107 protein-coding genes, 2 tRNA genes and 2 pseudogenes (1 of these 111 only partly in view) are annotated in these 112965 nt (G+C 65.8%); 63 read left to right on the top strand and 48 right to left on the bottom strand.

Annotation, left to right across the window (positions count from 1 at the left end):
* The 3 genes in view from SLQ30_RS18665 to SLQ30_RS18655 are tightly spaced (at most 8 nt apart) and all read right to left on the bottom strand, a layout consistent with a single transcriptional unit that may run on beyond the window.
* Positions 1-502, bottom strand: partial view of a thiolase C-terminal domain-containing protein gene (locus tag SLQ30_RS18665; RefSeq protein WP_319447892.1) — the beginning only. Its footprint begins 1145 nt before the window's first position; the window shows 502 of its 1647 coding nt (coding positions 1-502); it begins with the start codon at positions 500-502; the stop codon falls past the left edge of the window.
* Positions 499-798, bottom strand: a complete 300-nt coding sequence (locus SLQ30_RS18660) for a ferredoxin (protein WP_319448003.1) — start codon at positions 796-798, stop codon at positions 499-501. Before SLQ30_RS18660 ends, SLQ30_RS18665 begins: the two co-directional genes overlap by 4 nt.
* A gap of 8 nt (positions 799-806) precedes the next feature.
* Positions 807-2084 carry an NADH-ubiquinone oxidoreductase-F iron-sulfur binding region domain-containing protein gene (locus SLQ30_RS18655; RefSeq protein ID WP_319447893.1) on the bottom strand — a complete coding sequence of 426 codons (1278 nt, stop codon included), beginning with the start codon at positions 2082-2084 and terminating at the stop codon, positions 807-809.
* A 36-nt stretch (positions 2085-2120) separates the two neighbouring features.
* On the opposite strand from SLQ30_RS18655, the gene SLQ30_RS18650 reads away from it, so the two are divergent.
* Positions 2121-2603: a hypothetical protein gene (locus SLQ30_RS18650; RefSeq protein ID WP_319447894.1), complete on the top strand. Its 483-nt coding sequence runs from the start codon at positions 2121-2123 to the stop codon at positions 2601-2603.
* An 8-nt stretch (positions 2604-2611) separates the two neighbouring features.
* Here SLQ30_RS18650 and SLQ30_RS18645 read toward each other — a convergent pair whose 3' ends face one another.
* Genes SLQ30_RS18645 through SLQ30_RS18630 form a run of 4 tightly spaced genes read right to left on the bottom strand, consistent with a single transcriptional unit; the run spans position 2612 to position 6171 of the window.
* Positions 2612-3484, bottom strand: a complete 873-nt coding sequence (locus tag SLQ30_RS18645; protein WP_319447895.1) for an alpha/beta hydrolase — start codon at positions 3482-3484, stop codon at positions 2612-2614.
* Positions 3485-3501: 17 nt separating this feature from the next.
* Complete coding sequence (locus SLQ30_RS18640; RefSeq protein WP_319447896.1) at positions 3502-3894, bottom strand: Rieske (2Fe-2S) protein; 393 nt, start codon at positions 3892-3894, stop codon at positions 3502-3504.
* A gap of 3 nt (positions 3895-3897) precedes the next feature.
* Complete coding sequence (locus SLQ30_RS18635; protein ID WP_319447897.1) at positions 3898-5040, bottom strand: amidohydrolase family protein; 1143 nt, start codon at positions 5038-5040, stop codon at positions 3898-3900.
* Between the two features lie 21 nt (positions 5041-5061).
* On the bottom strand, positions 5062-6171 hold the full coding sequence (locus SLQ30_RS18630; protein WP_319447898.1) for an amidohydrolase family protein: 1110 nt from the start codon (positions 6169-6171) through the stop codon (positions 5062-5064).
* A 253-nt stretch (positions 6172-6424) separates the two neighbouring features.
* Between SLQ30_RS18630 and SLQ30_RS18625 the strand changes: the two genes are divergently transcribed.
* Positions 6425-7429, top strand: coding sequence for an acyl-CoA dehydrogenase family protein (locus SLQ30_RS18625; RefSeq protein WP_319447899.1), 1005 nt, complete (start codon positions 6425-6427; stop codon positions 7427-7429).
* On the top strand, positions 7429-8610 hold the full coding sequence (locus SLQ30_RS18620; protein WP_319447900.1) for an acyl-CoA dehydrogenase family protein: 1182 nt from the start codon (positions 7429-7431) through the stop codon (positions 8608-8610). The genes SLQ30_RS18625 and SLQ30_RS18620 overlap by 1 nt, the downstream gene beginning before the upstream one ends.
* A 65-nt stretch (positions 8611-8675) precedes the next feature.
* Here the strand turns inward: SLQ30_RS18620 and SLQ30_RS18615 are convergent, their stop codons facing one another.
* From SLQ30_RS18615 to SLQ30_RS18600, 4 genes are read right to left on the bottom strand one after another with little or no spacing between them, the layout of a single operon-like run.
* Complete coding sequence (locus SLQ30_RS18615) at positions 8676-10076, bottom strand: cytochrome P450 (protein ID WP_319447901.1); 1401 nt, start codon at positions 10074-10076, stop codon at positions 8676-8678.
* A 53-nt stretch (positions 10077-10129) separates the two neighbouring features.
* Positions 10130-10321: a ferredoxin gene (locus tag SLQ30_RS18610; protein ID WP_319447902.1), complete on the bottom strand. Its 192-nt coding sequence runs from the start codon at positions 10319-10321 to the stop codon at positions 10130-10132.
* A 34-nt stretch (positions 10322-10355) separates the two neighbouring features.
* Positions 10356-11216, bottom strand: a complete 861-nt coding sequence (locus SLQ30_RS18605) for a mycofactocin-coupled SDR family oxidoreductase (protein WP_319447903.1) — start codon at positions 11214-11216, stop codon at positions 10356-10358.
* Positions 11217-11245: 29 nt separating this feature from the next.
* Complete coding sequence (locus SLQ30_RS18600) at positions 11246-11947, bottom strand: SDR family NAD(P)-dependent oxidoreductase (RefSeq protein ID WP_319447904.1); 702 nt, start codon at positions 11945-11947, stop codon at positions 11246-11248.
* Between the two features lie 345 nt (positions 11948-12292).
* Between SLQ30_RS18600 and SLQ30_RS18595 the strand changes: the two genes are divergently transcribed.
* Genes SLQ30_RS18595 through SLQ30_RS18545 form a run of 11 tightly spaced genes read left to right on the top strand, consistent with a single transcriptional unit; the run spans position 12293 to position 25095 of the window.
* Entirely contained in the window at positions 12293-13717 is a 1425-nt protein-coding gene (locus tag SLQ30_RS18595) for an aldehyde dehydrogenase family protein (RefSeq protein WP_319448004.1), read from the top strand.
* A 37-nt stretch (positions 13718-13754) separates the two neighbouring features.
* Positions 13755-14963, top strand: coding sequence for a CoA transferase (locus SLQ30_RS18590; RefSeq protein ID WP_319447905.1), 1209 nt, complete (start codon positions 13755-13757; stop codon positions 14961-14963).
* 16 nt (positions 14964-14979) lie between these two features.
* Positions 14980-15438, top strand: coding sequence for a hypothetical protein (locus tag SLQ30_RS18585; RefSeq protein WP_319447906.1), 459 nt, complete (start codon positions 14980-14982; stop codon positions 15436-15438).
* Positions 15428-16237: an ABC transporter permease gene (locus tag SLQ30_RS18580; RefSeq protein WP_319447907.1), complete on the top strand. Its 810-nt coding sequence runs from the start codon at positions 15428-15430 to the stop codon at positions 16235-16237. The genes SLQ30_RS18585 and SLQ30_RS18580 overlap by 11 nt, the downstream gene beginning before the upstream one ends.
* 13 nt (positions 16238-16250) lie before the next feature.
* Positions 16251-17099, top strand: coding sequence for an MlaE family ABC transporter permease (locus SLQ30_RS18575; RefSeq protein WP_413468093.1), 849 nt, complete (start codon positions 16251-16253; stop codon positions 17097-17099).
* Between the two features lie 12 nt (positions 17100-17111).
* On the top strand, positions 17112-18305 hold the full coding sequence (locus SLQ30_RS18570; RefSeq protein ID WP_319447909.1) for an MCE family protein: 1194 nt from the start codon (positions 17112-17114) through the stop codon (positions 18303-18305).
* Positions 18302-19327, top strand: a complete 1026-nt coding sequence (locus tag SLQ30_RS18565; RefSeq protein ID WP_319447910.1) for an MCE family protein — start codon at positions 18302-18304, stop codon at positions 19325-19327. The genes SLQ30_RS18570 and SLQ30_RS18565 overlap by 4 nt, the downstream gene beginning before the upstream one ends.
* Entirely contained in the window at positions 19327-20418 is a 1092-nt protein-coding gene (locus tag SLQ30_RS18560) for an MCE family protein (protein ID WP_319447911.1), read from the top strand. Before SLQ30_RS18565 ends, SLQ30_RS18560 begins: the two co-directional genes overlap by 1 nt.
* The gene (locus SLQ30_RS18555; RefSeq protein ID WP_319447912.1) at positions 20415-21950 is read left to right on the top strand and encodes an MCE family protein; all 1536 of its coding nucleotides are present in this window, start codon (positions 20415-20417) and stop codon (positions 21948-21950) included. Before SLQ30_RS18560 ends, SLQ30_RS18555 begins: the two co-directional genes overlap by 4 nt.
* Positions 21947-23356 carry an MCE family protein gene (locus SLQ30_RS18550; RefSeq protein WP_319447913.1) on the top strand — a complete coding sequence of 470 codons (1410 nt, stop codon included), beginning with the start codon at positions 21947-21949 and terminating at the stop codon, positions 23354-23356. Before SLQ30_RS18555 ends, SLQ30_RS18550 begins: the two co-directional genes overlap by 4 nt.
* The gene (locus SLQ30_RS18545) at positions 23356-25095 is read left to right on the top strand and encodes an MCE family protein (protein WP_319447914.1); all 1740 of its coding nucleotides are present in this window, start codon (positions 23356-23358) and stop codon (positions 25093-25095) included. The genes SLQ30_RS18550 and SLQ30_RS18545 overlap by 1 nt, the downstream gene beginning before the upstream one ends.
* A 58-nt stretch (positions 25096-25153) precedes the next feature.
* Here the strand turns inward: SLQ30_RS18545 and SLQ30_RS18540 are convergent, their stop codons facing one another.
* Positions 25154-25663 (bottom strand): hypothetical protein, encoded by a 510-nt coding sequence (locus SLQ30_RS18540; RefSeq protein ID WP_319447915.1) that lies wholly within the window; start codon positions 25661-25663, stop codon positions 25154-25156.
* Between the two features lie 213 nt (positions 25664-25876).
* Here SLQ30_RS18540 and SLQ30_RS18535 point away from each other — a divergent pair, with 213 nt between their 5' ends.
* Positions 25877-26281, top strand: a complete 405-nt coding sequence (locus SLQ30_RS18535) for a hypothetical protein (protein ID WP_319447916.1) — start codon at positions 25877-25879, stop codon at positions 26279-26281.
* Positions 26282-26301: 20 nt separating this feature from the next.
* Here the strand turns inward: SLQ30_RS18535 and SLQ30_RS18530 are convergent, their stop codons facing one another.
* Both SLQ30_RS18530 and SLQ30_RS18525 read right to left on the bottom strand, forming a co-directional pair.
* Entirely contained in the window at positions 26302-26787 is a 486-nt protein-coding gene (locus SLQ30_RS18530) for a hypothetical protein (protein ID WP_319448005.1), read from the bottom strand.
* 144 nt (positions 26788-26931) lie between these two features.
* Positions 26932-28212, bottom strand: coding sequence for a cytochrome P450 (locus SLQ30_RS18525; RefSeq protein WP_319447917.1), 1281 nt, complete (start codon positions 28210-28212; stop codon positions 26932-26934).
* Positions 28213-28410: 198 nt separating this feature from the next.
* On the opposite strand from SLQ30_RS18525, the gene SLQ30_RS18520 reads away from it, so the two are divergent.
* Positions 28411-29031 (top strand): helix-turn-helix domain-containing protein, encoded by a 621-nt coding sequence (locus SLQ30_RS18520; RefSeq protein WP_319447918.1) that lies wholly within the window; start codon positions 28411-28413, stop codon positions 29029-29031.
* Here the strand turns inward: SLQ30_RS18520 and SLQ30_RS18515 are convergent.
* Positions 29014-29463 (bottom strand): hypothetical protein, encoded by a 450-nt coding sequence (locus SLQ30_RS18515; RefSeq protein WP_413468078.1) that lies wholly within the window; start codon positions 29461-29463, stop codon positions 29014-29016. The genes SLQ30_RS18520 and SLQ30_RS18515 overlap by 18 nt on opposite strands.
* A gap of 65 nt (positions 29464-29528) precedes the next feature.
* Positions 29529-30185 carry a TetR/AcrR family transcriptional regulator gene (locus SLQ30_RS18510; RefSeq protein WP_319447919.1) on the bottom strand — a complete coding sequence of 219 codons (657 nt, stop codon included), beginning with the start codon at positions 30183-30185 and terminating at the stop codon, positions 29529-29531.
* 89 nt (positions 30186-30274) lie between these two features.
* Between SLQ30_RS18510 and SLQ30_RS18505 the strand changes: the two genes are divergently transcribed.
* Genes SLQ30_RS18505 through SLQ30_RS18485 form a run of 5 tightly spaced genes read left to right on the top strand, consistent with a single transcriptional unit; the run spans position 30275 to position 33840 of the window.
* Positions 30275-30724: a nuclear transport factor 2 family protein gene (locus SLQ30_RS18505; protein WP_319447920.1), complete on the top strand. Its 450-nt coding sequence runs from the start codon at positions 30275-30277 to the stop codon at positions 30722-30724.
* The gene (locus SLQ30_RS18500; RefSeq protein ID WP_319447921.1) at positions 30721-31521 is read left to right on the top strand and encodes an SDR family NAD(P)-dependent oxidoreductase; all 801 of its coding nucleotides are present in this window, start codon (positions 30721-30723) and stop codon (positions 31519-31521) included. The genes SLQ30_RS18505 and SLQ30_RS18500 overlap by 4 nt, the downstream gene beginning before the upstream one ends.
* A 1-nt stretch (position 31522) precedes the next feature.
* The gene (locus SLQ30_RS18495; protein WP_319447922.1) at positions 31523-32545 is read left to right on the top strand and encodes a zinc-binding dehydrogenase; all 1023 of its coding nucleotides are present in this window, start codon (positions 31523-31525) and stop codon (positions 32543-32545) included.
* On the top strand, positions 32542-33069 hold the full coding sequence (locus SLQ30_RS18490; protein ID WP_319447923.1) for a VOC family protein: 528 nt from the start codon (positions 32542-32544) through the stop codon (positions 33067-33069). Before SLQ30_RS18495 ends, SLQ30_RS18490 begins: the two co-directional genes overlap by 4 nt.
* A gap of 54 nt (positions 33070-33123) precedes the next feature.
* Entirely contained in the window at positions 33124-33840 is a 717-nt protein-coding gene (locus tag SLQ30_RS18485) for a siderophore-interacting protein (protein WP_319447924.1), read from the top strand.
* Here SLQ30_RS18485 and SLQ30_RS18480 read toward each other — a convergent pair.
* A complete protein-coding gene (locus tag SLQ30_RS18480) occupies positions 33837-34565 on the bottom strand; it encodes an enoyl-CoA hydratase/isomerase family protein (protein WP_319448007.1) in 729 nt (242 codons plus the stop codon). The genes SLQ30_RS18485 and SLQ30_RS18480 overlap by 4 nt on opposite strands.
* Before the next feature lie 106 nt (positions 34566-34671).
* Here SLQ30_RS18480 and SLQ30_RS18475 point away from each other — a divergent pair, with 106 nt between their 5' ends.
* The 7 genes from SLQ30_RS18475 to SLQ30_RS18445 all read left to right on the top strand — a co-directional run bounded on the left by SLQ30_RS18475 (position 34672) and on the right by SLQ30_RS18445 (position 42547).
* On the top strand, positions 34672-36267 hold the full coding sequence (locus tag SLQ30_RS18475) for an AMP-binding protein (RefSeq protein ID WP_319447925.1): 1596 nt from the start codon (positions 34672-34674) through the stop codon (positions 36265-36267).
* Positions 36268-36407: 140 nt separating this feature from the next.
* Positions 36408-37598 (top strand): amidohydrolase family protein, encoded by a 1191-nt coding sequence (locus tag SLQ30_RS18470; protein WP_319447926.1) that lies wholly within the window; start codon positions 36408-36410, stop codon positions 37596-37598.
* A complete protein-coding gene (locus tag SLQ30_RS18465) occupies positions 37595-39049 on the top strand; it encodes a FadD3 family acyl-CoA ligase (RefSeq protein ID WP_319447927.1) in 1455 nt (484 codons plus the stop codon). The genes SLQ30_RS18470 and SLQ30_RS18465 overlap by 4 nt, the downstream gene beginning before the upstream one ends.
* Before the next feature lie 147 nt (positions 39050-39196).
* Positions 39197-40156: a hypothetical protein gene (locus tag SLQ30_RS18460; protein WP_319447928.1), complete on the top strand. Its 960-nt coding sequence runs from the start codon at positions 39197-39199 to the stop codon at positions 40154-40156.
* A complete protein-coding gene (locus SLQ30_RS18455) occupies positions 40153-40821 on the top strand; it encodes a hypothetical protein (RefSeq protein ID WP_319447929.1) in 669 nt (222 codons plus the stop codon). The genes SLQ30_RS18460 and SLQ30_RS18455 overlap by 4 nt, the downstream gene beginning before the upstream one ends.
* A 47-nt stretch (positions 40822-40868) precedes the next feature.
* Positions 40869-41873 (top strand): patatin-like phospholipase family protein, encoded by a 1005-nt coding sequence (locus SLQ30_RS18450; protein WP_319447930.1) that lies wholly within the window; start codon positions 40869-40871, stop codon positions 41871-41873.
* On the top strand, positions 41837-42547 hold the full coding sequence (locus SLQ30_RS18445; protein ID WP_319447931.1) for an IspD/TarI family cytidylyltransferase: 711 nt from the start codon (positions 41837-41839) through the stop codon (positions 42545-42547). Before SLQ30_RS18450 ends, SLQ30_RS18445 begins: the two co-directional genes overlap by 37 nt.
* Here SLQ30_RS18445 and SLQ30_RS18440 read toward each other — a convergent pair.
* The 3 genes from SLQ30_RS18440 to SLQ30_RS18430 are packed head-to-tail and all read right to left on the bottom strand — an operon-like array spanning position 42525 to position 44468.
* The gene (locus SLQ30_RS18440) at positions 42525-43232 is read right to left on the bottom strand and encodes an IspD/TarI family cytidylyltransferase (RefSeq protein ID WP_319447932.1); all 708 of its coding nucleotides are present in this window, start codon (positions 43230-43232) and stop codon (positions 42525-42527) included. The genes SLQ30_RS18445 and SLQ30_RS18440 overlap by 23 nt on opposite strands.
* Positions 43233-43257: 25 nt before the next feature.
* Positions 43258-43410, bottom strand: a complete 153-nt coding sequence (locus SLQ30_RS18435; RefSeq protein WP_319447933.1) for a hypothetical protein — start codon at positions 43408-43410, stop codon at positions 43258-43260.
* Positions 43411-43451: 41 nt separating this feature from the next.
* Positions 43452-44468: an NAD-dependent epimerase/dehydratase family protein gene (locus SLQ30_RS18430; RefSeq protein WP_319447934.1), complete on the bottom strand. Its 1017-nt coding sequence runs from the start codon at positions 44466-44468 to the stop codon at positions 43452-43454.
* Between the two features lie 131 nt (positions 44469-44599).
* Between SLQ30_RS18430 and SLQ30_RS18425 the strand changes: the two genes are divergently transcribed.
* A complete protein-coding gene (locus SLQ30_RS18425; RefSeq protein WP_319448008.1) occupies positions 44600-45817 on the top strand; it encodes a low temperature requirement protein A in 1218 nt (405 codons plus the stop codon).
* Here SLQ30_RS18425 and SLQ30_RS18420 read toward each other — a convergent pair.
* The gene (locus SLQ30_RS18420; RefSeq protein ID WP_319447935.1) at positions 45814-47073 is read right to left on the bottom strand and encodes an MFS transporter; all 1260 of its coding nucleotides are present in this window, start codon (positions 47071-47073) and stop codon (positions 45814-45816) included. The two genes, SLQ30_RS18425 and SLQ30_RS18420, sit on opposite strands and share 4 nt — an antisense overlap.
* Positions 47074-47227: 154 nt before the next feature.
* On the opposite strand from SLQ30_RS18420, the gene SLQ30_RS18415 reads away from it, so the two are divergent.
* Complete coding sequence (locus SLQ30_RS18415; RefSeq protein ID WP_319447936.1) at positions 47228-47920, top strand: MerR family transcriptional regulator; 693 nt, start codon at positions 47228-47230, stop codon at positions 47918-47920.
* Between the two features lie 3 nt (positions 47921-47923).
* Here SLQ30_RS18415 and SLQ30_RS18410 read toward each other — a convergent pair whose 3' ends face one another.
* From SLQ30_RS18410 to SLQ30_RS18395, 4 genes are read right to left on the bottom strand one after another with little or no spacing between them, the layout of a single operon-like run.
* Complete coding sequence (locus SLQ30_RS18410; protein WP_319447937.1) at positions 47924-48724, bottom strand: ABC transporter permease; 801 nt, start codon at positions 48722-48724, stop codon at positions 47924-47926.
* Positions 48724-49566: an ABC transporter permease gene (locus SLQ30_RS18405; protein ID WP_413468092.1), complete on the bottom strand. Its 843-nt coding sequence runs from the start codon at positions 49564-49566 to the stop codon at positions 48724-48726. The genes SLQ30_RS18410 and SLQ30_RS18405 overlap by 1 nt, the downstream gene beginning before the upstream one ends.
* On the bottom strand, positions 49566-50753 hold the full coding sequence (locus SLQ30_RS18400; RefSeq protein ID WP_319447939.1) for an ABC transporter substrate-binding protein: 1188 nt from the start codon (positions 50751-50753) through the stop codon (positions 49566-49568). The genes SLQ30_RS18405 and SLQ30_RS18400 overlap by 1 nt, the downstream gene beginning before the upstream one ends.
* A 36-nt stretch (positions 50754-50789) precedes the next feature.
* Complete coding sequence (locus tag SLQ30_RS18395) at positions 50790-51878, bottom strand: ABC transporter ATP-binding protein (RefSeq protein ID WP_319447940.1); 1089 nt, start codon at positions 51876-51878, stop codon at positions 50790-50792.
* 243 nt (positions 51879-52121) lie between these two features.
* Here SLQ30_RS18395 and SLQ30_RS18390 point away from each other — a divergent pair, with 243 nt between their 5' ends.
* The 4 genes from SLQ30_RS18390 to SLQ30_RS18375 all read left to right on the top strand — a co-directional run bounded on the left by SLQ30_RS18390 (position 52122) and on the right by SLQ30_RS18375 (position 64463).
* Positions 52122-52847, top strand: a complete 726-nt coding sequence (locus SLQ30_RS18390) for a DUF1906 domain-containing protein (RefSeq protein WP_319447941.1) — start codon at positions 52122-52124, stop codon at positions 52845-52847.
* A gap of 533 nt (positions 52848-53380) precedes the next feature.
* A complete protein-coding gene (locus SLQ30_RS18385) occupies positions 53381-62632 on the top strand; it encodes a polyketide synthase (protein WP_319447942.1) in 9252 nt (3083 codons plus the stop codon).
* Positions 62633-62707: 75 nt separating this feature from the next.
* Entirely contained in the window at positions 62708-63115 is a 408-nt protein-coding gene (locus SLQ30_RS18380) for a holo-ACP synthase (RefSeq protein ID WP_319447943.1), read from the top strand.
* A 10-nt stretch (positions 63116-63125) separates the two neighbouring features.
* Positions 63126-64463 (top strand): dipeptidase, encoded by a 1338-nt coding sequence (locus SLQ30_RS18375; RefSeq protein ID WP_319447944.1) that lies wholly within the window; start codon positions 63126-63128, stop codon positions 64461-64463.
* 261 nt (positions 64464-64724) lie between these two features.
* Here SLQ30_RS18375 and bcp read toward each other — a convergent pair whose 3' ends face one another.
* Entirely contained in the window at positions 64725-65198 is a 474-nt protein-coding gene (gene bcp, locus SLQ30_RS18370; protein ID WP_319447945.1) for a thioredoxin-dependent thiol peroxidase, read from the bottom strand.
* A 79-nt stretch (positions 65199-65277) separates the two neighbouring features.
* On the opposite strand from bcp, the gene SLQ30_RS18365 reads away from it, so the two are divergent.
* Positions 65278-65505: a DUF3618 domain-containing protein gene (locus SLQ30_RS18365; RefSeq protein ID WP_319447946.1), complete on the top strand. Its 228-nt coding sequence runs from the start codon at positions 65278-65280 to the stop codon at positions 65503-65505.
* 634 nt (positions 65506-66139) lie between these two features.
* Here SLQ30_RS18365 and SLQ30_RS18360 read toward each other — a convergent pair.
* Positions 66140-66215: transfer RNA gene (locus tag SLQ30_RS18360), tRNA-Lys, on the bottom strand.
* A 159-nt stretch (positions 66216-66374) separates the two neighbouring features.
* Between SLQ30_RS18360 and SLQ30_RS18355 the strand changes: the two genes are divergently transcribed.
* The 3 genes from SLQ30_RS18355 to SLQ30_RS18345 all read left to right on the top strand — a co-directional run bounded on the left by SLQ30_RS18355 (position 66375) and on the right by SLQ30_RS18345 (position 71227).
* Positions 66375-67598, top strand: coding sequence for a L,D-transpeptidase (locus SLQ30_RS18355; RefSeq protein WP_319447947.1), 1224 nt, complete (start codon positions 66375-66377; stop codon positions 67596-67598).
* 107 nt (positions 67599-67705) lie between these two features.
* On the top strand, positions 67706-69946 hold the full coding sequence (gene treS / locus SLQ30_RS18350; RefSeq protein ID WP_319447948.1) for a maltose alpha-D-glucosyltransferase: 2241 nt from the start codon (positions 67706-67708) through the stop codon (positions 69944-69946).
* Positions 69947-69958: 12 nt separating this feature from the next.
* Positions 69959-71227 (top strand): MFS transporter, encoded by a 1269-nt coding sequence (locus SLQ30_RS18345; RefSeq protein WP_319447949.1) that lies wholly within the window; start codon positions 69959-69961, stop codon positions 71225-71227.
* Between the two features lie 26 nt (positions 71228-71253).
* Here the strand turns inward: SLQ30_RS18345 and SLQ30_RS18340 are convergent, their stop codons facing one another.
* Positions 71254-72255 carry a D-cysteine desulfhydrase family protein gene (locus tag SLQ30_RS18340; RefSeq protein WP_319447950.1) on the bottom strand — a complete coding sequence of 334 codons (1002 nt, stop codon included), beginning with the start codon at positions 72253-72255 and terminating at the stop codon, positions 71254-71256.
* Positions 72256-72374: 119 nt separating this feature from the next.
* Between SLQ30_RS18340 and SLQ30_RS18335 the strand changes: the two genes are divergently transcribed.
* Complete coding sequence (locus SLQ30_RS18335) at positions 72375-72785, top strand: DUF1398 family protein (RefSeq protein WP_319447951.1); 411 nt, start codon at positions 72375-72377, stop codon at positions 72783-72785.
* On the opposite strand, the gene SLQ30_RS18330 is transcribed toward SLQ30_RS18335, so the two are convergent.
* A tRNA-His gene (locus SLQ30_RS18330) sits at positions 72767-72839 on the bottom strand. The genes SLQ30_RS18335 and SLQ30_RS18330 overlap by 19 nt on opposite strands.
* A 39-nt stretch (positions 72840-72878) precedes the next feature.
* A complete protein-coding gene (gene orn, locus SLQ30_RS18325; RefSeq protein WP_319447952.1) occupies positions 72879-73526 on the bottom strand; it encodes an oligoribonuclease in 648 nt (215 codons plus the stop codon).
* Between the two features lie 92 nt (positions 73527-73618).
* Between orn and SLQ30_RS18320 the strand changes: the two genes are divergently transcribed.
* On the top strand, positions 73619-75190 hold the full coding sequence (locus SLQ30_RS18320) for a helicase HerA-like domain-containing protein (protein WP_319447953.1): 1572 nt from the start codon (positions 73619-73621) through the stop codon (positions 75188-75190).
* 22 nt (positions 75191-75212) lie between these two features.
* On the opposite strand, the gene cmrA is transcribed toward SLQ30_RS18320, so the two are convergent.
* Positions 75213-76019, bottom strand: coding sequence for a mycolate reductase (gene cmrA / locus SLQ30_RS18315; protein ID WP_319447954.1), 807 nt, complete (start codon positions 76017-76019; stop codon positions 75213-75215).
* 33 nt (positions 76020-76052) lie between these two features.
* Here cmrA and SLQ30_RS18310 point away from each other — a divergent pair, with 33 nt between their 5' ends.
* Complete coding sequence (locus tag SLQ30_RS18310; RefSeq protein ID WP_319447955.1) at positions 76053-77369, top strand: MFS transporter; 1317 nt, start codon at positions 76053-76055, stop codon at positions 77367-77369.
* On the opposite strand, the gene SLQ30_RS18305 is transcribed toward SLQ30_RS18310, so the two are convergent.
* Positions 77366-78148 carry an MmpS family transport accessory protein gene (locus SLQ30_RS18305; RefSeq protein WP_319447956.1) on the bottom strand — a complete coding sequence of 261 codons (783 nt, stop codon included), beginning with the start codon at positions 78146-78148 and terminating at the stop codon, positions 77366-77368. The genes SLQ30_RS18310 and SLQ30_RS18305 overlap by 4 nt on opposite strands.
* A 151-nt stretch (positions 78149-78299) precedes the next feature.
* Between SLQ30_RS18305 and SLQ30_RS18300 the strand changes: the two genes are divergently transcribed.
* Complete coding sequence (locus tag SLQ30_RS18300; RefSeq protein WP_319447957.1) at positions 78300-78521, top strand: hypothetical protein; 222 nt, start codon at positions 78300-78302, stop codon at positions 78519-78521.
* Between the two features lie 16 nt (positions 78522-78537).
* Complete coding sequence (locus tag SLQ30_RS18295; protein WP_319447958.1) at positions 78538-78693, top strand: DUF6131 family protein; 156 nt, start codon at positions 78538-78540, stop codon at positions 78691-78693.
* Here SLQ30_RS18295 and SLQ30_RS18290 read toward each other — a convergent pair.
* Positions 78690-79298 carry a TetR/AcrR family transcriptional regulator gene (locus SLQ30_RS18290; RefSeq protein WP_319447959.1) on the bottom strand — a complete coding sequence of 203 codons (609 nt, stop codon included), beginning with the start codon at positions 79296-79298 and terminating at the stop codon, positions 78690-78692. The genes SLQ30_RS18295 and SLQ30_RS18290 overlap by 4 nt on opposite strands.
* 97 nt (positions 79299-79395) lie before the next feature.
* Between SLQ30_RS18290 and SLQ30_RS18285 the strand changes: the two genes are divergently transcribed.
* From SLQ30_RS18285 to SLQ30_RS18250, 8 genes are all read left to right on the top strand, one after another.
* A complete protein-coding gene (locus SLQ30_RS18285; RefSeq protein ID WP_319447960.1) occupies positions 79396-80976 on the top strand; it encodes a carboxyl transferase domain-containing protein in 1581 nt (526 codons plus the stop codon).
* Positions 80977-80978: 2 nt separating this feature from the next.
* On the top strand, positions 80979-82973 hold the full coding sequence (locus SLQ30_RS18280; RefSeq protein WP_319447961.1) for a biotin carboxylase N-terminal domain-containing protein: 1995 nt from the start codon (positions 80979-80981) through the stop codon (positions 82971-82973).
* The gene (locus tag SLQ30_RS18275) at positions 82966-84126 is read left to right on the top strand and encodes an acyl-CoA dehydrogenase family protein (protein WP_319447962.1); all 1161 of its coding nucleotides are present in this window, start codon (positions 82966-82968) and stop codon (positions 84124-84126) included. Before SLQ30_RS18280 ends, SLQ30_RS18275 begins: the two co-directional genes overlap by 8 nt.
* On the top strand, positions 84123-84614 hold the full coding sequence (locus SLQ30_RS18270) for a MaoC family dehydratase (RefSeq protein ID WP_319447963.1): 492 nt from the start codon (positions 84123-84125) through the stop codon (positions 84612-84614). Before SLQ30_RS18275 ends, SLQ30_RS18270 begins: the two co-directional genes overlap by 4 nt.
* The gene (locus SLQ30_RS18265; RefSeq protein ID WP_319447964.1) at positions 84614-85426 is read left to right on the top strand and encodes a CoA ester lyase; all 813 of its coding nucleotides are present in this window, start codon (positions 84614-84616) and stop codon (positions 85424-85426) included. The genes SLQ30_RS18270 and SLQ30_RS18265 overlap by 1 nt, the downstream gene beginning before the upstream one ends.
* A gap of 315 nt (positions 85427-85741) precedes the next feature.
* Complete coding sequence (gene pdhA / locus SLQ30_RS18260; RefSeq protein ID WP_319447965.1) at positions 85742-86842, top strand: pyruvate dehydrogenase (acetyl-transferring) E1 component subunit alpha; 1101 nt, start codon at positions 85742-85744, stop codon at positions 86840-86842.
* 1 nt (position 86843) lies between these two features.
* Positions 86844-87902 (top strand): alpha-ketoacid dehydrogenase subunit beta, encoded by a 1059-nt coding sequence (locus SLQ30_RS18255; RefSeq protein ID WP_319447966.1) that lies wholly within the window; start codon positions 86844-86846, stop codon positions 87900-87902.
* Entirely contained in the window at positions 87899-89059 is a 1161-nt protein-coding gene (locus SLQ30_RS18250; RefSeq protein WP_319447967.1) for a dihydrolipoamide acetyltransferase family protein, read from the top strand. Before SLQ30_RS18255 ends, SLQ30_RS18250 begins: the two co-directional genes overlap by 4 nt.
* 7 nt (positions 89060-89066) lie before the next feature.
* Here SLQ30_RS18250 and SLQ30_RS18245 read toward each other — a convergent pair whose 3' ends face one another.
* The 3 genes from SLQ30_RS18245 to SLQ30_RS18235 form a co-directional block, all read right to left on the bottom strand.
* Entirely contained in the window at positions 89067-89822 is a 756-nt protein-coding gene (locus tag SLQ30_RS18245; protein WP_319447968.1) for an enoyl-CoA hydratase, read from the bottom strand.
* 46 nt (positions 89823-89868) lie between these two features.
* A complete protein-coding gene (locus SLQ30_RS18240) occupies positions 89869-90708 on the bottom strand; it encodes a mycofactocin-coupled SDR family oxidoreductase (protein WP_319448009.1) in 840 nt (279 codons plus the stop codon).
* A 177-nt stretch (positions 90709-90885) separates the two neighbouring features.
* Positions 90886-91491, bottom strand: coding sequence for a TetR/AcrR family transcriptional regulator (locus SLQ30_RS18235; protein WP_319447969.1), 606 nt, complete (start codon positions 91489-91491; stop codon positions 90886-90888).
* A gap of 187 nt (positions 91492-91678) precedes the next feature.
* On the opposite strand from SLQ30_RS18235, the gene SLQ30_RS18230 reads away from it, so the two are divergent.
* The 3 genes from SLQ30_RS18230 (at position 91679) to SLQ30_RS18220 (ending at position 93766) form a co-directional block, all read left to right on the top strand.
* A complete protein-coding gene (locus tag SLQ30_RS18230; protein WP_319447970.1) occupies positions 91679-91882 on the top strand; it encodes a ferredoxin in 204 nt (67 codons plus the stop codon).
* 50 nt (positions 91883-91932) lie between these two features.
* The gene (locus tag SLQ30_RS18225; RefSeq protein ID WP_319447971.1) at positions 91933-93213 is read left to right on the top strand and encodes a cytochrome P450; all 1281 of its coding nucleotides are present in this window, start codon (positions 91933-91935) and stop codon (positions 93211-93213) included.
* 73 nt (positions 93214-93286) lie between these two features.
* Positions 93287-93766, top strand: a complete 480-nt coding sequence (locus SLQ30_RS18220) for a hypothetical protein (protein WP_319448010.1) — start codon at positions 93287-93289, stop codon at positions 93764-93766.
* A 5-nt stretch (positions 93767-93771) separates the two neighbouring features.
* On the opposite strand, the gene SLQ30_RS18215 is transcribed toward SLQ30_RS18220, so the two are convergent.
* Genes SLQ30_RS18215 through SLQ30_RS18200 form a run of 4 tightly spaced genes read right to left on the bottom strand, consistent with a single transcriptional unit; the run spans position 93772 to position 97701 of the window.
* A complete protein-coding gene (locus SLQ30_RS18215; protein ID WP_319447972.1) occupies positions 93772-95235 on the bottom strand; it encodes an aldehyde dehydrogenase family protein in 1464 nt (487 codons plus the stop codon).
* Positions 95232-96041: a carboxymuconolactone decarboxylase family protein gene (locus tag SLQ30_RS18210; protein ID WP_319447973.1), complete on the bottom strand. Its 810-nt coding sequence runs from the start codon at positions 96039-96041 to the stop codon at positions 95232-95234. The genes SLQ30_RS18215 and SLQ30_RS18210 overlap by 4 nt, the downstream gene beginning before the upstream one ends.
* 29 nt (positions 96042-96070) lie before the next feature.
* Complete coding sequence (locus SLQ30_RS18205) at positions 96071-96874, bottom strand: mycofactocin-coupled SDR family oxidoreductase (RefSeq protein ID WP_319447974.1); 804 nt, start codon at positions 96872-96874, stop codon at positions 96071-96073.
* On the bottom strand, positions 96871-97701 hold the full coding sequence (locus tag SLQ30_RS18200) for a mycofactocin-coupled SDR family oxidoreductase (RefSeq protein WP_319447975.1): 831 nt from the start codon (positions 97699-97701) through the stop codon (positions 96871-96873). Before SLQ30_RS18200 ends, SLQ30_RS18205 begins: the two co-directional genes overlap by 4 nt.
* A 112-nt stretch (positions 97702-97813) precedes the next feature.
* On the opposite strand from SLQ30_RS18200, the gene SLQ30_RS18195 reads away from it, so the two are divergent.
* A complete protein-coding gene (locus SLQ30_RS18195; protein WP_319447976.1) occupies positions 97814-98431 on the top strand; it encodes a TetR family transcriptional regulator in 618 nt (205 codons plus the stop codon).
* Positions 98432-98440: 9 nt separating this feature from the next.
* Here the strand turns inward: SLQ30_RS18195 and SLQ30_RS18190 are convergent, their stop codons facing one another.
* Positions 98441-99154 carry a D-alanyl-D-alanine carboxypeptidase family protein gene (locus SLQ30_RS18190; RefSeq protein ID WP_319447977.1) on the bottom strand — a complete coding sequence of 238 codons (714 nt, stop codon included), beginning with the start codon at positions 99152-99154 and terminating at the stop codon, positions 98441-98443.
* A gap of 86 nt (positions 99155-99240) precedes the next feature.
* Between SLQ30_RS18190 and SLQ30_RS18185 the strand changes: the two genes are divergently transcribed.
* The 3 genes from SLQ30_RS18185 to SLQ30_RS18175 are packed head-to-tail and all read left to right on the top strand — an operon-like array spanning position 99241 to position 101742.
* Positions 99241-99942 (top strand): SDR family oxidoreductase, encoded by a 702-nt coding sequence (locus tag SLQ30_RS18185; RefSeq protein ID WP_319448011.1) that lies wholly within the window; start codon positions 99241-99243, stop codon positions 99940-99942.
* Between the two features lie 25 nt (positions 99943-99967).
* Entirely contained in the window at positions 99968-100786 is an 819-nt protein-coding gene (locus SLQ30_RS18180; RefSeq protein WP_319447978.1) for an alpha/beta fold hydrolase, read from the top strand.
* Complete coding sequence (locus tag SLQ30_RS18175) at positions 100786-101742, top strand: haloalkane dehalogenase (protein ID WP_319447979.1); 957 nt, start codon at positions 100786-100788, stop codon at positions 101740-101742. Before SLQ30_RS18180 ends, SLQ30_RS18175 begins: the two co-directional genes overlap by 1 nt.
* A 13-nt stretch (positions 101743-101755) precedes the next feature.
* Here SLQ30_RS18175 and SLQ30_RS18170 read toward each other — a convergent pair whose 3' ends face one another.
* Positions 101756-102442 (bottom strand): hypothetical protein, encoded by a 687-nt coding sequence (locus tag SLQ30_RS18170; protein WP_319447980.1) that lies wholly within the window; start codon positions 102440-102442, stop codon positions 101756-101758.
* Between the two features lie 311 nt (positions 102443-102753).
* Between SLQ30_RS18170 and SLQ30_RS18165 the strand changes: the two genes are divergently transcribed.
* Both SLQ30_RS18165 and SLQ30_RS18160 read left to right on the top strand, forming a co-directional pair.
* A complete protein-coding gene (locus SLQ30_RS18165; protein ID WP_319447981.1) occupies positions 102754-103719 on the top strand; it encodes an ATP-dependent DNA ligase in 966 nt (321 codons plus the stop codon).
* 71 nt (positions 103720-103790) lie between these two features.
* Positions 103791-105662 carry a potassium transporter Kup gene (locus SLQ30_RS18160; RefSeq protein WP_413468091.1) on the top strand — a complete coding sequence of 624 codons (1872 nt, stop codon included), beginning with the start codon at positions 103791-103793 and terminating at the stop codon, positions 105660-105662.
* Between the two features lie 4 nt (positions 105663-105666).
* Here SLQ30_RS18160 and SLQ30_RS18155 read toward each other — a convergent pair whose 3' ends face one another.
* The 4 genes and pseudogenes from SLQ30_RS18155 to SLQ30_RS18140 all read right to left on the bottom strand — a co-directional run bounded on the left by SLQ30_RS18155 (position 105667) and on the right by SLQ30_RS18140 (position 110408).
* Positions 105667-108168, bottom strand: coding sequence for an ABC transporter permease (locus SLQ30_RS18155; RefSeq protein ID WP_319447982.1), 2502 nt, complete (start codon positions 108166-108168; stop codon positions 105667-105669).
* 166 nt (positions 108169-108334) lie between these two features.
* Positions 108335-109018: pseudogene (locus SLQ30_RS18150) on the bottom strand (ABC transporter ATP-binding protein); the annotation flags it as partial.
* Between the two features lie 42 nt (positions 109019-109060).
* Positions 109061-109864, bottom strand: coding sequence for a hypothetical protein (locus tag SLQ30_RS18145; RefSeq protein ID WP_319447983.1), 804 nt, complete (start codon positions 109862-109864; stop codon positions 109061-109063).
* Between the two features lie 307 nt (positions 109865-110171).
* Complete coding sequence (locus tag SLQ30_RS18140; protein ID WP_319447984.1) at positions 110172-110408, bottom strand: hypothetical protein; 237 nt, start codon at positions 110406-110408, stop codon at positions 110172-110174.
* Between the two features lie 132 nt (positions 110409-110540).
* On the opposite strand from SLQ30_RS18140, the gene SLQ30_RS18135 reads away from it, so the two are divergent.
* The gene (locus SLQ30_RS18135) at positions 110541-110855 is read left to right on the top strand and encodes a hypothetical protein (RefSeq protein ID WP_319447985.1); all 315 of its coding nucleotides are present in this window, start codon (positions 110541-110543) and stop codon (positions 110853-110855) included.
* A gap of 54 nt (positions 110856-110909) precedes the next feature.
* Positions 110910-111281: a heme-binding protein gene (locus tag SLQ30_RS18130; RefSeq protein ID WP_319447986.1), complete on the top strand. Its 372-nt coding sequence runs from the start codon at positions 110910-110912 to the stop codon at positions 111279-111281.
* Positions 111282-111371: 90 nt separating this feature from the next.
* Here SLQ30_RS18130 and SLQ30_RS18125 read toward each other — a convergent pair whose 3' ends face one another.
* Positions 111372-111707: a hypothetical protein gene (locus SLQ30_RS18125; RefSeq protein ID WP_319447987.1), complete on the bottom strand. Its 336-nt coding sequence runs from the start codon at positions 111705-111707 to the stop codon at positions 111372-111374.
* An 81-nt stretch (positions 111708-111788) separates the two neighbouring features.
* On the opposite strand from SLQ30_RS18125, the gene SLQ30_RS18120 reads away from it, so the two are divergent.
* Positions 111789-112412, top strand: a complete 624-nt coding sequence (locus tag SLQ30_RS18120) for a DUF3060 domain-containing protein (RefSeq protein WP_319447988.1) — start codon at positions 111789-111791, stop codon at positions 112410-112412.
* 5 nt (positions 112413-112417) lie between these two features.
* Here SLQ30_RS18120 and SLQ30_RS18115 read toward each other — a convergent pair.
* Positions 112418-112912, bottom strand: a pseudogene (locus tag SLQ30_RS18115) (hypothetical protein); the annotation flags it as partial.
* Positions 112913-112965 lie beyond the last annotated feature (53 nt).

Raw genomic sequence — 112965 nt, 5'->3', positions numbered from 1 at the left:
CCGAATGGTCCTCGAACTTCGCCTTCGTCAGCATCGGCCGGACGTACTCAGCGAACCGCTCCGGCGCGATCAAGTCCTCGGGCATCGCGGTGGGCGCAGTCTTGTCGGCGGCAGGCTTGAACACCGGCAGCCACACGTCCTCGAGTTGCTGGAACAGCACCTCGACGGGTTGGCCCAGCGCCAGTTCGTCGGGATCGCACTCAATGATGTTGGTGGTCAACCGGACTCGCGGGTCCTCTGCGATCGCGACCTCGGCCACCACGTAGGGCGGCGGAAGGTCGGGGAAGCCGAAGCGGTGGTTCACCGTGACCCCGGCGAGCGTCGCCTTGCCCGACACGACCCGCACCCCCATCTTCCGCTCGCGGCAGTACCGGCACACCGGAGCGGGCGGATGAATCAGCGCCTGGCAGCTGAGGCACTCCTGGATGCGCAGCTGACCGTCGGCACCGGAGGTCCAGAAGAACTCGTTGAGCGCAGTGAGCTGTGGCAATGGTCTGGTCACCGTACGAACTCCGAAATCGCTTCGCTGTTTGGGTTTTCCACATGCGGCTCGGTCGGCTGCTCCGAATCCGTCAACGGTCGCGCTTGGCCAGAGGGTTGGTGCTCGCCCATCGCGATGATCGCGTGGACGGGACAATCCAGTAGGGCCCGCATCACCGCGTCGCGGTCGGCTTCGGGGACGGTTCCGTCGCCGATCAAGGACGCGTATCCCCAGTCGTCGAGCGAGAAGTACTCGGGAGCGTGTTTGGCGCAGACGCCGAAGCCGTCGCACATCGTGCGATCCAAGCGGATCTTCAAGGGCTTGCTCACATCGCCTCCACCTCGTAGGGCCGCAACGCGCTGAATACGCTCGCGCGGCACGGGTCGCACTCACCGTCGAGGTGGCGGGCCACGAGCTCGGGATACTGAAGCAGCAGGCTCGCTGCGATGTTCGTCGCGGCGTCCAGCGTCGCGCACGCGCCGCGCCCGCGAAGCACCACCGACCAACGCTCCAAGCGCGCGAGATCGGCTGCGGTGGCCACCCCGTCCCGGAGCGCCGACGTGACCGCCGACATGGCAGCCGTGCCGTTGAAACACGACCCGCACTGGCCAGCGTTCTCGCGATCGAAGTACGCCATCACCGCGGCGGCGACGGCGACGGGGCAGTCCTCGGTGAGGATCGCGATGGCGCCACACCCAAGCCCGCTGCCCAGCCCGCGCAGCGTCTCATGGTCGAGCGTGGCACTCAGTACGTCGCGGTTGAGCAAGCCGGCGAAGTAGCCGCCCATCAGCACCCCGTTGACGTGTTCTGCGGAGACTCCGTGCAGGGCAAGAAGATCGGCGAAGCTCACCCCGTGTGGAAGCTCGTACAGGGCGGCCGGGCGTCCGGCTCCCGTCACGGTGGCCAGGAACGTACCTGGGGAGCCGTCGGTACCGACTTCGCGGTACTCAGCGCCACCGTGCCGCAGCACGAACGGCAGGTTCGCCAGCGTCTCGACATTGCTCACCAGGGTCGGCTGGCCGCCGATCCCTTCCTGGAACGGGCGCGGCGGTTTGTCGGTCGGCTTCGCCGGACCGCCGTTCACGGCGCGCACGGCGGCCGTTTCCTCGCCCGCGACATATCCCGGATCGACGGTGACAACGCCGACTGAAAGGTCTAGGTCGACGGCGGCCAGTGCGGCGTCCATGGCCTGTGCGGCAACGGGATCGGAGACGTAGACCACGGCCCGTTCGGCGCCAACAATGCGGGCGGCGAGTCGTACCCCGTCGAGCACCAGGTGGGGGCGGTTCCGCAACAGCCACTTGTCCTTGACGGATGCGGGCTCGCCCTCTTCACCATTGGCCAGCACCACCGGTCGGCCACCGGCGTCGCGCACCGTGCGGAGTTTGATGGCGAGCGGGAAGGCCGCGCCACCCCTGCCGAGTACGCCGCTGCGGTCGATCTCCTCGAGGAGCAGCTCCGGCCGCTCAAGCGTCTGGTAGCCGCCGCCCTCGACGTATTCGGCGTACTGCTCGACGCCGGGTGTCGGCTTCAATAGCCGCGCGGACGTGCCGGGCCAGACGGCGATGGTCGGTTCGGCGCTCGGCCTGATCGCGGCGCTCATGACGGTCCCTTCTTACCCGCAGATAGGCTGGCGGGCATGAGAACTGCGGTGGTACGTGTCGACGTCGACCCGACGGCGCGGCTCACGGCCGCGCAGCTACGCGACGGCATGACTGCCTTGACCGAGCACGCCGCCTCGGCTGGGGCCGACGTGATCGAAGCCGACCTTGCGTTGATGCCCGCCGGTCGCAGGCAGGTCGAGGTGCTGATCGCCGGCGCGGACCCCGACGAGTTGAAGCAGACGGCAGTCGAGTTGTGCACCAAGGCTTTCGGGGTGTTCGGCGCGCTGCCGGAAGCGGGCGTGCTCACCTACGTCAGCCGGGGCACCGACGACGATGCGCACGGCGTGTTGGCGGGGCTCGGCCTGCAGGGCGAGATCGCACGCCTGGCCGATGACGAAGGCTGGGACGTGATCCACGTGACGCTGCGCAAGTCCGACCTCGAGCGGGTTCCGGAGAGTCGAGTGCACACCGCGTTGGAGGCCTCGCTCAACTGCGAGGTGCACATCCACACGATTTGACCGGATCATCACGCGCTCAGGAAGTCCAGGATCGGCGGCGCGGCCTTGACCCACGAGTCGAAGAGACAGAACTTCGTTCCGCCACTGGCAGCGAACTTCTCGCCCGCGCGCTCCCAGGCATCCTCGGGCCACGGCGGGTCGATGAGTTTCGAGCCCTTGATCAGGCAGCCGACTTCCAGCGACGTGCGCTTGGGATGGTCCCAGTCGTTCTCGCCGCCGCGGATGATCAACGTCGGAACCGTGATGTTGTCGAACAACTCGTCGGGAACACCAGGGATGGTCTGGCCGGGCTTCGACACGAATGCGTTGAGCCACCGCAGCATCACCTTGAGGAAGTCGTCGGCGTCGAGCGCCAGGAACCGGTCGCGATTCGCGGGATTCTCTTCGATGCGTTGCTTCCACTCGGCGACGTGCAGCAGACCCTTGATGCCCATCCCGCGCACCGCCAGGATGCTCGGCACGATGTAGTGGCCGCCGAGCACGAACGAGCCGTACACGCCGCCAACGATGTTCCACACCACCAGCTTGGTGACCAGTTCGGGGTAGAGCATCGTGGTGATCATCGAATCTCTCGCCCCGCCAGAGCCACCCGCGATGATGCACGGCCCGATGTCGAGCTTGACGATCAGCTGCGAGAGCGTCTCGGCGCGCATGTGAGATTCACTCTGGCCCCAGAACTGGACGTCCGATGCACCGCAGTTCGGTCGGTCCCACAGCAGTACTCGGTAGCCGCCCTTGACGAGCGCCCGCGCCAGCGGCTTCAGCCCTGGAATGTCCTTGCTGAATCGGCCGCCCGGGGTGAGCACGATGAAATCGCCCGTCTTGCCGAGGATCTCGTAGACGACGTCGCCGCCGTTGAGCTCAATCTTCTTGGAAGGCAACGCCGACTCCCGTTTCGTTAGGCCGTCACGAGTACGTCGGTGCCGACGACCCTGACGGGATAGGTGCGGATGCTCCACTCCGGTTTGACCGCGGTGGTCCCCGTCGCAAGCTCGAAACCCCATTGATGCCAGGGGCAGAAGATGAACTCCATGTCGCGAACCATCACGGCGTCGCCGGGCACGCTGTCATCGACGATGTTGCGCCCGCGCGCGCGGCCTGCGCACAACGGACCGCCTTCGTGCGGGCAGTAATTCGCGATCGCATAGAACGACCCGTTGACGTTGTACACCCCGACGCCGTGGCGGCCAATGGGGACCAGTTTGTGTGTGCCGGGCGGGATTTCGTCCACCGTAGCCACGACGTGTTCACGCCCCTGCGCCAGCCGGGGCGGTTTGATTTCTTCTGGCACTAGTCAGAACACCCGGACTTGGCCCTCGAGGGCCGGGACGGTATCCGGAAGCGTCTTGTAGGTCGCGAGGCCGTTGCGGAACATCACGGCTTCGCGGGCGTGCTCCGGCAGGTGCTTCACGAGCCACCGCGGATCGTCGAACGTCCAGTGCGGGTAGTCCGACGAATACAGCAGGATCTTCTCGCACTCCATCCATTCGAACGCGCGGCTCAGCTCCGTCTTGTCGTCGGGATAGTCCAACGGCTGAGTGGTGAACTTGATGTGATCCTTGACGTATTCGCTTGGCTTGCGCTTGATGTCCATCCACTGCTTGCGCTGCTCATAGATGGCGTCCATTCGCCACATCAGCGGCAGGATCCAGGTGAACGCGTGCTCGACGAAGACGATCTTCAGCGTCGGGTGGCGGTCGAAGGTGCCGTCGAAGACCAGGCTCATTACCTGGTTCGCGGCCAACAGCGAGTAGGTGACCATGAAGTCGTGGTTGTAGCTCGGCAGCCCGACCGGCGGGATCGGCAACTCCTCGTAGTGGCCGCGAGATAGGTGGCAGCTCACCGGCATGTCGTGCTTGGTGGCGGCGGCCCAGATCGGGTCGTACTTGGGGCTGCCCCACGGCGGGCGCGGCTCGGCCTTGATCAGGATTTGGGCCATGTAGGGGTGTCCGGCCCACTCCTCGATCTCGCGGGCCGCGAGCTCGGGCTCCTCGATGGTCGCGCAGATCGAACCGCGCCACCGCTCGTGCCAGTTGTTGTGGGCGTCGAGCCAGTGATTGGCCTGCCAATGGTTCAACGCCGTGGCCATCGCGGAGTTGGCCTCGGGCAGACGGGCGGGGTAGGCGGCGGGTTCCAGGATCCCGATGTCGGAACCGGCCTCCATGATCAACTGCTTGAACGCCAGGTCGGGATCGCTGCCTGCGAACTCGCCGTCGGACGGGAAGGTGTCGACGCGCATGGCGTACGAGTGGGCATAGTCGGGGGCGTCGTAGTAGATCTGCTCGCCGACCGGGTGGGTGTTGAAGTGCTTGCGAAACGGCTCAGGGATGTACTGACCCAGCTCGCCCCTGCGGGGCGTGGGATGGACGTCGGAGTCCACGCACCGCACGGCAATACGCTCAGCCGCAGGCACCCGTGGATTGGCTGTAACTGTCATGTTGGCCTCCTCGCTACCTCTCTACTGTGCGGCCGCGACGGCCGGAATGTCTATGTCTATCCCGTACAGCTCAGCGGCGTTGCGCCAGCACAGCTTGTCCCGCTGGTCGGCGCTGTAGCTGGCGGGCACCAGCAGTTCGCCGCAGTTCCAGTGGGGATAGCTCGAGCCGAACATCGTCATGTCGTCCTTGCCGGTGAAGCCTGCCCACTCGCCCGCGAACTCGACGTCCCCAGGTCCGTCGAGGCTGCCCTGCACGAAGTAGACGTGGCCCGGCAGATAGTCGCTTGGCATCTTCGGCGCCCACGGCGTCTGCTCCAGGTGAGGCCGCCCGAAGCAGTCCATCCGCCACATGAACGGCGTGAGGAGGTCGGCGGCACCGTCGGCCCAGACGAACTTGAGCTCGGGCATTCGCTCGAATACGCCCTCGGCGATCATGTTCATCAGGTGATACAGGTAGTTCAGCGACATGAAGGACAGGTACTGCTCGTAGGTGCGGGTGTTGCCCGACGGGGTGGGTGGGAAGGCCACGCCCGACCCGACCTCGATGTGCACGGCCACTGGAAGATTGGCCGCGACGGCGGCTTCCCACAGTGGCCAGAACTGGGGCTTGCCGTAGAGCTCGCGCGACTGCAACGGAATCCCGATTTGCACGACCCGCGGATGGTCCTTGTACTTGTCGATCTCACGCAGCGCACCGACGATGTCGTCGGGATTGACCCGGATGGTGCCGCGGAAGTTGTCGCCGTACTCGGCGTCCTCCAGCCAGCGGGCGACCAACATCTGATTGTGGCCTGCGGCGATCGCGGTGCCTAGATGCCGGTCCGGCATGATCCCGCGGGTCATCGGATGCAGGATCGCCACGTCGACGCCGCGCTTGCCGAACAGTTCGTCGCCCACCAGCGCGGGGTCGGAGCCTGGGTACTGGCGATCCGGGCCCTTGCTGCCCTTCACGTATTCGCCGCCTGGTGCGCCGTACCAGTCCATCTCGTAGTCGGGAAAGCCGCGACTACGGAAGGGCTCTTGCATGAAGTTCTCGCGCAGGTCCTTGTTCGACGCGACGAAGATGTGCACGCTGGCGTCGATGACGGGGGTGTGGCAAACGTTCCCCGCCGCGTCGCGTATGTCCTTCACCAAGACCCGTCCTTAGGTGTTCGTCCAGCCGAGAGCGCGGCCGGAACCAAACCCCAGTGTAGATCCTTGTTCTTCATTCGCAAGAATAATGTTCTCCAGCACTTCGCTTATGTCAGCGCTGGTGAGAGTGTGTGCTGGTCAGTCGCACGACCTCGCCTGGGCGAAAGCCGATAGTGGTAATTAGAGAATCTATGCTCCATTATTGAGAATGTTATTCTCACTGCAACGCGACGACGGATGAGGGGTTGATCGGGTGCTACTCGAGTTCGATGCTGATCAGCGGTTATGGCAGGAGACGGTGCGCGACGCCGTAGTGAAGCACTGCCCGGCGTCGCTGGTGCGCAGCGTCGCCGAGGACGGCACGGACCCGCTGCCACTGTGGAAGGTCTACGCCGATGCGGGCTGGACCGAACTGACCGACCCCGAAAACGCCGTCGAATTGGCGATCGTGCTCGAGGAGCTCGGCCGGGCGACTGATCCGACGCCGTACCTGGCGACGTTGACCCAGTTCGCCCCGCTCGTCGGTGACCGCTTCGATCCGCTTCGCTCCGGCACCGCGGTGTACAGCGGAGTCAGTGCGAATCGGGACGCCGAAGGTTGGGTGCTGAACGGTACCGACCGGTTCGTGCTCGACGGAGATCGCGCGGACCGGCTCGCCGTCGTGACCGCCGCTGGGGTCTTCCTCGTCGACGTCGACCCCGACGCTCCCCAGCTCACCCGACGTCGGGTCGACGTCTTCGACCCGGTACTCCACGTCGCGGAGGTGTCCTTCGCCGGTCTCCACGTCGCCGACACCGACCGGCTGCCGACCGATCCCGAACGCGCCCGACACGTCGCACTCATGGGCCTGGCGATCACGATGGTCGGGGCGTGCCAGCGCATCCTCGACCTGGCGCTCGACTACGCGAAGGACCGTCAACAGTTCGGCGTGCCGATCGGCTCCTTCCAAGCCATTCAGCACAAGGCCGCCGACATGCACGTCGCGATCGAACGTGCGCGTGCGCTGTCCTACTTCTCTGCGCTCACCATCGCCGCCGACGACCCGCGCAGGCGCATCGCGGCGGCCATGGCGAAGGCGTCTGCGGGGGAGTGTCAGGCCCTCGTCTTCCGGCACGGCCTTCAGACGTTCGGCGCCATGGGCTTCACGTGGGAGAACGACCTTCAGTTCGCGTTGAAGCGGGCCAAGGCCGGCGAACTCCTGCTCGGCGGGGCAGCCGAGCATCGCGCGTTGATCGCAGCGGAATACAAGGAAATCTGATGCAGCTGACCTTCGATTCCGACGTCGAGGAGTTCCGCGCCGAGTTCGCCGCGTTCCTCGATGCGAACCTGCCGACCACCGCCGAGACACTCGAGCGGCCTCGCTCGGTGTCGCACATGCCGCAGTGGGCGCGCAACTGGCAGCGCCTGCTCTTCGACAATGGCTGGCTGCTGCCGGCCCAGCCGCCGGAGTTCGGTGGCCGCAACGCCACCGTGCTGCAGACGTACGTGCACATGGAGGAACTGTGCAAGCGGCGGATCTATCACAGCTTTAATCCCCAGGGCGTCAACATCATTGCGGCCTCGCTGCTGACCTTCGGCACCGACGAGCAGAAGCACCGCTGGGCGGTACCCGTGCTCAAGGGTGAGCTCACCGCGTCGCTTGGCATGAGCGAGCCGAGCGCAGGCTCGGACCTCGCTTCGCTGCGCACCCGGGCCGTGCTTGACGGGGACCACTTCGTGGTCAACGGGCAGAAGGTGTGGACGTCCGGTGCGCACGACGCCGACTACCTGCTGACGTTCGTCCGCACCGATCCGGACGCGCCCAAGCACAAGGGCATCAGCGTGCTCGTCATCCCCACCGACACCCCGGGAGTCGTGCGGCGACCGTTCGCCGACCTCTGCGGTGAGGAGCACAAGGACTTCAACGAGGTCTTCTTCACCGACGTCGAGGTGCCCGCCGAGAACCTCGTCGGCCCGCTCAACGGCGGTTGGGGCGTCGCCAACGGATCGCTCGGCCACGAACGCACCATGATGTGGCTGGGTTTTGCCGACCGAATCGCCAACGCGATCAATGACATTCGGCCGTCGAATGAGCTCGAGCGGGACCAGTTCGCCAGCTCGATCATGGACTACCAGGCGCTGCGACTGCTCGGCTCGGTCGGCCTGGCCAAGGCGGCGCGCGGCGAAGTGGATGTCGCCTCGGTGTCGGTACCCAAGCTCTTCGGTGCGGAGGCCGAGATGCGTGTGCTGGAGTTGGCCCTGAACTCGGCGGGCGCGGATGGTCTACTTCATCCCACGACCACCGGCACCTACGCACACATGAACCTGGACCACTACTTCGCGTCGTGGTTCGAGCGCTACGCGCGCAGCTTCTCGGGCACCATCGCGGGTGGCACGTCGGAGATCCAGCGCAACATCATCGCGCAGCAGGTGCTCGGACTACCCCGGCCACCAAAGTAGCGATTTCGGCGCGCTTTTCCGGATGCAGGTCCGAAAGGCGCGTCGAAATCGCAAGGGGGGCAACGTTACCAGTCGATGACGACGGCGTCCTTGCGCTCGGTGATCGGCCGGGCGGCCTCCTGCTCGTCACAGACCTGCTGCAACTTCTTCAATGTCTCGTCGAGGCTGGGGCCCAAGCGCTTACCGGGCGTGAACGTCGCGGGCAGGTGCTTCATGCCCTGGATGACGCCGATGGTCTCGTAGTGCACGGTGCCCTTCGGATCGCATACGTAGTCCGGCATGCGGTCGAGCACGGCCGTGAGCATCGACTTGAACACCGTGCGCGCCACGTTTGAACCGACGCAGCGGTGCACGCCGATGCCGAAGCTGAAGTGCCGGTTGCCCTTCCGATCGAGGATGACCTCTTCCGGCTGCTCGAACACCGCGGGGTCGCGGTTGGCCATCGCCCAGGACAGCCACAGTCGCTCGCCCTCCTTGAACTGATGGCCGTCGACCTCGACGTCCTCGGCGAAGGTGCGACCGTCGCCGGGCGCGGGGGTGTAAAAGCGCAGGAACTCCTCGGTGGCGGGGTTGAGCAGCGTGTCCCGTTCGCGGCTGAGCAACTCGCGTTGATCCGGGTGCTCCGACAGCCATTCCAGTGAGTGCGCAGTCAGTGCGGTCGTGGTGTCGAACCCGCCGCCGATGATCAGTCCGAGGTTGCCGAGGATCTCCAGGTCCGGCGCGGGTTCACCGTCGATGCGCAGCTCAAGAAGCGCATTGACCAAGCCGGGTCGCGGGTGCTCCCTGATCTGCATCATGGTGTTGATCATGTCGATGCCCATTTGCCGGTTCAGCTCTGCGACCCGGGGGGCGTCGGGGGAGTGTTCCGGGGTGGATACCCCCAGATGTGCTGGCTCGCTGTAGATCATCCACTTGTCGAGCTCGATGCCCATCATCGCCAGCGTGAGCACCGCGGGCACGATGTTGGCCAGGTCGTCGACGAAGTCGATGCGACCCGACTCGATCTTCTCGTCGAGCGCCGCGCGCGTGATCTCGTCGACGAAGGGCTGCCACCGCTTGATCGCCGCGGGGGACAGGTAGGGATTCAGCGCGCCGCGGTAGTTACTGTGATCGGGCTCGTCCATTTCCAGGATGCCGCCGCGCACGACCGTGGCACGCTGCGCCCTGGGAATGGTGATGCCCTTGTAGCCTTTTCGCTCTCCGTGGAGATCGTGATCGTTGGAGATCGCAGGGCAGCGTGCGAGCTCGAACACCTCGTTGCTACCCGCGGCGATCCAGTGTCCGTCGTAGACGTCGGTCCACGCCATCGGGCACTTGGCGTGCATCTCTTCGGTGATCTCCTGGAACTGCTCCCGGTACTCCGGAGTGTGCCGGTCGAAGTGGATGCGGTTCTTCTTGCGGTCGTCGTCGGTCGTGACATCGTTGTTGGCTCTTCGCGCAAGCGGCTCATCGCTGTCGAAGGTCACTGCGTTGTCTCCTTGGTTGATCGTACGGCTCAGTCGTTTGCGAACAGCGTCGTCTATTCGATGACGATGGCCTGTTCCGGGCATGAGTGCGCGGCTTCCTTGACGGCATCTTCTTGAGCTGCCGGCACGATCTCTGACACTGGCGACGAATGGCCGTCGACGTCGTCGAGTACGAACGAATCGGGCGCGATCATCGAGCACAGGGTATGGCCCTGGCAGCGCTCCCCGTCAACCGAAACCTTCACTATCGCAACCCCTTCCAACGTTTTCCTAGGTGGCTCAAATGTGGTAGTCGTACCACTTGAGGAAGCCGCCGGCGTCCACCCGCTGCTGCGTGCCCGTGACGTACCGGGCCTCGTCCGAGGCCAGGAACAGCACCATGTTGCTGATGTCCTCGGGCTCGATCCACGGCACCTTCATGGCTTGCTGGACGTAGAAGACCGGCTCGGCATCTGCCTGAGTCGGATGCTCGAGGTCGGGCCGGAAGGACTTGTACATCGGCTCGCTCTGCAGCATCGGGGTGTTGCAGTTCGTCGGGTGGATGACGTTGGCCCGAATACCCCGGGGTGCCAGCTCGGTGGCCAGGTTGTGGACGAACTGGGACAGCAGCCGCTTCGAGTGCAGATACGCGGCACCGCCCGGATCCGTGCCCGGGTTGTCGTTCTTGGAGACATCCATCAAGGCGGCGGTGGAACCGGTCGCGATGATCGAGGCACCCTCAGTCAGGTGTGGCAGGGCGACGTGTATGGCGTTGATGGTGCCGATCAGGTTGGTGTTGATCACGTCGATCCAGCCCTGCAGATCTCCGGACCCCTTCATCCCCGCGATTCCGGCCGACGTGACCACGATGTCGACGTGTCCGAACTGCGCGAGACCCTCGTCGAGCGCGGCCTGCAGCTGGCTGGCCTGGGCAACGTCCGCCTGCGCCGTGTGGATGCCGCGTCCGGTCTTCTCGACGAGTTTGGCGGTCTCCTCGAGGTCCTCCGGAGTCGACATCGGGTAGCCGATGGTGTCGAAGTCGCGGCAGATGTCGACCGCGATGATGTCGGCGCCCTCTTCGGCGAGCCGGACCGCGTGGCTACGACCCTGCCCACGGCCGGCGCCCGTGACGAATGCGACCTTGCCTGAAACGCGTCCCACTGGATGTCCCTTCGCTGGTTTGTGTTCGGTTAAGTGTTTCGTCCGCCGTTGACGCCGAGCAGCTGCCCGGTGATGTAACCGGCCTCCTCGGAGATCAGGAAGGCGCAGGCGGCTGCGATGTCCTCCGGCTTGCCGATGCGTCGCACCGGGGTGGCGGCGATGGTCTTGTCGATGTCGCCGAGGAAGCCCTTGTCCGCCGCGGCCCGGAGCATCGGGGTGTCGATGAAGCCGGGTGGCACGGCGTTGACGGTGATGCCATTGGGCCCGTACTCCAGCGCCAGCGTCTTCGTGAGTCCGTTCACCGCGGACTTCGCCGCGACGTAGGGCGCCATGTAGGGGGCACCCGAGTGGGTGCTGGACGACGAGATGTTGACGATGCGGCCCCAGCCCGCCTCGATCATGTCCGGCAGGACGGCCTGGATGCAGTGGAAGACGCCGTTGAGGTTGACGTCGATGACGCGTTGCCAGCGTTCGAACGACACGTCGTGGAACTTCTTGAAGCTGTCCAGGCCCGCGGCGTTCACCAGGATCGACACCGGCCCGAGTTTGGCGCGAATGCCGGACAGCGCCTCCGCCACTTGGGCACGGTCCGTGACGTCGGCGGTGTAGGAGTACTCATCGTCGGACGGGTTGAGGTCGAGCACGGCCACATTGAGGCCGTCGGCGCGCAGTCGATTGACGATCGCCTGGCCGATGCCCGAGCCGCCTCCGGTCACCACGGCGTTCTTCACGAGTGCGGTCCTCCCATGGACGTTCTAGTTGGTCGTTTCAGAGACTAAGAATCTTGCTTCCGATTATGAGAACCGTACTCTCGGCTGACGAGGTATCGCAAGATGGCAGCGGGTCAACCTAACGCGTCTACGCCCCGCAAACACCTAGGCTGACCAACCTGACTAGGTCGTCTAGCCTTTCTTGTGTTCTCGCTCTGCGAATGTAAGATTCGCCGTTGATGAGAATGAAATTTCCATCACAGTGAGGAGTGCGGTGTGACCCAGGCGTCAACGATCGCGGGGAACGGGCAGCTAGGCACGGACGGCGCGAGTGGACGTTCGGGTGGTTCACCGGCTGACCGCCGGATGCTGATCGACGGTCAACTCGTCGAAACGGAGCGCACGTTCGCGTCGCTCAACCCAGCCACCGGCGAAGTCCTTGGCTACGCCCCGGAGGGCACCGTCGCCGACGCAGAGGCCGCCATTGCCGCCGCCCGCCGCGCCTTCGACGCGGGCACCTGGGCGACGGACGTCGACCTTCGGATCCGCTGCATGGCGCAATTGCACCAAGCGTTGCTCGATCATCGCGAGGAGTTGGCGGCGCTGACCATCGCCGAGGTCGGCGCCACCCCGGCGTTGACCCAGGGGCCGCAGTTGGACCAGCCCATCCAGATCGTGGGCTACTACGCCGAACTGCTGAAGGACTACCCGCTGACCGAAGACCTCGGAAACATCGAGGTGCGCGGACAGCAGCATCACCGCTGGGTCGAAAAGGAACCGGCAGGCGTGGTCGCGGCCATCATCGCGTACAACTACCCCAACCAGTTGGCGCTGGCCAAGCTCGCGCCCGCACTGGCAGCCGGCTGCACCGTGGTGCTCAAGGGTGCGCCCGACACGCCACTCGTCACGCTGGCGCTCGGTGAGCTGATCGCCAACCACACCGACATTCCCGCGGGTGTCGTGAACGTACTGAGCTCGTCCGACCCCGAGGTCGGTGCGGTGCTCACCACCAGCCCCGACGTCGACATGGTCACGTTCACCGGATCGACCCCGACCGGTCGGCGCATCATGGCCGCCGCGAGCGAAACCCTCAAGAAGGTCTTCCTCGAACTCGGCGGTAAGTCCGCGGCGATCGTGCTCGACGATGCGGACTTCGCAACGGCCGCAATGTTCTCCGCGTTCAGCATGGCGTCTCACGCAGGCCAGGGCTGCGCCCTGACCTCACGTCTGCTGGTGCCGCGCAAGCATCACGACGAACTCGTCGAGCTCGTCAAGACCAACTTCAGCCACGTCCGGTACGGAGATCCCAACGAACCGACGACGTACATGGGCCCGCTCATCAGCGAGCGCCAGCGCGACAAGGTCGACGCGATGGTCAAGCGCGCGGTCGAGGCAGGCGCCACCTTGGCGACGGGCGGGGAGAAGAAGGGGCCGGGCTACTTCTATACGCCGACCTTGCTCACCGATGTCACACCCGACATGGAGATCGCCCAGGACGAGGTGTTCGGGCCCGTGCTCGTGGTGATCGCATACGACGATGACGACGACGCCGTCCGCATCGCCAACGACTCCATCTACGGACTGTCGGGCGCGGTCTTCGGCAGTCAGGATCGGGCGCTGGCCGTGGCCAGGCGGATTCGTACCGGCACGTTCTCGATCAACGGCGGCAACTACTTCAGCCCGGACAGCCCGTTCGGCGGGTTCAAGCAATCGGGTATCGGCCGGGAGATGGGCAAGGCCGGACTCGAGGAGTTCCTCGAGGGCAAGACCTACGCAACGGTGGTGGGCTAGCGATGAGCCGCTTGCGCGAAGACGAGAGGGCACAGCAGTGAGCAAGCCGTTGGAGGGCATCCGCGTCCTCGAAGTCGCGATGTACGGGTTCGTCCCGTCGGCGGGCGCCGTGCTCGCCGAGTGGGGCGCGGACGTCATCAAGGTCGAACACGCCGTCACCGGCGACCCCCAGCGTGGTCTGCGCCAGACCGGGATGCTGCGCGTGGACGGCGATCCCAACCCGAACATCGAGCACGCGAACCGGCTCAAGCGCAGCATCGGACTCGACATGTCGGTGCCTGAGGGCCGCGAGGTGCTGCTCGAGCTGGCCAAGCGTGCGGACGTGTTCCTGACGAGCTTCCTGCCCGGCCACCGCCACAAGTTCGGCATCGACGTCGATGACATCCGCGCGGTGAACCCCAACATCATCTACGCGCGCGGCAGTGCGCTCGGCCCGCGCGGACTGGAGTCGGGCAAGGGCGGTTACGACATGACCGCCTTCTGGTGCCGCGCAGGCACTGCCGCCACCATCACCCCGCCAGGATTGGACGGCATGATCGGGCCGCCCGGCCCGGCCTACGGCGACACCATCTCGGGCACCAACCTCGCGGGCGGCATCACCGCCGCACTGCTCAAGCGGGAACGCACCGGCGAACCGTCGGTGGTCGACGTTTCACTACTGGGTAGCGGGCTGTGGGCCATGGGCCACACCGTTGCGCTGACCAGCCATCTGCAAGAGCTCATGGTGCAGCAGCCGCCGGGTGTCCAGGGCTCGCCGTTCAATCCGCTGGTGTCGGTGTACCGGACCAAGGACGACCGCTACATCTCCTTCGTGATGTTGCAGCCGACCAAGTTCTGGGCCGACGTATGCCGCCACCTCGAGCTCGACGACCTGATCGACGACCCTCGGTTCGCCACCGTCGAATCGATCGCCGAGCACACCGCCGAGGCCGTCGAGCTCATCGGTGCGGTCATTGCCACCCGCACGCTGCCCGAGTGGAGCGAGCGTTTCGCCACGCTCGCCGGACCGTGGGCGCCCGTGCAGGACACCCTGCAGGCCGCGCAGGACGCGCAGATTCGAGCCAACGAATACATCGTCCAGGCAGGCGAATTGGAGTTGGTCGCCAACCCGGTGCAGTTCGATGTCGCCGCGCCGAGCAGTGGGCCCGCGCCTGCGTTCGCCGAACAGACCGACGACATCCTGCAGGAGCTGGGCCTGGACTGGGATCGCATCATCGAACTCAAAACTGCCGGCGCAGTTACCTAGGTCGTAGGAGAAACCGATGCCGTCCCCCGCCGCGAAGGACACCCGCGCACCGCGCGCTGGCATAACGATGCGCTGTTTGCCAGGCGACGTGCAGGGTGCACCCAAACGAGCCGTGGCAGCGGGCGAATCGGTAACAGAACGCGGAAGAATTCAGCATTCCTTCACGGCCGTTAATTTCATCGGCTATGAAGGTCACGGCTTCGCCGAGTCGTTCGGTGGCTACCAGATGGTCGAAGCGGAGGTCACCAATGTGCGCGGTGCGACGTCCGTGAATCCGGCCAGGAATTTAGAAGCCCAAGGTCGCGCGCCCGGGGCCACTGATGTGGCACAGTGCCCTCAGTTGTTTCCACAACGTCGCGCGGTGGCCGCCAGTCGGATCCGCGCTGCACGAATCGCAATGGCGCACAACGTCGGAGGTCTGACAGTTTTGTCAGCCGGCACGATCCTGGAAGGACCCGCAGCCAATGGCAATTAAAGGGCCGGAGCGCTGGACCCCGGGTATCAATCTCGGTAAGGGTTTGTCGGGGGCGATGGGTGCGGTTGGTGGCCTGTTCTCGATGGGTGTGGACGCGGTGAAGTTCATCTTCGTGCGGCCGTTTCAGTGGCGGGAGTTCTTGGAGCAGTCGTGGTTTGTGGCGAAGGTGTCGTTGGCGCCGACGTTGTTGGTGGCGATCCCGTTCACGGTGTTGGTGTCCTTCACGTTGAACATTCTTCTTCGTGAGTTGGGTGCGGCCGATCTGTCGGGTGCGGGTGCGGCGTTCGGCGCGGTCACGCAGGTGGGCCCGGTCGTGACGGTGTTGATCGTGGCCGGCGCGGGCGCGACGGCGATGTGCGCGGATTTGGGGTCGCGCACCATCCGTGAGGAGATCGACGCGTTGGAGGTGTTGGGCATCAACCCGGTGCAGCGCCTGGTGACTCCACGGATGTTGGCGTCGGGACTGGTGGCGTTGTTGCTCAACAGCCTGGTGGTCATCATCGGCATCTTGGGTGGCTATTTCTTCTCGGTGTTCGTGCAGGACGTGAACCCCGGCGCGTTCGCGGCCGGCATCACGTTGTTGACCGGGGTGCCCGAGGTGATCATTTCGTGTGTCAAGGCGGCGCTGTTCGGGCTGATGGCCGGGTTGGTGGCCTGCTATCGCGGGTTGACGATCACCGGGGGTGGGGCCAAGGCGGTCGGCAACGCGGTCAACGAGACGGTGGTGTTCGCGTTCATGGCGTTGTTCGTGATCAACGTGGTCGTCACGGCCATCGGCATCCAGTTGACGGCGAAGTAGGGCGGGGCACGACATCGTGGCATTACGAGCTACCTATCCTCGCGTCACCAAGACGCTGCAGCGCCCGGTCGGACTGTTGGGGCGCATCGGGGATCAGACGCTGTTCTTCGGCAAGGCCATCGGTGGGACGTTCCATGCGACGGTGCACTTCCGCAAGGAGATCGTGCGGTTGATCGCCGAAATCTCCATGGGCGCTGGGGTGTTGGCCATGATCGGCGGCACGCTGGTCATCGTCGGGTTCCTGACTCTGGCCACCGGCGGCACGCTGGCCGTGCAGGGCTATAGCTCGCTGGGCAACATCGGCATCGAGGCGTTGACCGGGTTCTTGTCGGCGTTCATCAACGTGCGCATCGCCGCGCCGGTGATCGCCGGGATCGGGTTGGCCGCCACCTTCGGGGCCGGGGTGACCGCGCAGCTGGGCGCGATGCGGATCAACGAGGAGATCGACGCGTTGGAGTCGATGGCCATCCGGCCGGTCGAGTACCTGGTCTCCACGCGCATCGTGGCCGGGATGATCGCGATCACCCCGCTGTACTCGATCGCGGTGATCTTGTCGTTCATGGCCAGCCGCTTCACCACGGTGTTTCTGTTCGGTCAGTCCGGCGGCCTCTATGACCACTACTTCAACACCTTCCTCAACCCGATCGACCTGTTGTGGAGCTTCCTGCAGGCGATCCTGATGGCGTTGACGATCTTGTTGATCCACACCTATTACGGCTTCTTCGCCACCGGCGGGCCGTCCGGGGTCGGGGTCGCGGTCGGCAACGCGGTGCGCACCTCCCTGGTCGTGGTCGTCTCGGTGACCCTGCTGGTGTCCCTGGCCGTCTACGGCTCCAACGGCAACTTCAACCTGTCCGGATAGGGGACCGCATCAGTGGCTAGCTCAGCTGTCCGCCCACTGGCGGGCTTGGCGACGATCGTCGTGCTCGCGGGCATCGTCCTGTTTTCCATCGGCATGTTCCGAGGGGGCTTCGGCACCACCATCCCCGTCACCGTCGTCTCCGAGCGGGCCGGGCTCGTGATGAATCCCGAAGCCAAGGTGAAGATGCGCGGGGTTCAAGTCGGTCAGGTCGACTCGATCGAAACCCGGCCCGACGGCAAGGCCGTGCTCCATCTCGCGATGGACCCCAAGCAACTCGGCGACATCCCGTCCAACGTGAACGTCGACATCACGTCGTCGACCGTGTTCGGCGCGAAGTTCGTGGAGTTCGTCGAGCCCGAGCAGCCGTCGGCGAAACCGCTGCAGAAGGGTCAGGAACTCGGCGTTCAACACGTCACCGTCGAGATCAACACGGTCTTCCAGCAACTCACTTCCGTCCTGAAATCGATCGACCCGGTGAAGCTCAACCAGACACTCGCGGCGATCTCCGGTGCGCTCAACGGCCGCGGCGAGAAGTTGGGTCAAACGGTGACCGACTTCAAAAACCTTCTGGTCAAGCTAAATCCGAGCCTGGACAACATCAGCCGCGACATCGAAGTAGCTCCCGTCGCGCTGAATGCCTATGGCGACGTTGCGCCGGACCTGATCGACCTCATCGACAACACCACGAAGATTAGCGACACCCTCGTCGACCAACAGCAGAACCTCGACGCGTTTCTCGTCAGTGCCATCGGGCTGGCCGACAACGGCAACCCCGTGTTGGCGGACAACCGGCAGGCGCTGAGCGATGACCTCCGCATGCTGGTGCCCACTACGGCTGTGGCATCCCAGTATCAAGACAATCTGCGATGCGGTGTCCAGGGTCTGATCGCGTTCGTCCACTCGCCTGCGCCGGATCGGCCCGGCGTCGACGTCACGGCCAACTTCACCCTCGGCGTCGAGCGTTACCGCTACCCGCAGGACCTCCCGAAGGTGGCGGCCAAGAGCGGCTCGTCCTGCCAGGCTCAGCACCTGCCCGTCGTACCGAATAACTTCCGCCCGCCCTTCCTGGTCAGCGACGTCGGGGCCAACCCGTGGGCGTACGGCAACCAGGGCATCCTGCTCAACTCGGACGCGCTCAAGCAGGCGCTGTTCGGACCGATTGACGGCCCACCGCGCAACAGTGCGCAGATCGGAATGCCGGGATGACGCGCGGGGCAGGCCCTTTCATCAAGTTCGGCATCTTCGCCGTGATCATGGCGATGCTCACCGTGTTCCTGTTCTTCACCTTCGGGCAATATCGGACCGGGTCCACGAACGGTTATTCCGCGGTGTTCACCGACGCCTCCCGGCTGAAGTCGGGCGACACGGTCCGGGTGGCCGGTATCCGGGTCGGCACGGTTACCGATGTTTCGCTGCAGTCGGACCGCAAGGTGCTTGTCGACTTCGACGCCGATCAGGACATCCACCTGACGTCCGGAACCAAGGCCGCGATCCGCTACCTCAACCTGACCGGTGACCGCTTCCTCGACCTGGTCGACGGGCCAGGGTCCACCAGAGCGATGCCGGCGGGCTCCACCATCCCGGTGGACCGCACCGAACCCGCGCTGGACCTGGATCTGCTGCTGAGTGGTCTGAAGCCAGTGGTTCAGGGGCTGAACCCCCAGGACGTGAACTCGCTTACCGCGTCACTGGTTCAGGTGTTCCAGGGTCAGGGCGGCACCATTGACTCGTTGCTGTCAAAGACCTCGTCGTTCACCAGCACGCTGGCCGACAACGACCAGACGGTCCAGCAGTTGATCGACAACCTCAACGTCGTGCTGACCACCATCTCCAAGGACGGCGACAAGTTCTCCGGTGCGATCGACCGGCTGGAGAAGCTGATCAGCGGGCTGTCTCAGGACCGCGACCCGATCGGGTCCGCCATCACCTCGCTGGACAACGGAACCGCCTCGCTCGCGGATCTGCTCACCCAGGCGCGGCCTCCGTTGGCGGCTACCGTGGATCAGCTGAATAGGTTGGCGCCCAACCTCGAGAGCGGCAAGGGTTACCTCGACGGGGCGTTGCAGCGGGCGCCGGGCAACTATCGCAAACTGGCTCGAATCGGTGCCTACGGTGCCTTCGTCCAGTACTACATCTGCGAACTATCCATCAAGGTCACAGACCTTCAGGGCAGGGCTACGTTCTTCCCCTTCACGAAGCAAGAAAACGGAAGGTGTGCGGAGCCCTAATGCTGAAATACCGTGCGAAGAGCCTCGTCCGGGCGGGGTTCATGGGCGTCGTACTCGCCATCCTGATCATTGCCGTTGGCCTGCAGCCGGAACGGCTGCTGTCCTACGCGACGTCGCTGCAGTACAAGGCGCTGTTCGCCGAGGCAGGCGGCATCGCCGTCGGCAATGACGTTACCCTTGCGGGCATCAAAGTCGGTGCCGTGACCGATGTTTCGCTCGACAACGGCGATGCACTCGTCGGCTTCACCATCGCCAGCAAGTACCCACTCGGGTCGGAGACCAGTGCCCACATCAAGACGGGCACACTGCTCGGCGAACGTGTCCTGACGCTGGAATCGGCGGGCAATGGAACGCTGAAGCGCGCGGAACCCATCCCGGCGTCCCGCACCTCGTCGCCCTATTCGCTGAGCGATGCGGTCGGCGACCTCACGACGAACACCGCGGGCACCGACACGCAACAGCTCAACGCATCGCTGGACACGCTGTCGACGACCCTCGATCAGATCGCACCGCAACTCGGACCGACGTTCGACGGCCTCACCCGGCTGTCGCGCTCGCTGAACAGCCGTGACGAAAGCCTTGGCGAGCTGCTCAAGTCGGCTGCCGATGTCACCGGAATCCTTTCGGAGCGAAGCCAACAGGTGAATTCGCTGATCCTCAATGCCAACGATTTGTTGGGCGTACTGGTCGAACGTCGCCAAGCGGTCGTTGATCTGCTCGCCAATACCTCGGCCGTCTCCAAGCAGCTGATCGGGCTGGTTGCCGACAACGAGAAGGAATTGGCACCGACGCTGGAACGGCTCAACAAGGTGAACGAGGTATTGGTGCGCAACCGCGACAATCTCGCCAAGGCGATTCCTGGAGCGGCCAAGTACCAGACCACGCTCAGTGAGGCCGTCTCGAGCGGCTTCTATTACACCGCCTACGTGCCGGACTTCAACCCGTCTCAGCTCATCCAGCCATTCCTTGACTACGCATTCGGATTCCGCAGAGGCGCGTTCGGCGCCGGGCAGCCGCCGACCAACGACAGAACCGGCCCGCGCGCAGAACTACCGTTGCCCTACAACGCAGTTCCCGGAGGCTCACGGTGATCTCTCGGAAGTTGCTCACAGTAGCCACCGCAGCCGTACTGGCGATCGCGCTCATCGGGGGTGGGCTCTTCGCGCTGCGCGAGGCGTTCTTCGCGCCCACCAGGATCACGGCGTTCTTCCCGACGGCCACCGCCGTCTACCAGGGTGACGACGTCAAGGTTTCCGGCGTGAAGGTAGGCACGATCGATTCGATTGAGCCACAAGGCACTCGGACCAAGATGGTCCTGACGGTGGACCACGGCGTGTCCGTGCCCGCTGACGCGAAGGCGATCATCGTGGCGCAGAACTTGGTCGCGGCCCGCTACGTGCAATTGACTCCGGCATACCGGTCCACTCAGGGCGGTCCAAAGATGGCCGACGGGGCAGTGATTCCCGAGGAGCGCACCGGGGTGCCCGTCGAATGGGACGAGGTCAAGAAGCAACTCGAACGGCTCGCAACCGATTTGGGGCCAAGTAGCGACGTGTCGACCACGTCGGTGGGACGGTTCATCGACAGTGCCGCCAATGCCCTTGACGGCAACGGCGAGAAGCTGCGTCAGACGCTCAAGGAACTCTCGGGAGTGGGCCGGATCCTCGCCGACGGCAGCGGCAACTTCGTCGGCATCATCAAGAACCTGCAGGTCTTCGTGACTGCGCTGCGGGCCAGCAACGAGCAGGTCATCTCGTTCAACGACCGGCTCGCGACGCTCTCGAGTGTGCTCGACGGAAGCAAGTCCGACCTCGATGGGGCGCTGACGAATCTTTCGGTGGCGGTGTCGGAGGTCCAGCGCTTCGTCGCGGGCAGCCGAAACCAGACTGCCGAGCAACTATCCGGACTCAAGGACGTCACCCAGACGTTGGTGGACGTCAAGACGCAGCTTGAGCAGGTGCTGCACGTCACGCCAACCGCGTTCGCAAACGCCTACAACATCTACGATCCGGACACCGGCTCGCCCCGCGGTGGCTTCTCGATTCCCAACCTCGCCAGCCCCATGCAGTTCGTGTGCGGCATGATCGGCGCCACGCAGAACACCACTGCCCCCGAGACCGCAAAGCTCTGCAACGACTATCTCGGGCCCGCGTTGCGGTTGTTGAACCTCAACTACATCCCAGTTCCGATCGCGCCCTACCTGGCCAAGTCGGCCAGCCCGGACAACGTCATCTACGCCGACCCCGCGCTCGCGCCAGGCGGTGCCGGTGGTGCGCCGAGGGCGCCGGAAATGCCGCCTGAGGTGTCCGCCTACACGGGCCTGAACGGCGACGTACCTCCGCCTCCGGGCATGGGACCGATACCCACAGAGCCGTTCTCGGCTCCTGACCGCCCGAGCAAGTTCCCGATTCCGGCGCTGTACCCAGGGGCTCCGGTGCCGGGGCCGGAAAACATCCACATCGGACCGCCGGTGCCGCCACCGGCGTCTGGCCCCCTTCCCGGGCCACCGTCGGGCTTGGGGATGATGCTTCCTTCGGAAGCGCCACCGCCACCTGCGCCTGGTCCGCTGCTTCCCGCGGAAGCGACGCCGCCCGCTCCAGTCGATGGGACACCGCCGTCATGATCAGTGGCAGCTCGATACGTCGTACCCTCGCGACGGGAACCTGCGTGGCGCTGGCCGCGACCGGGTGCGCTTTTCAGGGCATCAACTCGTTGCCACTGCCCGGTGCGGTGGGCCGTGGGTCTGACGCCACCGTCTACCACGTCCAGATCGCGAATATCGCGACGCTGGAGTCGAATTCACCGGTGATGCTGAATGACGTGATCGTCGGCAGCGTCGGCAAGATGACTGTCAAGGACTGGCACGCCAACGTCGACATCTCGGTCAAGCCCGACGTCATCATCCCGGCCAACGCGGTCGCCAGCGTCGGGCAGACCAGCCTCTTGGGGTCCATGCATCTGGCGCTGAATCCTCCGGCGGGCCAGCAGCCCGCGGGCAGGCTGGCGCCGGGAGCCACGATCGGGCTCAACGACTCGTCGACCTACCCCACGACGGAACAGACCCTTTCGTCCCTTTCCGTGGTGGTGAACGCGGGCGGACTCGGCCAGCTCGGTGACGTCGTGCACACGTTCAATCAGGCGCTCTCCGGGCGCGAGCAGGATTGGCGTGAGCTCTTCACCCAACTCGACACGTTCATCGGCACCCTGGACCGACAACGCCAAAGCCTGGTCGCCACCATCGAGGCGTTGAACCGCGTCGCATCGACCTTCGCCGGTCGGCGCGACTCGATCAACGAGGCGCTGCAGCGGATACCGCGTGCGCTCGAAGTGTTGGATCGGGAGCGGCCCAACCTGACCACCGCGCTGACCAAGCTCGGCGAGTTCAGCAAGACCGCCAATCGGCTCGTCAACGACTCTCAGGCCGACCTGGTGAACAACCTGAAGAACCTTGCTCCGACGCTCCAGGCGCTGGCCGACGTGGGACCGGACATCGATCCCGCCATCGCCTACGCGACGGTATTCCCCTACGGCCAGAACCTGATCGACCGTGCGGTCCGAGGCGATTTCATCAACCTGTTCGCGACAGTCGACATATCTGGACCGCGGCTGCGCAAGTCGATATTCCTGGGTACGCGCGCCGGACAGGAAGGCCGCGACCTGGTGCCGCTGCCTGGCGAGTCGTTCTTCCAGCGCTACACCTTCGATCCCATAGGCCGGCCGCTCGCGCCGCCGCCCGCGGGTGGCCCGCTTGGGCCGGTGCCGCCGAACAATCCCGGTCTGAACGCGGACCCGCCGGGGGCTTCGAGAAGCCTTCCCGGGCCGGGGTCGCTACCCGCGGTGCCGCAGGCTCCGCCGCCACCGTTGCCTCCGGTCACCGGGCCGGTGCTTCCCGTGGTCCCGCACCAGAATGCCGAAGGGGTGGCGGCCGATAGCCCGCCGCCGTCGGGAGGTGCTCCGATCTTCGCTGGACCGTACGGCGCCGGCAGTCCGCAGGTTGCCCCAGCTTCGCCGACAGAAGGAGGTGGCTGATGCTTACTCGGCTCATCAAGATCCAGCTGTTGATCTTCACGATCGTGTCGGTCATCGGCGTGGCGGCGATGGCGTATGCCTACGTCCAGGTGCCTACGCTGCTCGGACTCGGCAAGGTCGAGGTGAAGCTGCAGCTGCCCACGTCCGGAGGGCTCTACCGGTTCAGCAACGTCACCTATCGCGGGGTCCAGGTCGGCAAGGTCACCGAGATCCGGCTCACCAAGACCGGCGCGGAAGCGACGTTGTCCATCGACTCGTCACCGAAGATTCCCGCCGATCTGCAAGCCGACGTCAGAAGCGTCTCGGCCGTTGGCGAGCAGTACGTCGACTTGCGGCCGCGGACCGATTCGGGGCCGTATCTGCAGAACGGTGCCGTCATCACCGGAGCGAACGTCTCCCTTCCGCCTGCGGTGGGTCCCGTGCTCGACAGGGTCAGCAAGTTGGTGGGCACCTTCCCCAAGGACAGGCTCAGCGCACTCCTGGACGAGACGTATCAGGGCTTCAACGGCGCGGGCTACGACTTCGGCTCACTGTTGGACTCCGGCTCGAAGCTCAGTGCCGACCTGAGTGGCGCGGCCGATCAGACCCGCAAGCTTGCCGACGACGCCCGTCCGCTGCTCGAGGGACAGGCAGGCAACGCCGACGAGATCCGGACGTGGGCGCGCAGCCTTTCGGGGTTCACGGGGCAACTGCAGAAGAACGACCCGCAGTTCCGCACTGTGCTGCAACGCTTTCCGGGGTTCTCCAACGAGGTTTCCGGGCTTCTGAACCAGCTCAAGCCGACGCTGCCTGTGCTGCTCGCGAATCTCGGTACCGTCAGCGAGATCCTGATGACGTACAACGCCTCGCTGCAGCAGCTGCTCGTCCTGCTGCCGCCGTACATCGCTCAGCAACAGTCGTACGCACTCTTCTCCGACTCGACCGGTAGCGCGCGCGGCGACTTCGCGGCGACGGTCAGCGATCCGCCTGCGTGCACCGTCGGCTTCCTGCCGCCGTCATCCTGGCGTTCGCCAGAGGACACGTCCGACATCGATACACCCGACGGCCTCTACTGCAAACTGCCTCAGGATTCGCCGATTTCGGTACGTGGCGTCCGTAACTTCCCCTGCATCAGGCATCCAGGCAAGCGCGCACCCACGGTCGATATCTGCAACAGCGACAAGGAATATCAGCCGCTTGCGATGCGGGAGCACACCTTTGGCCCACAGCCCTTCGACCCGAGCCTGATCGCCCAGGGCGTCCCGATCGACGACCGGACCACCTTCAGCGACAACCTCTACGCACCCATCGAGGGCACGCCGCTCCCGCCGGGGGCAGCTCCTGGCGGCACCCCTGCGAACGCCGGCGGGCCGCCCGTGTCACCGCTGGAGGCGCCGCTCGCGACCGTCCTGCCGCCGCCGCCCCCTGAGGGCAATTCGTTGAACGGGCAACCGATTCCGCCGCTTGGGCCGCCTCCTGGCCCAGTGCCGGACTCGGCGCAAGGTGCGGTGGCGGGTGACGTACCACCACCGGCCGAGTCGCAGCCCGCGGGGGCAGCGACTCCCCAAGCCGCGGGCAGTGCGCCGTCCATCGAGCCAAGTGCATTCGACACCACCGACGGCGAGCCCGCTGTGACCGTCACTCACTACAATCCGCGAACCGGTGAGTACGTGGGCTCGGACGGCAAGCTCTACAAGGTCACCAATCTCGTTGCGGGAGGGCCACTCCAGAAGACTTGGAAGGACATGCTGACCAGCTAGCGCGCGGCGTCCGCCCGGCCGCAATGGTCGGGTGGATCCGGCGGGGTTGCGCTACGGGTCAGCTGGTTCTGGAGATCTTGACCGGCAGGTTCAGCACCAGCGAGCGATTCCTGCCGCACGCGCCACTGACTCCGGTCGTCTGGTCTTCGCCCATGTACAGATTCGTGTTGTCGAATCTCAGACCTTCGTCATTGGCGGGGTAGAACCGGTACACCTGAAGCCCGGGGCCGGTGCCACCGTCGGGGCACGGGATCCAATCGGGCACATAGTGTTTGACGTACCACATGCCGCTGGTGGTGTAGATGTCCTCGGTCCAACCGAGACTGCTGGTGACCTTGCCTGCGCACGTGATGGCGGTGGTACACGTGGTGTTGACGGTCCACGTGCTCCGGACCGACGGCTCGTCCTGGTAGCGATCGTTCATCCTGGCCCACTCGCCGTTCGACACGACGGAGAACGTGCCGTTCGGGGCGAATTGCGCGTAGTCGTCGGCAGCGGATTGAGGCGCGGTGCCCAACCCGATTACGGCGGCCAGCGCGGCGGCCGAGATCACCTGCGCTGAGCCCATGTCATGCTCCTCGATACGTCTGCGCCGCCAGGGTTGGATCGGCTGTGGCAATGCCATTCTTGGGCCTGAGAATAACACTCTGGAGCAGGTCGGTAGGCCGGAATCTGATGCTGCAAGGATCGCACCGGCCGGGGCGTCGAACAGGGTGGACTCGTGGCCGATGATCTTCTCTGAACGGGAGAATTCCACTCTCCATTGTGCGAGAGTAGTTGCGTGCGAATCGTTGTTGCCATGGCCGCTGCGCTGTTGACCGCAGGGCTCGCGGCTGCCCCTGTTGCGGTGGCCGATCCGACGGATCCCGCTCCCGCCGACGACCCGACGTCGTGCAACGTACCGGCCTGCGTGCCTGGTATTGCGCCAGGCGCCGTGCTCGGCGCTCCGTGCGACAACTCCACCTACTACGTTTTCGGCGTGACGGACTGGGGCCGGGTGCTGTTCTGCGGATCGCCGCGTCGCTACGCGCCGCGTTGGTTCCGGACGACGTCGTTGCTCGGCGTCAAGTTCGAGGGCAGCAACTGCTCGGGCCGCGACGGCATGATGGCGCAAGCGCCGGATGGCTTGTTCCTGTCCTGCGATGCGCGTAACGGCTCAAGCGTCTGGACGCGCGGAGACATCTGAAACTCGGCTAGCTGCAACGCTCAGTAGCGTTGCAGCCCAAAGGTGTACGTGCTCGTCCCGCCCGGCCCGCCATAGCAGCTGGCGTCGTAGGTAGAGACGATGGTGCCGGCCAAAGAGACTGCGTCCCAGTCGTATACGTCGTGTGAGGGCAGGTTGTAGCCGATGCAGCGCACCCCGTCGATGACGTCGACCGTCAGCGTGTATCGCCCGTTGTTGTAGAACGCCGTGTTCTGGAAACGCTGGCTCTTCGGAGGGCGCGGAATCGCGATCACGTTGAGGTTGTCCGACGCCGGGTTGACGACCGGATCGACCAGCTGGGTGCCACAGTCGGGTGCGCCGCAAGAGTGTTGGACCGACCAGATCCATGAGTGATCGTTCCAGCGGTCGTTGTTGACCTCGTAGTTGCCGACCCTCATGTGGGCGCTGGCGGATGCGGTCGGGGCGCACATCATCGTGGCGGTCGCGAGCGCAACGCTCAATACCGGCATCGCTGCCCTGGCAGCCATTTTGGCCACAGCCGTCTCCCGTCCTTGCGCGCACATGATCGTTAGCAGCCTATCGGCCGTGTACGCCCCCGTCAGCCGCTTGCGCATACCCGATTGCGTTGCGCCTTCAAGCGATCCGCTTACCTTGGCCGCACGGCCCGCGAGTCACGCGACGGGCGTGAACTCGATGTTGATCTCGGTCAGCCCGCGCAGGATGAACGTGGGTTCGTAGTTGTAGCTGCGGTTGTCCACCGGCCCGTGCTTGTCCTCGTCGATCCTGATGTCGGACATCCGGTCGAGAATGCGCTCCACCGACACCCGGCCCTCGACGCGCGCCAGCGGGCCTCCTGGGCAGGAGTGCACGCCCCGCCCGAAGGCGATGTGCTCGCGGACGTTCTTGCGGTCCAGGCTGAACTCGTGTGGGTTCTCGAACCGCAGCGGATCGCGGTTGACCGCGCCGGGGCACACCATCAACGTCGTCCCCGCGGGTACGTCGACGTCGCCCACCCGAGTGTTCTTGGTGGCGAGGCGATGCTGGCTCTTCACCGGGGCCTCCATCCGAAGTGACTCCTCAACGAAGATCGGGATGCGGCTGCGGTCCTTGCGCAGTGCTTCCTGGATGTCGGGCCGCTCCCCGAGCACCTTGATCGACGCGGACAGCAACTTGGTGGTGGTCTCCTGACCCGCAGCGAACAGGAACGTCGCCGAACGGACTACCTCGAGCACGGGCGGCGTGGAACCGTCGGGGTATTTGGCGGTGGCCAGCGCGGTGAGTACGTCGTCCCTCGGCTCCTTGCGCCGGTCTTCGAGGTAGCCGACGAACTTCTCGTCGAGCCACTCCAGCGGGTTGGTCCCAACGAGGTCGTCGTGGTCGAGTGAGCCGACGATGGCACCTGGCCGTGGCGCGCCGAGCACGGTGCGGAACTGCGTGTGGTCCTCCTCCGGAACGCCGAGCAGGTCGGCGATCACCAGCATCGAGAAGGGCTTGGCGTAGGCGCTAAGGAACTCGCATTTGCCGTCGGCGATGAAGTCGTCGAGGCACTCGTCGGCCAGCCGCCACATGAAGTCCTCGTTCTCCTTCAGCCGGCTGGGCGTGAGCAGCCGGTTGAGCAGGGAACGCGCATTGGTGTGGTCGGGCGGATCCATCGTGACCATGTGCTCGAACATGGGCATGAGTGAGCGATGCTCGGCGATCTGCTCGGTGATGTCGTCGCCCTCGGGGGTGAACGGCAGCGGCGGGAACGGGCCGGCGACAGAGATGCACGCGGAGAACGTTTCGGCGTCCTTGAGTACCGTCGTGGCCTCCTCGAAGCCGGTGATCGCCAGTACGCCGTAGTGGGGCTCGCGCACGACCGGGCACTTGCTGCGCAGGTGGTCGAAGTACGGGTGCGGATCGGGCACCAGTGACGGGTCGGTATAGAAGTCAACGGTGTCGAAGTCGGTCATCTGGTGTGCGTGCCTTCCGGGGCTGGCGGGAAAGGGGCGGTTGGATTCGACGACGAATCGAGCGTGCCGTCATCATTCGAGCGGAAAGTGCTGAGCATCTGCTTAGCATGACGTACTGTCGCGGTCAAGGCGACAGCGCGTAGCTGCAGCTACGATTCGCGTGGCGAATCGATGACGAGATTGAAAGGTGACGTTGGCATGGCCTCCCCGCGAAGGATCGGAGCACCCGACGCGAAGAACCGCGTGGTGCTGCTCGACGCAGCGGAGCAGCTGATGATCGAGGAGGGCTACGCCGCCGTCACGTCTCGCCGGGTGGCGGAGAAGGCGGACCTCAAGCCCCAGTTGGTGCACTACTACTTCCGTGCGATGGACGAGTTGTTCCTCGCGATCTTCCGCCGTCGCGCGGAGCAGGGGCTGGCCGCCCAAGCCCGCGCTCTGGAAGCGCCTCAGCCGTTGTGGGCGCTGTGGCGATTCATGACCGATCCGTCCGCGACGCGGCTCACGTTGGAGTTCATGGGGCTGGCCAACCACCGCAAGGCGTTGCACGCCGAGATCGCGCACTACGCGCAGCGCGCCCGCGAGCAGCAGACCAAGGCGCTGGCGAGCGTCCTCGAGCGGTACGGCATCGACATGTCGCAGGTGCCCGCGGTGGTGTGGACGTTCTTCGCGACCGGGGCGTCGCAGGTGCTCATCTTCGAGCGAAGCCTCGGGATGTCCGTCGGCCACACCGAGATCCTCAAGTTTCTCGAGGACCAGATCCGTGCGATAGAAGGCGAGCCGCTACCCGTCGACGACGAAGGCTCACCAGCTCCGGATTGAGCAGAGCGCACCCTTGGGGCCCTGGTTGGTTGCCACGACCTGGCCGTCGACCGCGAGCACGCAATGGAAGTTCGGGCGCTTCGGCGAGTCCAAGCTGCCGACTGTCACCATCGCCCAGTCGTTGGGGTTGGCCAGCATGACGTCGATGGACCACATTTGATTCGGGCCTGTGTCGGCCTCGACGGCGGGGCTGAACTGATACGGGTTGTGGCTGTATTCGGCGAAGTTCGGTGGGTCAACGTCGCGGTAGTAGATCTGGGCGTTCCGGAACGGTTGCTCGGAGAAAACCGTGTACTTGACGTTGTGCAGCGGAGGACCGACGGGGTCGTCGTCGGCAACCGCGTTCGGAGCGCCCATCGACAGGCTGCCGAGTATCACTGCCGCGACGGGCAGGACCCTGGTCAGCCGACGGAGCCCCCACGAAAATGTCATTTCCGGATTTTAGAACGAGGTTCGCTTTCCGTGGGCGCGAATGGCTGGAGCCGCGCACCTCGGGCTCAGTCTGGCAGGGCGCAGTAACCGGTGACCAGCGCGAGGATGTCGCGACCGACCACGTCGGCGAACGAACGCTCGCCGAAAGCGCCCGCGGCCCAGCGCCTGGCCCCCTCCGACACCAGGGACTGGGCCACCGCCGCCAAGTGGGGCACGTCGACGTGCGCGGGCAACTTGCCATCGGCTCGTGCCTGCTCGAAGAGCTCCACGAAGAGGTGCTTCGTCCACTCCGGGCGGCTCGTTCCCGGGGTGCCTTCGCCGACGATCCGGCGGTAGCCCTCGACGATCGTCTGGATGACGAGTTCGGGGGTGTTGCGCTTCATGTCGGCCTCGAGGCTGGTGAGCGCCGCGGTGATGACGTCGCCAATTTCGTAGGGCTTGGCGATCTTGGATCTGCTGGATTGGTATGCCGCCTCCTCCGACTCTGCGACGAACTCGAACAGCACGTCCTCCTTGCGCGGAAAGTAGAAGTAGAACAACGCCTTCGACACCCCCGCGGCCCGGCAGATGTCGGCGACCGTGGTGTTGGCATAGCCGTTGGCGCGCCACAGCATCAACGCGGACTCGACCAGCGCCTGCCGCGTCTGACGCGACCGCGCCTGCTGTAGTGAGGTACGACGTTGACCTTGGTCAGCTATCGAGTTTCGCGCAGACACGGCCATGTGGACCACTTTCCATCAAATTTCAAATGTTGACCGCAGTCTAACTTTGCCACTAGCGCCCGGTGCGTTCATCCACTACCGTCCCGAACGTGGACACAGACGAAGCAGCAATCGTCAAGGTTTTGACCCGGTATGCCACCGCAATCGATCGATGCGACTGGCCGTTGTTCCGGTCGTGTTGGACCGATGAGGTCGACCTCGACTACGGCGACGTCGGACGCTTCACCGATCCGGAGGAGCTCACCAAACTCTTCTCGCAGCTGCACGATCCGATGGGGCCGACCTATCACCGGCTGACCAACTTCGTCATTGCCATCGATGAAGCCGGGGACACCGCGACCGCGCGGACGTACGTGCACGCCGTGCTGATGCTGACTCCCGACGACGGCGCGAACTGGGTGGAGGCCGTCGGCCACTACGACGACGAGTTGGTGCGCACCGACGACGGCTGGCGCATCCACCGCAGAACCACCAAGACGCCGCGCATCACCACCGGGGGCGCCGAGGCCGCCGCGGCCGCGGAAGCGGGGATCGCGTGACCGACTTCGCATCGAAATACGGAAAGTGGGCGCTGATCGCGGGCGCATCGGAGGGCATCGGCGCGTGTCTGGCCGATGAACTCGGCGCACGTGGACTCGACCTCGTGCTCATCGCACGCAACGGCGCGCTGCTCGAGGACGTGGCGGCCGGGGTGCGGGCGCGTCACGGCGTCGAGGTCCGACCGGTCGTGTTGGACCTCACGGTTCCCGACGTGGGGGAGCGGATCGCCGCCGCCACCGCGGACCTCGAAGTCGGACTGGTCATCTACAACGCCGGTGCCTCGGACCGGACGACGACGTTCCTGGAGAACGAGCTGGAGTATTCGCTCAAGCAGATCAAGCTGGACTGCATCGGCCCCGTCGTGCTCGCGAAGCACTTCGGCACGGCCATGAAGGACCGGGGCCGCGGCGGCATCGTGCTCGTCGCATCGCTTGCATGTGTGGCCGGATCGGCAACGCTGGCAATGTATTCGGGGGTCAAGGCCTTCCAACACAATTTCGCCGAGGGGCTGTGGGCGGAGTTGCAGCCGCATGGCGTCGACGTGTGCTGCACACCGCTCGGCATGACGTACACGCCCGCCCTGCAGCGCATGGGCATCGAGTACGACCCGAACGCCCAGATGCTGTCGGAGGACGTTGCGCGCGAGATCGTCGAGAACATCGGCGACGGCCCGGTGCACGTCGTCGGCGAAAACAACCGCGCCGTCGCATCTCAGATCTGGACCATCGATCGACGGGCGCTCGTGGAAATGATGAGTGCCGCCTCGTCCGGTTTCGCCGCAAGTAGGGAGTCCTGAGATGCGTGCAGTGGTTTTGCGCAACAACAGGCTCGAGGTCAGGGAGACCGCCGACCCCGTGCCAGGGCCCGGCGAACTACTGATCAAGCCGCTCAGCGCCGCGATCTGCGCGTCCGACGTGCACTACATGGACCATCCGGACTCCGCACCACGCTTCGTGTGGGATGCCAACCGCGACACCATCATGGGGCACGAGTTCATCGGCGAGGTGGTGGACCACGGGCCGGATTGTTCGGGTGACTTCCCGCTGGGCGCCCGCGTCACCAGCATGCCGATTCTGATCCGGGCCGGCGTCGAGCCGCTGGTCATCGGACACCACCCCGATGCGCCGGGTGCGTTCGGCGAACTGATGGTGGTGTCGGAAGTGATGTCGCGGCCGGTGCCCGACGGAGTGTCGAACGACGCCGTCGCACTGGTCGACGCCTTCGCGGTCGGGGAGTTCTACGTGCGCTGCTCGGGCATCGGACCTGGAGAGTTGCCACTCGTCATCGGTGCGGGCGCCATCGGCCTTTCCACGGTGGCCGCGCTGGCGGCGCGCGGCGTCGGCCCCATCGTGGTGGCCGACTACAGCGACGACCGGCTCGCCTACGCCAAGAAGTTCGGTGCCGACGTGCTCGTCAATCCGTCCCAGCGTGACCCGTACGAAGTATGGCGGGAAACATTTCGGGCCAACAACATTCAGACTCAGCAGGTCATCTTCGAATGCGTGGGCCGAAACGGCCTGATGCAGCAGGTCGTCGACTCGTGCGAGTTCATGGCGCGGGTGTTCGCCGCAGGGGGCTGGTACGACGCGGGCACGATCGACTGCACCGACGCGACGCACAAGGGGGTGACCATCCAGTTCGGGGGCGGACCGCATCCCCAGGATTGGTACGGCACGTTGGATGCGGTCGCCGCAGGCAGGCTCGACACGTTGCCGAGCGTCGGCCGGACCATCGGACTCGACGAAGTCCCTGATGCCATCGACCAGGTGCGGCGCTCGCAGGGGCCACCACGCGTCGTCGTCCACCCCACCGCGTCATGACGGGCCCGCTGTCCGGTCCGATTCGTCAAATCGGCTATGTCGTATGCGATCTCGACGCCACCATCGCCCAGTGGGTGGCGATGGGTATCGGCCCCTTCTACGTCGTGCGCAACCACACCCAGCAGGTCAATTACCGTGGCCAGCAGATCGAGGTCACGCTCTCGATCGGCTTCGCCAACTCGGGTGACATGCAGGTCGAGCTGATCCATCAGCACGACGACACCCCGTCGATCTTCACGGAGTTCCTCGATTCGCATGGCGAGGGCTTTCATCAGTTGGCCTGGTGGGTAACCGATTTCGATGACGCCGTCGCGGCGGCGGAGGCGGCTGGTTGGCCGGTGGTCTGGTCGGGCGGTGAGGACACCGCGACGCGCTTCGCCTATGTCGAACCGCCGGCGGGCAGCCCGGCCACGATCTTCGAGCTGATGGAACTCACCGAGGCGACCGAGGGCATGGGCGCGTTCTTCCGCGAGGCATCAAGGGACTGGGACGGGACGGATCCGGTCCGTACGGTCGGCGCGTAGCCGGTCGAGTCGGTGGCCCCCTGGAGATTATGAACTTAGGGTAGCCTAAGTCGTATGTCTGTACTGACCGAGACGCTGGCCGACCTCGCGAGCACCGCATTGCTGCGCACCACGCGGGTCACCGACGTGAACCACCTGACTCCGGAATTCGTGCAAATCGAACTGCAGGCCGACGCCTTCCGCGGGGGCGCATGGAGTCCTGGCGCCAAACTGCAGATGCGACCGAGGCGCGGGACGCTGCTGTTTCGTACCTATACACCGACCCGCTGGGATTCCGACCGCGGGGTCACGGAACTGATCGCCTTCACCCATGGCGAAGGTCCGGCGGCAGATTGGTTCCGTCAGGTGGCCGTTGACGACGTGTGCGAGGTCTTCGGGCCGCGGAAATCGATTGAGTTGAACCGGCTTTCGGAACGCGTGGTGTTCGTCGGTGACGAGTCGAGCGTCGGGTTGGCATGCGCGTTGCGCACCGTCACCGCGCGGGTCAGTTACGTCTTCGAGGCTAATGACCCCGCGGCGCTGCGAAAAGCGCTGGGCGACTTGCAGTTCGCCGACGCTTGCCAAGTGGTGGCGCGGACGTCGGAGCGATCGGAACTGTTGGAGCACGCACGCCAGTCCGCCGCGGCGACCGCCGACGTGTTCGACCTCGTGGTGACCGGTGACGCAGGCGCCGTGCACAGCATTCGGCGCGACAGTCGGCGGTGGCCGCACGCGCCGCGTCGGGTGATCGGGAAGGCGTACTGGGCGCCGGGGCGCACCGGCCTCGATTAGCCCGCGGGTGGCTTGGCGCGGTTCATCACCCGGTCGGCGGCGGCCCAATGTTCGTCGGCGACCCAGAGCGCAGCGAACGCCGCCACGGCCTCCTCGGGTGTCGCCCCGCCGATAACCCGCTTGATCTCGCCGGCCGCGCGGTGGGCCAGCTTTCGCGCCAGGCTGCGCCACTCGGCTTCGAAGGCGTCGCGTGGGACCACCCGTTGGACGAGTCCCACCTGCGCGGCCTCGGCCGCCGTCAGGATCGTGCCGGTGCCCGCCAGCAGCAGGGCCTGGCTCTTGCCCACCAACGTGGCGAGCCGTTCGGCGCCGCCCCACGCCGGCATGATCTCCAGCGTCACCTGGTTGAACCCGATCTTGATGTCGTCGGCGGCCAGCCTGATGTCTGCCGCGACCGCCACCTCGGCACCGCCGCCGAGGGCGTGTCCGTTGAGCGCCGCGAGCACCGGGCCAGGGAAGTTCGCGATCCGATCGCAAACCGAACGCATGCGCCTGGCCATGGCGGCCGCATCGGCTTCGGTCCGGATGGCGCTCAGTTCCTTGAGGTCGCCGCCGGACACGAAGGCCTTGTCGCCTGCGCCCTTGATGACGAGTGCGCGCGCGCCGTCGGCGCCGTCGAGGGCCTCGTCGAGCCGGTCCATCGTCGTCAGCGAGATCGCGTTGCGCGCGTGCGGTCGGTCGATGGTGACGATGGCCAATCCGTCGTCCACTTCGAGGTCGACCATGCGACTGTCGTCCAACAGATTCTCCAAGTTCGGTATTGGCATTCTCGTTTTGGGAGAATAGCATCACCAGGTTGTTTCCCAATGCTGCGGAGGGTTGCTCCAGTCCATGAAAACCCCTGATCGGCCCGCCAGTCCCATCGCCGCGCCGCGGCGCATCCCCGAGGAGCTGGTCAAGCGGTACGAGGCTGCTGGGTGGTGGACTTCGGACACGCTTGGTGACCTGGTCGCACACGGGCTCGCGGCGAGCCCCGACACGGGTTTCTACGTACATTCGGCCACGCGGCCATACACCGGGACGTTCAAAGACGTCGAACTCGTCGCGCGCCGATTCGCCGCGGGCCTGCGCGGGCGCGGCGTCGGCCCGGGTGACGTGGTTGCGCTTCAGCTGCCCAACTGGATGGAAGCGGCGGCGGCTTTCTGGGCATCGGCGCTGCTCGGCGCGGTGACGGTGCCGATCGTGCACTTCTACGGCCGGAAGGAAGTCGGGCACATCGTCGCCACGGCCAAGCCCAAGGTGTTCGTCACCGCCGAGGAGTTCGGGCGGATGAAGTACCAACCGGACCTCTGCGCGGACGTGCCGATCGTGGTCCTGGTGGGTGAATTGAGTCGGCCGCTTGACCCACATGAGACCCGGTTCGACGACGTGCTCGACGAGCCCTTGTCCGGCGTCATCGGCACCGATCCGGCCGCGCCCGCGCTGGTCGCATTCACGTCAGGCACGACGCGGGACCCCAAGGGCGTCGTCCACAGTCACCAGACGCTGGGCTTCGAGACGCGTCAGCTGCTGGCCAATTACCCGGCCGAGCGCGGCAGGCAGCTGACCGCTACCCCGGTGGGTCACTTCATCGGCATGCTCGGCGCGTTCCTGATTCCAGTGCTCGAGGGCGCCACGATCGACCTGGCCGACGTCTTCGACCCCGCCGCCGTGCTGGCGTTGATGAAGTCGGACGGCATCACGATAGGCGGTGGGCCGCCCTACTTCGTGACGAGCCTGCTCGACCATCCGGACTGCACCGACGAACACCGCAAGCACATCAAGACCGTCGGGCTCGGCGGCTCGACGGTGCCCAACGCGGTGACCCGGCGGCTGGCCGACTACGGGGTCTTCGTGTTCCGCTCCTACGGCAGCACCGAGCACCCATCGATCACCGGCTCGGGTGTGGGTGCCGCGGAGAACAAGCGGCTGTACACCGACGGTAACGCCAGGCCAGGCGTCGAACTCAAGCTCACCGAGGACGGCGAGATCGTCAGCCGCGGGCCGGATCTGTGCCTGGGTTACCTCGATCCCGAACTGACCGCCAAGGCCTTCGACGACGACGGCTGGTACCACACCGGCGACATCGGCGTGCTCGACGAGGACGGTTACCTGACCATCACTGACCGCAAGGCCGACGTGATCATCCGTGGCGGCGAGAACATCAGCGCACTCGAGGTCGAGGAGGTGCTGTTGGCAATGCCGCAGGTGATCGAAGCGGTGGTCGTGGCGGCTCCCGATGCGCGCCTCGGCGAGCGGACGGCAGCGGTGTTGCGGTTGCGGGCGGGCGCGTCGATGCCAACCCTCGACGAGGTGCGCGCGCACTTCGAGACAGTCGGGGCGGCCCGTCAGAAGTGGCCGGAGGAACTGCACGAGGCCGACGACTTCCCGCGCACCGCGAGCGGCAAGGTTCAGAAGTTTCTCGTCCGCCAGGACTTAAAGGCGTGAGCCGTGAGGACTTGAGGCGTGAGTCGTCAAGACTTGAGGCGTGAGCCGTCGACGAGTGAGTGAGAACACCATTACCGCAGACCATTGAAACCCGACCAACTTGAGAATAGGATTCTCCCAAGAGGAAAAGGAGTATTTCAATGGGTCAGCTTTCACACCGAGTCGACATTCCCTTCCCGCTGTTCGATGCGGACAACCATCTCTACGAGCCGCCAGAGGCGCTGACCAAGTTTCTCCCCAAGGAGTACAAGGACATCGTCCAGTACGTGGAGATCAACGGCCGCACCAAGATCGCGCTGAAGGGCCAGATCAGCAACTACATCCCGAACCCCACCTTCTCGGTGGTCGCCAAGCCTGGCGCCTGGGAGGAGTACTTCAAGTTCGGCAACCCCGACGGCAAGAGCAAGCGCGAACTCTTCGGCGAGCCCATGAGGGCCATTCCGGCATTCTTCGAGCCCGGTCCGCGGCTGGAGAAGATGAACGAGCTCGGGCTCGACCGCTCGCTGATGTTCCCGACGCTGGCCAGCCTGATCGAAGAGCGGCTCAGCGACGACCCGCTCGCCATCCACGTCATCGTCCACTCGCTCAACCAGTGGCTCGACGAGGTCTGGGGCTTCAACTACCAGAACCGGATCTTCACCACCCCAGTCATCACGCTGCCCATCGTCGAGAAGGCCATCGAAGAGCTGGAGTGGTGCGTCAAGCGCGGTGCTCGCGCCATCCTGATCCGCCCCGCACCGGTGCCCGGATTCCGTGGCCCGCGGTCGTTCGCGCTGCCCGAGTTCGACCCGTTCTGGGAGCGGTGCGTGGAATACGACGTGTTCGTCGGGATGCACTCCAGTGACAGCGGCTACTCCCGCTACACGTCCGAGTGGGACGGTGCCGCCCAGGAGATGCTGCCGTTCCAGACCAACGCCATGTCCATCCTCAACGAGTGGCGCCCGATCCAGGATGCGGTGGCCTCCTGGGTGATCCACGGTGCGCTGTTCCGGTTCCCGAAGCTCAAGGTCGGGATCGTCGAGGCCGGGTCGAAGTGGATGTTCCCGCTGCTCGACTCGATGGCCGAGGTCTACAAGAAGGCGCCAGAGGCGTTCCCCGGCAACCCGATCGAAGAAATCAAGAACCGCATCTACGTCAGCCCGTTCTACGAGGAGGGCATCGACGATCTGATCAACCTGATTGGCGTCGAACAGGTGCTGTACGGATCGGACTGGCCGCACCCGGAGGGGCTGGCCGAGCCCACTCACTACGTGACCGCACTGGAACATCTCGCCCTCGAGGACCAGGCCAAGATCATGGGCGGAAACCTGGATCGTCTCGTCACGTTGTGACGGGTCGTAACGAACCCTGGTCGACCATCCCGGAGCTGGTCCAGCGCGCAGCGGACCGATTCGGCGACGCCGAAGCCGTCGTCGACGGTTCTTTGCGGCTGTCGTTCGCCGAGCTGGCGCACCGGATCCGTTGCGCGGCTGGGGCATTCGCGGAGCTTGGGGTCGCCAAGGGCGATCGGGTCGCAGTCTGGGCGCCGAACTCCGCCGAATGGATCATCGCCGCTTTCGGGATCATGACCGCGGGCGGCGTGCTGGTGCCGGTCAACACGCGGTTCAAGGCGGAGGAGGCCGCCGACGTGGTGTCGCGAAGCGGCGCCACGGCCGTCATGGTCCAGCAGGGGTTCCTCGGGGCCGATTTCAACGTGGCACTGGACATCCCGACGATCGAGTTGAAATCCGACTTCCTGGCCAGCGGTGCGCCTTTCGAGTGCGCCGTAGACGGAGCTGACATATCCGACGTCATCTTCACCTCGGGCACCACCGGGCGGCCCAAGGGCGCGATGATGAACCACCGTCAGACCCTGCGGATGTACGAGGAGTGGGCGACGCTCGCGGACCTCCGCGAGGGCGACCGCTACCTGATGATCAATCCGTATTTTCACACCTTCGGTTTGAAGGCCGGCCTCGTCGCGTCCTTCCTGCGCGGCGCCACCATGTTGCCGGTGGCGGTGTTCGACGTCGACCGGGTCGTGGAACTCATAGCCGCGGAACGCATCACGATACTTCCGGGCCCACCGACGCTGTATCACTCGCTGCTCACAGTCGCAGACAAGGACAAGCTGTCCACGTTGCGGGCCGGCGTGACCGGCGCCGCGGACATCCCGGTGGACTTGATCCACCGGATCCACGACGAGCTTCCCTTCCAGACGCTGATGACGGGCTACGGGCTGACCGAGGCGGGCAACGTCACCTTGTCCCGTCCAGGTGACTCCTTCGAAGACGTCGCGACGACGGCCGGGCTTCCGTGCGAAGACGTCGAGATCCGCCTTGCCGACGACGGCGAGGTGCTGGTGCGCGGATACGGCGTCATGCAGGGTTACCTCGATGACCCCGCCGCGACGGCCGAGGCGATCGACGCCGACGGCTGGCTGCACACCGGCGACCTCGGCGAGTTCACCGAGTCGGGCCGGCTGCGCATCGTCGGCCGGAAGAAGGACATGTTCATCGTCGGTGGGTTCAACGCCTATCCGGCCGAGGTCGAGGGCTTCCTGTCCGAACATCCCGCGGTGGCACAGGTCGCGGTCATCGGGGTGCCGGACGAACGGATGGGTCAGGTCGGCAAGGCCTTCGTGGTCTGTCGCCCCGACGCGGACGAACACCCGTCGGCCGACCAACTCATCGCCTGGAGTCGCGGGCGAATGGCGGGCTACAAGGTGCCGCGGTATGTAGAGTTCCTCGACGAACTGCCTACGAACGCCACGGGCAAGGTCGTGAAGGACCGGCTGCGCTGACGGACGTACAGCGCGGAAATAGCATTTCCGCAGGAAACAACGCTTTCTGACCAGGTCAGCCGATGCGGTATGGTCGGGGCGATACCGAAAATTGAAAATGCCATTCTCATTGTGCGCAATGCTTTAACGGATAGGACAGGAGGTCGCATGCCGCCGCGCAAGCGCCCCTCGTCAGTGCTCAACGGTGACACTGACGACCTGCCCAGGGAGGCCGATCGCGTGACCAGTGCCGACGACGCCCTCGCTGCGGCCGAAGAGGCTGACGCCGAGGCTGCCGAAGCCGAGGCACTCGCCGCCGCTGCGCGGGCCCGTGCCCGCGCCATCCGGCTGCGTCGCGAAGCCGCGGTAGCCGCTGCCCCGAAGGCTGCCGAAGAGGCGAAGGCGGAGGACGTCGAATCCACCGCCGTCGAGGTAGCCGCGACAAACGAACTCGACGAGCCGAGCGTTGAACCTGGCGAGCCCGTCAGCCTCGGGAAGTCGCCGGTGGTCGATGCACCCGAAGACGAGGACGCACCCGCTGAGCAGGACCCGACCGACGAGGCCGAGGGCTCCGAGGGCGACGTCGACGATCTCGAGGACGACCTCGACGAGACGCCCGGGCCGCCGTCACCTGCCCCATGGAAGGTGATCGCGAAGGCGCTGGTGGCGTCGATCGCGTTGGTGGGCTCGATAGCGCTACTCGGGCTGAGCGGCGCCATGTACTGGCACCACCGCAACGTCCAGGCGCAGCAAGCGCAATCCGCGGAGTTCGCCGCCGCCGCGCGTCAGGGTGTGGTGACGCTGATGTCGCTCGACTTCAACAAGGCCAAGGAAGACGTCCAACGCATCATCGACAACACCACCGGTGACTTCAAGAAGGACTTCCAGGGTCAGGCCGACCAATTCGTCAAGGTCGCCCAAGAGTCCAAGGTTGTCACCCAGGCCAACGTGAATGCGGTCGCGGTTCAGTCGATGGACAAGGACGACGCCACCGTGCTCGTCGCCGTCACCACCAATGTGTCCAACGTGGCCAGCAACAAGCAGGAACCGCGTTCGTGGCGCCTCAAGGTCGGCGTGACGCGCGACGGTGATCAGATCAAGCTTGCGAAAGTCGAGTTCGTGCCATGACCAAGGACGACGTGAGCCAACCCGAGCACACCGAACCCGAAGCGGTCGAGCCCACCGAAGCGGACGAAACCGCCGAGTTGGACGAAGCCACCGAGACCGACGAAGCCACCGAGACCGACGAAGTGACCGACGCCGACGAATACGAGCGGCTCTTTGCAGAACCCCCACCGCGCACGCTGCTCAGGCGGCTGTTGGTACCGGTCTTGTTGGCCGCCCTGGTACTCGCGTCAATAGGGGTGACGACGTGGTTCTACTTCGAGCAGTTCCGCCCGGACGGCCAGACCAACGACGCGGCGAAGGCCGCCGTCATGGCTGCGGCCGCCAGCGGAACGACGTCGCTGCTGTCGTATTCACCGCAGACGTTGGACAAGGACTTCGCCACCGCGAAGACCCATCTGACTGGCGACTTCTTGAACTACTACACACAGTTCACCCACGACATCGTGACGCCAGCCGCCAAGGAGAAGTCGGTGAAGACGTCGGCAGCGATCGTTCAATCGGCGGTGGCCGAAATGCACCCCGATGCTGCGGTCGTACTGGTGTACCTCAACCAGACGACGACGAGCCAGGAGAACCCCGACGGCTCATTCACCGCAAGTAGCGTGAAGGTGGGGATGAAGAAGGTCGGCAACGACTGGCTCATCTCCTCGTTCGACCCCGTCTAGCTACCTGACGCGCCGCCGGTCGGCGCCGAGGCTGCAGAATCGTTCTCATGCCACGAACCTCCAAGCCCGTCGACCTCGTACTGTCTGGCGGCGGCGTCAAGGGCGTCGGCCTGGTCGGTGCCGTCGTCGCGCTGCTGGATGCTGGTTACGTCCCGCAGCGGGTGTCTGGAACCTCGGCCGGTTCCATCGTCGGGGCGGTGGTCGCCGGCGCTGCGCAGGCCGGCCAGTTGACCGGCGCGCACGTCAAAGAGCTTGCGCTGCAACTGGACTACCACAGGTTCCTGGATCCAGGCGTGCTCGAGCGGGTGCCGGTGATCGGTCCGTCAGTCGCCCTTGCCCGCGGAAATGGAATCTACAAGGGCGACTACGCGCACAACTGGGTACGCGACCAACTCGCGGCGCTGGGCATCACCACGTTCGGCGACCTCGCCATCGACGACGACGACCTTCCGCCCGAACAGCGCTACCGCTTGGTGGTAACCGTCTCCGACGTCACCACCGGCCAGCTGGTGCGACTGCCGTGGGACTACCGCAGGGTCTACGGGCTCGATCCCGACGAGCAGTCGGTCGCGGACGCGGTACGTGCGTCGATGTCCATCCCCTTCTTCTTCCGTCCGGTGACCCTGAAGAGCGCCGCCGGACTGACCTCGACGCTGATGGATGGCGGGTTGTTGTCCAACTTCCCGATCGACTCGTTGGACCGTCACGACGGCAAGTCGCCGCGCTGGCCGAGCTTCGGAGTCACGGTGCTTCCGAATCTGCCGCAAGGCAACGACAAGGTCATCCCGGCGCTGGACGTGCTGCGGCTGCTGGGTGCCCCGCATGCGCTCGAGGAGGTCATCACCACCGTGCTGGTGGGCCGGGATCAGGCGTATCTGAATCAGCCGTGGGTCAGTGCCCGCGCCATCCGGGTGGACTCCACCAAGGTGGGGTTCCTGGACTTCGACATCTCCGACGCAGACGTCGAAGCGCTCTATGCCAAGGGCTATACCGCGGGCCAAGAGTTCCTGTCGACATGGAATTGGGCCGACTACAAGCGCCGGTACCGCTGATGGAACCCGGCGCGATCTTGCCGCTTCCCGCGACGGCGGATCCGGCGGCGATCTTCTCCGCAGTCGCGGGCGACGAGCCGCTCGTCCTGGCGGTGCGTACGCTGCTCGATCGGATAGCCGCGTCGCGCGTGGTCGTTGCGGTCGCCGAGCCGCTCGTCGCGCTGGTCCACGACGTACTGGCCACCCGCGGCTGGTCAGCGGTGGCGGTGGTTGCCGCGCCCGTGCCGGGCGACCGGTACCGCGCCCTTGCGTCGGGCTTGCAATACCTTGTGCAGGAGCGACTTTCGTCCGCTCCCGTGCTGGTGCACGACTACCGTCATCCGCTGGTTCCCGCTGAGGTGACCGATCGGGTAATCGCAGGGCTGGCGGCCGGCCACCCCATCGTCGTCCCCGTGATCCCCGTGACCGACAGCGTGAAGTCGGTCGACGAACGGGGCACGGTGGTCGAGACCATAGACCGCACAACGCTTCGCGCCGTCCAGTACCCGCGGGGATTCACCGCCTCGGCGCTTGCCGAGTTGCTCGCCGCAGGCCCGGTGGACGAGTTCGACACCGCGGTCGCGGCGGGCCTTCCGATCGCCATGGTGGACGGTCACGCCGATGCGGTTCGGTTCACTCTCCCCGCCGACGCGGAGCTGCTCGATGCGATCATCACGTCCCGTCGCTCGAACTGACCGAGCCCTGCAACAGTCGCGCCGCCACCAGCACGTCCTGGGGAAAGGTCACCTTCAGGTTGGTCGACGTGCCGGGGAAGGTGCGAACTTCCACGTCGGTGAAGCGTTCGAGGCACGACGCGGTGTCGGTGCCCTCGAACTCCTCGACATGGGCCAGCCGGTAGGCGTCGAGCAACGGCCGTGCCCGAAACGCCTGCGGAGTCTGCACCCGCACCAGCGGGCTGCCGCCGGACGCGATCCCGGCTGGAGTCGCACGCACCACGTCGTGGGCGGGCACCGCCGGAATGGCGCCACCGAACTCCCGCGCGGTCGCAACGGCCGTGCTCATCATGTCGGGTCCTGCGAGCGGCCTGGCCGCGTCGTGGATGAGCACGACGTCGACAGCCCCAGACTCGATGTCGGTCGCCAAGTGCCGCAGCACATTCCACTCGGAACCGTGCCTGCTGTCGCCACCCTCGACGAGTTCGACCGCGCCGCGAACTTCGGCTTCGATGGTGCGGGCGACCAACTCTCGCTCACCACGTCGGAAGACCAGCACGGTGCGGTCGATGCCCGGCGTCCGCGCCACCGCGTCGACCGACCACGACACCATGCTTCGGCCTGCCAGTTTCAGATACGCCTTGTTGCCGTCCGCGCCGACTCGGGTGCCCAGCCCGGCTGCGAGCACCACACCGACGGCGTTCATGGGGCTCACGCTATCGCGACGGGTATCAGTCGTCGGCGTGCCTGCGGTAGTCCCACTGCTCGAGGCGGGCTTGTAGGTCGTGAATGACGATCGCCATGACCACCGCGCCCGCAGCCAGTGAGACCGTCAACATCAGCGCGTTCACGAGAGTGCCGTCCGCCGTCGCTTGCTCATGCATCGATCGTCGAACCGATGGCCTTTGCGGATACAAGTAGTCCACTACTCGATTTGCTGTGTGCGCTGTCGTCGGCGGGCCAGATGGAACTCCGCGGCCTTGCGGATCGACGGTTCGATCGGCTGGGGCGTCCAGCCGAGTTCGCGTTCGGCCTTGCCGTGGTCCAGCGGCGGCATGATGTGCATCAGCCGCACGCTCGTCCTCGACAACACCGAGTCACGCTTGAGCAGTCCGGTGACCGCGTCGCCCACCGATCCCGCGATGGACATCAGCCAGATGGGCACCCCGAATCGCGGCGCGTCCACCCCGCCTGCCTCGGCGGCCACCCGGTACAACTCCTTGGCCGACATCGTCCGTTCGGAAATGATGTAGCGCTCACCGTCGCGGCCCTTGTCCGCCGCGAGCAGCAGTGCCGCAGCGGCATCCTCGACACCGACCACCTCACCGACCCAACCGGTGATGTAGATCGGCATCCTGCCGATCGACGCCAACAGGATCTGCTTGCCGTGTGGTGTCGGCTGCCAGTCGCCGGGGCCGTAGGTGTTCGACACGCACATCGCCACCGCGGGCAGTTCACGCTCCGAGGCGTACTGCATCACCAGGTGCTCCGCCTGGACCCGCGACTGGATGTAGCTCCCGCTGCGGTCGCCCCAGTTGAATGCGTCGTCCTCGGTGGCGGGCCGATCGTCGTCGGGGATGCCGATGGTGGCGATGCTGCTGGTGAACACGAACCGCCTGAGGTCCGCCTCGACGGCGGCGTCGAGCACGTGCCGCAACCCTTCGACGTTGGTGCGGAACAGCGGTGCGGGGTCGCGGAGCCAGGCGCGGGTGTCGACGGCGCAGTAGAAGACATCCTCGACGTCGACCATCGCGGCCTTCAGCGCGGCGTCGTCGAACACGTCGCCGTAATGCCGTTCGACGGCGAGGTCATCGATCGCCTTGGTGGAACTCGTGGTGCGCAGGAAAACTCGGACGTCGTCGCCGCGTTGTACCAGTTGCCGGGTGACGTGCGAGCCGAGGAATCCGCTCGCACCGATGACCAACTTCTTCGTGCCTGCCATGGCGTGAATGTAGCGGGTGGACCGTCGACCCGGTACGGTCACCGCCGTCGGGAGGAGCAGGTCACGTGAGTGAGTCGTTTAGTGCGTCAACCTCGTCGCCAGGAGGTGTGACCGCTCACCGCGTGCGGCGAATGGCTGGCCGCGATCCGCACGAACGGCACCGCGTCGCAACGCCGCTGGAACTGCTGTTCGACCTGACGTTCGTCATCGCATTCGGCGTGGCAGGCTCCGAATTCGCACACATGCTGGCAGCCGGCCACGTTAGTGCAGCGTTGACCGCCTTCCTGTTGGCGACGTTCGCCATCGTCCTTGCATGGATCAACTTCACCTGGTTCGCATCCGCATACGACACCGACGACTGGGTCTACCGCCTGATGACCATGGTGCAGATGGTCGGGGTGCTGATCCTCGCGCTCGGCATCGCACCGTTCTTCGCATCGATCGAGCACGGTCACCACGTCGACAACACGATCTTGGTTGCCGGCTACGTGGTCATGCGAATTGCATTGGTGGGGCAGTGGTTACGGGCCGCCCGCCAAGATCCGGCCCACCGCGCGGCGTGTCTGACCTACGCGGCCGTCATCCCAGTGGTGCAGCTCGGCTGGATCGGAACGATCTTCTTGCCGACGTCGGTTCCGGTGACGGTGGTGTGCTGGGTGGTGCTGGGCGTCATCGAGCTGTCGATCCCGCAGATTGCGGAGTCCCGCAACGAGACCACGACTCCGTGGCACGCCCACCACATCGCCGAGCGCTACGGCCTGCTCACGATCATCGCGCTCGGCGAGGGTGTGGTCGGCACCGTCGCGTCCTTGACCGCCGTCGTCAAGGAGCACGGGTGGACCAGCGACGCGATCTTCTTGATCGTCGCCGGCACGGGCCTCACATTCGGCCTGTGGTGGATCTACTTCGCGGTGCCCGCGGCCGAGCTGCTGCATACACACCGCGAACGCTCGTTCTGGTTTGGCTATCTCCACATCCCGCTGTTCGCCGCGATCGTGGCGACCGGCGCAGGGCTGCACACCGCGGCGTACTACATCGAGGAGCAGTCTGTCATCGGCTCGATCGGTTCGGTGTTCGCGGTGGTGATCCCCGTCGCCGTGTACATCTTCCTGGTCTACTCGCTGTATGCGCTGATGGTCCGCACGTGGGATCGGTTCCACGTGCTCCTTGTGGTGCTCACGGGCGTGGTGCTGGTGGCCGCAGTGGTGGCCGCCGCCGCGGGCGTGCCGATGGCCGTGTGTCTGCTGATCGCCACCCTGGCGCCGGCCGTCAGCGTCGTCGGCTTCGAGTGGGTGGGGCACCGGCACGCGGCCGCGGCCGTTGCGGCCAGCCTGGCTGACGGCGACTAGCCCGCCTCGAACGTCTCCAGAAGAGCGCGTTCTTGGTCGGCCTTCATGAGCGCCCGCGCCTTCCTGCGCGTGATCAGAATGCCGACGACGGCGAGCACCCATATCGCGTACTGCACCGTCCACGCCACGCGGAACGATGCGAACGAATATCCGCCCATCGCACCGAGAATCACACCCATCGCCTGCATCACCAGCAGTGAGGCGATGAACCCGCCCATGTTGACCATGCCTTGCGCGGTGCCAAGTGTGGCGCTGGGATTGAACGTGCGCGCGAAGTCGAATCCGACCATCGAGCCAGGGCCGCCGACCGATATCACCACGATCAGTACCACCAGCAGCCACAGCGGCGCGCGGTCCGGCAGCGCCAACACGACTGTCCACGCCACCGCATTGCTGAAGATGATCGCCAACACGATCCGCGACCGCCGGAGCGGATACCTGGCGGTGAAGATACCGATTGCGATACCCGACGCGATCGCGGCGACCACCGATGCGGTCAGTAGCGCACCGGTGACACTCGTCGAAAGGCCTTGCGCCACGGTCAGGTACGGCACGCCCCACATCAGGGCGAATACGGTCACGGAGAACTGCGTGCCCATGTGGGTGAAGAAGCCGAGCCGCGTGCCTGGTCGCAACCACACCGTCTTCACGCTTGCCAGTGTGCCGCGGACCGACATCGTCTCCGTTGCGGTGACCCGTCCGTGCGGGGTGTCCTTCACGATCGACAACGCCAGCACCATCGCCAGCGCCCCGAAGGCCGCGACCGAGACGTAGGCGGTTCCCCACGTCGTACCGGTCAGCAATGCCAGGAACGGCACGGCCGACAGAACCTGACCCAGCTGGCCGCAGATGCCGGTGAGTTGGGTCAGCAGCGGCACCCGCCGCGGGGCGAACCAGTGCGGCACCAGCCGCAACACCGAGATGAAGGTGAGCGCGTCGCCGAGTCCGACCACCGCCCTGGCCCCGATCGCCAGCGGCAGCGACGTCGTCAGTGCCAGGCCCAGCTGACCCGCCGCCATCAGTCCGGCGCCGGCCACGATCAGGACCCGCGATCCGTATCGGTCGAGCAGCAGGCCTGCGGGTACCTGCGCGGCGGCGTAGACGACGACCTGTAGGACCACGAAGGTCGACAGGACGCTCGGGCTCGCGCCGAAACGGTCGGCGGCGTTCAGGCCGGATACGCCCAACGTGGTGCGATCCAGCACGGCGACGATGTAGGCCAGAAGTCCCGTCGTCCAGACGATCCACGCGCGCACGTGGCTCATGGTTGTGTACGCGCCGGTCCGCGCGCCACTCGATTCCACGAGCTGCGATCTTCGCAAACATCCAACCGGCGCTAGAGTAGTTTCATGTGTTGTTGCGGTGGTCGTGAGCAAACTGCTCTGACCGGCACTTAGGGGAGTTCTCGGGGTGGCTGAATATCGACTGGAGGAGCTGGCCAATGCGTCGGGCGTCAGTTCTCGCAACATTCGCGCCTACCGGGAGCGCGGCTTGCTTGATCCGGCCCGTCGCGAGGGTCGGTCCTCCATCTACGACGAACACCACCTCGGTCAGCTGAAGACGATCAGTGACCTGCTGCGCAGGGGGTTCAGTTCGGCACACATCGCTGAGTTCTTCAGCAGCGTTCGGCGCGGTGACGAGCTCGCCGACCTACTCGGGCTGCGGGAGGCCAGCTTCCGGCCGCGCCCAACGCCCCCGGTAGCCGTCGATCCGGCCAGTCCGGAGGCGGGCCGGGCATGCGAGCTCGGCCTCGCCGGGCTCGTCGACGGGCGGCTGTCGTTCGTGAACCCAAGGCTTGCCGCCATCGTTGCCGGCGCCGACGATCCGCTGGACTACGTCAGGACAGTGCTCAGGGTGCATGACGCCACTGCGGGTGGGGTCGAGGCGGTGGCAGTCGCCAGGTCCGGCGCGCTCGAGCAATCGCTGGCGGCCCACTACGGCGAGAACTTCGTGCCGCGTTCCGATCAGATGGTGGAGTTGCTCCGCCGTGTCGCGGATTACCGCACCCTCGCCGACCACGTCATTGCCGATCTGCTTGATGCGGTGTCGAGCTACACCGCGGCTCGGCTCACCAACGGGGACTGGGCACCAGAGCCGTCGTAACGCTCACACCCGGGTGGTGGCGGGGTCACCGCCGAAGCGCTGGGCCAGCCAGACCGGAATGATGGCCACCACCGTCAACACCGCCGCAACCACGTTGATCACCGGAGCCTGGTTGGGCCGAGACAGATTCCCGAATATCCAGATCGGCAGGGTCTGCACGGTGGGGCCTGCGGTGAAGGTGGTTACCACGATCTCGTCGAAGCTCAGCGCGAACGCCAGGATGGCACTGGCGACCAGTGCGCCACGCATCATCGGGAACGTGACGTAGCGGAAGGTCTGCCAGGGCGAGGCCCCCAGGTCGGCCGAGGCGTCGTCCAGATGGGTGCCGAGCCGGCGCAGCCTGGCCTGAGTGTTGTTGAAGACGATGACGATACAGAACGTCGCATGGCCCACGATCACCGTCGCCAACCCCAGCGTGACTCCCAGCACCGAGGTGAACGTGGCGTTCAGCGCGATGCCGGTGATGATGCCGGGCAACGTGATTGGAAGTACGACGAGGAAGCTCACGGTGTTGCGTCCGAAGAAGTCGTAGCGCTGAACGGCGAACGCCGCCATGGTGCCGAGCACCAGTGCGATCGCCGTCGCGCAAAGCCCCACCACCACCGAGTTGCCCAGCGATGTCCACATCCCGGTGCTGTTCCAGGTGTCCGCCCACCAGCGCAGCGTGAAACCGGTCGGCGGGAACGAGAACGTCCGCGACTTGTTGAAGGCGTTGACCACCACCAGAAGCATTGGCGCATAGAGGAACACCAGAACCAATACGGTCCACACCTTGACCGCGCGACGCGCCCCGGACGACAGCATCAGACGTTCTCCAGCGCGCCGGTGCGACGCATCGCGAGCAGGTAGAGCACGACCGCGGTCAGCGGAATCAACGACAATGCGCCCGCCAGCGGTTGGTTGGTCGACAGCTTGTCGTAGATGACGTTGCCGATCAGCTGCGACGAACCTCCGACGATCTTCACGGCGATGTAGTCGCCAAGGGATAGCGAGAAGGTGAAGATCGAGCCAGCCGCGATGCCGGGGAATACCAACGGCGCCACCACCATTCGCAACGTCGACGCGTCCGACGCCCCGAGATCCGAACTGGCGTCTATCAGGCTGTCCGGGACGCGCTCGAACGCCGCGAACACGGGGATGATCATGTACGGCAGCCACAGGTAGGTCAGCGTGATCACCGTCGCGGTCAACCCGTAGCCGGGGGTGTATCCGGTTGCCCACGCCAGCGGGCCCTCGCCGGAGAGCATGATCCGCCACGAATACGCCTTGACCAGGTAGCTCGCCCACAAGGGCGTCGTCACCGCGACGACCAGTGCCAAGCGCATCCGTGGTGACGCCACCTTGGCCATGTACAACGCGAGCGGGACGGCCAGTGCCATGCAACAGGCCGTCACCAAGAGGGCTACGCCGATGGTGCGCAGCGCCACCGCGCGAAACGTCGGGTCACTGAGCACGCGCACGATGTTGTCGGTGGTGAACGTGTGCACCACCGCATCGGTGAACGTGTCGGTGGTCCAAAACGCCGAAATGAGCAGTACGGCAAGCGAGCCCAGGTACGCGATGATCAGCCAGGCCAGTGGCGGCACCAAGAGGAATGCCAGTGTCGCCCTGCGCCCAACCGTTGAAGAGTTCGGCGCAGCCGCCATCACCCCTTGATCTGCTGCCACTTGTCGACCCACTCGTCGTAGGTCGTGCAGTTGTCACCGCTACCGTCGACGCACTTCTTCTGCGGCGTGGTCCAGTAGTGCAGCTGCGACGCGAACTTCTCGTCGGTCGCGTGGAAGATGTCGCAGAAGTCCTTCTGACTGGTGTGCTCGCACGCCTTGGTCTGCGCGGGCGCCTCGCCGAAGTACTCGGCGACCTGAGCGTTCACATCTGGCGAGGTGATCCAGTCCATCCACTTGTACATGCAGTTCGGATGGGCGGCCTTGGCCCCGACCATCCAGGTGTCCGACCACCCGGTGGCACCCTCCTTGGGCAGCACCGTGTTGACGTGCACCTTGTTCTCGGTCCCGATGGTGTTGGCGATCACCTGCCACGTCGTGCCGATCACCGACGTGCCGGATTCGAACGCCTGGACTTCCTTGGTGTAGTCCGACCAGTACTCGCTGACGTTCTCCTTCTGCGCCTTGAGTAGCTCAGTCGCCGCGTCGAGTTGCTCCGGCGTCAGCGAGTACGGGTCCTTGATGCCCAACTCCGGCTTGGTCTTCGAGAGGAAGAGTGCGGCGTCGGCGATGTAGGTCGGGGAGTCGTAGGCCGTCACCTTGCCTTTGTACTTACCCGCATCGGTGAACACCGCACTCCACGAGTCCGGCGCGTCCGTGACCACCGCGGTGTTGTACATCAGCAGGTTCGCGCCCCAGCCGTGCGGGATCCCGTACATCTGCCCGTTCACCGAGTTCCACGACTTGTCCTTGAGGAACGGCGAGATGGTCGCGTAGTTGGGCACCAGGGAGGTGTTGACGGGCGCGACGTCGCCGCCGTAGATCAACCGCAGCGAGGCATCGCCAGAGGCCGAAACGCCGTCGTACTGTCCGGTTCTCATCAGCTTGAGCATCTCGTCGGAGGTATTGCCGATCGTGACGTTGACCTTGCAGCCCGTTGCCTTCTCGAAGGGTGTTACCCAGTCGACCGTCTTGTCGTTTGATCCGTTCTCGACGTAGCCCGCCCACGCGATCAGGTTGAGTGCGCCTTCGCCTTGGCCAATTGCGCTCAGCGGCTCCATCTTCGGTGGCGTCTGGCCGCCACCTCCGGACTGCGAACTGGAGCACGCGACCACCAGCGCTGCGCAAGCGCCGAGGGTGAATCCGATTCGTAACGCTGTGAACTTCATTGGGGGAGCTCCATTCTCGCGAGGTGTTGGCGGTCTTTAGTCGGAGAGGTCGTGGACGGCGGAGTCGGGCCACGCGAGCGTGACGGCGCTGCCGTGGGCCAAGTCGACGGGCAGGGTGGCAGTCGCGTTGAGCACTGTGGCCACCAGCGTGACGTTCGGAGCGGCGACGGCGGCGACGCGCGTGGTGGGACCGCCGTAGATCACCTCGCTCACGGTCGCGTCGACGGTGTGCGAGCCGGGTTCGGCGCGGCCGCCCGCGGTAAGCACGGAGATCCGTTCCGGGCGCACCGCAAAGGATCCCGGCCTACCGACTAACGCGGTGGCGGCTTCACCGTCGAATACGTTCGACGTGCCCACGAAGTCGGCGACGAAGCGATTCGCCGGGTTCTCGTAGACGTCACGGGCTCGGCCGATCTGCTCGATGCGGCCCGCGTTGAACACCGCAAGCCGGTCGCACAGCGTCAGTGCTTCGTCCTGGTCGTGGGTGACGATGACGAACGTGATGCCCACTTCGCGCTGAATTGCCTTGAGCTCCAACTGCATCTGCTCGCGCAGTTTGAGGTCGAGGGCGCCGAGGGGCTCGTCGAGCAGCAGCACGCGCGGCCGCCCGACGAGCGCGCGGGCCAGCGCGACGCGTTGACGCTGGCCGCCGGAAAGCTGTGCCGGCCGCCTCGGCGCGTGCTCGGAGAGCCGGACCATGTCGAGCGCGTCCGACGCCCGGCGGCGGCGTTCGGCCTTCGGGACTCCGCGGACCCGCATGCCGTATTCGACGTTCTGCGCCACCGTCATGTGGGGAAAGAGCGCGTACTCCTGGAAGACGGTGTTGACGTCCCGCCTGCGCGCGGGCAGTCCGGTGACGTCGACGCCGCCAAGCCGGATCACTCCGGCCGTTGGCTGTTCGAATCCCGCGATCATGCGCAGCACCGTGGTCTTGCCCGACCCAGACGGGCCGAGGATGGCGAAGAGCTCGCCGTCGTCGACGGTCAGGTCGACGTCGTTCACCGCGACGACATCACCGCCGCGGTCGCCGAACACCTTGCGCACGCCCGCGAGTTCGATCTGCGGGCCGGTGGAGGGTTCGACCGTGCCCTGGGCGCTCGGCGAGGTGCTCGTTCCGGAGGGCATGGCTGCTGATCCTATGAATTCCTCGGTCATGTCGCAGCGTCATTGCGGATTCCTCGATGTCGGCGCTCCGCCTCGACGGGATTCGCAACCGCCACTGCACGCCGAGACTGCAGTGAGATCGCCGTCGCCGGGTCCATTTTGCGATCTCACCGCAGTCTCGCGGTGGTGAAATTGAGAATCTTGATGCAGATGTGACCAGTGGCGTTGATGAGAATATTGATGCTGCTGTCATATCCTGTGGTTATGTCGATTTCTCGGCGCGACGTGCTGAAGTACGCCGCAGCGGCGCCGGCCATCGCGGGTCTTGGCGGAGCGCTGACCGCGGCGCTCAGCCCGCCGGCGGCGTCCGCCGCTCCGTTGGGCCTGCTGCTCGACTATGCGGCCGGTGTGATCCCGGCCGCACAACTCCGTGCGGCAGGGGCCAGCGGCGCCATCAGGTACGTTTCCGACCGTCGTCCCGGCGGGGCGTGGATGCTCGGCAAGCCGATCCAGCTACCTGAGGCTCGTGACCTCTACCAGAACGGTCTGAAGATCGTGTCCTGCTACCAGTACGGCAAGGAAGACAACGCGGATTGGTTGGGTGGGCAGGCCGCCGGGGTGCAGCACGCCAAGCGGGGCTGGCAACTACACGTGGCCGCGGGTGGGTCGTACGGCGCCCCCATATACGCCTCGATCGACGACGACCCGTCGCTCGAGCAGTACAAACAGCAGGTCAGCCCTTATCTACGGGGCTGGGAATCGGTACTTGGCCACCAACGAGTTGGCGTCTATGCCAACGCCCAGACCATCGATTGGGCGGTGCAGGAGGGGCTGGGTTCCTACTTCTGGCAACACAACTGGGGATCACCCAAGGGGTACACCCATCCGGCGGCGGCCCTGCATCAGGTGGAGATCGACAAGCAGAGCGTCGGCGGTGTGGGAGTGGACATCAACCACATCCTCAAGCCGCAGTTCGGCCAGTGGGACTAAACATTACCGATCAGTAAGGTTGGCCAGCAAACACTTTGCTGAGCTGCGCGTGCGTGACTAGACACTTCGGCGTGAGTTGTCGCCTCTTCAGAGTTCGTGTCCGGCCGTCGGATCGGCCGCAAAATCAACATAACGATTCGATAACAATACTGCCTTGATCTGCAAAGTTATAGCTACTCAAGCGTAACCACCCGCACGCAGGACGTTTGTCCCGTTAGACATGAGGCCGCTCGGAAGCCGACGTTATCCAAGTTGTGGTTACCCGAGCGTAGAACTCGCCAGTAACCATTTGAGGGCCGAAAATGGGGCTTGCTCTTATGACACCCTTATGGCGGCCGGAGATGTCCGCGGGACTCTGCGAAAGCAGAGTCTGGCCGCGTTCGAAAAGAACGCAGACCTGGCCGGAGTGACGAGAGCTAGTCGGGATTCGACGCCGAATCGCACGACCTCGCCGGGGGAGGCGAGGTCGACCGCCCACGACAGCCCGAGTACGAGCGATGTGCGCTGAGAGCGCACCGAGGAGATGGCAAGACGTGACGATCAACGAACACGACCGAGTGTCCACCGGCAAGAAGAACGCCACCGGCGGTACTTCCGCCTCGTTGACCGGTGCGCACGCCCTGGTCGACCTGCTCAACGCCGGCGAGCCCTATGCCGTGGCCTTCGGTGGCCAGGGCGGCAACTGGCTGGAGAACCTCGAGGAGCTCATCAGCTCCGCAGGCATCGAGTCCGAGCTCAGCGAGATCGTCGGCGAGGCGCAACTGCTCCTTGAGCCGGTGGCCCGCGAGTTGGTCGTGGTGCGGCCGATCGGGTTCGAGCCGATGCAGTGGGTTCGGGCGCTCGCCGCCGAGGAGCCGCTGCCGAACAGCAAGCAGTTGACCACGGCCGCTATCTCCGGACCCGGCATCCTGCTGACCCAGCTGGCCGCGATCCGCGCGGTGAAGCGCCAGGGGCTCGATCTGGTGGGCACTCCTCCGGTCGCCATGGCGGGGCATTCCCAGGGCATCATCGCCGTCGAGTCGGTCCGGGCCGAGGGCACGCGTGACGCCGAACTGCTCGCGATGCTCCAGTTGATCGGCGCGGCGGGTTCGCTCGTCTCACGCAGGCGCGGCATGGTCGGCCGCGGCGACAAGTCGCCGATGGTGTCGGTGACCAACGCCGATCCCGATCGCATCGCCGAGCTGCTCGAGGACTTCGCCACCGACGTTCGCACGGTGCTGCCGCCAATCCTGTCCATCCGCAACGGTAGGCGCTCGGTGGTCATCACCGGCACGCCCGAGCAGCTGTCCCGCTTCGAGCTCTACTGCAGCAAGATCACCGAGCGAGAAGAAGCCGAACGCAAGAACAAGTTGCGTGGCGGCGCGGTCTTCAGTCCGGTGTTCACCGGCGTGCAGGTCGAGGTCGGCTTCCACACCCCACGGCTCGCGGACGGCGTCGACATGGTCGACGGGTGGGCGTCGAAGCTGAGCATTGACGCCGATCTGCTCCATCACTTCACCAAGTCGATCTTCACCGAGCCCGTCGACTGGGTCGGCGAGGTCGAACGCCTGCATGAGGCCGGCGCCAAGTGGATCATCGACCTCGGCCCGAGCGACACCATCACCCGCGTCACCGCACCGGTGATCCGCGGACTCGGTGTCGGCATCGTTCCGGCGGCCACCCGTGCGGGACAGCGTGGCCTGTTCACCGTCGGCGCCGCCCCCGACGTGGCGGCCCCGTGGTCGACCTACGCGCCATCGGCGGTCGCGCTGCCCGACGGATCGGTGAAGCTGTCGACAAAGTTCACCCGGCTCACCGGGCGCTCGCCGATTCTGCTCGCCGGCATGACGCCGACGACGGTCGACGCCAAGATCGTCGCCGCCGCAGCCAATGCCGGCCACTGGGCCGAGCTCGCCGGCGGCGGTCAGGTGACCGAGCCGATCTTCGATGCGCGCATCGAAGAACTGACCCAACTGCTCGAGCCGGGCCGCACCGTGCAGTTCAACACCCTGTTCCTCGACCCGTACCTGTGGAAGCTGCAGGTCGGTGGAAAGCGCTTGGTGCAGAAGGCCCGTCAGTCGGGCGCACCCATCGACGGCGTGATCGTCAGCGCAGGCATCCCCGAGCTTGAAGAGGCCGTCGACCTGATCGCCGAGCTCAACTCGATCGGCATCAGCAACGTGGTGTTCAAGCCGGGCACCGTTGACCAGATCAAGTCCGTCATCAAGATCGCCGCGGAAGTGCCCGATCGTGACGTCATCGTGCACATCGAGGGCGGCCGGGCCGGCGGGCACCACTCCTGGGAAGACCTGGACGACCTCCTGGTGTCCACCTACGGCGATCTCCGCAAGTGCCCCAACATCACCGTGTGCGTTGGCGGCGGCATCGGCACCCCCGAGCGGGCCGCGGAATACCTGTCCGGTCGATGGGCGGCGCGCTACGGCTTCCCGATCATGCCGGTCGACGGAATCCTCGTCGGCACCGCAGCGATGGCCACGCTCGAGTCGACCACGTCACCGGCGGTAAAGCAGCTACTGGTCGAGACCACCGGTACGGATCGGTGGGTTGGCGCAGGAAAGGCGCAGGGCGGCATGGCTTCCGGGCGTAGCCAGCTCGGTGCCGACATTCACGAGATCGACAACGCGGCATCGCGGTGCGGGCGGTTGCTCGACGACGTCGCGGGTGACGGCGACGCCGTCGCCGAACGGCGTGACGAGATCATCGCCGCGATGGCCGTGACGGCCAAGCCGTACTTCGGCGACGTCGCCGACATGACCTACCTGCAGTGGCTGCAGCGCTACGTCGAACTCGCCATCGGCGACGGCGACAGCACGGCCGACACGTTGAAAGACGGCACCCCGTGGGTCGACGTCACGTGGCGGGACCGGTTCGAGGAGATGCTCAAGCGCGCCGAGGCCCGCTTGCACCCGCAGGACTCCGGCCAGATTCAGAGCCTTTACACCGTGGATGCCGAAGGCGAAGCGTTGCTTGAGGATCCGCAGGCGGCCATTGCCGCGCTGCTGACCCGCTACCCGGACGCAGAAGACACCAAGCTGCACCCGGCCGACGTGCCGTTCTTCGTCACGCTGTGCAAGACGTTGGGCAAGCCGGTGAACTTCGTGCCCGTCATCGACAAGGACGTGCGGCGCTGGTGGCGCAGCGACTCGTTGTGGCAGGCACACGATGCGCGCTACTCCGCCGACCAGGTCTGCATCATCCCTGGCACGGACGCAGTCGCGGGCATCACGCGTGTCGATGAGCCCGTCGGCGAACTGCTCGACCGGTTCGAGCAGGCATCGATCGACGAATTGCTCAGCAGCGGTGCGAATCCCGTGCCCGTGGTGTCGCGCAGGCAGGCGCGCGCCGACGTGACCGGCCCGCTGGCCGTGGTACTCGATTCGCCGGACGTGCTGTGGGCAGGCCGCACCGCCATCAACCCGGTTCACCGCATTGGCGAGCCAAAGGAATGGCAGGTCAACGAAAACCGTTCGGCGACGCACCCGTCGACGGGGGCACGGCTCGAGCTCGATGGCGAGAACGTCAATCTGAGCGTCCCGCTGTCGGACATCTGGATCACCATCAAGTTCACGCTGCCCGCCTGCACCGTCGACGGCGGCATGCCCGTGGTGACCACCGAAGACGCGTCGGCCGCCATGCGGTCGGTGCTGGCCATCGCGGCCAATGTGGATGGCCCAGAAGCACTTCCGCAGGTTGTCGACGACAGCACGACCGTCACGGTTTCGTGGGACCCCGAAGAAGTCGCTGACCACACGGGCGTCACGGCGACGTTCGGTGCGCCGCTCGCGCCGGGCCTGACGCTGGTGCCCGACGCGTTGGTCGGGCGTTGCTGGCCCGCGGTGTTCGCGGTGATCGGCTCCGCCGTGACGGACGCGGGCTTCCCGGTCGTCGAGGGGCTGCTGAGCCTGGTCCACCTCGACCACGCAGCGCACCTGCTGGCGCCGATGCCCAAGGTGAAGGTCGAATTGACCGTCACCGCAACGGCTTCAGCTGCAGTTGACACCGAAGTCGGGCGCGTCGTACCAGTGACGGTGTCGATCCGCTCGGGCGATCCAGTCGAGGGCACGATACTCGCCGTCCTCGAAGAGCGGTTCGCCATCCGCGGCCGCACCGGTGCCGCCGAGCTGAGCGACCCGCCAAGGGCAGGCGGTGCGATCACCGACAACGCCACCGACACCCCACGCCGGCGGCGCCGCGACGTCACCGTCACAGCGCCCACCGACATGAGCGCGTTCGCGGTGGTGTCCGGTGACCACAACCCGATCCACACCGACCGTTCCGCCGCTCTGCTGGCGGGCCTGAAAACGCCGATCGTGCACGGCATGTGGCTCTCGGCCGCGGCGCAGCACGTCGTGACCGCCACCGACGGACAGGCCACTCCGCCTGCCAGGTTGGTCGGTTGGACGTCACGCTTCCTGGGCATGGTGTTGCCGGGTGACGACATCGACTTCCGCGTCGACCGCGTTGGCATCGACCGCGGCGCCGAGATCATCGAGGTCACTGCCAAGGTCGACAACGAATTGGTCATGTCGGCGACCGCACAACTGGCCGCACCCAAGACGGTGTACGCCTTCCCGGGGCAGGGCATCCAGTCCAAGGGCATGGGCATGGACGTCCGCGCGCGTTCGAAGGCCGCCCGCAAGGTGTGGGACACCGCTGACAGGTTCACGCGTGACACGCTCGGCTTCTCGGTCCTGCACGTGGTGCGGGACAACCCGACGAGCCTGATCGCCAGCGGCGTGCACTACCAGCACCCCGAGGGCGTGCTGTACCTCACCCAGTTCACGCAGGTGGCCATGGCGACCGTTGCGGCCGCCCAGGTTTCGGAGATGCGCGAGCAGGGGGCCTTCGTAGAGGGCGCGATCGCCTGTGGGCACTCCGTCGGCGAATACACCGCGTTGGCGTGTGTGTCCGGCGTGTACCCGCTGGAGGCCTTGCTGGAGGTGGTGTTCCACCGCGGCAGCAAGATGCACGACATCGTCCCGCGCGACGAGCACGGCCGCTCCAACTATCGGTTGGCCGCCATCCGCCCGTCGCAGATCGACCTCGACGACGACGACGTCACCGACTTCGTTGCCGAGATCGCCGAGCGGACAGGTGAATTCCTACAGATCGTCAACTTCAACCTGCGGGGTTCGCAGTATGCGATCGCAGGCACGGTGCGCGGGCTGGAGGCACTCGAGGAGGAGGTCGACCGTCGGCGCGAGCTCTCTGGCGGAAAGCGCTCGTTCATCCTGGTGCCGGGCATCGACGTGCCGTTCCACTCGGAGGTGCTGCGTGTCGGTGTCGCCGACTTCCGGCGCTCGCTCGAGCGCGTCATGCCGCGCGACGCCGATCCTGCGCTGCTCGTCGGCAAGTACATCCCGAACCTGGTGCCGCGTCCGTTCACCCTGGACCGCGATTTCATCGAGGAGATCCGGGATCTGGTGCCTGCCGAGCCGCTCGACGAGATCCTCGCCGACTACGACACGTGGCGGAACGAGAAGCCGCGTGAACTCTGCCGCAAGGTCGTCATCGAGTTGCTCGCCTGGCAGTTCGCCAGCCCGGTGCGTTGGATCGAGACGCAGGACCTGCTCTTCATCGAGGAGGCCGCAGGCGGAATCGGCATCGAACGGTTCGTCGAGATCGGTGTGAAGAACGCGCCGACCGTCGCCGGCTTGGCCACCAACACGCTGAAGCTGCCGGAGTACTCGCACAACACCACGGAGGTGCTCAACACCGAGCGTGACGCCGCGGTGCTGTTCGCCACCGACACCGACCCGGAGCCGGATCTCGAGGAAGACTCGGCCGAGCCCACCGCGCCGGTCGCCGAAGCCGCTCCCGATGCCGCCGCCCCGGCGGCACCGGCGGCACCCGCGGCGCCGTCGGGCGGTCCACGCCCGGATGACATCGGGTTCGACGCCGCCGACGCGACGACGGCGCTGATCGCACTGTCGGCGAAGATGCGGATCGATCAGATCGAGTTGTTGGATTCGATCGAGTCCATCACCGATGGGGCGTCCTCGCGCCGCAACCAGCTGTTGGTCGACCTCGGTTCCGAGTTGAACCTCGGCGCCATCGACGGCGCGGCCGAAGCGGACCTGGCTGGCTTGAAGGGTCAGGTCACCAAGCTGGCTCGTACCTACAAGCCCTATGGCCCAGTGCTTTCCGACGCGGTCAACGATCAGTTGCGCACGGTGCTCGGCCCGTCAGGCAAGCGGCCTGCGGCCATTGCCGAACGCGTCAAGAAGACGTGGGAGCTCGGCGACGGCTGGGTCAAGCACGTCACCATCGAGGTCGCGCTGGGCACCCGCGAGGGCACCAGCGTGCGTGGTGGTGCACTTGGCGGACTGCACGAGGGCGCGCTGCCCGATGCCGGCTCCGTCGACAGAGTCGTGGACGCGGCCGTCGCGGCGGTCGCGGCCCGCAAGGGCATCGCGGTGTCGTTGCCGTCGTCCGGCGCAGCCGCAGGCGGAGTGGTGGATTCGGCCGCACTGACCGAGTTCGCTGAGCAGGTCACCGGCCGGGACGGCGTGTTGGCGTCGACGGCCCGGATGATCCTGAACCAACTCGGCCTCGACAATCAGGTCAGTGCCGCCGAGCCGGTGAACGATGCCGAGCTCATCGACCTCATCTCAGTGGAATTGGGCTCGGACTGGCCGCGTCTGGTCGCCCCAGTGTTCGACGGCCGCAAGGCCGTGTTGTTCGACGACCGTTGGGCCAGTGCGCGTGAGGATCTCGCGCGACTGTGGCTGAGGGACGAAGGCGACATCGACACGGACTGGGCCAGGCTTTCGGAACGGTTCGAGGGCGCCGGGCACATCGTGGCGGCGCAGGCCAGCTGGTGGCAGGGCAAGGCCTTGGCGGCCGGTCGCAACATCCACGCCTCGCTCTACGGCCGGGCCGCCGCGGGCGCGGAGAACCCCGAAAAGGGCAAGTACTCCAACGAGATCGCGGTGGTCACCGGCGCGTCCAAGGGCTCGATCGCGGCGTCGGTCGTCGCGCAGTTGCTCAACGGCGGCGCAACGGTCATCGCGACCACGTCCAAGCTCGACGACGACCGGCTGGCGTTCTACCGCGGCCTGTACCGGGACAACGCTCGGTTCGGCGGCCAGTTGTGGGCATTGCCTGCCAACATGGCGTCGTACTCCGACATCGACGCGCTGGTCTCATGGGTCGGCAATGAGCAGTCCGAAAGCCTTGGACCGCAGTCGATTCACCTCAAGGATGCGCTGACGCCGACGCTGCTGTTCCCGTTCGCGGCACCGCGTGTGGCAGGCGATCTGTCCGAGGCGGGTGCGCGTGCCGAGATGGAGATGAAGGTGTTGCTGTGGGCCGTGCAACGGCTCATCGGCGGTCTGTCGCACCTCGGCTCCGAGCGCGACATCGCGTCGCGGCTGCACGTTGTGCTGCCCGGCTCACCGAACCGCGGCATGTTCGGCGGTGACGGTGCGTACGGCGAGGCAAAGGCCGCGCTCGACGCAGTCGTCACGCGCTGGAAGGCGGAGACGTCGTGGGCGCAACGGGTTTCGCTGGCGCATGCCTTGATCGGCTGGACCAAGGGCACGGGCCTGATGGGTCACAACGACGCCATCGTCGGCGCGGTCGAAGAGGCCGGTGTGATCACCTACTCGACGGATCAGATGGCGTCGATGTTGCTGGACCTGTGCGGCGTCGAGTCCAAGGTCGCCGCGGCCCGTGAGCCGTTGCACGCGGACCTCACCGGCGGGTTGGGCGAGATCGACCTCGACATGGCCGAGTTGGCCGCGAAGGCTCGCGAGGAGCTGGTGTCCGAGGTCAGCGACGACGAAGACGCCGAAGACCTCGGTACCGTCGCCGCCTTGCCGTCACCGCCCCGCGGGTACACCGCTGCGCCGCCGCCGGATTGGGCCGACCTCGACGTCGACCCGGCCGACCTGGTCGTCATCGTCGGTGGCGCCGAGTTGGGTCCCTACGGCTCGTCGCGCACCCGCTTCGAGATGGAGGTCTCTGGCGAGCTCTCGGCCGCAGGCGTACTGGAGTTGGCGTGGACCACCGGGCTCGTCAAGTGGGAGGACGATCCCAAGCCGGGTTGGTACGACACGGGCAGCGGTGACCTCGTCGACGAGGGCGAATTGGTCGAGCGTTACCACGATGCAGTGGTCGAACGTGTCGGCATCCGCGCGTTGGTTGACGACGGCGTGATCGGCGCCGACCATGCTGCGCCACTGCTGGTTTCGGTGTTCCTGGACAAGGACTTCACCTTCGTGGTGTCGTCGGAGACCGATGCCAGGGCGTTCGTCCAATTCGACCCGGAGCACACCATCATCGCGCCTGCGCCCGACAGTGGCGACTGGCAGGTCACCCGCAAGGCGGGCACCGAGATTCGAGTGCCGCGCAAGGTGAAGCTGTCCCGCTCGGTCGGTGCTCAGATCCCGACAGGGTTCGACCCGATGGTCTATGGCGTCAGCCAGGACATGGTGAACTCCATCGATCGGTTGGCCCTGTGGAACTTGGTCACCACCGTCGACGCGTTCCTGTCCGCGGGCTTCACCCCCAACGAACTGATGCGCTGGGTTCACCCGAGTCTGGTGGCCAGCACGCAGGGCACGGGCATGGGTGGCATGACGTCGATGCAGACGATGTATCACGGAAACCTGCTCGGCCAGAGCAAGCCCAACGACATCCTGCAGGAGGTGCTGCCGAACGTTACGGCCGGTCACGTCGTGCAGTCCTACATCGGCAGCTACGGCGCGATGATCCACCCGGTCGGCGCGTGCGCCACCGCGGCGGTTTCCGTCGAGGAGGGCGTCGACAAGATCCGGCTCGGCAAGGCCGAGTTCGTGGTCGCAGGCGGCTACGACGATCTGACGCTCGAGGCGATCATGGGCTTCGGCGACATGGCGGCCACCGCGGACACCGAGACGATGCGCGCCAAGGGCATCAGTGACTCGAAGTTCTCCCGCGGCAACGACCGGCGCAGGCTGGGCTTCGTCGAGGGTCAGGGTGGCGGAACCATCCTGCTGGCCCGGGGCGATCTGGCCCTGCGGATGGGCTTGCCGGTGCTGTCGGTGGTCGCGTACGTCTCGTCCTTCGGCGACGGCATGCACACCTCCATCCCGGCACCTGGTCTTGGCGCGCTTGGCGCGGGCCGCGGCGGGCGCCAGTCGCAGCTGGTCAAGTCGCTGGCCAAGTTGGGCGTCGGAGCCGACGACATCGCGGTGATCTCGAAGCACGACACCTCGACGCTGGCCAACGACCCCAACGAGACCGAGCTCCACGAGCGGCTGGCCGCCTCGATGGGGCGCAGCGATGGCGCACCCTTGTTCATCGTCAGCCAGAAGAGCCTGACGGGGCACAGCAAGGGCGGTGCGGCAGCCTTCCAGATGATGGGGCTGTGCCAGATCATGCGCGACGGCGTGATTCCGCCCAACCGCAGCCTGGACTGCGTCGATGACGAGATGGCGACCTCGTCGCACTTCGTCTGGGTGCGCGAGCCCCTGCACATGGGCGAGGCGTTCCCGCTGAAGGCCGGGCTGGTCACCAGCTTGGGCTTCGGGCACGTTTCTGGCCTGGTTGCGCTGGTCCACCCGCAGGCGTTCCTCGCCGCGCTGGATCCTGAGCAACGCGAGGACTACCAGCGTCGGTCGAATGCCAGGGTGCTGGAAGGCCAGCGCAAGCTGGCGTCGGCCATCGCAGGTGGCCCGTCGCTGTACGAGAAGCCCGCGGACCGCCGCTTTGATCATGAGTCGCCGGAGAAGCCGCAGGAGGCCCGGATGCTGCTCGATCCGGACGCTCGCCTCGGCGAGAACGGTTGGTATGGGCGATGAGCGCTTGCGCGAAGAGCAGAGGATTTCGGTGACGGAATGCGTGGCTTGCCGAGGTGATGAGCTAGCTTTCCTCCCATGGGCATAGTCGGGATCGGCATCGACCTGGTCTCCATTCCGGATTTCGCAGACCAGGTCGACCAGCCGGGCACGGTGTTCGCCGAGACGTTCACGCCGGGGGAGCGTCGCGACGCCGCGGACAAGAGTTCGTCGGCAGCGCGACACCTGGCGGCGCGGTGGGCGGCCAAAGAGGCCGTGATCAAGGCGTGGTCGGGCTCGCGGTTCAGCAAGCGTCCGGTGCTGCCGGAGGACATCCACCGCGACATCGAGGTCGTCACCGACATGTGGGGGCGCCCGCGGGTGCGGCTCACGGGTGCGATCGCCGAACACCTGAAGGGCATCACGATCCACGTGTCGATGACGCACGAGGGTGGGATGGCTGCCGCGGTGGCGGTCCTGGAGTCCGCCGACGAGCCACGCGACTAGCCTCGTTCGCGTGAGTGATCTCGTCGCGCGTGTCCAAGCAGTGCTGCCGTCGGTGCGTTCCGATCTCGAGGACCTCATCCGTATCGAGTCGGTGTGGGCCGACCCGGCCCGTCGCCCCGAGGTGCACCGCAGTGCCGAAGCAGTGGCAAAGCTGTTGTCGGAGGCGGGCTTCGCCGACATTCGCACCGTCAGCGAGGGCGGGGCGCCTGCCGTCATTGCCCGTCATCCCGCACCGCCTGGCGCGCCGACCGTGCTGCTGTACGCCCATCACGACGTGCAACCCGAAGGCGATGCCGGCCAGTGGACGTCGGCGCCGTTCGAGCCCACCGAGCGTGCAGGTCGGCTGTACGGCCGGGGGAGCGCCGACGACAAGGCTGGGATCGCAACGCATTTGGCAGCATTCCGAGCGCACGGGGGACGGCCGCCGGTCGGGGTGACGGTGTTCGTGGAGGGCGAGGAGGAGTCTGGCTCGCCTTCGCTTGGCGCACTGCTGGCCGCCCACAAGGACCTGCTCGCCGCCGACGTCATCGTGATCGCCGACTCCGACAACTGGAGCACTGAGATTCCGTCGTTGACGGTGTCGCTGCGCGGCCTGGCCGACTGCGTCGTCGAGGTGGCCACCCTCGACCACGGGCTGCACTCCGGAATGTGGGGAGGCGCGGTGCCGGACGCACTGAGCGCGTTGGTACGGCTGCTGGCCAGCCTCCACGATGACGAGGGCAACGTCGCCGTCGCCGGCCTGCACGAGAGCACTGCGGCACCCGTCGATTACCCGCCCGAACGCGTGCGCGCGGACACCGGCCTGCTCGACGGCGTGGCCGAAATCGGATCGGGCTCGGTGCCGCAACGGCTTTGGGCCAAACCGGCGATCACCGTCATCGGCATCGACACCACGCCCATCGCGTCCGCATCCAATACCTTGATCCCCCGGGCGCGGGCAAAGGTCAGCATGCGTGTCGCGCCGGGCGGGGACGCAGGCGCGCACCTCGCCGCGCTGACCCGGCACCTGGAACAGCACGCGCCGTGGGGCGCACGAGTAACGGTGACGCCCGGCGACGTCGGCCAGCCGTACGCGATCGACGCCAGCGGACCTGTCTACGACGCGGCCCGCGCCTCGTTCCGGCAGGCGTGGGGTACCGATGCCATCGACATGGGGGTCGGCGGATCGATCCCGTTCATCGCGGAGTTCGCCGCGGCGTTCCCGGACGCCAAGATTCTCGTCACCGGCGTCGAAGACCCTGCGACGCAGGCACATAGCATCAACGAGAGTCTGGACTTGGGCGTGCTCGAACGGGCGGCGACGTCGGAGGCGCTGCTGCTGGAAGCGCTCGGCGCGTTAGACGGATAGGTCGCTCATGGTCGATCGAACTCGTACCACCAACTCTCAAGCGGTCGAAAGCTGAGGCACTCACAGCGTTCGCCCGTATCCGACGACCTGACGGAGCACCGGGCGTACGGATGGCCAACGATGTCGTCGTGCCCACAGTTGGCACAGGCGGTCGGCACTCCCCAAGGCCCCCGGCCTAGCCCCCCAATAGGCATCCCGAAGGATTCCATGGCGGGATAGTAGACCCGCTGTGTGTGCGAATCAAGACGCTACAGCTGGGATTTAGACGGATAGGTCGCGGCGCAATTTGGCGACGTGCCCGGTGGCCTTGACGTTGTACTGGGCGACCTCGATCTTGCCCTTCTCGTCTACGACGAAGGTCGACCGAATGACGCCCTGGACGGTCTTGCCGTACATCGTCTTCTCGCCGAAAGTGCCCCACGCCGTCAGCACCGAACGGTCCGGATCGGACAGCAACGGGAACGTGAGGCCTTCGGCGTCGCGGAACTTGGCGAGTTTCTCCGGCTTGTCGGGGGAGATGCCGACGACGTCAAGGCCGGCTTCGTTGAGTTGCGCGAGGCTGTCGCGGAAGTCGCAGGCCTGTTTGGTGCAGCCGGGCGTGGACGCCGCCGGGTAGAAGTAGACGATCACCTTGCGACCCTTGAAGTCGGACAACTTCACCGTCTTGCCGTCCGCGTCGGACAGGCTGAATGCGGGCGCTTTGTCGCCCACCTCGAGACGTGGGGTCGGTGGCATGCGGTGTCCTTCCGTCGGCGGGTGCACTCGGCTGCTCTAGGGTAGTGCGGCAAGGCGGCGACCGAACTGGAGGGCTGACGTGGCGGACAGGGATCCTGACACCATCAAGGGCGAAATCGATGTGGCTCGCGATCAGCTGGCATCCACTGTCGACGCGCTGGCCGAGCGGGCGAATCCGCGCAAGATCGTCGACGACGCCAAGGCGGGTGTCGTGCAGTTCGTCAAGAAGCCCGCGGTGATCGTGTCGATCGCAGGGCTGGGCACCGTGGTGCTGGTGTTCTGGATCCGGGGCCTGCGGCGTCGCTGACTCCGCGTTGGTCAGCGGCGGCGGCCGAAGCGGAAGAAGTCGCTGAACGAAAAGCTCGGGGGATTGGCCGTGCGACCGAGCCGGCTGCAGTTGGACACCATGACGTCACGTTGCACAGCTACGCCCTCGCCAGCTGGCGATATGGACGGAACTGCTGACCATGGGGGACCTGCGGGGGACATCTGCCAAGACCTCGGGTTTCTTTGTTGTTTGCTGGTTCACAGAAGGCCTCTGAGTCGCCAGCTAACAAGATCGTAGCAGTGATGTGTCTCTTTGTGCAGCTTGAATGCGCTGGTATAGGTGTGACATGTGTAATTCCGCTACTTTCGTGCTGGACGCATAGGTCTCGACTGAGTACTTGCCAGTGGCGGATGGCAGCCTTTGCGAGAGCGACTCCGTCGCTGCGCGCATCAAAATTTACCCTCACGTCAGCCGCTATCGCCAGGTTGTTGCCAAATTTGCAAGGTTCGGGCTTCTGCAACCGCACGAAAAGTAGTTTCAGAACTGTGTGAAACTCGACCAACGAGCATTGGGGAGTGGGATCGAGGCGCCGCTTTCGGATGCCGCATTGGCCTATCGACCGCGGCAAGCTGCTTCGAAACGACGAAAACCCTGCCGAAGCAGGGTTTTCGGGTGGTGCGCCGTCAGGGTTTCGAACCCCGGACCCGCTGATTAAGAGTCAGCTGCTCTACCAACTGAGCTAACGGCGCGCGTGAGAGACGATAACAGTCTGCGGGCGCGGCGTGAAATCGTTTCGATGGGAGCGGTGCCGCCGCCCTCGCGGTTCTGCTCCACTCCCAGGTTGCCCTTAGACTTGCCTGGCAGTACCCCAATATTCCGTTGAAAGCTAGCTGCGAGGTGGAACGAGCATGTGGGAGGACCATTCGGTGGCCCGTCCCCGTCGGATGCGTACGTGGATGGCCATCGTCGCGCTGCTTCCGGTAGTCGTATTCGGTGCCAGCGCGTGCGACAGCACGCCCGCGCCGTCAGCTCAGCCCGAGACCATCACCGACAAGGGCACCCCGTTCGCTGACCTGCTGATGCCCAAGCTCACGGCCTCGGTCGTCGATGGCGACGTGGGTGTGGCGGTCGACACTCCGGTCACGGTCAGCGCCGAGGATGGTGTGCTTGGCGCGGTCACCATGACTGACGAGGACGGCGCGTCGGTGGCCGGCAAGCTCAGCCCCGACGGCCTGCGGTGGTCCACCACCGATCCGCTCGACTACAACCAGCGCTACACGATCAATGCGCAGTCCCTGGGGCTGGCGGGTGTGACCAATCGTTCGATGGCGTTTCAGACGCATTCGCCCGACAACCTCACCAGGCCCTACCTGCTGCCAAATGACGGCGATGTCGTGGGTGTGGGACAGCCGGTCGCGATCCGGTTCGACGAGAGCATCCCGAACCGGGCGGCTGCGGAGAAGTCGATCACCGTCACCACCACCCCAAGGGTCGAGGGCGCGTTCTACTGGCTCAACAATCGTGAAGTCCGTTGGCGCCCGCAGGCTTACTGGAAGCCGGGCACCGCGGTGGACGTGGCCGTCAACACCTACGGCGTCGACCTCGGCGACGGGCTGTTCGGTCAGGAGAGCGTGACCACGCACTTCACCATCGGCGACGAAGTCATCGCCACCGCGGACGACAGCACGAAGACGCTGACCATCAAGCGCAACGGCGAGGTCGTCAAGACCATGCCGATATCGATGGGCAAGGACAAGACGCCGACCAACAACGGCACCTACATCGTCGGCGACCGGTTGTCCCACATGGTCATGGACTCCTCGACGTACGGGGTGCCATCGAATGCGCCCAACGGATACCGCACCGAGGTCGACTGGGCCACTCAGATGTCCTACAGCGGCATCTACGTGCACGGCGCGCCATGGTCGGTCGGCAGCCAGGGCTACAGCAACGTCAGCCACGGCTGCCTCAACGTCAGCACCAGCAACGCGCAGTGGTTCTACGAGAACACCAAGCGAGGAGACATCGTCGAGGTGTCCAACACCGTCGGCTCGCTCCTGCCCGGAACCGACGGACTCGGCGACTGGAACATCCCGTGGGATCAGTGGAAGACCGGGAACGCCAGCGTCTGAGCACGTCGCTGGCCCTGGGTCGTGGGCGTGCGCTCGGTCGGCCGTTTCAATCGGCAGTACGTTGGCAATACGCCCAATAGTCCGGCGCTCGACCACGAAGGGAATCCATGTCGCAGACGGCAGAGTCAGACTCGGAGGACCAAGCCAACGAGCCAGCCGACATCACCTTTGACGAACACCTCCACCCAGCGCGTCCGCGAGCCCTCCGGTTTCGCCCGCGTGTGAAAGCACCCTTCGAACGCCGATCGCTCGCCCAGGACGGTCCTCCGACCGGCGACAATCCGGCCTATGTGAACTGGCTGCTTTCACAGTCGATGTTGGCCGATGCCAATGCCATCAGCCAGCAGTTCTCGGGCCAGGGTTCGATGTGGCAGAACCCTTATGCCACCCCGAATCCCCGGGGTGCCGTCGACACAGCGGCAGTGTGGTTCACCGCGTACCCGCTCTCGCTGATCACGCGGCCCGACGAGTCGTTCCTCAAGACGATGGCCAACGACGACATGTGGAAGGCGTTCGCCGAGATCGGCATCGAGGCGGTTCACACCGGCCCGGTCAAACGTGCCGGCGGAATCTCGGGCTGGCAGCAGACCCCGAGCGTCGACGGTCACTTCGATCGCATCAGCACGCAGATCGATCCGGCCTTTGGCACCGAGGATGAGTTCCGGAAGATGTGCGGGACTGCGAACTGGCACGGCGGCACGATCATCGACGACATCGTTCCCGGTCACACCGGCAAGGGTGCGGACTTCCGGCTCGCCGAGATGAAGTACGCCGACTATCCGGGCATCTACCACATGGTGGACATCGATCCGCGCGACTGGGATCAACTGCCCGAGGTCCCCGCAGGCATCGACTCGGTCAACATCGATGCGGCAACAGAGGATTGGTTGGACAAGGCCGGCTACATCATCGGGCGGCTGCAGCGGGTGATCTTCTTCGCAGAGGGCGTCAAGGAGACCAACTGGAGTGTGACCCGCCCGGTGGTCGGCATCGACGGCGTGGAACGACGCTGGGTGTATCTGCACTACTTCAAGGACGGTCAGCCCTCGATCAATTGGCTCGACCCGTCCTTCGCCGGAATGCGCTTGGTAATCGGCGATGCCCTGCACTCGCTGACCGACCTGGGCACCGGCGGGCTCCGCCTGGACGCCAATGGATTCCTGGGCGCGGAGAAGTCCGCTGCCGAGGACAGCACGGCCTGGTCGGAAGGTCATCCGCTATCGGAGGCCGCAAACCACTTGATCGCCAGCATGGTTCGGAAAGTGGGTGGGTTCACCTTCCAAGAGCTCAACCTCACGATCGACGACATCCGTGAGATCGGCGAGGCCGGAGCCGACCTGTCGTACGACTTCATCAACCGCCCGGCCTATCAGCACGCCCTGGCTACCGCAGATACGGAGTTTCTTAGGCTGACGCTGCGGACCACGCTCGAACTCGGCATCGACCCGGCGTCGCTGGTGCATGCGCTTCAGAATCACGACGAGCTCACCTACGAACTCGTGCATTGGTCTGCCGGCCACCGCGACGATGTCTTCCGATACAAGGGGGTGGACGTCACCGGCGAGGAACTGGGGGAGTCGGTCCGCCAGGATCTGCTCGACAAGCTGACCGGGCCGGACGCGTCCTACAACCTGGTATTCACCACCAACGGCATCGCCTGTACGACGGCCACGATCATCGCCGCCACCCTCGGGGTCACCGACCTGGACACGATCGACGACGTCGATCCCATCCGTCGTGCGCACCTGCTGCTGGCCATGTTCAACGCGTTGCAACCCGGAGTCTTCGCGTTGTCCGGTTGGGATCTGTGCGGGATGTTGACGCTCCCGGCCGCCCAGATCGGGCAATTGCTGTTGGGCGGCGATACCCGGTGGATACATCGCTCGGCTCACGACCTGATGGACCTCAATCCCTCGGCGACACAGTCAATGGCAGGAATGCCAAGGGGCCGAAGCCTTTACGGATCAATTCCTGAGCAACTCGCTGACGACACGAGTTTTCTGCGCCAGCTGCAAGCGATCCTCCGCGTGCGGTCGCACTACGGCATCGCCACCAGCCGGCAGGTCGACATCCCGGAGGTCTCCCATCGCGGCATGCTCGTGCTGGTTCACGAACTGGCCGAGGAGGGCCAGTATCAACTGACGGTGCTGAACTTCGCGAACGAGGACATCGCAGGCACGGTGCGCTCCGAGCAGCTGCCACCAGGCAGTCAGGTATCGGACATGTTCAGCGGCAACCACGTTGGCGCCGTCGACGACTTGCACAGCTTTGCAGTGGAGCTGCCGCCTCACCACGGAATGTCGCTACTCGTCGAGGCACCGGAGGACGAAGAAGTGACCGAGCTCTAGTGTCGTGATGATGTGTCCAGCGACGATTTGGCTGACCCTGGCGGCGGCATCCAGGCGGGCGGTGTGAGATCGACGCTGGTGCGATGGGAGTCCCTTGGCCTGCTGGCGGGGATGATCGCGATCTCGCTCAACCAGCGCCCGTCGCTGGTTGCGGTCGGCGCGCTGACGGCTCAGGTGCGGGCCGACACCGGAATGAGCGCTTCCGCGGTCAGCCTGCTGACCACCCTGCCGCTACTTTGCTTTGGCGCGGTGGCTGCGGCCGCCGCGCCGGCGAGTAGGCGGTGGGGGACGGACCGCACCCTGGTGGTGGCGCTGGCCGTGCTCGCGGCGGGCATCGCGCTGCGGCTGCTCCCGTCGATCCCCGCCTTGTTCGTCGGATCCGCCATTGCGGGCATCGGCATCGCCGTGACCAACGTGCTGCTGCCCGGGGTCATCAAGCGGGACTATCCGGAGCGGGTCGGACTGATGATGGGCGTGTACTCGCTGTGCCTCAACGGCGGCGCTGCGCTGGCTGCGGCCGCGAGTGTCCCCATCGGTGCCGCGTTGCACACGAACTGGCGAGTCGCGCTGGCGTCCTGGGGTCTGCTCACGATCCTGGCCCTGCTGCTGTGGTTGCCGCGCGCCGTCGCGCGGCCCGAAGCGCTTGACGCGCAGACGAGTTCGTCGCTCCACTTATGGCGGTCGCCGCTGGCGTGGGCCGTTGCGGGATACATGGGCCTGCAGTCGCTGATCTACTACGCGCTGGTCGCGTGGTTGCCCACCGTGTTCCACGACGCCGGCATGAGCGAGGCGGGTGCAGGGGCGATGGTTGGCGTCTTGAGCGTGACCGGCATGGCTGCCTCGTTGGCCGTCCCGATAGTGGCAACCCGACTCGCGAATCAACGGCCACTGGTGCTCGTCTCGGTGTTCGGCTTCGCGATCGGGTTGATCGGCCTGGTGGTGAACCCGCTCGGCGGGGCGCTCCTTTGGTCCAGCCTGGTCGGTGTCGCGCAGGGCGCGGGCATCGGACTCGCGCTGACGCTCTTCGTGCTCAGGTCCCGATCTGCTGCCGCCGCTGCTGAATTGTCCGGAATGGCGCAGGCCGTCGGCTACCTCGTTGCGGCGGGCGGTCCCGTTGCCGTTGGCGTGCTTCACGACGTCACGCACGGATGGGGCGCGTCAGTGGTTGCCCTGCTGGCCGCCACGGCAGCACTGCTGGCCGCGGGCTGGATCGCGGGCGCGGATCGCTTCGTCGAGCGCGATCGAGCAGGGCCGCGCACTGCCGCCTCGGTGGCCGACTGAGTTCGCTCTTCACGAAGGAACCCCGCTCAGGGCCAACCGCTGATTCCGGCTTCGTCGGAGAACAGCGCTGGGATTCCACCGGTGTGCCAGAAGATGACCGGACCGCGACCGTCACGGGCCCGGTCGGATACCGCGTGCAACGCCTTGGCGCTGTAGACGGGGTCGGTCAGGATCGCCTCGGACTCCGCGAGCAGTTTGAGTGCGGCCTGACCACCATCGGACGGAATCGCGTACCCCGCACCGATGTACCCCGGGAGCACGACGGGGGCGGCCGGCCCTGGGTCGATCCCGAGCAGGGCGGCCAAGCCGTGTTCTAGCGCTCCGATGTCGGCGGTGAGATCGGTCTGCGTCTTCGCCACCCCGACGCCTACGACGTCGGGTCCGGATCCGACTACTCGGTGGGCATAGTCGAGACCGGCTTGCGTTCCACCGGTCGAGGTCGCGTGGACGATGGTTGCGTTTGCGATGCCGAGTTCTTCGACCTGGTCGAGCAATTCGAGGTAAGCGGCGACGTATCCGAGTGCCCCAATCGGTGTCGAACCACCCATCGGAATGGTCAACACGTGTCGGCCCTTGGCTGAGATCTGCTCGGTCAGGTTGGCTGCCGCGGACTCCAACTCCGACCAATCGTGCGTGCCCACGAAGTGCAGTTGCGCGCCGAGCGCAACGTCCAGCACCAGATTGCCGGTGGGTCGAGGGGGACGGTCGCCACCCAGCACGAGATGGCACTGCCAGCCGGCTATGCGGGCCGCCGCCGCCACCGTGCGAGCGTGATTCGACTGCGGCGCACCGACGGTGACCACGGTGTCCACCTCACCGCTGGCGTTGGCCGCGCCCATGATGAACTCGATCTTGCGCGCCTTGTTGCCACCGAGCGCCAGACCGGTCAGATCGTCACGTTTGATCCACACGTCGCCCCCGACGGCCGCGGAGAACCGCGGAGCGCGGGTCAACGGCGTCGGCAACGAGGCCACGCTCAGCCGTGGTTGACGGGAGACGGCCTGGGCCAAGGTGATTCGGGCAGACACGGTGGGCACCTTCCTCTCGGCCGAAGCTTACGGCTTGAGGTCGCCGATCAGTCGGCGCGGGTTTGTTGAATGCGGGTGGCTCCGAGTGTTTCAGCAAGTCGATTATTCAGCCCGGCAGCGTGGCCGAGACCTTGCGTCGCGCCGGTGTGCGTCGCAACGCCTGGTGGCTGCCGTCGATGCAAAGCCTGTATGAGGCGGAACTCGGCCCGGTGATGGTGCAGGGGGAGCCGTTGACGACGGGCATGTCCGAGGTCGCGACGTTCGATGAGGCGGCCCTCGTCGCCGTCTTGCGTGCCGACCAGGCCGGTGAGACGACTTTCCTTGAGTTCGCTACCGCGGCGTGGCGCGCAGGCGTGCTGAACTATGTCGTCGACCTCGAAGACCGCACCTGTACGTACTTCGGGCTGGGGGGAGTCGTATGTCGAGCGTTACCCAGCGGTCCCCGCACCTCACTGATCAGACAAACATCGCCCCACCCGCGAGCGTGCGGGTGGGGCGATGTTCCAGTCGGGGTGGCTGACGGGACTTGAACCCGCGACTTCCAGGATCACAACCTGGCGCTCTACCAACTGAACTACAGCCACCATTGCCGCGGAGCTTTTGGCACTACGGCGTCGTCGATACTAGCCGCTCGAGCGCCCAGCAGCCGAATCATTGGCTTCGTGATCGGTGCCGGGCGGGCCCAGTTCGGCGGCCACCGCGGCGATGTCGCTGGTCGCCGGTCCCGGCGGGGCCACGAATGCGGTGCGGCGGTAGTACTTCAGTTCGCGGATGGACTCGTGGATGTCAGCGAGCGCCCGGTGGGCAAGCCCCTTCTCGGGCTGGCCGAAGTAGATGCGGGGATACCAGCGCCTGCACAGCTCCTTGATCGAACTCACGTCGATCATCCGGTAGTGCAGGTATTCGTCGAGGGCGGGCATGTCCCGCGCGATGAACCCGCGGTCGGTACCGATCGAGTTGCCGCACAGAGGAGCCGTGTTGGCCTGCTTGACGTGTCCGCGGATGTAGTCGAGCACCAACTTCTCGGCCTCCGCGAGGTCGATCTGCGAGGTGCGCACCTCCTCGGTGAGCCCCGATTTGGAGTGCATCTTGGCCACCACGTCGACCATGCCGTCCAGGGCGGCATCGTCGGCGTGGATCACGACGTCCACGCCATCGCCGAGGACGTTCAACTCCGCATCGGTGACCAGAGCCGCGATTTCTATGAGCCGGTCTGAGTGCAGGTCCAGCCCGGTCATCTCGCAGTCGATCCACACCAGTTCTTCACGCACAGCGATCCACAGTATTCCCAGCGCCCGACACCGCCGCGGGAAGGCTGCCCAGACCCTCCGGTGACCAGGTCCGGCAAGTAAGGTTCTGGCGCATGACGACCGAATCGACAGCCACCCCCGCGCAGCAGATCGCCGCTGGCTATGCCGTCGGAGGACAGGCACTCGAACTCGGCACCGTCGTCGTAGACGGCGTTGTCGACCCAACCGCGCAGGTCCGGATACCGCTGGCCACCGTCAACCGCCACGGTCTGGTCGCCGGTGCGACGGGTACCGGCAAGACCAAGACGTTGCAGGTGATCGCCGAGCAGCTTTCCGCGGCCGGAGTGCCCGTGGTGATGGCCGACATCAAGGGCGACCTGTCGGGGCTTTCCCAGCCTGGCGTGGCGAACGACAAGACCGCCCAGCGCGCCAAGGACACCGGCGATCAATGGACGCCGACCGCGTTCCCCGTCGAGTTCCTGTCGCTCGGGACCGCGGGAGTCGGTGTGCCCGTGCGTGCGACGATGACCAGCTTCGGACCGATCCTGCTGTCGAAGGTGTTGGGGCTCAACCCGACCCAGGAGTCGACCCTGGGCCTGATCTTCCATTGGGCCGACCAGAAGCAACTTGCGCTGCTGGACCTCAAGGATCTGCGCGCCGTCATCCAGTTCCTCACCAGTGACGACGGCAAGGCCGAGCTCAAGAACATCGGCGCCGTTTCCCCTGCCACAGCGGGCGTGATCCTGCGGGCGCTCATCAACCTCGAAGCCGAGGGTGCGGACACGTTCTTCGGCGAACCCGAACTGGAGCCCAGCGACCTGATGCGCGTCGACGCGCAGGGCCGCGGCATCATCACGCTGATGGAGGTGGGCGATCAGGCCGCCCGCCCCGTGATGTTCTCGACGTTCCTCATGTGGGTGCTCGCCGACCTCTTCACGGCGCTGCCCGAGGTCGGCGACGTCGACAAGCCGAAGCTGGTGTTCATCTTCGACGAGGCCCATCTGTTGTTCACCGATGCCTCGAAGGCGTTCCTTGAGCAGGTCGAACAGACCATCAAGCTGATCCGGTCGAAGGGCGTCGGCGTGTTCTTCTGCACGCAGCTGCCCACCGACGTGCCCAACGACGTGCTCAGCCAGCTCGGCGCGCGCGTCCAGCATGCGCTGCGGGCCTTCACGCCCGATGACCAGAAGGCGCTGACCAAGACGGTGCGCACCTACCCGAAGACTGACGTCTACGACCTAGAGAAGGCGCTGACGTCGCTCGGCATCGGCGAGGCCATCGTGACCGTGCTGTCCGAGCAGGGCGCGCCGACACCGGTCGCGTGGACCCGAATGCGTTCGCCGCGTTCACTGATGGGGGCCATCGGCAACGACGCCATCACTGCCGCCGCGAAAGCCAGTCCGCTGCAAGCAAAGTACGGCCAGACCATCGATCCGGTGTCCGCCTACGAGACACTGCAGGGCAAAATGCAGGCCGCGGCCCCTGACGCGCCGTTGCCGCCGCCCGTCCAGCAGACCGGCGCCGCAAGCACTTCGGGTTCGGGCAAGTCCAAGGATGCGGTCGAGGGCAGCGTGGTGTCCGAGGTGTTGCAAAGCACCGCGTTCAAGAGCTTTCTGCGTTCGGCGGCCACCGTGGCGGGCCGCGAGATCACCCGCAGCATCTTCGGGACCGGCCGCCGCCGCTGACCCCACCCGAGGGAACAGCGGGCTAGTCGCCGCCGAGCTTTTTGTAGACGGCGCCAACGATCGGCGTGACGATCGACCGCGGTGCGTAGCCACTGGCCACCGACATCGCCTTCGACGTCACACCCGGCACCACCCGCATCTTGTTGCGCTCCAAGCCATCCAGCGAGATCTTCGCGGTGTACTCGGTGGAGATCCACAGGAAGTCGGGGATCAACTTCTCCACCAGCGACTGTTCGTCGGGGTTCGGCAGTTCGGTGCGCACCGGTCCTGGCGCCAGCACGGTCACGTGGATGCCAAGGCTCTTCACCTCGCCGCGCAGTGACTCGCTGAACGTGTTGGCGAACGCCTTCGACGCCGCGTACGTGGCGTTGTTCGGGATCGGCGAGTTGCCTGCCGCCGAACCCGAGATCAGGATCCCGCCCGCTCCGCGTTGCACCATCCCCGGCAGCACCGCCAGCACGAGGTCGTGCACGCCGAGCACGTTCAGCTGCACCTGATCTCGTTCGCCCTGGGGGTCGAGCGTGGCGACCGAGCCGAACGTCGCGGTACCCGCGTTGGCGCACAGGATCGACACGTTGCGCGTGGCGAGTTCGTCGCACAGCCTGCCGCGGGATTCGGGGTCGGCCAGGTCAGCTGCCCTCACCTCGACAGTGACGCCGTAGCGGTCGGTCAACGTCGCGGCCAATCCGGTCAGCACCTCCTCGCGCCTGGCGGTGATGATCAAGTGGTGCCCGCGCGCGGCGAGTTCGGTTGCCAACGCCTCGCCGATGTTCTGCGAGGCACCGGTGACGACGGCGCGCGCGTCTGGGCTTGGAGCGGGTACTGGCATGGCGCCCATCGTAGGGACCAATAGAGTCTCCCCATGAGCACCCCCGGGCGATCGTCGACCGTCCGAGCGGGAGCACCGCGATCGAGGATCGTCGCGTGGGCGCTATGGGACTGCGGCGCAACCGGGATGAACGCGATCGTCGTCACGTTCGTCTTCTCGGTCTACCTGACCGGCCAGGTCGGTGCGGGCTTGCCAGGGCCTACGACGCCGGCGGCCTTGCTTGGTCACGCGTTGACGTTCTCCGGACTGGTGGTGGCCGTGTTGGCCCCCGCCACCGGGATCTGGGTCGATGCGGCGCACCGCAGGCGTCCGGTGCTGGCCACGTTGACGGGCCTGGCGGCCGCGCTGACGGCATCCATGAGCCTGATCCACGACGACCCCGCCTACCTGTGGGCCGGATTGGCGCTGCTGGCCTGCACGGCCGCATCCAGTGATCTGGCGACGGTGCCCTACAACGCGATGCTTCGCGACCTGTCGACCCCGGAGACGTCGGGCAAGATCTCCGGATTCGGTTCGGCGTCAGGGTATTCCGGTACCGTCCTGCTGCTGTTGCTGGTGTACTTCGGCTTGATCGCCGGCGACGGCGAGACTCGCGGACTGCTGGGAATCCCGGCCGCCGACGGCTGGCCCCAACGCCTGACGATGCTCCTGACCGCCGCCTGGTTCGTGGCCTTCGCGGTGCCGTTGCTCTCCCGCCGCACGGAGGCGCCTGAGGAGGTCGCGCCCCGGGTGGGCTTCCTGGGCGCCTATCGCAAGCTGTGGACGGAGCTCACCGATCAGTGGCGGCGCGACCACAACATCGTCTACTACCTGGTCGCCAGCGCGATCTTTCGCGACGGGCTGACGGGCGTCTTCACGTTCGGGGCGGTGCTCGGCGTCGCGGTGTACGGGGTGTCGCCTGCCGACGTGCTGCTCTTCGGTGTGTGTGCGTGCGTGGTGGCCGCGGTCGGGGCGGTGCTCGGGGGCCTGCTCGACGATCGGGTGGGGTCCAAGCCCGTCATCGTCGGATCGTTGTCCGCGATGATCGTCGTGGCACTGGCGCTGACGGCCCTCGACGGACAGCTCTCGTTCTGGATCTGCGGACTGCTGCTGTGCTTGTTCATCGGGCCCACCCAGTCCTCGGCACGCACGCAGATGCTGCGCATGACCACCGAGGGCAAGGAAGGCGTCGCTTTCGGGCTCTACACCACCACGGGACGAGCGGCCTCACCCTTCGCGCCGTGGATGTTCGCCACGTTCATCGCGATGTTCGGAACCGACCGGGCCGGCATGGGCGGACTGGTCACCGTTTTGGCGGTCGGACTGGTCGCGATGCTTCTTGTGCGGACACCGCGCCGTCGGGCTGCCTAACCCAGCGCGCCGCACACGGTCAGGCCCGCTCCGGTGCGGTTCACGACGACGTCGCCCGCGACGGTGATGGAGCAGGTGATTTGCCTGCCGAAGTTGATCACGTTGACGCTCGCCGACGACTCGGCCGGGGACGCCAGTTCGGCCTGTCGACTCCATGGCAGCAGCACGTTGAACTCCGTCTGCAGCACACCGCCGGTGTCGACGTAGGTGATGCTGATGGCCCGGCCGCGGCCGGACACCGTGTACACCACGGTCTGCGTCTCACCCGGCGTACTCGGCACGCCGGGGGTCGGCTCGATCGGGATCGGTATGGGCAACAAGGGCGGAGTGGGAGTGGTCGACGGCGGGCGTGACGTCGTCGGCGGACTCGAGGGACTGGTGAAGCTCGGCTCGGTCGGGATCAGCGGCGGCGCGACGACCACCTGCTGCTCGGTACTGCTGATGATCACCACGGCGATGACCAGCGCGAGCACCGTCAGCAGCGACCCCGCTGCCAGCACCCAGAGCCACCGGCGCGACGGCCCGCCGTCGGCTTGCGGTGGCTGCGCCTGCGCGCCGTCCGGTGACTGCGGTGGGCCGTAGAAACCCGTCTCGTAGGTATAGCCGTAGTCGTTCTGCGTGTACGCCGGAAGTTGCTGGGTGGGAGCGGGGACGCCCTGCGGCGGATACGACGTGCCGTACGGCGGCTGACTCGCGTAAGCGGGGTCGGAAGCACCCGGGTAGCCGTATGGAGATGGTTCGGCGGGCCCGGGCTCCTGCCGGTGTGGTGAATCGGTCATGCCCACCTCATGACTGCAGGGTACCTGCGCATCGGATCTTCGCCCGAGCACGCCGATTCGTGCCATTTCGGGTTCAAGATCGCGGGTTTACCTGAATTGTCTATCGGGTAAATACAGGCACGATGCCGAGCCGTAACGAAGGAGTTTGATCATGCGTGGTGGCGGAATCCTAGGGTTGGTTGTACTCGTCTGGCTGTTGGCGGGCGCGTATGCGGCCTATGACCGGGGCTACTTCAACAACGCCCAGAACAGCTGCGCGTCGGCGGCGACGATCGCGCTCAACGTCATTGCGGGCCCGCTGAATTGGGTGGGTGACATCAATCCGAAGACGGACTGCCACGTCGACGTCAACATCCCACCACCGAACAAGTAATCACGAAGGAGCTGTCATGGTTGCCATTGGAGTAATTCTCGTCATTCTCGGGCTGGTGTTCGGGGTGCCGATCATGACGTACATCGGCGTCGTCGCCCTGGTCATCGGGGCGGTGTTCTGGATACTGGGTGCCGCAGGCCACGCCGTCGGCGGCAGGCGAGTCTGGTACTAACGTCCGCGCGGTGAATTCAGTGCTGCGAGCGTCATCGCTCGCAGCACTGCGCGTGACGAGCCCGAGGCGACTCCCGGCTTGACCGCATGCGGTGTCGAGTTGAGCAGCCCGAAGGTGGCGTGCGCCATCAGCCGGGCGTCAGCCTCGTTGAGCGCACCATCGAGTTGGCGTAACACCTCCACCCACAGCTCGACGTACTGGCGCTGAGCCTTGCGTACCTGTCGTCTGGCCGGGTCGGGAAGGTGGCCGAGGTCGCGGTCCTGGATGCGGATGAGGTCGGACTCGTCGAACGCGAAGTCGAGGTGGAAGTCGATGAGCCCGTCGAGCGCGGCGGCGGGGGAGCAGGCGCGGCCGAGGACGTCGGTGGCCCCGGCCAATAGCCGCGTGCTGATGCCAACCAGCAGTTCGACGAGCAGCGCCTCCTTGTTGGGGAAGTGACGGTAGATCGCCGGTCCGCTGACGCCTGCCGCGGCGCCGATGTCCTCGAGTCGCACCGCGAGGAATCCGCGTTCGGCCACCAGTCGTTCGGCGGCCGAGATGAGTTGTGAGCGCCGGTCGGACTTGGCTCTGCTGCGGCGAGTCTCGGCGGGCTGGTTGACGGTCACAGGCCCGCTCCCGTCGCTCGGCTGTAGACAGTTCGGTTAATCGTGACTAACATACCACCAGTTAGTCGTCGTTAACTCAACCGAACGGGTTCAGCCCTTGACTACGCGGGTATCGCATCGGGATCAGCACCTGGAGTTGGTGGCGCAGCTGCGCACCAAACTGGCCACCGCCGCGCTCGGCGGTTCGGAGCGCGCTCGGGAACGCCACGTCAGCCGCGGCAAGCTGCTTCCAAGAGACCGGGTGGACGGCCTGCTCGACCCCGGCAGCCCCTTCCTCGAGTTGACGCCGTTGGCCGCCGACGGCATGTACGACGACGAGTGCCCCGGCGCCGGCCTGATCGCTGGCATCGGCCGGGTATCGGGCCGAGAGTGCATGATCGTCGCCAACGATGCGACGGTGAAGGGTGGCACCTACTACCCGATCACGGTCAAGAAACACCTTCGCGCGCAAGAGATTGCGGGCCAGAACCGGCTGCCGTGCATCTACCTGGTCGACTCCGGCGGAGCGTTTCTGCCACGCCAGGACGAGGTCTTCCCCGACCGCGAGCACTTCGGGCGAATCTTCTTCAATCAGGCCAACCTCAGCGCCCAGGGCATACCGCAGCTCGCCGCGGTGCTCGGGTCCTGCACCGCGGGTGGCGCTTACGTGCCCGCGATGAGCGACGAGGCCGTCATCGTGCGCAACCAGGGCACCATCTTCCTTGGCGGTCCGCCGCTGGTGAAGGCGGCGACCGGTGAGGTGGTGACCGCCGAGGAGCTCGGCGGCGGCGACTTGCACTCCAAGGTCTCCGGCGTCACCGACCACCTGGCGCACGACGACCGCGACGCGTTGCGGATCGTCCGGAACATCGTCGCGACGCTGGGTCCTCGAACGCCCACGCCGTGGGAGGTCACTTCGACCGTCGAAGCGATCGCCGACCAGACCGAGCTGTACGACGTGGTGCCCACCGACTCGCGGGTGCCTTACGACGTGCACGAGGTCATCACCCGCATCGTCGACGGGCCGGCCCCCGGCGCTCCGCTTGGCCAAGGCGGCGAGTTCTCGGAGTTCAAGGCCGAGTACGGAACGACGTTGGTCACGGGCTTTGCCCGAATCCACGGCCACCCGGTCGGCATCATCGCCAACAACGGTGTGTTGTTCGGCGAATCCGCCTTGAAGGGTGCACATTTCATCGAGCTCTGCGACAAGCGGTCCACCCCGCTGCTGTTCCTCCAGAACATCGCAGGCTTCATGGTCGGCAGGGACTATGAAGCCGGCGGCATCGCCAAGCACGGCGCCAAGATGGTGACGGCGGTCGCCTGCGCACGGGTGCCCAAGCTGACCGTCGTCATCGGTGGCTCGTACGGTGCGGGCAACTACTCGATGTGCGGCCGCGCATATTCGCCACGCTTCCTATGGATGTGGCCAAACGCCCGCATCTCGGTGATGGGCGGCGAGCAGGCCGCCTCGGTGCTCGCGACGGTGCGCGGCGATATGACGCCTGACGAGGAAGAAGCGTTCAAGGCCCCGATTCGCGAACAGTACGAGCACCAGGGCAACCCCTACTACTCCACGGCGCGACTGTGGGACGACGGGGTCATCGATCCGGCCGACACCAGAACGATTGTGGGCCTAGCGCTTTCCGTCGTCGCACAGGCGCCCCTGGAGCCTGTGTCCTACGGCGTCTTCAGGATGTGATGATGACTTCCAAGAGCTTCGATACCGTCCTGGTCGCCAACCGTGGGGAGATCGCCGTTCGGGTCATCCGCACGTTGCGCGCCATGGGAATTCGCTCCGTTGCGGTCTACAGCGACGCCGATGCGGGCGCCAGGCACGTCGCCGAGGCCGACGTCGCCGTCCGCATCGGTCCTGCGCCGGCCCGGCAGAGTTACCTGGACATTTCCAAAGTCGTCGGTGCCGCGGTCCGCACCGGCGCGCAGGCCGTGCATCCGGGATATGGATTCCTTTCGGAGCAGGCCGACTTCGCTGCCGCGCTGGCCGAGGCAGGCATCGTGTTCATCGGGCCGCCCGCGCACGCCATCGCCACCATGGGCGACAAGATCACGGCGAAGGCGGCCGTCGCGGCGTTCGGGGTACCGGTGGTGCCAGGCATCTCCCGGCCCGGACTGACCGACGACGACCTCATCGACGGTGCCGCCGAGGTCGGTTTCCCCGTGCTGGTGAAGCCGTCCGCAGGCGGGGGTGGCAAGGGCATGCGCATGGTCGAGCGCCCCGCCGACTTACCGGCTGCGCTCGTCTCCGCACGCCGCGAATCCGCTGCGGCCTTCGGCGACGACACGCTGTTTCTGGAGCGGTTCGTGTTGGTGCCCAGGCACATCGAGGTTCAGGTGCTTGCCGACGCGCACGGCAACGTGATCCATCTTGGGGAGCGCGAGTGCAGTCTCCAGCGCCGCCATCAGAAGGTCATCGAGGAGGCGCCGTCGCCGCTGCTGGACCCGGCCACCCGCGCGCGTATCGGGGCTGCCGCCTGCGACACCGCCCGCAGCGTCGACTACGTGGGCGCGGGCACAGTCGAATTCATCGTCTCCGCGAAGCAGCCCGACGAGTTCTTCTTCATGGAGATGAACACTCGGCTACAGGTCGAGCACCCGGTCACCGAACTGGTGACCGGAGTCGACCTCGTCGAACTTCAGGTACGCATCGCGGCAGGGGAGCGGCTTCCGTTGGCGCAGGACGACGTCGCGCTGACAGGTCACGCCATCGAAGCGCGGGTATACGCCGAGGATCCGGCGCGCGACTTCCTGCCGACGGGTGGCACGGTGCTCGAGGTCGTGGAGGCGCGCACGGCTAGAGTCGATTCAGGCATCTACGCCGGAACCGTGGTCGGCAGCGACTACGACCCGATGCTCGCCAAAGTCATTGCGCACGCCGCCGATCGGCCCGCCGCGTTGACGGCGCTGGACCGCGCGCTGGCCGAGACCGCGGTTCTTGGAGTCACGACGAACGTCGACTTCCTGCGCTTCCTGCTCGCCGACCCCGACGTGATCGAGGGCGCCCTTGACACGGGCCTGCTCGACCGACGGGTTGGCGACTACCCGGCACCGACTGCCGGCGATGACGAGTTCGCCGCCGCCGCGGCGTACCGATGGCTGCGGAACTTCGAGACGGCCACCGACGACCCGTGGTCGGTGCCATCCGGGTGGCGGATTGGCGAGCCCGCGGCCACCGTGTTCCGGTTGCGGTCGGGTGAGCGCATCGACCACACCCTGATCACGGGTATCCCCGGGGCCGCCACCGTAACTGTCGAGGGCGGTGAAACCCGTTCGTTGACAGCGACTCTCGATGGCGACGCGTTGACCGTCACGTTGGATGGGTTGCGTGCCCGGTACCGGGTCGCTGACTCCGATCACCAGGTCTGGCTCGCCGGCGACGACCGCGTCACGCTCGTCGAAGAGGTGCGCGAAGCGCCAGTGCGGCCCGACGACGAGCACAGCGGCGACGCGGAACTGGTCAGCCCCATGCCGGGTTCGGTGGTGGCCATCGGCGTCCAGAACGGGGTCACGCTCGCGGCGGGCACCGTCGTCGTCACCGTCGAGGCGATGAAGATGGAACATGCCCTGTCCGCGCCCGTGGACGGCGTCGTCGAACTGTTCGTCGCCGTCGGCGACCAAGTCAAGGTGGGCCAGCCGCTGGCCCGGATCACTGTTGCAACCGAGGAGCCCAGTCATGAGTGACTTCTTGTCCACCGGCACCCTGCCGGACCACTACGAGCAGCTGGCGAAGACGGTCCGCGACTTCGCCAAGACCGTGGTCGCCCCGGTAGCGGCCAAACACGATGCCGAGCACTCGTTCCCGTACGAGGTCGTCTCCGGCATGGCCGACATGGGGCTGTTCGGATTGCCCTTCCCCGAGGAGTACGGCGGCATGGGTGGCGACTACTTTGCGCTGTGCTTGGCCCTTGAGGAACTCGGGAAGGTCGACCAGAGCGTGGCCATCACGCTGGAGGCCGGGGTGTCGCTGGGCGCAATGCCGGTGTACCGCTTCGGAACTGACGCGCAGAAACAGGAGTGGCTCCCGTTGCTGGCGAGTGGCAAGGCCCTTGGTGCGTTCGGTCTGACGGAGGCGGGCGGTGGCACCGACGCTGGGGCCACCAGGACCACCGCCCGATCGGATGGGTCAACTTGGGTTATTAATGGTTCCAAGCAGTTCATCACGAACTCGGGCACCGACATCACCAAGCTGGTCACCGTCACCGCGGTGACCGGGGAGGCCGACGGCAAGAAGCAGATCTCGTCGATCCTGGTTCCCGTGCCCACCGAGGGGTTCACCGCCGAACCCGCTTACGACAAGGTCGGCTGGAACGCCTCGGACACTCACCCGCTGAGCTTCGACGACGTGCGAGTACCGCAGGAGAACCTGCTGGGCGAACAGGGTCGGGGATACGCGAACTTCCTACGGATTCTCGACGAGGGCCGCATCGCGATCGCTGCGCTGTCGACGGGCGCCGCGCAAGGCTGCGTCGATGAATGCGTGAAGTACGCCAAGGAGCGCGAGGCGTTCGGTGCGGCCATCGGGACCTACCAGGCGATCTCCTTCAAGATCGCCAGGATGGAGGCCCGCGCGTACACCGCTCGCACCGCCTACTACGACGCGGCGGCACTCATGTTGGCGGGCAAGCCATTCAAGAAGGCCGCGGCGATTGCGAAGCTGGTGGCCAGCGAGGCTGCGATGGACAACGCGCGCGACGCCACGCAGGTGTTCGGCGGCTACGGATTCATGAACGAGTACCCGGTCGCGCGACATTACCGGGACAGCAAGATCCTCGAGATCGGGGAAGGCACAACGGAAGTGCAACTCATGCTGATCGCACGCGAGGCGGGCCTGTGAGCGAGAAGAAGATCATCACCCAGCGCGGGCTCTGGTTCGAGGAGTTCGAGCCAGGGGTGCTGTACCAGCACCGGCCGGGCCGCACCATCACCGAAGCCGACAACGTGTTGTTCACCACCATGACGATGAATACGCAAGCGCTGCACCTGGATGCCGCTTTCGCCGACGCGCTGCCGCCGTTCAATCAGCGGTTGGTGAACTCGATGTTCACCCTGTCCACGCTCGTCGGCCTTTCGGTGGCGCAGCTGACGCAGGGCACCATCGTCGGCAATCTGGGCTTCGGCGAGGTCGCGTTTCCCAAGCCGCTGTTCCACGGTGACACCCTGTACGCCGAGACGGAGGTGACCGAGAAGCGAGAGTCCAAGAGCCGCCCGGGGGAGGGTATCGTCACCTTCTCGCACATCGGACGCAACCAGCACGGTGACGTCGTCGCGACAGCGTCGCGAAAGACCATGGTGCGCAAGCGTCCTGCGGAGGAGGTCTCCTAATGGCATTAGGCAATAACGGGCCAGGTTGGCTGTTCTGCCCGGCCGACCGGCCCGAGCGCTTCGAAAAGGCAGCCGCCGCAGCCGATGTGGTCATTCTCGACCTCGAGGACGGCGTCGCGGCGAAGGACCGCGAGGCTGCGCGCGCCGCATTGATCGCAACGCAGTTGGACCCCAGGAGAACGGTAGTGCGGGTTAATCCCGTCACGACGCCCGATCACGAACTGGACCTGAAGGCGCTGGCGCGCACCGACTACGGCACCGTAATGCTCGCCAAGACCGAAACCGCCGATCAGGTTTCATCGCTGGCTCCACTGGACGTCGTCGTCCTCGTCGAAACTCCGCTGGGGGCATTGGCTGTCACCGAGACCGCGCGGGTCGACAATGCATTCGCCGTGATGTGGGGTGCGGAGGACCTGTTCGCAGCGACGGGTGGCACGGCAAACCGCTGGCCCGACGGTAGCTATCGCGACGTCGCTAAACACGTTCGGTCCCAGGCGCTATTGGCGGCCAAGGCGTACGGGCGGATCGCACTCGATTCGGTGTACATCGACATCAAGGACCTCGATGGGTTACGCGCCGAAACCGACGACGCCGTCGCCGTCGGCTTCGATGCCAAGGTCGCCATCCATCCTTCTCAGGTCGCGGTGATCCGGGCCGGTTACTCGCCTACCGAGGACGAGGTCGAGTGGGCGCGGGCCGTGCTCGCACGGGCCAGCGACGAGCGTGGTGTCTTCCAGCACGAGGGTCTGATGGTGGACATGCCGGTGCTGCGCCGCGCCGAGCGCATCGTCGCGTTGGCGCCGACGGGCTGACGATTCACCGCGAGGCGCGTCGCCTCGCCCTGAGATAGCGATACTTCGTACCGATCCGGCAACGCCCCTCGATGTCGATTTCGGGCGCGACACGACCTTGCCGCGTTTGCGGGTGCACGTCGTGTATTCGCGTTCGGGCGCATAATGGTGAAAGCCCCAGTGCTGCGACGAGCAGAGCTCATCGTCGCGTTGGCTGCCCCACCCCGGCAGCCAACGTGCAGGCCTCCCACCAGAGGTTTTGCTCTGATCGCCTCCGTGCTGAGCACCTCAGTCGCCTGACGTCGCAACCCGTCGTCAGTGACCCAAGGAGGCGGTATGGCCGGTTCTATTCAGGCACCCACGACGTCGATCGACGTTGAGATGGAGCCGATTCAACTGGTGGCGCCCGACGGGACGCCTACCCCGGAAACCCGGTACCGCCGAGACCTACCGCCTGAGACGCTGTCCTGGCTCTACGAGTCGATGGTCGTCACTCGCGAGCTAGACATCGAGTTCGTCAATCTTCAGCGCCAGGGCGAGCTCGCGCTATTCGCGTCGTGCCGCGGTCAAGAGGCCGCCCAGGTCGGTGCGGCGGCGGCCCTGCGCAAGACCGACTGGCTGTTCCCGCAGTACCGCGAACTCGGCGCCTTCCTGGTGCGCGGCATATCGCCCGCCCAGATGGGTGCGGTGTGGCGTGGTCGATGGCACGGCGGGCTCGAGTTCACCAAGAAGTGCTGTGCCCCGATCTCGATCCAGATCGGCACTCAGGGACTGCATGCGGTCGGTGCGGCGATGGCCGCCGAACGGCTGGGCGAGGATTCGGTGACGGTCGCGTTCATCGGCGACGGGGCCACGTCCGAGGGAGACGTGCACGAGGCGCTGAACCTGGCATCGGTGTTCAAGACGCCATGCGTGTTCTACGTGCAGAACAACCAGTTGGCCATCTCGACGCCGACGAGTCGCCAGCTGGCGGGTCCGTCGATTGCGCACCGCGCGATCGGGTATGGCATGCCGGGCATTCGGGTGGACGGCAACGATGTGCTCGCCTGCTACGCGGTGATGGCCGCGGCCTCCGCCCGGGCCCGCGGTGGGGGAGGTCCCACGCTGATCGAGGCGCTCACCTATCGGATGGGGCCGCACACGACGTCTGATGACCCTACCCGCTACCGCACCGAAGACGATGTCGAGCATTGGCGGGCAAGGGATCCCATCAGTCGGTACCGCACGTATCTCGAGTCCGTCGGAGTGTGGAGCGAGCGACTCGAGGAGCGCACCGCGACGCGGTCGGCGCGGCTGCGGTCCGAACTGCGCAGGGCGATGATCGAAGAACCCGACATCGACGTAACGGAGGTGTTCGACACCGTCTACCACGACATCACTCCCGAGTTGATGCGCCAACGCGACGGGCTAGCAGCCGAATTGGCGAAGGAGGCGTGAAATGACACAACTCATCGAAAGACCGTTCGGATTCGACGACGACGCACCCGAGCCCGAGCGGCCGTTGGTGTCAACGGTTCCAGCGACCACGACGTCCACGATGGCGCAGGCGATCAACCGCGCGCTGCACGACGCGCTGGCCGCCGACGATCGGGTGCTGGTGTTCGGTGAGGACGTGGCCAAGCTCGGTGGGGTGTTCCGCGTGACCGAAGGGCTCGCCGACACGTTCGGCGACGCAAGGTGCTTCGACACGCCACTGGCGGAATCCGCGATCATCGGCATCGCGATCGGAATGGCGATCCGCGGGTTCATACCGGTGCCGGAGATCCAGTTCGACGGGTTCGCCGCGCCCGCATTCGACCAAGTCGTCAGCCACCTCGCCAAGTACCGGGCGCGCACCAGGGGTGACGTCGACATGCCGGTCACCATCCGCATTCCTTCGTTCGGTGGAATCGGTGCGGTAGAACATCATTCGGAGTCCACCGAGTCCTACTGGCTGCACACCGCGGGGCTGAAGGTGGTGGTCCCGTCGACGCCCTCCGATGCGTACTGGCTGTTGAGGTATTCGATCGCCGAGCGTGATCCGGTGATCTTCCTCGAGCCCAAGCGCCGTTACTGGATGCGAGAGTTCGTCGACACCGGCGCGCCCGCCGCGCCGATCGGACGCGCAGCGGTGCGCAGGCCCGGCGACGACGTCACGGTCATCACCTACGGATCCTTGGTGCCCACCGCGCTGAACGCGGCTGAGATGGCCGCCGACTCGTACGGGCTCGAGGTCATCGACTTGCGTTCGTTGAACCCGTTGGACTTCGACACCATCGCGGACTCGGTGCGCAAGACCGGCCGCGCGGTGGTGATGCACGAAGGTCCGCGCACGCTGGGCTTCGGCGCCGAGCTCGCGGCGCGCATTCAGGAAGAGCTGTTCTACGACCTCGAGGCGCCGGTCCTGCGCGCCACGGGATTCGACACTCCCTACCCGCCGGCGCGGCTCGAGAAGCTCTGGTTGCCTGGTGTCGACCGATTACTGGACTGCGTCGAGAAGGCGATGAGTCAGCCATGACCGAGGTGCGCGACTTCCTAGTGCCCGACCTCGGTGAGGGGTTGGAAGATGCCACCATCACCGGGTGGCAGGTCGCAGTCGGTGACGAAGTCGCATTGAACCAGGTGCTCTGCACGGTCGAGACCAACAAGGCCGAGGTAGAAATCCCCAGCCCCTACGCAGGTCGCGTCGTCGAACTCGGTGGCGACGAAGGTCAAACGCTGTCCGTTGGAACGACATTGGTGCGCATTGCGACGGACGTGGCCGCCAGTCCCGCTCCGCGGCAGCCCGTGCTGGTGGGCTACGGCACCGACGCCAGGATGGACGTCACCAGGCGGCCGCCTCCAACGAGTCGACCCCGCGCCAAACCGCCGGTCCGCAAGCTCGCCTCCGAACTCGACGTCGACATGGCCACCGTGTCACCGGGTTCGGGCCCCGACGGCATCGTCACGCGAGCTGACGTCCTTGCGGCGGCTGGGCCGCGGCCGGACGACACCGTGGTCGGTGGGGTCCGGCTGGAGATGGCGCGCCGGATGGCGCTGTCGCGTAGGGAGATCCCCGATGCGCATGCCTCGGTGCAGGTCGACTGCACTCGGCTGTTGCAATTGCGCGACCGGTTGAGTGAAGCCGCCACCGAGCCGATCACCCCGTTCGTGCTGACGTTGCGGTTGCTGACCGTGGCGCTTGTTCGGCACCCGATTCTGAACTCGACGTGGGTGGACACCGTGGACGGCCCGCGGATCCACGTCCACCCGGCCGTCCACCTCGGCATCGGAGTAGCGGCGCCCCGCGGGCTACTGGTGCCCGTCGTCACCGACGCGCAGCAAAGGACCACCCGTGAGCTCGCGGCGGTAGTCGCGCGATTGATCGCGGACGCTCGGGCGGGCACGCTGAAACCCGTTGAATTGCAGGGCTCTACGTTCACCGTGTCGAATTTCGGGGCGTTGGGCCTCGATGAGGGCGTGCCGGTGCTCAACCACCCGGAGGCGGGCATCCTCGGGATGGGTGCGCTGAAGCCACGCGCCGTCGTGGTCGACGGCGAGGTCGTCGCGCGCTCGACGATGACGCTCACGTGCGCGTTCGATCACCGGGTCGCCGATGGGGCCCAGGTGGCCGCGTTCCTGTGCGAGCTTCGCGACCTGGTCGAGTCGCCAGAACTGGCGCTACTCGACCTCTAGCACGGGGCTATTTGCGTTTCTGGGCGGCGGCCAGGCGCGCCGCGAACTCCGGGGACTCGATGGAGGTGGCCTGTGGGCCGAGCTCGACGTCCACGGCGATGCGGTGCTGCTCGGTGTCGACGGTGCCGGGATTGGCGGTCGCCCGCATCGAGGCCTTGGTGGCGATGACCACGTCGCGCGGTGCGGACGCGGGTCCGGCCGCGAGTTCGCGGGCGGCCGCCACGGGATCGTCGGCGACCTGCAGCGCCAACCCGTGTCGGACGGCTGACTCGGCGTCGAAGCGCATGCCGAACAAGAGCGCCGCCCGCGCCACCTGCGGCCCGACTGCGCGTTGCAGCATCCAGGTGGCGCCGCCGCCGGGATGGATGCCGAGCTTCTGGAAGCGGGGGTCGAACATCGCCGCGGGCCCCGCGATGCGCACGTCGGCGGCCAACGCCAGGTTCAATCCTGCGCCGACGGCAGGACCGTTAACGGCGGCGATCGTTGGCAGGGTGCACTGTGCAACGGCGAGGAAGCCGTCGTAGATCACCCGCAGCCCGTCCTCGGCGGCCTCGCCGAGCGCGGTGAGGTTGGCGCCCGCGCAGAACGCCTTGCCTGCCCCGGTCACGATCACGGCGTGAACCTCGGGGTCGGCCTCGACCCCGGTGACCGCGGCGCGCAGCGCCGCCGAGCTCTCCGCGGTGACGGCGTTGCGCCGATCGGGGTCGTTGACGGTGATGACGGCGACGCGGTCTTCGACGTGCACGAGTACCAGTTCAGACACGGTGCCCAGCGTAGTGACCGCGTGTTCGGGACCCCGGTGCAGGGCGTTACTTGAGCATGCTTCCCGCGTCAATGGTGACGGGAAGTCCGGTGACATAGCGCGATTCGTCGGATGCCAGGAACAACACCGCGTTGCTGATGTCCACCGGTTCGACCCAGCCGATGGGCAGGACGTGCATGAACTGTGCAGCGACCTTGAGATCGTCGGGGCCAGGGTTCTTCAGGTCCGGGCGAAACAGTTTCATCGTGCCCTCGTTCATGAACATCGGCGTGTTCACGTTGGTGGGATGCACAGAGTTGACCCGAATGAAGTGCTGCCCCAGTTCGACGGCGAACGTGCGCATCAGTCCGACGACCCCGTGCTTGGCGGCAATGTAGTGCCCGGTGTGGGGATAGGCCTTTAGGCCGCCAACCGAACTAGTCAGGATGATGGATCCGCCGTTGCCGCCGGAGATCAGATGGGGGACAGCGGCTTTGACCGTCTTCCAGACTCCCGACAGGTTGACGCCGATCATGTCGTCCCAGTCTTCCTCGCTGGTCTTGTCGAGAGTCTGACCGCCGTTCCCGATGCCGGCGTTCGCGACGATGACGTCCAACCGACCCAACTGCTCGACGCCGCTGTCGACCGCGCGCTTGAGCGCATCGAAGTCACGCACGTCGACCTCCGCGGTCACGATGCGCCTGTTCAGGCCCTTGACGAGATCGGCGGTATGGGCCAGGTCATCGGGGGTCGACGGTGCGATCTGACTGTTGGCACTGATCGGCCCGCAGACGTCGACCGCAATGATGTCGGCGCCTTCCTCGGCCAGTCGCACCGCGTGGCTGCGCCCTTGCCCGCGCGCCGCGCCCGTGATGAATGCGACCTTTCCTTCGACTCGACCGGTCATGTGCACCTCGCTGTCTGCAGCCATCGGCGCCGATGATGTCGGGCGTCGATACCGACCATAATTGGTCGATCGATCAGTAACGTAGGCAATGACGGCGTGGGGTGTCAACCATCGCCGAAGGACCCGCGGCGCGAGCACTGGCCAATTGAACCCCGCCGGCCGCGACTGTCTGCGGGGCTAACTCGGCGGCGCTGCGGTCGCTGCGAACGTCTTCAGCAGGCCCATCTGGCGTTCGACGAACGCGCGGAGTTCGTCGTGCCCGCGGGTGACGCCGACGGCGGTTTCATTACACAAGCTGCGCGCAGTCTGGGCGATCAGCATCGAAATAGCGACCGGGGGATAGTCGTCGAGGTCGATTCCATTTGCGCGCAGCACGACGGTGACAGCCGCGGTTTCGATGTCGCGTACCCGTTCGGCGAAGGCGGCGAGCTCGGTCTGAATCACCTTGCGGTGGTTGGCCAATGCCATGAACTCGGTATTCAGGCCGGTCCGGCGGGAGTCGCTGTTGATCGACCACAGTGCACGCAGTGGGTCGTCGTTGGTGAGCGCAGATCGCATCTCGTCGAGCGAGACTTCCGCGCCAGCGCGCAGTACCTCGACGAACAAGTCGTCCATCGTCGGAAAGTAGTAGTAGACGAGTGCTTGTTTGACACCGGCGTCGGCCGCTACGCGTCGCGACGTGGCAGCGGCGTAGCCCTCGTCGCGCATGATCCGAGCCGTTGACTCGATGAGGCGTTTCCGGGTGCCGCCGTCGTCGGATTTCGACTTTCGTGGCGTCGCCATTCAGAACTCCAGCCATGAAGGGGTTGACCACGAGTTTCGGATCGTGCTAAACATGCGCTACCTTAACATTTGATCGATCGATCAGTAATCGTAGTAGCTTCGCCATCATGGGAGTCGAACACGTGACCGTTGACCGCCATCCCGTCGATTTCCGGTTTCCGCGCCTGGTTCGCGCGGAGTCGACATCGTGACGCGGCGCAGGGGAATACGGGTGGATCCGCACTTATGCGAGGGCCATGCGCTGTGTCTCGAGATCGCGCCCACGGTGTTCGACCTGGGCGACAGCGACGTCGCCACCTGCTCGCGGTACCCGGCCGACGACGTCTGGGACAAGGTGCTGGCGGCCGTCGATGCGTGCCCGCGCGGGGCTATCAGCGTCACTGAGGACTAACAGCTCACCGAATTCAGAAGCCCCAAGCACACCGAAAGGACCGCACGTCGATGACCGACCTGGCATCCGTCGACTACTTCTCCGATCAGGCCGTCAGCCAAGATCCCTACGAGTACTACGAGTACCTGCGCGGGCAAGGCCCGGTCTTTACCGAGCCGCGCTACGGCGTCGTCGCCGTCACCGGCTACGCCGAGGTGATGGCGGCGTTCAAGGACCACGAGTCCTTCTCGGCGGTGAACGCGATCGGCGGGCCGTTTCCGCCGTTGCCGTTCACCCCCGAAGGCGACGACATCACCGAGCAGATCGAGGCACACCGGCATCAGTTCCCGATCTTCGAGCACATGGTGGTCATGGATCCGCCCGCCCACGAGCGGGCCCGCTCGCTGCTGAGCAGGCTGCTGACCCCACGACGGCTCAAGGAGAACGAGGACTACATGTGGCAGCTGGCCGACAGCCAGCTGGATCAGTTCATCGCCAACGGTCATTGTGAGTTCCTGTCCGAGTACGCAAGGCCTTTCGCCACCTCTGCCATCATCGACCTGCTCGGTGTCCCCGCGGGCGACCGGCCGGAGTTCCTCGCGGCGCTGGGAGCTGACCATCGGCCCGGCGGCCAGGTCGGCTCCCTCGACGGTGCTCCGGTGGGACGCGACCCGCTGAGGTATCTCGACGACAAGTTCGCCGGCTACCTCGCTGAGCGCCGACGTGAACCCGTTGGAGACGTGCTCAGCGGGATGGCCGCGGCCCGGTACCCCGATGGCACTACACCGGAACTGATCGAAGTCGTGAAACCCGCCACCTTCCTCTTTGCCGCCGGGCAAGAGACCGTCACCAAACTGCTCAGCGCCGCTGTGCAGGCGTTGGGCGAACGACCGGAATATCAACAGCTTCTGCGCGAGCACCCCGACCGCATTCCGACGTTCATCGAGGAAGCGTTGCGGATGCACTCACCGACGAAGGTCGACTTTCGGCTGGTCCGCAAGACCACGACACTTGGTGGCGTCCGTCTTCGCGCAGGCACGATCGTGATGCTGTGCCTCGGCGCAGCCAACCGCGACCCGCGAAAGTTCGACGATCCCCAGGAGTTTCATCCAGACCGCAAGAACGTGCGCGAACACATCGCGTTCGGTCGCGGCATTCACACGTGTGCCGGCGCACCCTTGGCGCGGGTCGAGGGTCAGATCACCGTCCGCAGACTGTTGGATCGCATGCGCGACATCAGGATCGACGAATCCTTCCACGGCCAGGCGGACAGTCGGAGCTACTCCTACGAACCCACCTTCCTACTGCGGGGTCTCACCGAGCTGCACATCGAGTTCACCGCCCGCAGCTAGCAGGTCCGTTGATCCAAATCCGCACGTCCAGTGCCCCTTTCCGCCCTAACGACAGGAGCCCCCAGTGACTGCCATGGCACGGGCTACCGGGGTCGCGACGAGCCTGGCGCTCGCCGTGGTCGCCACGATGTTGGCACCCGTCGCGAACGCCGGAGCCATGCGCGTCGGAAATTATGAGGTCGTGACCGACCGCTGGAACGATCACACGTGGATCTGGGAGGTGCTGCATTCCTGCGGCGCACCAGATTGCGGCACCAAGCTCGTCGATCCGGTTGTGGCTCCAGCGACGACGACGTTGAACGTCGTCGCCATTCCGCGCCCATTGAAGAGTCAACGATTTCAGCAGAATGCGTTCTACGCCAACGGCGGATACACGCTCACCGTCGACGTGCCGGATGGAGTGCGCTGCATCGGCTACAACCTGCCGTCACACGACGTGTACTCGTGGGACGGCACGACACTCGCAGGCACCATCGAGTCGACATATGACGCAGGCTGCTACGGCGGACCAGGCGGCACCGATACGTATACCTTTGCTCTGCAACGGTATTGACCGGCTCAGGTCATCCCGATTCGGATGTTCTTGACCTGTTGGAATTCGTGCAGGCCTTCGATGCCGCCGGTGCGGCCGAATCCGCTTTGCTTGTATCCGCCGTACGGGCCCTGCGGCGCGATGTCGCTGAAGGTGTTGATCCACACCGAACCAGCTTCGAGGCTCCTGGCGACGCCGTGGGCGCGTTTGAGCTCCCTGGTGTGGACGAACGCATTCAATCCGTATGGAGTGTCGTTGGCAAGGCGCACCGCTTCGGCATCATCGCCGAATCTGATGACGGACACGACCGGGCCGAATGTCTCGGTTTGCGCCAGCGTAGACCCGTTGTCCACGTCGTCGAAGACGGTGGGTTCGAGGAAGTAACCCTGCGCGAGTTCACCGCCCATACGCGTGCCGCCGGTCAGCAGACGCCCTGCATTCGTGCCCACCGCGCACTCGACCGTATCCAGGATGCGGTCGGCCGATGCCTGGCTGATCACCGGCCCGAACGTCACGGACGGATCGAACGGGTCGCCGACCTTCGCGGCGTGCACGACCGCGAGGAACTTCTCGACGAACGCATCGTGCACTGAGTCGTGTACGAGAATCCGGCTTGCGCACGCACAGCTTTGGCCGGATTGCATCAGGGGGCCCTGGTGTGCCGAAAGCATCGCGGCCGCATCGAGATCCGCGTCGCCAAAGACGATGTTCGCCGACTTCCCGCCGAGCTCGGCGACCACCGGAGTGAGGTTGGTGGCCGCGGCTCGAACCACGGCGCGGGCGGTGTCACCGCCGCCGGTGAACCAGATCTTGCGGATGCCGGGGTGCCGCACCAGCGCGTCGCCGCCTTCGGCGGCTGCGGGAACGACGTTGACGAGTCCTGGCGGCAGACCCGCTTCGACGCACAGTTCGCCGAAGCGGAGCGCGGCGAGCGGCGCGAGTTCGGAAGGCTTGAACACCACTGCGTTGCCGGCCGCCAGTGCCGGTGCGATGCACGACCCGGCGACGACGAGTGCTCCGTTCCACGGCGCCACGACGCCGACGACGCCATACGCTTCCCGCTCGACGAGGTTGACGTCGAACGAACCGTTGACCGGTGTGCTCGTCCCGTGCGGCTTGTCGGCGTATCCGGCGAAGTGGCGCAAGAATCGTTCGAGGAGCACGGCATTGCCTGCGAAGGACAACGGCACTGCGTAGTCGTGCACGTTGAGCGCGGCGAGTTCGCCGAGATGTTCGTGCACAATGTCGGCGACGTCGATCATCAGGTCCCGACGCCTATCCACAGTCAGCGCAACCCATTCGCGCTGCGCATCCCTCGATGACGCGACCGCGTGATCGATCTCCGTGGCGCCTGCGAGGGTGACGGTCGCGTTGGGTGTCCCGGTGGCGGGAAAGATGTGCTCGTGCAGACCTCCCGACGATGCGGTGACCCGGTCCCCGCCGATGAGGAGCCCTGCCGGCAGCTCGGTGACCGGAGCGGTGTAGCTCATGACGCGGTGGCTTCGGCACGCCATTCGTCGAGCACGCGCTGCTTCTGTTCGTCGATCACCTGGTTGAGGTGTGACGCCTTGGGCCAACCGTAGTAGGCGGCGAAATGCAATGCCAGTTCGTCCATTTCGTCGAACGAGATGTCGCGGCTCTTCAGCGCGGCGTAGACGTGACTCATGATGGGATACTGGGCGTCCTGGAACGCCACGCACGCCACTGTCACCAGTCGGCGTTCCTTCATGCCAAGCCCAGGCCGGAGCCACATCTCTCCGAAGACGAAGTTCAGGATTCCCGCCCCCTGATAGGGGTTGTCGCGGACGGGCGCGTACGGCAGACAGTTGATGTCCTTGAACGACTGCTCTCCAACCGCGAGCCGGGCGGCTGGCTCGCTTGGCGTGGTCAGCGGGAGTAGCGGCGCTGAGGGAGGGACGGACTGCCCACGCTCCTGGTGAATGCGCTCCCATTGCTCGTCGACGACCATGTTGAACCACGACGCCTTCGGCCAACCTGCGTACACCGCGAAATGAAGTACGGTTTCCCGCATTTCGGTGATGCTGACGTCACCGCTGTTCAGTGCTGCGTACACGTGGTCGCGGAGCGGCGCATCGGCGTCGGCGGCCGCCACGCAGGCCAGCGTGACGAATCTGCGGTCCCGCCGTGTCAACGTCGGACGCTGCCACACTTCGGCGAACACGAAGTCGATCAGGTTGGCCGTTACCGGAGTGTGGTCCGCCGGGGCAGCGAAGGTCATGACCTCGGCGAAGGTGCGTCTGCCGCGTTCGGTGCGCTCGGTTTCGAAGGTCGTCATGCGGTTCGCTTTCTGTTCGGGCTGCGGTATCACCGGAGCGTCACGCCGGCATCGACCTTGAATTCGAGTCCGGTCACATACCGGGATTCGTCAGAGACCAGGAACAGCACGGCGTTGCTGATGTCGACCGGCTCGGCCATCACGACCGGCATCGCGTTGAGGAAGATCGGGACCAGATCGGGCCGCGTCTCGGCCAGCAATCCGTGCAGTGAGTCCGGTCGCATCCCGGTTTCCACACCCGTCGGGTGCACGGTGTTGACCCGAACATTCACCGCGGCAAGCTCATTGGCCAACGCCCGGCTCAACCCGACCACGCCGTGCTTGGACGCGGTGTAGGGGAGGTGTAGTGGAGTGCCCTTCAACCCGGCTGCCGAGCTGATGTTGACCAGGCTGCCACCACGCTCCACCAAGTGCGGCAGCGCGGCAGAACAGGTGTTCCACGTGCCGATCAGGTTGACGTCGAGCACGGTGTGCCACTGTGCCGATGTGGTGGTGTCCCACGTGCCGACGGTGAGCACGCCTGCGTTGGCCACGGCCGCATCGAGGCCGCCCAATCGCTCGACCCCGTCGTCGACAGCGGCCGTCATTGCTGCCGCGTCGCGTACGTCGACGACGTGCGAGACTGCCCTGCGCCCGTGCTTCTCGACGAGCCGCACCGTCTCCTCGAGGTCTTCCCTTGTGGCGAGCGGATATTCGACCTCGGGCAGGGACTCGCAGATGTCGACGAGGATGACGTCGGCACCTTCTTCGGCGAGCCTGACTGCGTGGCTGCGACCCATTCCGCGAGCGGCGCCGGTGACCAGAACCCGTTTGCCCGCAACCCGTCCGGTCATAGCTTGTTGCAGAATCCGGCGTCGACCGGGAACGTCACGCCGGTGACGTACTTGCCCGCGTCGGATACCAGGTAGGCGATCGCCGCACTAATGTCTTCCGGCTCAAGCAGTCCGACTGGCATCGGGTTCTGCAGATGAGGTCCGCCGTCGGGATAGTTCTCCAGGAACGACGTCATGGCAGGGTTGACGGCCATCATCGTATTGACGGCGGTGGGGTGCACGGTGTTGACCCGGATGCTGTTGGGGGCAAGCGCATTCGCCAGCGTGCGCATCAGGCCGACAATGCCGTGCTTGGATGCGGCGTAGCCAAGGCCCCCGCCCTGTAGGCCGCCAAATCCCCTCAGTCCTGCCGTCGAACTGGTGAGCACGATCGACCCGCCGCGGCCACCGGCGATGAGGTGCGGGATGGCCGCCTTGGCGGTGTGGAATGCGCCAACCAGGTTGACGTCGAGCACGTCCGTCCACTGCTCGAGGTCTTCTTCAATCGTCAACTCGCGGAAGGCCATCGACGCGATGCCCGCATTTGCGCACACGATGTCCAGGCGGCCGAAGTGCTCGACTCCGGTGTCGAGTGCGGCCTTCAACTGATGGAAGTCGCGGACGTCGGCGATCGAGGCCAGCATCTTGCCGCCCTTTTCTTCCACCAGCGCGACGGTTTCATCCAACTCGTCACGGCTGGCCATCGGGTAGCCGTTCGATGCGATGTCGGCGCAGATGTCGACGCCGATGATGTGGGCACCGTCGTCGGCGAGCCGTATTGCGTGGCTGCGACCCTGGCCGCGTGCCACCCCCGTGATGAACGCGACCTTGCCGTCCAAAGAACCCATCAATCCTCGCTTCGTTGCGTGGGCCGGCTGCCAACCGACCAGATGCTGAGTAACCGTGTTACACCAGCTACGGTAACCTGGTTACTCAACGACGGCAAGGGCGGCTAGTGCGATGGTGAAATCTGGCGATTCATCCGCCCGACGCGACGATCCGTTGCTCGACGTCGTGGTCGAGATCCTTGAGACCGACGGGTACGACGCCGTGCAACTGCGCGAAGTCGCTCGCCGTGCCAGGACCTCATTGGCCACCATTTACAAGCGATATTCGACCCGAGACGAACTCATTCTGGCTGCGCTCGAGGCCTGGATGGAGGAACACCGCTACTCCAATGTGGTGCCACCGCCGCGCGCGCCCGACAGTTCGCTCTACGACGGTCTCATGGCGCTGTTTCGAATGATCTTCGAACCGTGGGAGCAGCACCCAGGAATGCTGGCTGCGTTCTTTCGCGTGCGGTCAGGACCGAGCGGCGCGAAGCTGTTCCGTCGCGGTCTGGAGATCGTGGTTCCGGCCGCATCAGAAGTGCTTGCCGATGTCGACGAGGGATTCATCTCCGACTTCAATGCCGCCATGCTGAGCCTCGTTTACGGGCTGATGGGCAGATTCTCGGCTGGGGAGCTCGCCATCACTGAGCTCCTTCCCGCGATTGACCGCACCGTGTTCTGGCTTGCGGGCGGGTACGAAGCTTCTGATGCACGGCGTGCGTCAGGTCGCCGCAGCTCGACGGTGTGACCGACTGACTCAGCCCGCCGCGTTGGCTCTCAGCGTGGGGCACCTGCCGTTTTCGTCGACCGCGAGCTCGAAGTGCCAGTTCTCGTTGGCGTAGATCTGGCAGAGCCCGAACTCCGCGCCGTTGCGGATGAGCCAGTCGGAGACACCCGCGCCCGTGACGTCGACCGCCTCGCCGAGGACGTGCTTGGAGCCCTCCGGCGACGCGACGAACTGCTGCGCGACATCGACGCTGCCGTACTGACGCACGGCGTCGGCAAAGAGCCGCTGTTGGAACCCCTTTGAGCGCCAGCCAGACGTCAGGGCGATGTTGACGCCCTGGCTCGCCGCGGCCCGAGTGGCGTCTTGAACGGCCCTCAGCAACAGCGGGTCGAGCCGGGTGATGGGCTGGCTGACGGTGTCGAACGGGCTGAACGTCTTGCCGTCTGGCAGCCAGCCGCTCCAGGTGTCGACGCCGGCCGAACCGATGGTCATCGCGTCCGGGGTTTCAGAGGCTGCGCCGGTCGGAGGCGTGGTCGCCGCGCCGCCGATGACGAGCGCTTGCGGTGCCACGTTCGACGCCACCACCGGTACCTGGCCTTGGGAGCCGGTCGAGGAGTCGCTCGGGCCGGGGAATGACTGGGTGGTGGCTGCCGGCGCGCAACTCACCACCGTGGTGGTGGCCGCCGCGACGAGCATGACCTCGGCAAACCATCGTTGTGCCACGTGGTTGCCTCCGATCTGCACTCGTCGCTCCGCCGTCGGCAAAGGTGTCCGCCATTAGATTCTCCCTTGCCCTGGCCGAGCACTGCGCGGCGGAGCAGGATGGGCGGGTGGACATCTCCTCGAGCACAGCTCTCGTGACAGGCGCCAACCGTGGACTCGGTCGGCATTTCACCTCCGAACTTCTGCGCCGCGGTGCGAAGGTTTACGCGGGCGCACGCGATCCCGGTTCGGTCGACGTCGACGGCGCCATCCCCGTCGCGGTGGACATCACCGATCCTGACTCGGTGGCCGCCGCAGCCGAGGCGGCAGGCGACGTGACCCTGCTGATCAACAATGCTGGCATCGACCGCAGCACGAACCTGCTCACCGGCGACCTCGACGGCGCTCACCAGGAGCTCAACACCAACTACTTCGGCACGCTGTCCGCGATCCGCGCGTTCGCTCCGGTGATCGCGGGCAACGGTGGTGGAGGCATCCTCAACGTGCTCTCGGTGCTGTCTTGGCTGAGCCTGCCGGGCCTCAGCGGGTACTGCGCCTCGAAGTCGGCGGCCTGGTCGATGACGAACGCGGTGCGCGCCGAACTGGCCGACCGCGGAATCGTCGTGACGGCACTGCATGTCGGCCTCATGGACACTGACATGGCGGCCGGCCTCGATGGGCCCAAGTCCAATCCCGCCGACGTCGCGGCGCTCGCCGTCGATGCCATCGCCGCGGGCGCCTATGAGGTGCTCGCCGACGACATGAGCCGCGGGGTGCAGGCCGGACTGGCGAAGGGCGTCGCGGGCGTCTACCCGCAGTTCGCAGGCTGAGCCTCCACCGTCGAACGGGAATCGAGTGCCCACCGACCGCACCTTCACGGCCGCCGACGGGACGGAACTCATCGTCAGGACCTCCGGGCGCGGCCGTCCCATCGTCTTCCTGCACGGCTCCAACGGCGGGCTGGACTCATGGGCCGAGATCGCGGAAGGCTTTCCCGACTACTCGGTATGGCTGATCGCCCGCCGCGGCTACCGGCCGAGTGGAGTTCCATTGTCGCGGAACAGCTTCGAAGTCGAAGCGGATGACGTGCTGCTCGTCGCACGGGCGGCCGCCGAGGAGACGAGGCAGCGGGGGCATCTCGTCGGCGGCTCGTATGGTGCGTCGTTGGCATTGCACGCCGCCAAGATCGCTACCGCACACTTGGCCTCGCTGGCGCTGTTCGAGCCGCCGCTGTTGCTGTCGGGAGCGCACCTGACGCCAGTGCTCGCCGAATACCGAAAGCACTATGCCGCAGGGGAGTACGCCGAAGCGCTGGGTGTCTTCATTCGCGACGTGGCGCGCATCCCCGCCGAGGTGCTGGCTGCCGCACCGAACGATCCCATTGCTCCCGACGAGGCACTGCGCGCCGCCACCGGGGACCTTGGCGACCTGGAGGCGATGAGCGCCGACACCACGGACCTGAGTCGGTGGACCATGATCGACGTGCCGATCTTGCTGATGCAGGGCGGCGATACCTGGGCGCCGCTATCCACGGGTATGGACGAACTCGCCGCGGTGCTGCCCGCCGCGCGACGCGTCGTGTGGGAGGGTGAGTCTCACTTCGCGACCAGCACGGTACCCGGTCTTGTCGGCGCCGCTCTGCGCAGCTTCTTCGGCGAAGTGGAAGGGTCTTGATGGGCGTCCTGAGAACTCCCGACGAGCGGTTCGCCGGGCTTCCCGATTACCCGTTTCCACCGCACTACGTCCAGGTCGAGTCCAAGCGGATGCCTTCGCTCCGAATGCATTACGTCGACGCCGGGCCCGCAGACGGCCCGACGGTGTTGTTGACGCACGGCCAACCCACGTGGTCGTACCTGTACCGAAAGGTCATCGGGCGACTCGTTGGGGCCGGGTTGCGGGTCATCGCACCCGACAACATCGGGTATGGCCGTTCGGACAAGCTCACCGACGCCACGGACTACACGTTCGTCCGCCACGTCGACTGGCTGCACGGACTCGTCACCGCATTGAACCTGCGCGATGTGACGCTGGTGGCCCAGGACTGGGGCGGCCCGCTGGGCTTGAGCGTGCTCGCGCGCGAACCGGATCGCTTCGCCCGCGTCGTGGCCACCAACACCATCCTGCACACGTGCGATCCCGCGCTGGAAGGTCAACTCGGCTGGGCCCACCATGGAGTCGGGGAGAGCCGAATGATGTTGGAGGAGAGCCTGCTCGACTACGTCCGGTTCTATCAGCGGGCGCCCGACATCGTGCCCAGTTTCTTTCTCGATGCGGTCGCGGGTCCGCTACCCGCGGACGTGCTGGCCGCCTACGACGCACCGTTTCCCGACGCGTCCTTCAAAGCCGGGCTACGACAGATGATCGCGTTGATCCCGTTGACCCGCAACGATCCCGGCGCCGCAATCGGGCGCGCCACGATGGCCGTACTGGAGCAATGGGCGAAGCCGTTTCTCACCGCCTACTCCGACGACGACGCCGCGACGCGTGGCTGGGCCGAAGTCTTTCAGCGCCGAGTTCCCGGTGCTGCGGGCCAGCACCACACGACCATCGCGGGTGCCGGCCACTTCGTCCAGGAGCAGTGCGGCGAGGAACTGGCGGACATCGTCGCGGAGTTCATCGCGGGCACCTGAGGGCCGAATCCGCTCAGGGAAGCGTGTAGATGCAGTGCCCGCTCCCGCCGATCGGCTGCGAAGCGACGACCTTGCCGTTGAGCGAGATCGAGCAGCCTGGCCCGGGATCGTCCCGGCCAGTGGCAACTACCTGAAGCATCGTCACGTCGGGGCCGATGTTCATGGTCCGCGTGAATGGCAGCGGCGTGTGATCGGGCACGAAGCTGCCGGGCGGATCGGTCACGATGTTGAACACCTCTCCACTGCCAGTCACATTGAACACCGCGTGGTTGGTCTGGTTGGTGGGCCCCTGTTGCTGTCCCGGCTGATTGGCCTGCTTGTTGGACGCGGCTGCAGCGTTGGCCGCCTTGGTCTCCGACCGTTCGGCAGGGGTGACGCAGATGGTGTCGCCGTCGAAGGCCTCCCGCCATACGTAGCCCTGCGAGCAAGACGCTGGTCCTGAGCCGGCGAGCGGGTCCTTGTTCGAGCCCGGATTCGCGTTCTCGGTGGCCGTGCGGTCGCGGACTGCCGGGGTGACGCAAACGGTGTCGCCCGTGCGGGCCTCGCGCCAGACGAGTCCCTGGATACAGGTGTCCGGGCCGTACGGCAACGGGTCGGCGAGTGCAGGCGCCGGAGCGACGCCGGCGACGACGAGCAGGGCCGCGGACATCGGCAGCAGCTGCGATGCCCTTCGCTTGATGTTGATTTGCATGGTGTTCATCGGCATTCCCCTTCGAGAGTGTTCAACTACGTGGGACACGGCAACTGTGTGATGACCGAGCTCAAGTGGCGCGAGTAGGCCACTACTCGATGTTTTCGCCACCATTCGGCACCCCCGTGAACCGCGATTCCCCAATCCGTTGACGGTATTCAGGGGGTGCCGAGTAATAAATCGGGTGTTTCCCTATGAATTCCGGGAGTCGGCAGCTAGTCGGCCCTGCTGGAGCCGCCGAAAGCGGTGGTCCAGAAGCCCGCCTGGGCAGGTCAACCAATGTTCGGGCATCCCGGAGGGTTCTCGGGGAGGATGCAGAAGTGGGCACCAGCGAACAGCGCGCAGGCGTCGACCTGACCAACCTGGACCAGCTGCTCGCACCCGGAGCAGACGCCACGAAGCGCGACCTGATCGACTACTTGGACGCGGTGAGCGATCGGATTCTGCCCGGGTTGGCGGACCGACCGCTCACGGTGCTACGGGTGTTGCGAGGGCGAGCGCCGTTCATGCAGAAGAACGTTCCGAAGTACACCCCCGAATTCGTTCGTACGGTAGCGATCTGGGCGGAAGCCTCGAAGCGCGAGGTGCATTACGCACTGTGTGACGATCGTCGGACGCTGCTCTGGCTGGCCAATCAGCGCGTGGTTGAATACCACCCGACGCTCGGCCTGGCCGAGCACGTCTACCGGCCGACGCATCTCGTGCTCGATCTCGATCCGCCGGGCGACGACGACTTCGGGACCGTCGTTGCGGTTGCCCACCTGGTGTGCCAGGCACTGGCCGACTCCGGACTCGCAGGGGCGGTTAAGACCAGTGGCGCCAAGGGCGTTCACGTGTTCGTACCCATCGACGATGCGGCGCCGGTGGACGACGTCGCCGCGGCCACCCGTGCGCTCGCTGCGCGCGCCGAGGCGCTCGACCCCGAGATGGCGACCACGGCGTTCATCGTGGAGGACCGTGGCGGCAAGGTGTTCGTCGACTCCACCAGGGCGGGCGGTGCGACGGTCGCGGCGGCCTACAGCCCGCGACTCCGCCCGGGAACGCCGGTGTCGTTTCCGCTGAAGTGGTCGGACCTGGATCGCGTCACGCCCGCCGACTTCACGGTCCGCACCGCCGTCGATGCGCTCGCCGGGGGTGATCCGTGGGCAGAGGAGATGCCTGCGCCGCAACGCCTGCCAGAAAAGCTGATCGAGCACGGCCGTACCATCCCAGTCGCCCGGGTGGCGGCGATGCACGAAGGCAAGCGACGGGCCCGGTCCCGCCGGGCCGAGGAGGGGAAAGCGTGACCAAAGTCGACGACTCCACACCGGCGACGACGCCTTCCGGTGGCAACCACACGCCACCGTTTCGCGCGGCGTTGATATTCGGTGCACTCGGTGTGGTGTTCGGCGACATCGGCACCAGCCCCATCTACACAGTCCAGACGCTGTTCGATCCCAGCGATCCGCACCCCGTGCCGATCAGTACGAACAACGTGTATGGCGTTGTGTCACTGATCTTCTGGTCGGTCATGATCATCGTCACGCTGACCTACATCACCTTGGTGATGCGCGCCGACAACGACGGTGAAGGCGGCATCATGGCGCTCATCACCATGCTCAAGCACGGGAGCGCCACGCGGGGCCGCCGCACCGCGATGATCTTGGCGACGTTGGGCCTGTTCGGTGCGGCGCTGTTCTTCGGTGACAGCATGATCACTCCGGCGATCTCGGTGCTGTCGGCGATCGAGGGCATCAAGGTGGTCACGCCGGATTTGGACGACTGGATCGTGCCGATCACCGCGGTGATCATCGTGGCGCTGTTCATGGTTCAGCGTCACGGCACGGCTGCCGTCGGACGGTTCTTCGGGCCGGTGATGATTCTGTGGTTCGTGGCGATCGGTGCCTGCGGCGTGCACGGAATCATCGACGAACCAGAGATCCTGAAGGCGCTGTCGCCCACCTATGCGCTGTCATTCATGTTCGGCCACTTCCACATCGCCTTCTTCGCGTTGGCCGCGGTCGTGCTCGCCGTCACCGGTGCCGAGGCGCTCTACGCCGACATGGGCCACTTCGGTCGCAAGCCGATCACGCTGGCGTGGCTCTTCGTCGTGCTACCCGCGTGCGTACTCAACTACTTCGGCCAGGGTGCACTCATCCTCGGTGACGAGCAGAAGGTGAGTGCGCCGTTCTTCTTGCTGATCCCGGAGTGGGCGCGAATCCCCATGGTGCTGCTCGCCACGGCCGCGACCATCATCGCGTCACAAGCAGTGATCACCGGCGCATTCTCGGTGGCGTCTCAGGCCGCCAAGCTCGGTCTGCTGCCCAGGCTCCGCATCGTGCACACGTCGGCGTCGGCCTACGGCCAGGTCTACGTTCCGACCATCAACCATCTGCTGATGGTGTCGGTGCTGATCCTGGTGTTCGCGTTCCGCAGCTCCGCCGCGCTCGCCTACGCGTACGGGATGGCGGTGATCGGGACCATCACCATCGTCACGCTGCTGTTCTTCTACCTCGCCAGAACCCGGTGGGGCGTCCCCCTGTGGCAGGTGGTGATCGGCGGCGGTGCGCTCCTGCTGGTCGATCTGCTGTTCCTCGCCGCGAACCTCACCAAGTTGGTCCACGGGGCGTGGCTGCCGCTACTGATCGCGGTCACGGCGTGGACGGTGATGACGACGTGGGAACGGGGCCGCAGGATCGTCACGAAGGCGCGCGAAGAAGTAGAAGGACCGCTGGGGGAGTTCGTCGATGGACTCTCGAAGTGCGACCCCCCGTTGAAGCGGGTCCCTGGCACCGCGGTGTTCCTCAATCGAGGAAAGGAGACGGCGCCGCTGGCGATGCGTGCCAACGTCGAACACAACCATTCGCGGCACGAGCACGTGATCATCCTTTCGATCGAAACCCTGCCGGTGCCCCGCATACCCGACGACCAGCGCACCGAAGTCGATCCGCTCGGTTATGCCGAAGACGGAATCGTCCACGTGACAGCCAACTTCGGATACATGGAGCCGTCGAACGTGCCCAACGCGTTGCGGCTGCTCGATCCCGATGACACCGAAGGGGTCATCGACGTCGACGGTGCGTCCTACTTCCTGTCGAAGCTGGAACTGGATGCCGGGCCGGAGCCGAACATGGCGCAGTGGCGCAAGCAGCTGTTCATCGCCACGTCCTACCTGACCTCCGACGCGGCCGACTACTTCCATCTGCCACGCGGTCAGACGGTCATCATGGGTTCGGCCATCGAGTTCTAATCGTTCATTCGACGCTGACCGCTTCGACGATGTTGAGTCTGGCCGCGCGCACTGCCGGCGGAATCGAGCCGAGCAGGCAGATCAGCAGTGCGCCAAGGCCAATGCCGACCATCGCCGGGCTGGGCTGCCACGTCACGTCGATGCTGAGCACGTTCGTCAGCGCGATGGACGTCAGGTACTGGATGGCCATGCCGAGCGCCAGCCCCAGTAGTCCACCGACGATGCCGATGCCCGCTGCCTCGGCGAGGATGGCCTTCAAAGTGAAGCCCCTGGTGGCGCCGATCGCTCGCAGCACACCGATCTCGCGACGCCGGTCGAGTACCGACAGCATCAGCGTATTCAGAAGCGTCACGGCCGAAACCACCACGACGATCCACCCGATGATGGTGATGACGGCGATCACCTGGTCCAGTGCACTCGCCACACCCGCCAGCGCCTCGTCGCCGGAGTAGACGAAAGTGCTTGCGGGGACGACCTTTTTGATGGCCGCTTGAACGGCTCGCGGGTCGTGGCCGGGCTTCACGGTGATCTCCAGGTCACTGGCCCCAGGGCGCTGGAACCAACCCTGCATGGCGTCAAGGCTCATCGCAATGGTGCCGGTCATCCCGGAGAAGTACGGGATGAGCGCAAGCACCTGGACGCGACGCTGACCGGTGGGCGTCTGCAGGGTGATGTCGTCGCCTGCGGCGACGTTCATCGACAGTCCGAGGTCGCGAGACAAGGCGACGCCTTCGCCGGAGAGCAACTTTCCGCGGTCCCGCGGCGACAGCGAAGTGTAGATGTCGCGATGGGAACCCTTCGCGATGCCAAGGAGCATCACCCGCGTGTCCCCGACGGTCGCAAAGGCCATCTGGTCGGGGACGACCTTTTCGACACCGGGTATGGCTGCGACGTTGGGCTCGGTGTCCGACGGCAACAGGCTTGAGGAGTAGTCGGTGGCCGCGGCCGAGCTGACCCAGATGTCAGCACCCGCGATCGACGAGAACGACGCGACCGTCGAGTCGACGGCGTTGGCCGTCGCGCCGGTCACCGCCACGGTGGTGACCACAGCGGTGAGCACTGTCATCATCGCGACCCACATCCGCCGAGGCGCGCGCTCGATGGTCGCCGCGCCGAGCACACCCGCAGCACCGAATCGCCGCGCCACGGCTGCCGCGGCTGCGATGATCGGAGTCGAGAAGGCGAAGCACAGTGCACTGAATCCGATGAATGACAACGCTATTGAAGCGATCGCAATTTGCCCTAGCTCCCCGGTGACGATGAGAATTGTCACGACGAGTAGAACCGCCCCTCCCACACCCGCGGCGACTCGCAGCCGGTGCGAACCCGCCTCCGACGTCGCTGCACCGCTTGGAGCCAACGCCTCTATCGGAGCGACGCCGTGCACCTGCCTGGCCGCGAGCGCCGAGGCCGTGACACTCGCGACGACGCATGCCGCGATGGCGAGGGGGACGACCCAGGTTGGGAGGACGTATTCGAGTCGCGCATCGAGTGTTTGCACCATTGTCGAAGGAAGCGCATCGATGGCGAAGTGTCCGATGACCACTCCACACAGCGAGCCGATCACGCCGCCGAGCAGGCCGACGAGCGCGGCTTCGGCCAGCATGTCGGACATGATGGTTCGCCGCCGACCGCCCAGCGCGCGCATGGTCGAGATCATGGGTCGGCGCTGAGCTATGGCGATGCTCATGGCGTTGAAGCTCAGAAACGCCGCCACTACCAACGAGACCGAAGCCGCCAGCAAGGTCATGGCCTGGAGGATGGCGAACGAGCTACTCGCCTGTGCGGCGCGAAAGCTCGGGGTGGCCACGACTGCTCGTCCGTCGATCGCCGTCGTCACGGCGGAGCGGACCTTTTGGACGTCGGAGTGTGGGGTGGTGAACAGCAGGATCGAGTCCAGCAGGTGGGCTCGTCCCGAGAGCTGTTGCGCGAGTGCGAGTGGCGCGATCACGAAGTGTGCGTCATTCAGTCGCCGCGCCGCGGGACCGTCCACCACGGCCATGGCAGTGACGGTCGTCGAGCCCGCGACTTGAAACTGTTCGCCCTTGGCGACGCCGAGGCCCGCGCCGACCACTACTCCGTTCGCTGCCGAGGTGACCGGCGAGCCGGAATCGAGCTGATCCTGAATCGCGGTCTGAAGGTCGGAGTGCAGTTCGGCGGCGTTCTGGCCGAGCCCAAGCAGAAGGGCCGGCTGCCCATTGGCGGTGGTCCGCATTCGCACCAACGGAACTGCCGCAGTTACATTTTCGACACTGCCGACCGTAGGAAGCAGCGCCTCGTCGAAGCCGTCGCCGGTGATGCCCGAGACCTCCAGGTCGGCATCGCCGCCGATGCTGGTGGCGAGGCGGTCGATGGAGCCGGTGATGGATCCCGAGACACCGAGGACTGCAACTAGCAACGTGGCCGAGACCGCGACCACCACGACTGAGGCAACTGCGCGCCCCCAATGGGTGCGCAATTCACGGACGTTCAGAACCTTGAGCCGGCTGAAGGCGGCGAGCAGCACCGCGTTACGACCGACGGGCCGAGTGTCGGCCGAGCCGCGGCGGCGGGGAGTCGACGAGCATGTCCGAGGTGAATGTGCCGTTGTGGACTGTCGGAATGATCTCGGTCGGCTGCTCGCGCATGCCTGTCGAGTGCCGTCCGCTGGGGGGCGGCACACGTCCGGGGCAGACGTCGGACTTGAGCGCGCCGTCCTGCAACGTGATGACCCGGTCGGTCTCGGCTGCCGCCTGGAGGTTGTGCGTGACCATCACGACCGCGCGGTAGTCGCCGTCGTCGCGCGCGACACTGCGCAGCAATTCCATGATTGCGGCTCCGGTCGTGGAGTCGAGGTTGCCCGTCGGCTCGTCGGCCAGGATCAGCGGGGGATCCATCATGAGCGCTCGGGCGACGGCCACCCGCTGCATCTGGCCGCCGGACAATTCGGCAGGTCGGTGTTCGATGCGGTTTCCCAGCCCGACGAGGTCCAAGAGCCGCAATGCGTCAGGACGGACCTGGCGGAGCTTTTGACCGTCGAGCAGCATGGGAAGCGCTACGTTCTCCCACGCCGTGAGCGTCGGCAGGAGGTTGAAGAACTGGAAGATGAAGCCCACCTGGTGGCGGCGAAACGTCGATTGCTGTTCATCGGTCATCGTGCCGATCTCGGTGCCGTTGAAGCGGATCGAGCCCGAATCCGGCGAGTCCAGCGCGCCGATCAGCTGGAGCAGTGTGCTCTTACCCGCGCCGGATGGGCCGACGATGGAGGTGAACTGGCCGCCGCAGATCTGCAAGGTGAGCCCGTCGAGCGCGGGGACCGTGTGACCGCCAGTGTGGTACTGACGTACCACATTGGTGAGTTCCACCCTCAGCGGCATGTCAGATCACTTTGCGCCCGCGGCGAAGCGATGGACACCGCCTCACCTCGCAGCGAGCTTTTCCAGGTCGTGCGCACTGCTCTCGGTCAAGCAATCGCGAATCTTCTGACCAACTCGACGGTTTCGCCGCTGACCGGGTCTCAGCAGCGATGGGATGTGGGCATACACGGCCTGGTTGTTGGGTGCATCCATGTGGGTGAACGGCGGCGTGTCAACGAGCGGAAGAAGGGGGAGGCCGAGCACGTCGCGGGCGGCTCTGACGACGGGCGCATCCAGCACGGAGACGAAGTGTTGAATGTTCTCGCGCATGGCGCCGAGCACCAACATGCGCAGAAGCTGTACGTGCATCGTCGCCAGTTTGCGGCGGTATTTGCGCGGAACGGCGGCCGTGGCGCCGTCCCAGCACCTGTCGAGATCGTCGATTCCGTGGTGCCGCATCACGTCGTCGACCGGGATCGCGATTGGGGCGATGGGCGACTTGATGATGTCGTCGAGATCGACGATGGTCTTGAGGCCGAGCGGGGAATTCCGGATCATCCGGACGACGCCCGCCGGAACCTTCTCTTCGGTGTCGACCACCATGAAGAAGATGCTGCTCTCGTCGTAGGGGCCGTATTCCTTCTTCATGGTGGCGGCGTTATTGCCCCACGAATCCTGGAACACGGCCCGCTCGACCTGACGGGCGATGTTGGCGAACCGATCGGGTCCCTCCAACGTGAAGCATGCGAAGCGCGCACAGCCCAGCTTCTTGGTGGCGAGGAATTGCTCAGTGAGCGCGTCGCGCTCGGAGTCCGACATGTCGTAGACGTAATCCGTCACTCGCCGGTGCTCCCACCCATCAGGCATCGCGTCGACAGTCATAACGCTGTCGTCAAAGAAAATCACCCAGTGGGCTTCCGCCGACCATGCCATCCAGTGGGATGAGACGCAAACGCTTCGGTCAACTTGCCAGTAGCCCCACAACACCTTCGCAGGCCCGCAGCAAAGCCGTGGCCAGTCCGGCCAGAGGCTCGACTTAGTTGCCATCGAAAGTTCAGCGGTTGATTTGCTGAGCGGGAGTCGGTGCCGCCGAATCGGTCTTCGGATGGCCGGCGGGGAACGTCGGGTCCGACCATCCGTCGGTGAGCTCCTCGACGTCGAAATGCCGCTCGACCTAAGCATAAAGCTGACCAGATGCTGTGAGCATGCTGATGTCGGCAGCCCGCCGACCGAAATGCCGTCGAAGCTGGAGGAGCGGCGACGCCTGATCGTTCGCTCGGCCGGGCTCCAAGCCACTTGGGCAATAGTCGACGTCGCCCACCTCGCCGATGAGAATTCTGGTCATCCCGTGGGGCGGCGTCTGGCTTCGTCGGCGAACAACGCGACGGTCTTCGTCGATGAAGATATTCATGAAGTGGACACCGCTTCATTGCCAGCCGATATTCACGTAGCCGTCAGAAAAGCGGCTAGCATTCCGGCTACGGGTGTTGGGCAGGCGGCCCCGCCGCGTCCATTCGCCTGCCTTCGACGAGAGGCCGAAACGATGGGCATCGAGAACCTTCGCTCCCGCTGTCGCGCCGCCGCGGTTGTCCTTGCCGTCACGGCCACCCTTGGCACGCTCGTCACGGTGCAACCACCGGGCTCCGCGAATGCGGACGTGTGCGTGAATGCGGGACGACGGGTGTCCGTCAGCGGATGTGCGAATCTCGCCGATGTGATGGCTCCGTACGTGCCGCCACCCGCCTACTACGCACCAATGCCCGAGGACTACCCGCCGCCCCCACCGCCCCCGCCGCCGTACGTCAACGTCTGCGGGAGCGTCGGCGGACGCCATGTCAGCGTGAGCGGCTGCCGGTAACGCCGCAGAAGAGCTAATAGATTTCGCCGTCACCACCCAACAAGGAGACCAATGATGTTGTCGTTCAACCGTTTCTCGACCAGAGCGGTGCTGGGTGCATTCGGAACCGCAGCCGTTGCCGGCGCGGTGCTGCTCGGCGCTGCGCCTGCCGCATCGGCCGACCCACAACCCAACTGCACCGCCGCCGACCTCGCCCAGACTGCCACCGGAGTGTCAGCAGGCATGTCGGTCTACCTCTTCAGCCACCCCGACGTCAACGCGTTCCTGACCGGCCTCGAGGGCTCGCCCCGCGACACGATCCGGCCAAAGGTTGAGGAATACATGAACGCCAACCCGCAGGTGAAGGCCGAGATGTCCGCCATCCGTCAGCCATTGGTCGACATGAGGGAGCGGTGCGGCACAGGCGGCGGCGACGACGTGTCTTGATTCGCCTGCGAAGCATCGCTGCGCGACTAGGAGTGCGGCCTCGAATGGTCCACACGGAGTGAGGATTCCAATGATGTGGACGAAGCGCTACTACGCGCTGCCCTTGGTCGGGATGACGACCGTCGCAGTCGGAATGGTCATGGCGCCGCCAGCGGGCGCCGACGACCGCACCTGCACCAACACCAACGCCACGACGACCATCTGCTCGCGGCCGGGCGGCAGTACGTCGATCAACACCTCACCACCTCCGGTGGTCGGCCCATACTCCTCGTGCGGATTCGGCGTAGGGCTCGAGCACATGTGCGGCGGCGGTGTCACCTGGAACCTCGGCGGGATCTTCGGCAGACGGTAATCGTTTGCGGAAGCAGCGGTTTCGACCCCGTTGACGCAGAGGAAGGCGATCACGTCGGCGGAGAGTTCGCTCACGGGTTCGAGGTTAAGCCCCTCCGGGGTGCTCCGAGCGGCGGATTTGCTGCATTGGCGGCGGCCGCGTGGGAGCATTTTGCGATGGACCCGGACGATCCGGAGGCGCGGATCCGCGAGCTGGAAGTCGGCAGCTTTAGCGAGAACCCGGGGATCGCGCCGCCCCCGCGAACTCAGCCGCTCTCGCCGCCCGCTCCGCCGTACGGCGCCGAATTCGGCTCCGGCGCACCGTACGGAGCGCCCGTCCCGTTGCCTCGCTATTCAGACAACGCGCGACGGCCGCGAGTCAGGCGTACCGGCTGGGGCAGCCGCCTGATCGTCCTCGCGGTGTTCGGCTTCTTCATGTTCACGCCGCTATGGAATGCAGTGCACACGCTTTTCGCGCAGTGGTGGCCGAACTCAGGCCATAGTTCGTCCACTAGCGTCCCGCTCACCGTTGAGAAGGGTGGGACGTTGAGCGTCAGCGGCAACAACACCTCCCAGACCGTCGCGTGCAATGACGGCACGCTCACCCTTGGCGGAAACGGCAACAAGTTCACCGTCACCGGCCACTGCTTGACCCTTCACGTCTCCGGTAATGACACGAAGGTGACCGTCGACAGTGCCGACACCATTGATGGCGGTGGCATCCGCACCGTGACCACCTATCACTCGGGCACGCCGAAGATCGTCAAGACGGGGATCGACGTCACCGTTCAGCCGGGCTGAACGTCCTACAACTTCCGCAGCAGCGCCGCGGCCCGTACGTCGTCGCCGACGGTCAGCGCGATCCGTACCTCGTTGTCGTGTCGTGCCGACCGAATGGTGACGTGCTCACCGAACTGGATTGGCCGCCGGTACTCGACGACCGCTCGATACGGCGGCGTGCACACGTCGGGTTCCTGCGCCATCACTTCGTGGATGGCGTGCCAGTAGGCGGTGTTGGTGACGTGTTGGAAGATGTCGATGTCCGTGCGGCGCAAGGCGAATGGCGTGTCCGTGTCCGTCTCGTCCGGATTCCCGAGCCAGGGTCGCCATTTGAGCCGGTGCTCTTCGGTGGTCGACGCGAACTTCTCGGTGAGGGTGTCCGATACCCGGGACGGCGTGAGGGTGTCCTTGTTCATCGCGATCCAGAACCCCTCGGTCTCGATGTGCCCACCCTCGCTACCGACTAATGGGTATTGAACAGCGCGCCTCCCCGTGATATCCGTGGCGAGGGGGACTCTGTTCTCCGAGCCGCCGGCCGGTGAGCGTCGTTACCGGCTGAAGCGTTGGTCGACTT

Origin of the sequence: Mycobacterium sp. RTGN4, assembly GCF_033804635.1 — a bacterium.
In the GTDB taxonomy this organism is placed as follows: Bacteria; Actinomycetota; Actinomycetes; order Mycobacteriales; family Mycobacteriaceae; genus Mycobacterium.
The sequence above is the reverse complement of the archived record's forward strand: the minus strand, read 5'-3'. Positions and strand labels throughout refer to the sequence as shown.

What these genes read in the sequence shown, in the direction of transcription:
- SLQ30_RS18525 (WP_319447917.1), bottom strand. Translation starts at nt 28,212, where the DNA reads ATGACCGACTTCGACACCGTTGACTTCTATACCGACCCGTCACTGGTG.
- SLQ30_RS18240 (WP_319448009.1), bottom strand. Translation starts at nt 90,708, where the DNA reads ATGACCGGTCGAGTCGAAGGAAAGGTCGCATTCATCACGGGCGCGGCG.
- SLQ30_RS18215 (WP_319447972.1), bottom strand. Translation starts at nt 95,235, where the DNA reads ATGAGCTACACCGCTCCGGTCACCGAGCTGCCGGCAGGGCTCCTCATC.
- SLQ30_RS18220 (WP_319448010.1), top strand. Translation starts at nt 93,287, where the DNA reads ATGGCACGGGCTACCGGGGTCGCGACGAGCCTGGCGCTCGCCGTGGTC.
- SLQ30_RS18655 (WP_319447893.1), bottom strand. Translation starts at nt 2,084, where the DNA reads ATGAGCGCCGCGATCAGGCCGAGCGCCGAACCGACCATCGCCGTCTGG.
- SLQ30_RS18250 (WP_319447967.1), top strand. Translation starts at nt 87,899, where the DNA reads ATGACCGAGGTGCGCGACTTCCTAGTGCCCGACCTCGGTGAGGGGTTG.
- SLQ30_RS18635 (WP_319447897.1), bottom strand. Translation starts at nt 5,040, where the DNA reads ATGACAGTTACAGCCAATCCACGGGTGCCTGCGGCTGAGCGTATTGCC.
- SLQ30_RS18275 (WP_319447962.1), top strand. Translation starts at nt 82,966, where the DNA reads ATGAGTGACTTCTTGTCCACCGGCACCCTGCCGGACCACTACGAGCAG.
- SLQ30_RS18305 (WP_319447956.1), bottom strand. Translation starts at nt 78,148, where the DNA reads ATGACCGATTCACCACACCGGCAGGAGCCCGGGCCCGCCGAACCATCT.
- treS (WP_319447948.1), top strand. Translation starts at nt 67,706, where the DNA reads ATGTCGCAGACGGCAGAGTCAGACTCGGAGGACCAAGCCAACGAGCCA.
- SLQ30_RS18120 (WP_319447988.1), top strand. Translation starts at nt 111,789, where the DNA reads ATGGACCCGGACGATCCGGAGGCGCGGATCCGCGAGCTGGAAGTCGGC.
- SLQ30_RS18355 (WP_319447947.1), top strand. Translation starts at nt 66,375, where the DNA reads ATGTGGGAGGACCATTCGGTGGCCCGTCCCCGTCGGATGCGTACGTGG.
- SLQ30_RS18225 (WP_319447971.1), top strand. Translation starts at nt 91,933, where the DNA reads ATGACCGACCTGGCATCCGTCGACTACTTCTCCGATCAGGCCGTCAGC.
- SLQ30_RS18425 (WP_319448008.1), top strand. Translation starts at nt 44,600, where the DNA reads ATGGCTGGCCGCGATCCGCACGAACGGCACCGCGTCGCAACGCCGCTG.
- SLQ30_RS18450 (WP_319447930.1), top strand. Translation starts at nt 40,869, where the DNA reads ATGCCACGAACCTCCAAGCCCGTCGACCTCGTACTGTCTGGCGGCGGC.
- SLQ30_RS18300 (WP_319447957.1), top strand. Translation starts at nt 78,300, where the DNA reads ATGCGTGGTGGCGGAATCCTAGGGTTGGTTGTACTCGTCTGGCTGTTG.
- SLQ30_RS18170 (WP_319447980.1), bottom strand. Translation starts at nt 102,442, where the DNA reads ATGAACACCATGCAAATCAACATCAAGCGAAGGGCATCGCAGCTGCTG.
- SLQ30_RS18435 (WP_319447933.1), bottom strand. Translation starts at nt 43,410, where the DNA reads ATGCATGAGCAAGCGACGGCGGACGGCACTCTCGTGAACGCGCTGATG.
- SLQ30_RS18650 (WP_319447894.1), top strand. Translation starts at nt 2,121, where the DNA reads ATGAGAACTGCGGTGGTACGTGTCGACGTCGACCCGACGGCGCGGCTC.
- SLQ30_RS18480 (WP_319448007.1), bottom strand. Translation starts at nt 34,565, where the DNA reads ATGGTCGACCTCGAAGTGGACGACGGATTGGCCATCGTCACCATCGAC.
- SLQ30_RS18195 (WP_319447976.1), top strand. Translation starts at nt 97,814, where the DNA reads ATGGTGAAATCTGGCGATTCATCCGCCCGACGCGACGATCCGTTGCTC.
- SLQ30_RS18515 (WP_413468078.1), bottom strand. Translation starts at nt 29,463, where the DNA reads ATGACATTTTCGTGGGGGCTCCGTCGGCTGACCAGGGTCCTGCCCGTC.
- SLQ30_RS18400 (WP_319447939.1), bottom strand. Translation starts at nt 50,753, where the DNA reads ATGAAGTTCACAGCGTTACGAATCGGATTCACCCTCGGCGCTTGCGCA.
- SLQ30_RS18550 (WP_319447913.1), top strand. Translation starts at nt 21,947, where the DNA reads ATGATCAGTGGCAGCTCGATACGTCGTACCCTCGCGACGGGAACCTGC.
- SLQ30_RS18510 (WP_319447919.1), bottom strand. Translation starts at nt 30,185, where the DNA reads ATGGCCGTGTCTGCGCGAAACTCGATAGCTGACCAAGGTCAACGTCGT.
- SLQ30_RS18135 (WP_319447985.1), top strand. Translation starts at nt 110,541, where the DNA reads ATGGGCATCGAGAACCTTCGCTCCCGCTGTCGCGCCGCCGCGGTTGTC.
- SLQ30_RS18490 (WP_319447923.1), top strand. Translation starts at nt 32,542, where the DNA reads ATGACGGGCCCGCTGTCCGGTCCGATTCGTCAAATCGGCTATGTCGTA.
- SLQ30_RS18265 (WP_319447964.1), top strand. Translation starts at nt 84,614, where the DNA reads ATGGCATTAGGCAATAACGGGCCAGGTTGGCTGTTCTGCCCGGCCGAC.
- SLQ30_RS18280 (WP_319447961.1), top strand. Translation starts at nt 80,979, where the DNA reads ATGACTTCCAAGAGCTTCGATACCGTCCTGGTCGCCAACCGTGGGGAG.
- SLQ30_RS18130 (WP_319447986.1), top strand. Translation starts at nt 110,910, where the DNA reads ATGTTGTCGTTCAACCGTTTCTCGACCAGAGCGGTGCTGGGTGCATTC.
- SLQ30_RS18430 (WP_319447934.1), bottom strand. Translation starts at nt 44,468, where the DNA reads ATGGCAGGCACGAAGAAGTTGGTCATCGGTGCGAGCGGATTCCTCGGC.
- cmrA (WP_319447954.1), bottom strand. Translation starts at nt 76,019, where the DNA reads ATGCCAGTACCCGCTCCAAGCCCAGACGCGCGCGCCGTCGTCACCGGT.
- SLQ30_RS18395 (WP_319447940.1), bottom strand. Translation starts at nt 51,878, where the DNA reads ATGCCCTCCGGAACGAGCACCTCGCCGAGCGCCCAGGGCACGGTCGAA.
- SLQ30_RS18390 (WP_319447941.1), top strand. Translation starts at nt 52,122, where the DNA reads ATGTCGATTTCTCGGCGCGACGTGCTGAAGTACGCCGCAGCGGCGCCG.
- SLQ30_RS18560 (WP_319447911.1), top strand. Translation starts at nt 19,327, where the DNA reads ATGCTGAAATACCGTGCGAAGAGCCTCGTCCGGGCGGGGTTCATGGGC.
- SLQ30_RS18580 (WP_319447907.1), top strand. Translation starts at nt 15,428, where the DNA reads ATGGCAATTAAAGGGCCGGAGCGCTGGACCCCGGGTATCAATCTCGGT.
- SLQ30_RS18310 (WP_319447955.1), top strand. Translation starts at nt 76,053, where the DNA reads ATGAGCACCCCCGGGCGATCGTCGACCGTCCGAGCGGGAGCACCGCGA.
- SLQ30_RS18200 (WP_319447975.1), bottom strand. Translation starts at nt 97,701, where the DNA reads ATGGGTTCTTTGGACGGCAAGGTCGCGTTCATCACGGGGGTGGCACGC.
- SLQ30_RS18380 (WP_319447943.1), top strand. Translation starts at nt 62,708, where the DNA reads ATGGGCATAGTCGGGATCGGCATCGACCTGGTCTCCATTCCGGATTTC.
- SLQ30_RS18295 (WP_319447958.1), top strand. Translation starts at nt 78,538, where the DNA reads ATGGTTGCCATTGGAGTAATTCTCGTCATTCTCGGGCTGGTGTTCGGG.
- SLQ30_RS18320 (WP_319447953.1), top strand. Translation starts at nt 73,619, where the DNA reads ATGACGACCGAATCGACAGCCACCCCCGCGCAGCAGATCGCCGCTGGC.
- SLQ30_RS18485 (WP_319447924.1), top strand. Translation starts at nt 33,124, where the DNA reads ATGTCTGTACTGACCGAGACGCTGGCCGACCTCGCGAGCACCGCATTG.
- SLQ30_RS18440 (WP_319447932.1), bottom strand. Translation starts at nt 43,232, where the DNA reads ATGAACGCCGTCGGTGTGGTGCTCGCAGCCGGGCTGGGCACCCGAGTC.
- SLQ30_RS18145 (WP_319447983.1), bottom strand. Translation starts at nt 109,864, where the DNA reads ATGCCTGATGGGTGGGAGCACCGGCGAGTGACGGATTACGTCTACGAC.
- SLQ30_RS18520 (WP_319447918.1), top strand. Translation starts at nt 28,411, where the DNA reads ATGGCCTCCCCGCGAAGGATCGGAGCACCCGACGCGAAGAACCGCGTG.
- SLQ30_RS18495 (WP_319447922.1), top strand. Translation starts at nt 31,523, where the DNA reads ATGCGTGCAGTGGTTTTGCGCAACAACAGGCTCGAGGTCAGGGAGACC.
- SLQ30_RS18235 (WP_319447969.1), bottom strand. Translation starts at nt 91,491, where the DNA reads ATGGCGACGCCACGAAAGTCGAAATCCGACGACGGCGGCACCCGGAAA.
- SLQ30_RS18210 (WP_319447973.1), bottom strand. Translation starts at nt 96,041, where the DNA reads ATGACGACCTTCGAAACCGAGCGCACCGAACGCGGCAGACGCACCTTC.
- SLQ30_RS18205 (WP_319447974.1), bottom strand. Translation starts at nt 96,874, where the DNA reads ATGACCGGACGGGTTGCGGGCAAACGGGTTCTGGTCACCGGCGCCGCT.
- bcp (WP_319447945.1), bottom strand. Translation starts at nt 65,198, where the DNA reads ATGCCACCGACCCCACGTCTCGAGGTGGGCGACAAAGCGCCCGCATTC.
- SLQ30_RS18620 (WP_319447900.1), top strand. Translation starts at nt 7,429, where the DNA reads ATGCAGCTGACCTTCGATTCCGACGTCGAGGAGTTCCGCGCCGAGTTC.
- SLQ30_RS18255 (WP_319447966.1), top strand. Translation starts at nt 86,844, where the DNA reads ATGACACAACTCATCGAAAGACCGTTCGGATTCGACGACGACGCACCC.
- SLQ30_RS18585 (WP_319447906.1), top strand. Translation starts at nt 14,980, where the DNA reads ATGCCGTCCCCCGCCGCGAAGGACACCCGCGCACCGCGCGCTGGCATA.
- SLQ30_RS18175 (WP_319447979.1), top strand. Translation starts at nt 100,786, where the DNA reads ATGGGCGTCCTGAGAACTCCCGACGAGCGGTTCGCCGGGCTTCCCGAT.
- SLQ30_RS18470 (WP_319447926.1), top strand. Translation starts at nt 36,408, where the DNA reads ATGGGTCAGCTTTCACACCGAGTCGACATTCCCTTCCCGCTGTTCGAT.
- SLQ30_RS18545 (WP_319447914.1), top strand. Translation starts at nt 23,356, where the DNA reads ATGCTTACTCGGCTCATCAAGATCCAGCTGTTGATCTTCACGATCGTG.
- SLQ30_RS18540 (WP_319447915.1), bottom strand. Translation starts at nt 25,663, where the DNA reads ATGGGCTCAGCGCAGGTGATCTCGGCCGCCGCGCTGGCCGCCGTAATC.
- SLQ30_RS18140 (WP_319447984.1), bottom strand. Translation starts at nt 110,408, where the DNA reads ATGAATATCTTCATCGACGAAGACCGTCGCGTTGTTCGCCGACGAAGC.
- SLQ30_RS18445 (WP_319447931.1), top strand. Translation starts at nt 41,837, where the DNA reads ATGGAATTGGGCCGACTACAAGCGCCGGTACCGCTGATGGAACCCGGC.
- SLQ30_RS18460 (WP_319447928.1), top strand. Translation starts at nt 39,197, where the DNA reads ATGCCGCCGCGCAAGCGCCCCTCGTCAGTGCTCAACGGTGACACTGAC.
- SLQ30_RS18475 (WP_319447925.1), top strand. Translation starts at nt 34,672, where the DNA reads ATGAAAACCCCTGATCGGCCCGCCAGTCCCATCGCCGCGCCGCGGCGC.
- SLQ30_RS18405 (WP_413468092.1), bottom strand. Translation starts at nt 49,566, where the DNA reads ATGGCGGCTGCGCCGAACTCTTCAACGGTTGGGCGCAGGGCGACACTG.
- pdhA (WP_319447965.1), top strand. Translation starts at nt 85,742, where the DNA reads ATGGCCGGTTCTATTCAGGCACCCACGACGTCGATCGACGTTGAGATG.
- SLQ30_RS18595 (WP_319448004.1), top strand. Translation starts at nt 12,293, where the DNA reads ATGCTGATCGACGGTCAACTCGTCGAAACGGAGCGCACGTTCGCGTCG.
- SLQ30_RS18530 (WP_319448005.1), bottom strand. Translation starts at nt 26,787, where the DNA reads ATGGCTGCCAGGGCAGCGATGCCGGTATTGAGCGTTGCGCTCGCGACC.
- SLQ30_RS18565 (WP_319447910.1), top strand. Translation starts at nt 18,302, where the DNA reads ATGACGCGCGGGGCAGGCCCTTTCATCAAGTTCGGCATCTTCGCCGTG.
- SLQ30_RS18455 (WP_319447929.1), top strand. Translation starts at nt 40,153, where the DNA reads ATGACCAAGGACGACGTGAGCCAACCCGAGCACACCGAACCCGAAGCG.
- SLQ30_RS18410 (WP_319447937.1), bottom strand. Translation starts at nt 48,724, where the DNA reads ATGCTGTCGTCCGGGGCGCGTCGCGCGGTCAAGGTGTGGACCGTATTG.